Source organism: Pseudomonas sp. TWR1-1-4, from assembly GCF_049897165.1.
Taxonomy (GTDB): domain Bacteria; phylum Pseudomonadota; class Gammaproteobacteria; order Pseudomonadales; family Pseudomonadaceae; genus Aquipseudomonas; species Aquipseudomonas canadensis.
The window spans coordinates 1-115,343 of the sequence record NZ_JAFCVS010000009.1; the positions used below are offsets into that span (position 1 = coordinate 1).

Annotated in this window: 98 protein-coding genes, 2 tRNA genes, 1 other RNA gene and 3 pseudogenes (1 of these 104 running past the window's edge); 45 read left to right on the top strand and 59 right to left on the bottom strand. The window is 58.7% G+C overall.

Annotated features, from left to right (window positions below):
- Positions 1 to 371: 371 nt before the first annotated feature.
- The 9 genes from msrQ to mrcB all read right to left on the bottom strand — a co-directional run bounded on the left by msrQ (position 372) and on the right by mrcB (position 10,190).
- Positions 372 to 992, bottom strand: coding sequence for a protein-methionine-sulfoxide reductase heme-binding subunit MsrQ (gene msrQ / locus ACP7C6_RS26700; RefSeq protein WP_028617944.1), 621 nt, complete (start codon positions 990 to 992; stop codon positions 372 to 374).
- Positions 992 to 2,005: a protein-methionine-sulfoxide reductase catalytic subunit MsrP gene (gene msrP / locus ACP7C6_RS26705; protein ID WP_426109473.1), complete on the bottom strand. Its 1,014-nt coding sequence runs from the start codon at positions 2,003 to 2,005 to the stop codon at positions 992 to 994. The genes msrQ and msrP overlap by 1 nt, the downstream gene beginning before the upstream one ends.
- 63 nt (positions 2,006 to 2,068) lie before the next feature.
- Positions 2,069 to 2,926 carry a CDP-diacylglycerol--serine O-phosphatidyltransferase gene (gene pssA, locus ACP7C6_RS26710; protein ID WP_016976855.1) on the bottom strand — a complete coding sequence of 286 codons (858 nt, stop codon included), beginning with the start codon at positions 2,924 to 2,926 and terminating at the stop codon, positions 2,069 to 2,071.
- A 145-nt stretch (positions 2,927 to 3,071) separates the two neighbouring features.
- The gene (gene ilvC / locus ACP7C6_RS26715; RefSeq protein ID WP_003194132.1) at positions 3,072 to 4,088 is read right to left on the bottom strand and encodes a ketol-acid reductoisomerase; all 1,017 of its coding nucleotides are present in this window, start codon (positions 4,086 to 4,088) and stop codon (positions 3,072 to 3,074) included.
- A 47-nt stretch (positions 4,089 to 4,135) separates the two neighbouring features.
- Complete coding sequence (gene ilvN, locus ACP7C6_RS26720; RefSeq protein WP_003176102.1) at positions 4,136 to 4,627, bottom strand: acetolactate synthase small subunit; 492 nt, start codon at positions 4,625 to 4,627, stop codon at positions 4,136 to 4,138.
- Between the two features lie 2 nt (positions 4,628 to 4,629).
- Positions 4,630 to 6,354, bottom strand: coding sequence for an acetolactate synthase 3 large subunit (locus ACP7C6_RS26725; protein WP_426109474.1), 1,725 nt, complete (start codon positions 6,352 to 6,354; stop codon positions 4,630 to 4,632).
- A 431-nt stretch (positions 6,355 to 6,785) separates the two neighbouring features.
- The gene (locus tag ACP7C6_RS26730; RefSeq protein WP_028617947.1) at positions 6,786 to 7,115 is read right to left on the bottom strand and encodes a YqcC family protein; all 330 of its coding nucleotides are present in this window, start codon (positions 7,113 to 7,115) and stop codon (positions 6,786 to 6,788) included.
- Complete coding sequence (locus ACP7C6_RS26735) at positions 7,115 to 7,849, bottom strand: tetratricopeptide repeat protein (protein WP_028617948.1); 735 nt, start codon at positions 7,847 to 7,849, stop codon at positions 7,115 to 7,117. Before ACP7C6_RS26735 ends, ACP7C6_RS26730 begins: the two co-directional genes overlap by 1 nt.
- 16 nt (positions 7,850 to 7,865) lie before the next feature.
- Positions 7,866 to 10,190 (bottom strand): penicillin-binding protein 1B, encoded by a 2,325-nt coding sequence (gene mrcB / locus ACP7C6_RS26740; RefSeq protein ID WP_028617949.1) that lies wholly within the window; start codon positions 10,188 to 10,190, stop codon positions 7,866 to 7,868.
- A 118-nt stretch (positions 10,191 to 10,308) separates the two neighbouring features.
- Between mrcB and ACP7C6_RS26745 the strand changes: the two genes are divergently transcribed.
- The 3 genes from ACP7C6_RS26745 to ACP7C6_RS26755 all read left to right on the top strand — a co-directional run bounded on the left by ACP7C6_RS26745 (position 10,309) and on the right by ACP7C6_RS26755 (position 12,767).
- Positions 10,309 to 11,865 carry an AAA family ATPase gene (locus tag ACP7C6_RS26745; RefSeq protein WP_028617950.1) on the top strand — a complete coding sequence of 519 codons (1,557 nt, stop codon included), beginning with the start codon at positions 10,309 to 10,311 and terminating at the stop codon, positions 11,863 to 11,865.
- Between the two features lie 93 nt (positions 11,866 to 11,958).
- Positions 11,959 to 12,303, top strand: a complete 345-nt coding sequence (locus ACP7C6_RS26750) for a pentapeptide repeat-containing protein (RefSeq protein WP_016976848.1) — start codon at positions 11,959 to 11,961, stop codon at positions 12,301 to 12,303.
- Positions 12,304 to 12,494: 191 nt separating this feature from the next.
- Positions 12,495 to 12,767 carry a TfoX/Sxy family protein gene (locus tag ACP7C6_RS26755; protein WP_010206563.1) on the top strand — a complete coding sequence of 91 codons (273 nt, stop codon included), beginning with the start codon at positions 12,495 to 12,497 and terminating at the stop codon, positions 12,765 to 12,767.
- 244 nt (positions 12,768 to 13,011) lie between these two features.
- Here ACP7C6_RS26755 and ACP7C6_RS26760 read toward each other — a convergent pair whose 3' ends face one another.
- The 3 genes from ACP7C6_RS26760 to ACP7C6_RS26770 are packed head-to-tail and all read right to left on the bottom strand — an operon-like array spanning position 13,012 to position 15,691.
- Complete coding sequence (locus ACP7C6_RS26760) at positions 13,012 to 13,779, bottom strand: heme ABC transporter ATP-binding protein (protein ID WP_028617951.1); 768 nt, start codon at positions 13,777 to 13,779, stop codon at positions 13,012 to 13,014.
- Complete coding sequence (locus tag ACP7C6_RS26765; protein ID WP_028617952.1) at positions 13,779 to 14,816, bottom strand: FecCD family ABC transporter permease; 1,038 nt, start codon at positions 14,814 to 14,816, stop codon at positions 13,779 to 13,781. The genes ACP7C6_RS26760 and ACP7C6_RS26765 overlap by 1 nt, the downstream gene beginning before the upstream one ends.
- Positions 14,813 to 15,691, bottom strand: coding sequence for an ABC transporter substrate-binding protein (locus ACP7C6_RS26770; RefSeq protein WP_122683663.1), 879 nt, complete (start codon positions 15,689 to 15,691; stop codon positions 14,813 to 14,815). Before ACP7C6_RS26770 ends, ACP7C6_RS26765 begins: the two co-directional genes overlap by 4 nt.
- Positions 15,692 to 15,847: 156 nt before the next feature.
- On the opposite strand from ACP7C6_RS26770, the gene ACP7C6_RS26775 reads away from it, so the two are divergent.
- A complete protein-coding gene (locus ACP7C6_RS26775) occupies positions 15,848 to 16,165 on the top strand; it encodes a Rieske (2Fe-2S) protein (RefSeq protein ID WP_028617954.1) in 318 nt (105 codons plus the stop codon).
- On the opposite strand, the gene sfsA is transcribed toward ACP7C6_RS26775, so the two are convergent.
- A complete protein-coding gene (gene sfsA / locus ACP7C6_RS26780) occupies positions 16,162 to 16,872 on the bottom strand; it encodes a DNA/RNA nuclease SfsA (RefSeq protein ID WP_068933676.1) in 711 nt (236 codons plus the stop codon). The two genes, ACP7C6_RS26775 and sfsA, sit on opposite strands and share 4 nt — an antisense overlap.
- Entirely contained in the window at positions 16,872 to 18,044 is a 1,173-nt protein-coding gene (locus ACP7C6_RS26785) for a pyridoxal phosphate-dependent aminotransferase (protein WP_426109475.1), read from the bottom strand. Before ACP7C6_RS26785 ends, sfsA begins: the two co-directional genes overlap by 1 nt.
- Before the next feature lie 319 nt (positions 18,045 to 18,363).
- Here ACP7C6_RS26785 and dksA point away from each other — a divergent pair, with 319 nt between their 5' ends.
- The 15 genes from dksA (at position 18,364) to ACP7C6_RS26860 (ending at position 37,854) form a co-directional block, all read left to right on the top strand.
- A complete protein-coding gene (gene dksA, locus ACP7C6_RS26790; protein ID WP_026083092.1) occupies positions 18,364 to 18,804 on the top strand; it encodes an RNA polymerase-binding protein DksA in 441 nt (146 codons plus the stop codon).
- 83 nt (positions 18,805 to 18,887) lie between these two features.
- Positions 18,888 to 19,775, top strand: a complete 888-nt coding sequence (gene gluQRS, locus ACP7C6_RS26795) for a tRNA glutamyl-Q(34) synthetase GluQRS (RefSeq protein WP_028617957.1) — start codon at positions 18,888 to 18,890, stop codon at positions 19,773 to 19,775.
- 62 nt (positions 19,776 to 19,837) lie between these two features.
- Positions 19,838 to 20,014 carry a hypothetical protein gene (locus tag ACP7C6_RS26800; RefSeq protein ID WP_003176118.1) on the top strand — a complete coding sequence of 59 codons (177 nt, stop codon included), beginning with the start codon at positions 19,838 to 19,840 and terminating at the stop codon, positions 20,012 to 20,014.
- Positions 19,998 to 22,952 carry a sensor histidine kinase gene (locus tag ACP7C6_RS26805; protein WP_028617958.1) on the top strand — a complete coding sequence of 985 codons (2,955 nt, stop codon included), beginning with the start codon at positions 19,998 to 20,000 and terminating at the stop codon, positions 22,950 to 22,952. The genes ACP7C6_RS26800 and ACP7C6_RS26805 overlap by 17 nt, the downstream gene beginning before the upstream one ends.
- 22 nt (positions 22,953 to 22,974) lie before the next feature.
- On the top strand, positions 22,975 to 24,402 hold the full coding sequence (locus ACP7C6_RS26810; RefSeq protein WP_028617959.1) for a sigma-54-dependent transcriptional regulator: 1,428 nt from the start codon (positions 22,975 to 22,977) through the stop codon (positions 24,400 to 24,402).
- A gap of 459 nt (positions 24,403 to 24,861) precedes the next feature.
- A complete protein-coding gene (locus tag ACP7C6_RS26815) occupies positions 24,862 to 25,035 on the top strand; it encodes a hypothetical protein (RefSeq protein WP_154670147.1) in 174 nt (57 codons plus the stop codon).
- Positions 25,036 to 25,110: 75 nt separating this feature from the next.
- A complete protein-coding gene (locus tag ACP7C6_RS26820) occupies positions 25,111 to 26,499 on the top strand; it encodes a polynucleotide adenylyltransferase PcnB (protein ID WP_028617960.1) in 1,389 nt (462 codons plus the stop codon).
- A 2-nt stretch (positions 26,500 to 26,501) separates the two neighbouring features.
- Positions 26,502 to 26,984, top strand: coding sequence for a 2-amino-4-hydroxy-6-hydroxymethyldihydropteridine diphosphokinase (folK, locus tag ACP7C6_RS26825; protein WP_028617961.1), 483 nt, complete (start codon positions 26,502 to 26,504; stop codon positions 26,982 to 26,984).
- Between the two features lie 322 nt (positions 26,985 to 27,306).
- Positions 27,307 to 28,107 carry a 3-methyl-2-oxobutanoate hydroxymethyltransferase gene (gene panB / locus ACP7C6_RS26830; RefSeq protein WP_016976834.1) on the top strand — a complete coding sequence of 267 codons (801 nt, stop codon included), beginning with the start codon at positions 27,307 to 27,309 and terminating at the stop codon, positions 28,105 to 28,107.
- Positions 28,104 to 28,955 (top strand): pantoate--beta-alanine ligase, encoded by an 852-nt coding sequence (gene panC / locus ACP7C6_RS26835; protein WP_028617962.1) that lies wholly within the window; start codon positions 28,104 to 28,106, stop codon positions 28,953 to 28,955. The genes panB and panC overlap by 4 nt, the downstream gene beginning before the upstream one ends.
- 225 nt (positions 28,956 to 29,180) lie before the next feature.
- Entirely contained in the window at positions 29,181 to 30,845 is a 1,665-nt protein-coding gene (gene pgi / locus ACP7C6_RS26840; protein ID WP_028617963.1) for a glucose-6-phosphate isomerase, read from the top strand.
- Positions 30,846 to 30,950: 105 nt separating this feature from the next.
- Positions 30,951 to 32,888: an acetate--CoA ligase gene (acs, locus tag ACP7C6_RS26845; RefSeq protein WP_353632154.1), complete on the top strand. Its 1,938-nt coding sequence runs from the start codon at positions 30,951 to 30,953 to the stop codon at positions 32,886 to 32,888.
- 16 nt (positions 32,889 to 32,904) lie between these two features.
- Positions 32,905 to 33,774: an oxygenase MpaB family protein gene (locus ACP7C6_RS26850; protein ID WP_426109476.1), complete on the top strand. Its 870-nt coding sequence runs from the start codon at positions 32,905 to 32,907 to the stop codon at positions 33,772 to 33,774.
- 57 nt (positions 33,775 to 33,831) lie between these two features.
- Positions 33,832 to 34,848, top strand: coding sequence for a class I SAM-dependent rRNA methyltransferase (locus ACP7C6_RS26855; RefSeq protein ID WP_426109477.1), 1,017 nt, complete (start codon positions 33,832 to 33,834; stop codon positions 34,846 to 34,848).
- 87 nt (positions 34,849 to 34,935) lie between these two features.
- The gene (locus ACP7C6_RS26860; RefSeq protein ID WP_426109478.1) at positions 34,936 to 37,854 is read left to right on the top strand and encodes a DUF748 domain-containing protein; all 2,919 of its coding nucleotides are present in this window, start codon (positions 34,936 to 34,938) and stop codon (positions 37,852 to 37,854) included.
- A gap of 230 nt (positions 37,855 to 38,084) precedes the next feature.
- On the opposite strand, the gene ACP7C6_RS26865 is transcribed toward ACP7C6_RS26860, so the two are convergent.
- The 16 genes from ACP7C6_RS26865 to rlmE all read right to left on the bottom strand — a co-directional run bounded on the left by ACP7C6_RS26865 (position 38,085) and on the right by rlmE (position 54,308).
- Complete coding sequence (locus ACP7C6_RS26865) at positions 38,085 to 38,705, bottom strand: BON domain-containing protein (RefSeq protein WP_028617968.1); 621 nt, start codon at positions 38,703 to 38,705, stop codon at positions 38,085 to 38,087.
- A 293-nt stretch (positions 38,706 to 38,998) separates the two neighbouring features.
- Positions 38,999 to 41,104 carry a polyribonucleotide nucleotidyltransferase gene (pnp, locus tag ACP7C6_RS26870; RefSeq protein WP_426109479.1) on the bottom strand — a complete coding sequence of 702 codons (2,106 nt, stop codon included), beginning with the start codon at positions 41,102 to 41,104 and terminating at the stop codon, positions 38,999 to 39,001.
- A 195-nt stretch (positions 41,105 to 41,299) separates the two neighbouring features.
- Positions 41,300 to 41,569 carry a 30S ribosomal protein S15 gene (gene rpsO / locus ACP7C6_RS26875; RefSeq protein WP_003177875.1) on the bottom strand — a complete coding sequence of 90 codons (270 nt, stop codon included), beginning with the start codon at positions 41,567 to 41,569 and terminating at the stop codon, positions 41,300 to 41,302.
- Positions 41,570 to 41,684: 115 nt separating this feature from the next.
- Entirely contained in the window at positions 41,685 to 42,602 is a 918-nt protein-coding gene (truB, locus tag ACP7C6_RS26880; RefSeq protein ID WP_003235022.1) for a tRNA pseudouridine(55) synthase TruB, read from the bottom strand.
- 3 nt (positions 42,603 to 42,605) lie between these two features.
- Positions 42,606 to 43,001, bottom strand: a complete 396-nt coding sequence (gene rbfA, locus ACP7C6_RS26885) for a 30S ribosome-binding factor RbfA (protein ID WP_016973761.1) — start codon at positions 42,999 to 43,001, stop codon at positions 42,606 to 42,608.
- Between the two features lie 159 nt (positions 43,002 to 43,160).
- Entirely contained in the window at positions 43,161 to 45,686 is a 2,526-nt protein-coding gene (gene infB / locus ACP7C6_RS26890) for a translation initiation factor IF-2 (RefSeq protein WP_028617969.1), read from the bottom strand.
- Positions 45,687 to 45,713: 27 nt separating this feature from the next.
- Complete coding sequence (nusA, locus tag ACP7C6_RS26895) at positions 45,714 to 47,195, bottom strand: transcription termination factor NusA (protein WP_025857112.1); 1,482 nt, start codon at positions 47,193 to 47,195, stop codon at positions 45,714 to 45,716.
- Between the two features lie 47 nt (positions 47,196 to 47,242).
- Positions 47,243 to 47,701, bottom strand: coding sequence for a ribosome maturation factor RimP (gene rimP / locus ACP7C6_RS26900; RefSeq protein ID WP_003235029.1), 459 nt, complete (start codon positions 47,699 to 47,701; stop codon positions 47,243 to 47,245).
- Between the two features lie 140 nt (positions 47,702 to 47,841).
- A tRNA-Met gene (locus ACP7C6_RS26905) sits at positions 47,842 to 47,918 on the bottom strand.
- Positions 47,919 to 48,014: 96 nt separating this feature from the next.
- A tRNA-Leu gene (locus ACP7C6_RS26910) sits at positions 48,015 to 48,100 on the bottom strand.
- A gap of 22 nt (positions 48,101 to 48,122) precedes the next feature.
- Positions 48,123 to 48,506 carry a preprotein translocase subunit SecG gene (secG, locus tag ACP7C6_RS26915; protein WP_003194191.1) on the bottom strand — a complete coding sequence of 128 codons (384 nt, stop codon included), beginning with the start codon at positions 48,504 to 48,506 and terminating at the stop codon, positions 48,123 to 48,125.
- A gap of 4 nt (positions 48,507 to 48,510) precedes the next feature.
- A complete protein-coding gene (gene tpiA / locus ACP7C6_RS26920; protein WP_003194193.1) occupies positions 48,511 to 49,266 on the bottom strand; it encodes a triose-phosphate isomerase in 756 nt (251 codons plus the stop codon).
- 66 nt (positions 49,267 to 49,332) lie between these two features.
- Entirely contained in the window at positions 49,333 to 50,670 is a 1,338-nt protein-coding gene (glmM, locus tag ACP7C6_RS26925) for a phosphoglucosamine mutase (protein ID WP_028617970.1), read from the bottom strand.
- Positions 50,671 to 50,686: 16 nt separating this feature from the next.
- Complete coding sequence (gene folP, locus ACP7C6_RS26930; RefSeq protein WP_028617971.1) at positions 50,687 to 51,538, bottom strand: dihydropteroate synthase; 852 nt, start codon at positions 51,536 to 51,538, stop codon at positions 50,687 to 50,689.
- An 8-nt stretch (positions 51,539 to 51,546) separates the two neighbouring features.
- A complete protein-coding gene (ftsH, locus tag ACP7C6_RS26935) occupies positions 51,547 to 53,457 on the bottom strand; it encodes an ATP-dependent zinc metalloprotease FtsH (RefSeq protein WP_016976820.1) in 1,911 nt (636 codons plus the stop codon).
- A gap of 200 nt (positions 53,458 to 53,657) precedes the next feature.
- Entirely contained in the window at positions 53,658 to 54,308 is a 651-nt protein-coding gene (rlmE, locus tag ACP7C6_RS26940) for a 23S rRNA (uridine(2552)-2'-O)-methyltransferase RlmE (RefSeq protein ID WP_016976819.1), read from the bottom strand.
- Between the two features lie 106 nt (positions 54,309 to 54,414).
- Here rlmE and yhbY point away from each other — a divergent pair, with 106 nt between their 5' ends.
- Positions 54,415 to 54,723: a ribosome assembly RNA-binding protein YhbY gene (yhbY, locus tag ACP7C6_RS26945; protein WP_028617972.1), complete on the top strand. Its 309-nt coding sequence runs from the start codon at positions 54,415 to 54,417 to the stop codon at positions 54,721 to 54,723.
- A gap of 23 nt (positions 54,724 to 54,746) precedes the next feature.
- Here the strand turns inward: yhbY and ACP7C6_RS26950 are convergent, their stop codons facing one another.
- From ACP7C6_RS26950 to grpE, 8 genes are all read right to left on the bottom strand, one after another.
- Positions 54,747 to 55,151 carry a hypothetical protein gene (locus tag ACP7C6_RS26950; RefSeq protein WP_025999772.1) on the bottom strand — a complete coding sequence of 135 codons (405 nt, stop codon included), beginning with the start codon at positions 55,149 to 55,151 and terminating at the stop codon, positions 54,747 to 54,749.
- Between the two features lie 28 nt (positions 55,152 to 55,179).
- Positions 55,180 to 55,656, bottom strand: a complete 477-nt coding sequence (gene greA / locus ACP7C6_RS26955) for a transcription elongation factor GreA (RefSeq protein WP_028617973.1) — start codon at positions 55,654 to 55,656, stop codon at positions 55,180 to 55,182.
- A complete protein-coding gene (gene carB, locus ACP7C6_RS26960; protein ID WP_068935249.1) occupies positions 55,653 to 58,874 on the bottom strand; it encodes a carbamoyl-phosphate synthase large subunit in 3,222 nt (1,073 codons plus the stop codon). Before carB ends, greA begins: the two co-directional genes overlap by 4 nt.
- A gap of 105 nt (positions 58,875 to 58,979) precedes the next feature.
- Positions 58,980 to 60,116: a glutamine-hydrolyzing carbamoyl-phosphate synthase small subunit gene (gene carA / locus ACP7C6_RS26965; RefSeq protein ID WP_068935247.1), complete on the bottom strand. Its 1,137-nt coding sequence runs from the start codon at positions 60,114 to 60,116 to the stop codon at positions 58,980 to 58,982.
- A gap of 258 nt (positions 60,117 to 60,374) precedes the next feature.
- Positions 60,375 to 61,181 carry a 4-hydroxy-tetrahydrodipicolinate reductase gene (gene dapB, locus ACP7C6_RS26970; protein ID WP_311893907.1) on the bottom strand — a complete coding sequence of 269 codons (807 nt, stop codon included), beginning with the start codon at positions 61,179 to 61,181 and terminating at the stop codon, positions 60,375 to 60,377.
- A 10-nt stretch (positions 61,182 to 61,191) separates the two neighbouring features.
- Positions 61,192 to 62,316, bottom strand: coding sequence for a molecular chaperone DnaJ (gene dnaJ, locus ACP7C6_RS26975; RefSeq protein ID WP_016976814.1), 1,125 nt, complete (start codon positions 62,314 to 62,316; stop codon positions 61,192 to 61,194).
- Between the two features lie 318 nt (positions 62,317 to 62,634).
- Positions 62,635 to 64,551: a molecular chaperone DnaK gene (gene dnaK / locus ACP7C6_RS26980; protein ID WP_028617977.1), complete on the bottom strand. Its 1,917-nt coding sequence runs from the start codon at positions 64,549 to 64,551 to the stop codon at positions 62,635 to 62,637.
- Positions 64,552 to 64,653: 102 nt separating this feature from the next.
- On the bottom strand, positions 64,654 to 65,214 hold the full coding sequence (grpE, locus tag ACP7C6_RS26985; RefSeq protein WP_028617978.1) for a nucleotide exchange factor GrpE: 561 nt from the start codon (positions 65,212 to 65,214) through the stop codon (positions 64,654 to 64,656).
- Between the two features lie 254 nt (positions 65,215 to 65,468).
- Here grpE and recN point away from each other — a divergent pair, with 254 nt between their 5' ends.
- Positions 65,469 to 67,142, top strand: a complete 1,674-nt coding sequence (recN, locus tag ACP7C6_RS26990) for a DNA repair protein RecN (RefSeq protein ID WP_028617979.1) — start codon at positions 65,469 to 65,471, stop codon at positions 67,140 to 67,142.
- Between the two features lie 85 nt (positions 67,143 to 67,227).
- Here the strand turns inward: recN and fur are convergent, their stop codons facing one another.
- On the bottom strand, positions 67,228 to 67,632 hold the full coding sequence (fur, locus tag ACP7C6_RS26995; RefSeq protein ID WP_003194220.1) for a ferric iron uptake transcriptional regulator: 405 nt from the start codon (positions 67,630 to 67,632) through the stop codon (positions 67,228 to 67,230).
- 98 nt (positions 67,633 to 67,730) lie between these two features.
- On the opposite strand from fur, the gene ACP7C6_RS27000 reads away from it, so the two are divergent.
- A complete protein-coding gene (locus ACP7C6_RS27000; RefSeq protein ID WP_426109480.1) occupies positions 67,731 to 68,258 on the top strand; it encodes an outer membrane protein assembly factor BamE in 528 nt (175 codons plus the stop codon).
- Between the two features lie 63 nt (positions 68,259 to 68,321).
- Here ACP7C6_RS27000 and ACP7C6_RS27005 read toward each other — a convergent pair whose 3' ends face one another.
- Both ACP7C6_RS27005 and ACP7C6_RS27010 read right to left on the bottom strand, forming a co-directional pair.
- Entirely contained in the window at positions 68,322 to 68,624 is a 303-nt protein-coding gene (locus ACP7C6_RS27005; RefSeq protein WP_028617981.1) for an RnfH family protein, read from the bottom strand.
- Entirely contained in the window at positions 68,617 to 69,051 is a 435-nt protein-coding gene (locus tag ACP7C6_RS27010) for a type II toxin-antitoxin system RatA family toxin (protein ID WP_426109481.1), read from the bottom strand. Before ACP7C6_RS27010 ends, ACP7C6_RS27005 begins: the two co-directional genes overlap by 8 nt.
- A gap of 168 nt (positions 69,052 to 69,219) precedes the next feature.
- Between ACP7C6_RS27010 and smpB the strand changes: the two genes are divergently transcribed.
- Positions 69,220 to 69,702 (top strand): SsrA-binding protein SmpB, encoded by a 483-nt coding sequence (gene smpB / locus ACP7C6_RS27015; RefSeq protein ID WP_005791513.1) that lies wholly within the window; start codon positions 69,220 to 69,222, stop codon positions 69,700 to 69,702.
- Between the two features lie 35 nt (positions 69,703 to 69,737).
- On the opposite strand, the gene ACP7C6_RS27020 is transcribed toward smpB, so the two are convergent.
- Complete coding sequence (locus ACP7C6_RS27020) at positions 69,738 to 70,505, bottom strand: FCD domain-containing protein (RefSeq protein ID WP_028617983.1); 768 nt, start codon at positions 70,503 to 70,505, stop codon at positions 69,738 to 69,740.
- Positions 70,506 to 70,756: 251 nt separating this feature from the next.
- Between ACP7C6_RS27020 and ACP7C6_RS27025 the strand changes: the two genes are divergently transcribed.
- From ACP7C6_RS27025 to ACP7C6_RS27045, 5 genes are all read left to right on the top strand, one after another.
- Positions 70,757 to 72,451 (top strand): lactate permease LctP family transporter, encoded by a 1,695-nt coding sequence (locus ACP7C6_RS27025; RefSeq protein ID WP_028617984.1) that lies wholly within the window; start codon positions 70,757 to 70,759, stop codon positions 72,449 to 72,451.
- 57 nt (positions 72,452 to 72,508) lie between these two features.
- Positions 72,509 to 75,319 (top strand): FAD-binding and (Fe-S)-binding domain-containing protein, encoded by a 2,811-nt coding sequence (locus ACP7C6_RS27030; RefSeq protein ID WP_426109482.1) that lies wholly within the window; start codon positions 72,509 to 72,511, stop codon positions 75,317 to 75,319.
- A 150-nt stretch (positions 75,320 to 75,469) separates the two neighbouring features.
- The gene (locus ACP7C6_RS27035) at positions 75,470 to 75,748 is read left to right on the top strand and encodes a hypothetical protein (protein WP_010206635.1); all 279 of its coding nucleotides are present in this window, start codon (positions 75,470 to 75,472) and stop codon (positions 75,746 to 75,748) included.
- 104 nt (positions 75,749 to 75,852) lie between these two features.
- Positions 75,853 to 76,249: a transfer-messenger RNA gene (gene ssrA, locus ACP7C6_RS27040) on the top strand.
- A 154-nt stretch (positions 76,250 to 76,403) separates the two neighbouring features.
- On the top strand, positions 76,404 to 77,156 hold the full coding sequence (locus ACP7C6_RS27045; RefSeq protein WP_426109483.1) for a hypothetical protein: 753 nt from the start codon (positions 76,404 to 76,406) through the stop codon (positions 77,154 to 77,156).
- A 256-nt stretch (positions 77,157 to 77,412) separates the two neighbouring features.
- Here ACP7C6_RS27045 and ACP7C6_RS27050 read toward each other — a convergent pair whose 3' ends face one another.
- Positions 77,413 to 77,778: a hypothetical protein gene (locus tag ACP7C6_RS27050; RefSeq protein WP_426109485.1), complete on the bottom strand. Its 366-nt coding sequence runs from the start codon at positions 77,776 to 77,778 to the stop codon at positions 77,413 to 77,415.
- A gap of 391 nt (positions 77,779 to 78,169) precedes the next feature.
- Between ACP7C6_RS27050 and ACP7C6_RS27055 the strand changes: the two genes are divergently transcribed.
- Positions 78,170 to 78,487 (top strand): hypothetical protein, encoded by a 318-nt coding sequence (locus ACP7C6_RS27055; RefSeq protein WP_177003953.1) that lies wholly within the window; start codon positions 78,170 to 78,172, stop codon positions 78,485 to 78,487.
- Between the two features lie 37 nt (positions 78,488 to 78,524).
- On the opposite strand, the pseudogene ACP7C6_RS27060 reads toward ACP7C6_RS27055, so the two are convergent.
- Positions 78,525 to 78,659 (bottom strand): annotated as a pseudogene (locus tag ACP7C6_RS27060) (DUF2514 family protein); the annotation flags it as partial.
- Between ACP7C6_RS27060 and ACP7C6_RS27065 the strand changes: the two are divergent.
- A pseudogene (locus ACP7C6_RS27065) lies at positions 78,655 to 79,662 on the top strand (site-specific integrase); the annotation flags it as partial. The pseudogenes ACP7C6_RS27060 and ACP7C6_RS27065 sit on opposite strands and share 5 nt — an antisense overlap.
- A gap of 191 nt (positions 79,663 to 79,853) precedes the next feature.
- Here the strand turns inward: ACP7C6_RS27065 and ACP7C6_RS27070 are convergent.
- Positions 79,854 to 80,582, bottom strand: coding sequence for a zeta toxin family protein (locus ACP7C6_RS27070; RefSeq protein ID WP_426109486.1), 729 nt, complete (start codon positions 80,580 to 80,582; stop codon positions 79,854 to 79,856).
- A 591-nt stretch (positions 80,583 to 81,173) separates the two neighbouring features.
- Between ACP7C6_RS27070 and ACP7C6_RS27075 the strand changes: the two genes are divergently transcribed.
- The 3 genes and pseudogenes from ACP7C6_RS27075 to ACP7C6_RS27085 all read left to right on the top strand — a co-directional run bounded on the left by ACP7C6_RS27075 (position 81,174) and on the right by ACP7C6_RS27085 (position 84,112).
- The gene (locus ACP7C6_RS27075) at positions 81,174 to 81,425 is read left to right on the top strand and encodes a DUF6124 family protein (protein WP_122683631.1); all 252 of its coding nucleotides are present in this window, start codon (positions 81,174 to 81,176) and stop codon (positions 81,423 to 81,425) included.
- A gap of 112 nt (positions 81,426 to 81,537) precedes the next feature.
- Positions 81,538 to 82,562, top strand: a pseudogene (locus tag ACP7C6_RS27080) (hypothetical protein).
- A 116-nt stretch (positions 82,563 to 82,678) separates the two neighbouring features.
- A complete protein-coding gene (locus ACP7C6_RS27085) occupies positions 82,679 to 84,112 on the top strand; it encodes an ArnT family glycosyltransferase (RefSeq protein WP_426109487.1) in 1,434 nt (477 codons plus the stop codon).
- Positions 84,113 to 84,127: 15 nt separating this feature from the next.
- On the opposite strand, the gene ACP7C6_RS27090 is transcribed toward ACP7C6_RS27085, so the two are convergent.
- Positions 84,128 to 84,616 carry a TIGR00645 family protein gene (locus tag ACP7C6_RS27090; protein WP_017253710.1) on the bottom strand — a complete coding sequence of 163 codons (489 nt, stop codon included), beginning with the start codon at positions 84,614 to 84,616 and terminating at the stop codon, positions 84,128 to 84,130.
- Between the two features lie 166 nt (positions 84,617 to 84,782).
- Here ACP7C6_RS27090 and ACP7C6_RS27095 point away from each other — a divergent pair, with 166 nt between their 5' ends.
- The gene (locus ACP7C6_RS27095) at positions 84,783 to 86,606 is read left to right on the top strand and encodes a hypothetical protein (protein WP_426109488.1); all 1,824 of its coding nucleotides are present in this window, start codon (positions 84,783 to 84,785) and stop codon (positions 86,604 to 86,606) included.
- A 3-nt stretch (positions 86,607 to 86,609) separates the two neighbouring features.
- Here ACP7C6_RS27095 and ACP7C6_RS27100 read toward each other — a convergent pair whose 3' ends face one another.
- Positions 86,610 to 86,918: a hypothetical protein gene (locus ACP7C6_RS27100; protein ID WP_028617998.1), complete on the bottom strand. Its 309-nt coding sequence runs from the start codon at positions 86,916 to 86,918 to the stop codon at positions 86,610 to 86,612.
- 367 nt (positions 86,919 to 87,285) lie between these two features.
- Positions 87,286 to 89,724, bottom strand: coding sequence for a Lon protease family protein (locus ACP7C6_RS27105; RefSeq protein WP_028617999.1), 2,439 nt, complete (start codon positions 89,722 to 89,724; stop codon positions 87,286 to 87,288).
- Positions 89,725 to 89,991: 267 nt separating this feature from the next.
- Here ACP7C6_RS27105 and ACP7C6_RS27110 point away from each other — a divergent pair, with 267 nt between their 5' ends.
- The 4 genes from ACP7C6_RS27110 (at position 89,992) to ACP7C6_RS27125 (ending at position 93,637) form a co-directional block, all read left to right on the top strand.
- Positions 89,992 to 90,480 carry a DUF3015 domain-containing protein gene (locus ACP7C6_RS27110; protein ID WP_016976782.1) on the top strand — a complete coding sequence of 163 codons (489 nt, stop codon included), beginning with the start codon at positions 89,992 to 89,994 and terminating at the stop codon, positions 90,478 to 90,480.
- 92 nt (positions 90,481 to 90,572) lie between these two features.
- The gene (locus tag ACP7C6_RS27115) at positions 90,573 to 92,426 is read left to right on the top strand and encodes a DUF4105 domain-containing protein (RefSeq protein WP_236319482.1); all 1,854 of its coding nucleotides are present in this window, start codon (positions 90,573 to 90,575) and stop codon (positions 92,424 to 92,426) included.
- A gap of 296 nt (positions 92,427 to 92,722) precedes the next feature.
- Positions 92,723 to 93,079, top strand: a complete 357-nt coding sequence (locus ACP7C6_RS27120; RefSeq protein ID WP_028618001.1) for a hypothetical protein — start codon at positions 92,723 to 92,725, stop codon at positions 93,077 to 93,079.
- 69 nt (positions 93,080 to 93,148) lie between these two features.
- A complete protein-coding gene (locus tag ACP7C6_RS27125; protein WP_028618002.1) occupies positions 93,149 to 93,637 on the top strand; it encodes a GreA/GreB family elongation factor in 489 nt (162 codons plus the stop codon).
- Here ACP7C6_RS27125 and gdhA read toward each other — a convergent pair.
- Together gdhA and ettA are read right to left on the bottom strand one after the other, a co-directional pair.
- Positions 93,634 to 94,971: an NADP-specific glutamate dehydrogenase gene (gene gdhA, locus ACP7C6_RS27130; RefSeq protein ID WP_122728048.1), complete on the bottom strand. Its 1,338-nt coding sequence runs from the start codon at positions 94,969 to 94,971 to the stop codon at positions 93,634 to 93,636. The genes ACP7C6_RS27125 and gdhA overlap by 4 nt on opposite strands.
- Before the next feature lie 246 nt (positions 94,972 to 95,217).
- The gene (gene ettA / locus ACP7C6_RS27135; protein ID WP_028618004.1) at positions 95,218 to 96,882 is read right to left on the bottom strand and encodes an energy-dependent translational throttle protein EttA; all 1,665 of its coding nucleotides are present in this window, start codon (positions 96,880 to 96,882) and stop codon (positions 95,218 to 95,220) included.
- 159 nt (positions 96,883 to 97,041) lie between these two features.
- On the opposite strand from ettA, the gene ACP7C6_RS27140 reads away from it, so the two are divergent.
- From ACP7C6_RS27140 to glyA, 3 genes are all read left to right on the top strand, one after another.
- Positions 97,042 to 97,653 (top strand): LysE family translocator, encoded by a 612-nt coding sequence (locus ACP7C6_RS27140; RefSeq protein WP_426109489.1) that lies wholly within the window; start codon positions 97,042 to 97,044, stop codon positions 97,651 to 97,653.
- 116 nt (positions 97,654 to 97,769) lie between these two features.
- The gene (locus ACP7C6_RS27145) at positions 97,770 to 101,621 is read left to right on the top strand and encodes a bifunctional diguanylate cyclase/phosphodiesterase (RefSeq protein ID WP_068937627.1); all 3,852 of its coding nucleotides are present in this window, start codon (positions 97,770 to 97,772) and stop codon (positions 101,619 to 101,621) included.
- 146 nt (positions 101,622 to 101,767) lie between these two features.
- The gene (gene glyA / locus ACP7C6_RS27150) at positions 101,768 to 103,021 is read left to right on the top strand and encodes a serine hydroxymethyltransferase (protein WP_028618007.1); all 1,254 of its coding nucleotides are present in this window, start codon (positions 101,768 to 101,770) and stop codon (positions 103,019 to 103,021) included.
- A 189-nt stretch (positions 103,022 to 103,210) separates the two neighbouring features.
- On the opposite strand, the gene yjiA is transcribed toward glyA, so the two are convergent.
- From yjiA to ACP7C6_RS27165, 3 genes are all read right to left on the bottom strand, one after another.
- Positions 103,211 to 104,170 carry a GTPase gene (yjiA, locus tag ACP7C6_RS27155; RefSeq protein WP_028618008.1) on the bottom strand — a complete coding sequence of 320 codons (960 nt, stop codon included), beginning with the start codon at positions 104,168 to 104,170 and terminating at the stop codon, positions 103,211 to 103,213.
- Positions 104,171 to 104,325: 155 nt separating this feature from the next.
- Complete coding sequence (locus ACP7C6_RS27160; protein ID WP_016976771.1) at positions 104,326 to 104,523, bottom strand: YbdD/YjiX family protein; 198 nt, start codon at positions 104,521 to 104,523, stop codon at positions 104,326 to 104,328.
- Positions 104,524 to 104,538: 15 nt separating this feature from the next.
- Entirely contained in the window at positions 104,539 to 106,605 is a 2,067-nt protein-coding gene (locus tag ACP7C6_RS27165) for a carbon starvation CstA family protein (RefSeq protein WP_028618009.1), read from the bottom strand.
- Positions 106,606 to 106,779: 174 nt separating this feature from the next.
- Here ACP7C6_RS27165 and ACP7C6_RS27170 point away from each other — a divergent pair, with 174 nt between their 5' ends.
- A complete protein-coding gene (locus ACP7C6_RS27170) occupies positions 106,780 to 107,148 on the top strand; it encodes a PilZ domain-containing protein (RefSeq protein WP_426109490.1) in 369 nt (122 codons plus the stop codon).
- A 55-nt stretch (positions 107,149 to 107,203) separates the two neighbouring features.
- On the opposite strand, the gene radA is transcribed toward ACP7C6_RS27170, so the two are convergent.
- The 3 genes from radA to katB all read right to left on the bottom strand — a co-directional run bounded on the left by radA (position 107,204) and on the right by katB (position 110,794).
- Positions 107,204 to 108,571 (bottom strand): DNA repair protein RadA, encoded by a 1,368-nt coding sequence (radA, locus tag ACP7C6_RS27175; RefSeq protein WP_016976768.1) that lies wholly within the window; start codon positions 108,569 to 108,571, stop codon positions 107,204 to 107,206.
- A gap of 35 nt (positions 108,572 to 108,606) precedes the next feature.
- Positions 108,607 to 109,146: an ankyrin repeat domain-containing protein gene (locus ACP7C6_RS27180; RefSeq protein WP_353632141.1), complete on the bottom strand. Its 540-nt coding sequence runs from the start codon at positions 109,144 to 109,146 to the stop codon at positions 108,607 to 108,609.
- Between the two features lie 106 nt (positions 109,147 to 109,252).
- Positions 109,253 to 110,794 (bottom strand): catalase KatB, encoded by a 1,542-nt coding sequence (gene katB, locus ACP7C6_RS27185; RefSeq protein WP_426109491.1) that lies wholly within the window; start codon positions 110,792 to 110,794, stop codon positions 109,253 to 109,255.
- Positions 110,795 to 111,081: 287 nt separating this feature from the next.
- On the opposite strand from katB, the gene mscL reads away from it, so the two are divergent.
- Positions 111,082 to 111,501, top strand: a complete 420-nt coding sequence (mscL, locus tag ACP7C6_RS27190) for a large-conductance mechanosensitive channel protein MscL (RefSeq protein ID WP_311893882.1) — start codon at positions 111,082 to 111,084, stop codon at positions 111,499 to 111,501.
- Between the two features lie 45 nt (positions 111,502 to 111,546).
- Here the strand turns inward: mscL and ACP7C6_RS27195 are convergent, their stop codons facing one another.
- Complete coding sequence (locus ACP7C6_RS27195; protein WP_426109492.1) at positions 111,547 to 112,323, bottom strand: ferredoxin--NADP reductase; 777 nt, start codon at positions 112,321 to 112,323, stop codon at positions 111,547 to 111,549.
- 398 nt (positions 112,324 to 112,721) lie between these two features.
- Here ACP7C6_RS27195 and ACP7C6_RS27200 point away from each other — a divergent pair, with 398 nt between their 5' ends.
- Both ACP7C6_RS27200 and ACP7C6_RS27205 read left to right on the top strand, forming a co-directional pair.
- Positions 112,722 to 113,432, top strand: coding sequence for a helix-turn-helix transcriptional regulator (locus ACP7C6_RS27200; RefSeq protein WP_311893880.1), 711 nt, complete (start codon positions 112,722 to 112,724; stop codon positions 113,430 to 113,432).
- 157 nt (positions 113,433 to 113,589) lie between these two features.
- Positions 113,590 to 114,714, top strand: a complete 1,125-nt coding sequence (locus ACP7C6_RS27205; protein WP_311893878.1) for a methyltransferase — start codon at positions 113,590 to 113,592, stop codon at positions 114,712 to 114,714.
- 79 nt (positions 114,715 to 114,793) lie between these two features.
- On the opposite strand, the gene ACP7C6_RS27210 is transcribed toward ACP7C6_RS27205, so the two are convergent.
- The gene (locus ACP7C6_RS27210; RefSeq protein ID WP_068931979.1) at positions 114,794 to 114,961 is read right to left on the bottom strand and encodes a DUF2474 domain-containing protein; all 168 of its coding nucleotides are present in this window, start codon (positions 114,959 to 114,961) and stop codon (positions 114,794 to 114,796) included.
- Positions 114,962 to 114,973: 12 nt separating this feature from the next.
- Positions 114,974 to 115,343 carry the end of a cytochrome d ubiquinol oxidase subunit II gene (cydB, locus tag ACP7C6_RS27215; protein ID WP_028618015.1) on the bottom strand. Its footprint extends 638 nt past the window's final position, so only the last 370 of its 1,008 coding nucleotides appear in the window; its start codon lies off the right edge, out of view; the stop codon is at positions 114,974 to 114,976.

Sequence of the window (115,343 nt, forward strand, 5' to 3'; positions counted from 1 at the left end):
CCACAAGCACCCACACGAATTGCTTGATTCAGTTGTTAAAGAGCGGTTGGTTAAGATCTTTCGTCTCAACCGAGGCGCGCATTCTACAGCAGCCTCATTTGCTGTCAAGTGATTATTTTAAGAAGCTTTCGAAGATTTCTTCAACAACTTCAACCACTTGCGCTTCCGATCTCTCGTCAGCGGGAGGCGAATTCTACAGCGTTACACGCTGCTGTCAACACCTCTTTTTCAACTACCTTTTGGCTTCGATGAACTGAAGCAACCTGCTACCGAAACCTACATAACTCATTGTTAACCAAGGAGTTTTCCGTTTCGACTGCGCCGGAAGTGGGGCGAATTATAGACATCTTGAATCTACCGTCAACCGTTAATTACGCTTTCGTTGAAGAAAGTGATTTTTTCGCAATAAGGCGCGGGATTCGACGCATTACAGGCGGGATCCGTAGCACCAGGAGCAGCGCACCTATAGAAGCATAGATAGCCCATTCCTTGAGGTCCGCCCGCACAATCCACAACATGTGAAGCAAGCCAAGTCCCAGAATCACGTACACCAGACGGTGCAGCTTCTTCCAACGGCTGCCCAACCGACGCTGACTGTAACGATTCGACGTCACCGCCAATACCAACAGCGACAGGAAACCCAACGCGCCCACGATAATGTAAGGCCGTTTGCGCAACTCAACGCCGAGCTGCGACCAATCCAACCCCAGCACAAACACACAATAAGCAGCCAGATGCAGCACGACATAAGCAAAGCACCACAACCCAAGCTGCCGACGCACCGCTATCCACCCTGCCCAACCACTAAGCTTCTGCAGCGGGGTCATTGCCAGGGTGATCAACAGCAGTATCAGCGTGCCGAGGCCCAGCCGATCAACCAGCACTTTGCCCGGATCCGGCCCCAGGACAGAACTCCAAGCTTCGTATAGCCAGAACAACGGCCATACCGCCGCCACTATAAAGACGCCAATACGCCAAATCGGGTAACGCATCAGTAGTTCTTCCGCAGGTCGAGATCGGTATAGAGAGACGCCACCTCATCCGAGTAACCATTGAACATCTGCGTCTCGCGCACATTGGGGCTGAAAAGGCCACTCGGTAGACGACGCTCCCGCGCTTGGGTCCAACGCGGGTGATCGACCGTAGGGTTCACATTTGCATAAAAACCATATTCGTCCGCTGCAATGCTCTGCCAGGTGGTTTTCGGCTGCTCGCTGACAAGGCTGATGCGAACAATAGACTTCACACTCTTGAAGCCATATTTCCATGGCACGACCAAACGCAGCGGCGCGCCATTCTGGTTAGGCAGTTCGCGCCCGTACATTCCCACAGCCAGGATCGCCAAAGGGTTCATCGCCTCATCCAGACGCAAGCCCTCTATATAAGGCCAATCGATCAAGCCAAAACTCGACCGCTGGCCCGGCATGCGCTTGGGATCTTGCAGCGTTTCAAAACGAATGTATTTGGCCTTGGAAGTCGGCTCAACCTGCTTGAGCAACGCCGAGATCGGAAAACCGATCCATGGAATAACCATTGACCATGCCTCAACACAGCGCAGACGGTAGATACGCTCTTCCAACTGATACGGATTCATGAAGTCTTCCAGGGCATATCGACCTGGTTTCGCGACTTCGCCATCAATCACCACGCTCCAGGGCTCGGTCTTGAGTGAGCCCGCATTGGTTGCTGGGTCGCCCTTACCTGTACCGAACTCGTAGAAGTTGTTGTAGTGGGTCGCATCCTTGAACGGGGTGATTGCCTCGTCCTTTACCGTGACAGCCTGCCATTTCGTGCCCGGCAGTTTCTCGGCAAACCAGCTCGGTGCCCTGCCTGCTTCGACATCGGCATAACGCGAGGCTTCGTCCGCACTCGCCCAACGCGGCAAGCTGCTGGCAGCAACGCCGGCAAGCGCACCACCGAGCAAGCTACGGCGAGAGAGATAGAAGGATTCAGGTGTGACATCCGATTCGTGGCAATCGGACGCTTTGGGCAATTTGATTAACATGGCAACTCCGCAGCATTGGAGGACTGATGCACCAATAGACTGCGGAGTATGGGGGAAATTACATTAAGGCAATGTTTTGTCGCGGCGCAGATGCAGCAAGTACTGAACCGGCCCCGAAGCGGCGTAAACCAGGAACGCCAGCAACAGAATACGCGGCGGGTCGCTGAACACCACGGCGAACACCAGCACCACTGCCAGAATCGCCACGAAAGGTACGCGCCCCTTCAGGTCCAGCTCCTTGAAGCTGTTGTACTTGATGTTGCTGACCATCAGCATGCCGGCCGCAGCCACCATCAAGGCCACCAGGAACGACATCTTCGAACCCTGGATGCCGTAATCGCTGAACGCCCAGACGATGCCCGCTACCACACCCGCAGCAGCCGGGCTGGCCAAACCGATGAAGTAACGCTTGTCGGCAGTTCCCACCTGGGTATTGAAGCGCGCCAGACGCAAAGCAGCACCCGCGACATAGATGAAGGCAACCATCCAACCGACCTTGCCCATGTCACCCAGCGCCCAGGCAAATGCCAGCAACGCGGGCGCAACACCAAACGCGACCATATCCGACAACGAGTCGTACTCGGCACCGAAGGCACTTTGCGTATTGGTCATGCGCGCAACACGACCATCCAGGCCGTCGAGCACCATGGCAACAAAGATGGCGATGGCAGCAAAGCCGAAATACTTGCTGGCACTCGCCGCATCACCTGCCGCCAGCGCGCTTTGGGCGCTCATGGAGTTGATGATGGAGTAGAACCCGGCAAACAGGTTCGCCGTGGTGAACAGGTTGGGCAAAAGATAGATGCCACGATGCCGGACCTTGCGGCCTTCAGCGTCATGCCCTTCTTCGACATGTTCATCGATCGGCAGCAGGCTTTCGGCGTCAGGAGCCTGGTTTGGCTCTTCGGGACGTTCGCTCATGGACTTTACCTTGCAACGGTGTGAAAAAAATTCGACAGATACTTGCGGCGCGTGTTCGCCCGCAAACGATGCAGCTTTATACCAGAACCCGCCCCCCAAACGAAAAAACGCGGCCTAAGCCGCGTTTTCCCTTGATACGTACGACTTAGTTCTTGGCTTTGTCGACGATCTTGTTGGCACCGATCCACGGCATCATGGAGCGCAGTTGCTCGCCGATGACTTCGATACCGTGAGCGGCGTTGTTACGACGCTTGGCGGTCATCGAAGGGTAGCCGGTAGCGCCTTCGCTGATGAACATTTTGGCGTATTCGCCATCCTGAATACGTTTCAGGGCGTTGCGCATAGCCTGACGGGACTCGGCGTTGATCACTTCCGGGCCAGTCACGTACTCGCCGTACTCGGCGTTGTTGGAGATCGAGTAGTTCATGTTGGCGATACCGCCTTCGTACATGAGGTCAACGATCAGTTTCAGTTCGTGCAAGCATTCGAAGTAGGCCATTTCTGGCGCGTAGCCAGCTTCAACCAGGGTTTCGAAACCGGCTTTTACCAGTTCAACGGTACCGCCGCACAGAACGGCTTGTTCGCCGAACAGGTCGGTTTCAGTCTCGTCCTTGAAGGTGGTTTCGATGATGCCGGTACGACCGCCACCGACGCCAGCAGCGTAGGACAGTGCCACGTTCTTGGCGTTGCCCGATGCGTCCTGGTAGATCGCGATCAGGTCAGGGATACCGCCGCCTTTGACGAACTCGGAACGCACGGTGTGACCTGGCGCTTTCGGCGCGATCATGATCACGTCCAGGTCAGCGCGTGGCACTACCTGGTTGTAGTGAATCGCGAAACCGTGGGAAAAGGCCAGGGTAGCGCCCTTCTTGATGTTCGGCTCAATTTCGTTCTTATACAGCGAGGATTGGAACTCGTCCGGGGTCAGGATCATGACCAGGTCAGCAGCAGCAACGGCAGAAGCAACGTCAGTCACTTTCAGGCCGTGGGCCTCAGCCTTGGCAACAGTGGCCGAGCCTTTGCGCAGGCCTACAGTCACGTCAACGCCGGAGTCTTTGAGGTTGCAAGCTTGCGCGTGACCCTGGGAGCCGTAGCCGATGATGGCGACTTTCTTGCCCTGGATGATCGACAGGTCACAATCTTTATCGTAATAAACTTTCATGAGGTTCCTCTATATATCCAGGCCGTAAGGCCATTCGCTAATTTGGGTTAGATGCTGAGTACTTTGTCGCCACGGGCAATCCCGGTGACACCACTGCGTACTGTTTCCAGAATCGAGGCCGTCCCGATCGACTGGATGAAGCTGTCCAGCTTGTCGCTTGTCCCGGTCAGTTGAACGGTATAAACGCTGGCGCTCACATCGACGATCTGCCCACGATAAATGTCGGTGGTGCGTTTGATCTCGGCACGTTGGGCACCTGTGGCCTTCACTTTAACCAGCATCAGCTCGCGCTCAATGTGGGCACTTTCCGACAGGTCGACCAGCTTGACCACTTCGATCAGCTTGTTGAGGTTCTTGGTGATCTGTTCGATCACCTCATCGTGGCCCACAGTGGTCAACGTCAGGCGCGACAGGGTCGGGTCTTCGGTCGGGGCCACGGTCAGGCTTTCGATGTTGTAGTTACGCTGCGAAAACAGGCCGACAACACGAGACAGAGCGCCGGGTTCGTTCTCCAGAAGCAGGGAGATAATGTGCCGCATGATTAAGTACGCTCCGTCTTGCTCAGCCACATGTCGCGCATCGAGCCGTCTTTGATCTGCATCGGGTAGACGTGCTCACTGGTATCCACCTTGATATCGATGAACACCAGGCGGTCTTTCATGGCGAACGCCTCTTCCATTTTCGGCTTCAGATCTTTCAAATCGGTGATGCGAATGCCGACGTGGCCATAGGCTTCAACCAGTTTGACGAAATCCGGCAGCGATTCCATGTAGGAATGGGAGTGACGGCTGTTGTAGCTCATGTCCTGCCATTGACGAACCATGCCCAGCACGCCGTTGTTCAAGCAGACGATCTTCACCGGAAGGCCGTACTGCAGGCACGTCGACAGTTCCTGGATGTTCATCTGGATGCTGCCCTCACCGGTGACGCACGCGACGTCGGTGTCCGGGAAGCTCAGTTTCACGCCCATGGCCGCAGGGAAACCAAAGCCCATCGTGCCCAGGCCACCGGAGTTGATCCAGCGGTTAGGCTTGTCGAACTTGTAGTACTGCGCGGCGAACATCTGGTGCTGGCCCACGTCGGAGGTCACAAAGGCATCGCCCTTGGTCACTTCGCACAGGGTCTCGATCACGGTTTGTGGCTTGATGATGCTGCCGTCGCCCTTGTCGTAAGGGAAAAGGCCGCGGTCACCGCGCCACTCGTCGATCTGCTTCCACCAACTGGCAACGGATTCCTTGTTCGGCGCCTCGCCAATGTCCTTCAGCGCAGCGACCATTTCGGTCAATACGCTTTCCACTGGACCTACGATAGGCACGTCGGCCTTGATGGTCTTGGAGATGGACGCCGGGTCGATGTCGATGTGGATGATCTTGGCATTCGGGCAGAATTTGCTCGCGCCGTTGATCACTCGGTCATCAAAACGTGCGCCCACCGCCAGGATCACATCAGCGTGGTGCATGGCCAGGTTGGCGGTGTAGCTGCCGTGCATGCCGAGCATGCCGACGAACTGACGGTCTGTGCCCGGGAATGCGCCGAGCCCCATCAAGGTGTTGGTCACCGGCAGGTTGAGCAGCTTGGCCAGTTCGGTCAAGGGTGCAGAACCGCCGCCCAAAATGACGCCACCACCCGAGTACAACACAGGACGCTTGGCCGCCAGGAGCATTTCTGCCGCCTTGCGGATTTGTCCCGAGTGCCCGCGGACGGCCGGGCTGTAGGAACGCAGCTTGGCTTTCTTCGGGAAGATGTATTCGAACTTTTCGGCCGGGTTGGTCATGTCTTTCGGGATATCGACCACGACAGGGCCCGGACGACCGGACTGCGCGAGGTAGAAGGCCTTTTTCATGACTTCCGGGATTTCCGACGGATGCTTGATCATGAAGCTGTGTTTCACGATCGGCCGGGAGATACCGATCATGTCGGTTTCCTGGAATGCATCGGTGCCTACCATGGTGCTGGGCACCTGGCCGGAAATGATCACCATCGGGATGGAGTCCATATACGCAGTCGCGATGCCGGTAATGGCATTGGTGGCGCCTGGGCCGGACGTTACCAGTACCACGCCGGCTTTACCGGTGGCACGGGCGTAACCGTCAGCCATATGGGTCGCGGCTTGTTCGTGGCGAACCAGGATGTGGGTAACAGCCGGTTCCTTGAACAGTGCGTCGTAGACATGCAGCAGAGCACCACCTGGGTACCCGTAGATATAGTCGACGCCTTCGTCACGCAAAAAGCGGACGAGCATCTCACCACCAGATAAAAGCTCCACGTTGTTCACCTCTAAAACGCCAGAATACCGTCCGTTGAAAACCGACGGGTCTTAATAGGTTTACTTCTCAACAGAGCATGAGCGACGGTGGTCGCCGACTACGTCAGCACTGACTGAGCAAGTATTGGGATCGTCCCAAGTGTTGCGGGCTTTTCCCACCCAGCGCGAGGTAACGCGTTGCGGGTGTAACAGGTCGGCGCGGATGTGCGCCTCATGATCTGCTGAGCGGGCCTGCTTCTGGCAGTCCCGATACAGCGGACTTTGGATTCTTCTGTTTCAGGCCCTTCAAGTCAAGCAATAATTGCGCTTTTTTCCAACTAAGCGCATGAGAACGCAGGAGAAAGGGCTTTGAGGAGGGATAAAACTCGCCTGAATGTCGTCAAGCGGTAGAAATGTGCGCAACACTGCCGGAAAAACCGGCAGTCAGGCAATTAACGAGCGTCGACGATCAATTGGTCGAACTTTTTCAGCGCGTTACGCAAACCAAGGCTCTCTAGCGGGCGATCGGCGTAGACCATTTCGGCCATCTCCAGAATGCCCGAGGCGTTGGGCAAAGGCAGATCCTGTTCAAGAATCTGCTTCATGCGCACCAGGAAGATCCATTGCAGCCACTGGTGAAAGTCCAGGGTGTCCACGGAAAAGGGCTCGACACTGCTGAGCGCCTCGGCGCTGGGGGACACATCGTCCCACCAGCCCTGCACCCGCAACTCTCGCTCTATGAGCAACAGCTGTTCGGCGATAGCGGGAAACCGTGCATCCATCAGAGGCTGACCTTGGCTTTTTGACGAGCTTGGGCAGCGCCAGCGGCATCGCCTTGTGCGGCACGCGCGTCGCCAATCAACGCCCACAGGCTAGCTTGCAGGTCGGGACGCCCGTTGGCGAGCGACAAGCCGCGACGGGCGAACTGCTCCGCCTGCGGCGCATCACCCTGGGCCATGCGTACCTGGGCCAAGCGATACAGCACTTGCGGCTCACGCGGCGCAACGCGCTGGGCACGCTCAAGACTCGACGATGCGCCGTTCAAATCACCGCCCGCCTGCTGTTGCTGGGCAGTGGTCAACAAAGCCAGCACCGGGCCATCCAGTTGCTCGTCAGCCGACAGGCCACCGCTGCTGGACGACGATGGAATGCCACTCGGCGTCGACGGCATGTTATAGGTGCCCTGATTGATCGGGGCGGTCTGAATCGGCGTGGTATCGATCGGGCCGGAGTTGCTCGGCCCAGGGGTCCATGGCTCGGCGCTGATTGGGGCCGACGTCGCAGCACCACCGCCAGGCACCATCACCACCACGCCCGAATCCTGCGGCATGGCTTGCGGCTTGGCCTGGGCAGGACGATTGGTGACGGTCTGGCGGAACCCGCCATTGGCCGAGATCCGGTCGTTATTGGAGACGGCCGTGCTCGAGTCCACCACGGGAATGGAGCCGCGCTGCACGCTGGAGCAACCGCCGAGCAAAGCCAGAGCTGTAATAGCTGGAAACAACCACTTGTTCACTTGAAACCCTCTTTGCTTAATTCATCCAGCCCTTGACCCAATCCATCACCGATTCCGCATCAGCAGGGGCACTGCCACCACATGCGGCGCCGGGTGGCGGTTCGCTGCCGCGAATATACGGCATCTGTACCGCGCCCGGACAGTTGGCATCGGAGCCCTGTCCCGTGTGCGGATCAATCCAAGCCTGCACGATGTTATCCGGCTGCGGCATATTCAACGGCAGCGGGTCGGCCTTGCGCATGAAACTAGTCCAGACCTGCAGCGCACCGGTAGCACCGGTGAATGGCGTCTTGCCGTTATCGTCACGCCCCAGCCACACCACCGCCAGCACGTCCTGACCAAAACCGGCAAACCAGCTGTCACGCGAATCGTTACTGGTGCCCGTCTTGCCCGCCAAGGTCAGGTTCGCCGGCAGCACGCTGTACACCGAGCGCCCCGTACCTTCACGCATCACACGCTGCATGGCGTTCTGGATCAGGTAGATGGAGCCTGCGTCGAAACGCTGCTGGATTTGGAACGGGTAGCGCTTGAGCGGCTCGCCCTCGGCGGTCAGAACACTGCGGATTCCGCGCATCGGGGTATTGAAACCACCGTTGGCGAGGGTCTGGTACATGGTCGCGACTTCCATCGGGGTCATCGCCCCCGCGCCCAGCAGAATCGATGGAAACGCGGGGAACTCACGGGTAACGCCCAGCCGCGCGATGGTCTTGAGGACATTTGGTACGCCGACTTCAAGGCCGAGTCGCGAAGTGGATATGTTGTAGGAGTGCGCAATCCCCTGATACAAGAATACGGTACCGTGGGAGCGGCGGTCGAAATTCTGCGGCGTCCACACCTGACCATCTGCACCTTTGACCGACAGCGGATCATCCGACAACCAACTGGTAAGCGTGTATTTGCTCGGCTTTTCCAAAGCCGTCAGATAGACCGCTGGCTTGACCAGCGAACCGATCGGCCGCACCGCATCCAGCGCACGGTTGAAGCCGGCAAAGCTAGCCTGGCGACTGCCGATCATGGCCTGGACTTCACCGGTTTCCGGGTTGGTCACGACCATGGCCGCTTCGACTTCATCGGAACCTTTACGGCCCGTCAGACGCTTGAAGGTGTCGTTGACCGACGCTTCGGCCTTCATCTGCAGGATCGGATCGAAACTGGTAAAGATCCGCAGGCCTTCTTCGGTCAAGTCTTCGTCGCGATAGTCTTCACGCAGTTGGCGTTTGACCAGATCGATAAAGCCTGGGAAGGAGCTGTCTGCCAGTTTGCCGCGGGTGGTTACACCCAGTGGCATTTTCTTGGCCGCGGCGACTTGTTCAGCCGTGGCGACACCCTGTTGCTCAAGCACGTCGAGCACCAGATTGCGTCGCTCCAGCGCACGTTCAGGATTGCGGCGCGGGTTGTAGTAGGAAGGCCCTTTGACCATGCCCACCAGTAACGCGACCTGGTGCAACTTCAATTCGGACAGCGGCTGACCAAAGAAGAACTGGCTGGCCAAACCGAAACCGTGCACGGCGCGCTGGCCATCCTGACCGACGAAAACCTCGTTGAGGTACGCCTCAAGGATTTCCTGCTTGCTGTAGTGCAGCTCCAGCAGCATCGCCATCATCGCTTCGGTAAGTTTGCGGGTCAGGCTGCGCTCGTTGGTCAGGTAGAAGTTCTTGACCAATTGTTGCGTCAGCGTACTGCCGCCCTGAGTCATCTTGCCGCCGGAGGTGTTCACCCAGACTGCGCGGGCAATCGACTTCGGCGACACACCCCAGTGACTGTAGAAATCGCGATCTTCAACGGCAACCAAGGTTTCCAGCAGATACGGTGGCACCTGATCAAGTTTGATCAGGATGCGGTCTTCAAGGTTTTTCGGATAAATGCCGCCGATCATCAGCGGTTCCAGGCGAACCACCGGCAACTTTGAACCATTGAGCGACGACAGTTCAGCTACATAATCGCCAGAGAAGCGCACGCGCACCGGCTGGGCTTTCTCCAGGCCTTCGTAGAACTGGAAGCCACGGGTATTCAGGTCGACAGTGTTACCACTGACGGCTGCGGCACCCGGACCATTGCTCACGGGTTCGCGGCGGTAGCCCAAGGCGTCGAGTTCGGTAAGGAAGTCATCCTTGCTCAACTTCTGGCCGGTGAACAACTCCAACGGGCGCGCGTACACCTTGGCCGGAATGGTCCAGCGCTTGCCAGAGAACTTCTCCTGAACCACGGCGTCGAGGTACACCGCAAAGCCGGCGAGCACGACGAGGCCTACAAGGCCGAGCTTGAGCGCCCAGCCCAGCCAAGGGCGCAGGCCGCGGGAAGGAGGTTTTTTACGGGAACGGGGAGATCGGGTTCGAGTCATGGCGGCGGATTATACGCACTTTATCGATGATCAACATGAGCCGGACAGCGGTTTGCATGACCGCTTGTAGCGGCCATAATGCCCGCCATGTTTTCCCCCAGACTCTGAAGGATCGCCCGTGAGCCAGTCCCTGATCGCTGCCCTGCAAAATCCGGCTTTATACCCTCACCCGGTTGAAGCGTTCCAAGTCATCGAGACCCATATTTCCTGGGTCGTCCTGACCGGCCCGTATGCCTATAAGCTGAAGAAGCCGATGAACTTCGGCTTTCTCGACTTCACCGATCTGGAAAAGCGCGGCCACTTCTGCCGGGAAGAATTGCGCCTCAACCAGCGCCTCACCGAAGACTTGTATCTTGAAGTGTTGCCGATAACCGGAAGTGCCGAAGCGCCGCAGTTGGGCGGCGACGGCCCGGTCGTCGAATACGCGCTGAAAATGCGCCAGTTCCCGCAGAGCCAACTGCTCAGCACCTTGCAAGCCAACGGCGAACTGACCAGCGCGCACATCGATGAGATGGCCAAGCAAATCGCGCACTTCCACCTCACTGCGCCAAAAGTCCCGCAGGAACACCCGGCCGGCACCCCGGATGAGGTCATGGCACCGGTTCGCCAGAACTTCGACCAGATCCGTCCGTTCCTCAGCGACAAGGCCGACCTGGCTCAGTTGGATGCTCTGCAGGCCTGGGCCGAAAGTAGCTTCGAGCGCCTCAAGCCGCTGTTCTCCCAGCGCAAAAAGGACGGTTTCACCCGCGAATGCCACGGTGATATTCACCTGGGCAACGCCACTTTGATCGACGGCCACGTGGTGATCTTCGACTGCATCGAGTTCAACGAGCCGTTCCGCTTCACCGATGTGTATGCCGATACCGGTTTCCTGGCGATGGACCTTGAAGACCGGGGCCTCAAGTCCCTGGCTCGCCGTTTTATCAGCCAGTACCTGGAACTGACCGGCGACTATCAAGGCCTGGAAGTACTGAACTTCTATAAAGCCTATCGCGCTCTGGTCCGCGCCAAGATCGCGCTGTTCAGCATGCCGAGCGAAGCCAGCCCGGTGCAACGCGCCACGACCCTGCGCCAATACCGCAACTACGCCAACCTGGCGGAAAGCTACAGCACCATTCCGTCGCGCTTCCTGGCCATTACCCACGGTGTGTCGGCCGTAGGCAAAAGCCACGTGTCCATGCGATTGGTTGAAGCCCTGGGCGCCGTGCGCCTGCGTTCAGACGTGGAGCGCAAGCGCCTGTTCGGCGAGCAACAGGTGGAAAACACGCCACACGCTGGCATCTATGCGGCCGACGCCAGTGTGGCAACTTACGCACGCTTGAATGAAATTGCCGATACCGTGCTACGCGCCGGTTACCCGGTGGTGCTGGATGCGACCTTCCTTAAACGCGAACAACGCGATGCAGCGGCCAAAGTAGCTGAGGCCACAGGCGCGCCCTTCCTGATCCTGGATTGCAATGCGCCGCAAGCCGTTATCGCCAGTTGGTTGGCGCAACGTCAGGCGGACAAAAATGATCCTTCCGACGCGACACTGACGGTTATCGAAGAACAGCAAGCCACTCGCGACCCGCTGACTGCCGAGGAGTTGCTCCTCAGCAAACGTGTTGAAACCAATGAAAGTGGCACCCTCGATGCGCTGGTGGCGCATATTCGTCAGCGCCTGCCTGGCCTGTAAGAAAAATTTCTTGGTCGTGTCGTCTACTTAGGGGGCACGACCAAGCAATAGTGGCACTATAATGGCGTCATAAATCCAACAGGAGTCGCCGTCATGAGTCACCCCAAGCTTCTTGATACGCCGCTTTACTCGCTCCTGCATAAAGACGATATCCGTGGCTTCAACCAGGAACGCCCTAAAGACGGGGTCATCGACATGCGCGGCGGCGACTTCCGCGGGCTGGATTTGCGTGAGCTGAACACCGCTGGCGTGGACTTCACCGATGCCTATTTTCGCTCTGCCGACCTGCGTGGCCTGGACCTGCGCGATTGCCCACTGGAAGGCGCCAGCCTGGCCCATGCACAGATATCCGGCACCTACTTCCCGCCAGAGCTGACCGCCGATGAGATCCTCATGTCGGTTAATTTCGGCACTCGCCTACGCTACCGCACCCGCTGAAACCCTCTGCTTAAGCCCCGGCTCGCTCAGCCTGGCCGGGGACTTCCTGCCTGCCTGAACTCGCCATTCTTATGAGCTTTAGGCCGTTTCCGACTAAAGAACTACGCTTTTCCTGCTGAGCGCTACACTCCTTTGCAGGCTTGCCTGGTCTCGATACCCACCGCACCATTCGGCCGTCGCAAGGAGGCTTGATGAACGATGAGCTGCAACACCTGAAAAACCTCGGCAAGACGTCCGCACAGTGGCTGCATGCGGTGGGCATCCACAGTGCGTCGGACTTGCGCCGCCTGGGAGCGGTCGATGCGTACCGGGCCGTACGTACGCGTGGCTTTCGCGCCTCCAAAGTCCTGTTGTATGCCATCGAAGGGGCGTTGATGGATGTGCACTGGAATGACATTCCTGCCGAGCGCAAGGAAGCCTTGAACCGTCAATTGGACGCCCTATCGGCACGCCAGAAGAATTAGCTCGTCGACTAACCCCAACATTTACAGGCATTGCGAACAAGCGTTTGAGAAAACGCAGAGAACATGCAAAAACAATGGTTGACTCTCAAATGAGAATCGTTATGATTATCACAACTGATCGCGAGATCAGCCGATAACTGAAAGACCATTGGTTCGGACTCTCAGATTATCTCCTCATCAGGCTAATCACGGTTATTTGACCCGGCTCTTGCCGGGTCTTTTTTTGCCTATAAAAAAGCCGATTTCAGCGCGCAATGATCAGTGGATGCCCACGCTCCGGATGGGGCTGCACTAGCACATCCAAACCAAACACAGCCTTCAACGGTTCAGGCTGCATCACCTGTACCGGCGTATCCAATGCGTGTGGCCGTCCCGCCTCCAGCAGCAGAATGCGATCGCAGTAACGCGCCGCCAGGTTCAAATCGTGAAGGATCACCAACACCGCCGCGCCCCGATCAGCAAAGGTGCGAATAGCCTGTAAGGTGGTGTGTTGATGCAAAGGATCCAGCATCGACGTTGGCTCATCCAACAGCAACGTCTGCCCGGCCTCGCCCGGCCATAACTGCGCCAGCACCCGTGCCAGATGCACCCGCTGGCGCTCGCCACCGGACAGCGCCAGGTAGCTGCGGCCGCTCAAGTGGCCAACATCTGCTGCCTGCAACGCCGCCTCAATGATCTCATCATCGCGGGCTCGCCCGGTCTGATGAGGCAGGCGACCCATGCCGACCACCTCTTCGACACGGAAAGCAAAGTCCAGCGTCGAGCTTTGCGGCAATACCGCCAGGCGCTGTGCCCGCTGCGCACCACTCCACTCACTCAACGGGCGCTGATCCAGCCACACGTTGCCTTGGTCGGGGTGCAGCTCACCGCACAATCCACCGAGCAGCGTACTTTTGCCCGCACCGTTGGGGCCCAACACGCCGAGCACTTCGCCCGGTAACAAGTCGAGGGTGACATCCGCCAATACAGTTTTGCGACCGCGACGGATCTGCAGGTCTTCCACACGCAGCATCAGGCACGCCCCCGCAACAACAAGTAAAGAAAAAACGGCGCGCCGATAAATGCGGTGACGATACCGATCGGCAACTCAGCCGGTGCCAGCGCGAGCCGTGCGACCAGATCGGCAAACAACAATAGGCTTGCACCTGCCAGAACCGATGCCGGCAACAACACTCGATGGTCCGGCCCCGCCAGCAAACGCACCAGATGCGGCACCACCAACCCTACAAAACCGATCATGCCCGCGGCAGCCACCGCAGCCCCGACGCCCAGCGCCGTGCAGAAAACCAACTCGCGCTTGAGCCCTTCTACATCGATGCCGAGATGATTGGCCTCCGACTCACCCAGCAGCAAGGCATTCAACGCCTTGGCCCGGCGCGGCAGCCATAGCGCCACGCCCGCGCTCACCAGCAAAAGCGGCCATAACCGTGAATAGCTGGCGCCGTTGAGGCTGCCCAGGTTCCAAAACGTCAGGGTGCGCAAAGTGGCGTCGTCCGCCAGGTAGGTAAACAGGCCCACCGCCGAACTGGCGAGCGCTGTCAGGGCAATGCCGGCGAGCAACATGGTTGCGACGTTGGTCTGCCCGTTGCGCCGCCCCAATCGATAAACCAGCGCGGTGACGCCCAGGCCGCCAAGGAATGCGCAGAGTGACAAAAGATAAGGCCCGAACGCATCGGGCAGCCCACCCAAAAACGAACCGCCGACGATCGCCACCGCAGCTCCAAGCGCAGCACCGCTGGAAACCCCGACTAACCCCGGATCAGCAAGGGGATTGCGAAACAACCCCTGCATCGCCACCCCCGACAAGGCCAACACACCACCGACAGCCAAGCCCAGCAACGTGCGCGGCAAACGGATCTGCCCCAGGATCAGCTCAGCCTGCTCCAGCCCTTGGGCCTCGATTGGCAACCCCATCAAGCGCAACGCGGCTTTGAGCGTATCCAGCAACGGTAAGCTGACAGGCCCCAGCGCCAACGAAAGCCAGATCGCCAAGACACACAACAACGCCAGCCCAACAAACAGCGTCTTGGGTTTTACCAGAGTGGTCATGGGGCTGGCTTGGCCTGGGAGGGGTAAAACCCGGCAGATAGGTCTGCGAGGCTTTGTGGTATACGCGGCCCCAGCCCGCCGACCAGCAAGGTCGGATCCACTTCAAACACTCGTCCGCTTTTGGCCGCCGGCGTGGACGCCAGGATCGGATTTTCCTTGAACAGCGCCGCACGCGCCGCATCTCCGGTCAGGGCACGATCCGCAAACACAAGCACATCCGGGCTCAACCCCGCCAATGACTCCACCGAAAACGGTTTGTAGCCCGTATGCGTCGCCAGATTGCGTCCTCCCGCCTGCTGCAACATCCAGTCAGCCGCTGTGTCTTTGCCCGCGATCAGCGGCTTGCCGCCTGCATGACCCAGCAACAGCAAAACGCCGGGGGCCTTTTGGGTGGACTGAGCTTTGGCGACCCAGCGCTTCTGCTGATCGAGCGCCTGCTCATATCCGGTAAACAATGCGTTGGCCCTGGCCTCAGCGCCCAGCAACTTGCCCAAGTGCTGGAGGTTACCCTTCAACGTCGGCAAGTCAGGCTGCGCCGAGAACATCTCCACCTGCACACCCGCGCTGCGGATCTGCGCCAGTATGGGCGGCGGGCCCATTTCTTCAGTACCCACCAGCAGCTGCGGGCGCAAACTCAAGATGCCCTCAGCCGACAACTGCCGCTGGTAACCAATGCTCGGCAACGCCTTGAGGGACTCAGGGTGCTGGCTGGTGGTATCCACGCCCACTAACTTCGACTCACCACCCAAGGCCGTCACCCATTCCGACAGCGCCCCACCGGCACTCACCCAACGTTGAGGCAGTTCAGAGGCTTGGGCCCCAGGGTTGACCAGCAGTCCGACAACAAGCGCAATAGCGCTGGCACTCAGGCGCATAACAGGGTTTCCTTCCAAGGGCAGGGCCGCTCAAACGCTCATCAATGTGACAGATAACCGCTGCCCCGCATCGTATTGAGCGCCCGGTCGGCCAACGGGCGAAGCCGGCATTTGATAATTGTTTGCATTTGAACGTCAAGGCACTTAAGGATTGAAATGAAGTTTCTCTGCTCCTCCGATACCCTCGCGCCAGACAGCAGCCTCGGTTTTGAAATCGATGGTTGCAAATTGTTGGCCGTGCGCCGGGACGGCATTGCCTACTTCTATATCAACCGCTGCCCCCATCGTGGGGTTCTACTGGAATGGCAGCCCGACCGGTTCCTCGACGACAGCGCCAGCCTGATCCAGTGCGCCACCCACGGCGCGCTGTTCCTGATCGAGAACGGCGAGTGCATCGCAGGCCCTTGCGCCGGGCAAAGCCTGACCGCCCTGCCCGGACGCGAAGACGCCCAGGGGTTGTGGGTGCAACTCTAGTCGAGCAGCACGTCCAGACGCCGGTCCACGCAGATCTCCTCGGATGTCACGCGCACGCCATACGCCAGCACTTCCACCCCGGCCGTCTTGGCTTCGCGCAGGGCAGCAGCGTAGGCCGCGTCGATCTCCACGGCCGGGCGCACAGCATCAATCCCCGAGAGGTTGACGCAATACAACTGCACCGCTCGCACACCGTCACGCGCCAGATGGGCCAGTTCGCGCAAATGCTTGGCGCCACGCTGGGTCACTGCATCCGGGAAAGCGGCAACCGAAGTGCCGTCAAAACCCAGGGTTACACTTTTGACTTCGATGTAGGCCGCGCCGTCGGGATAGTCCAGGCGGAAGTCGATGCGGCTTTTCTCCTGACCGTAAGGCACTTCACGCTTCAAGGCGGTAAAGCCGTTCAGCTCGGTGATGACACCCGCACGTAACGCTTCCTCGACCAACTGATTGGCACGCGCCGTGTTTACACACGCCAAGCGACCCTGGGGCGTCTCGGCGATTTCCCAGGTGCCCGGCAACTTGCGCTTGGGGTCATTGGAGCGACTGAACCAGACCTGCCCACCTTCGACCATGCAATTGAGCATCGAGCCGGTGTTAGGGCAATGAATGGTCAACAACTCGCCGGTAACGGTTTCGATATCGGTGAGAAAACGCTTGTAGCGACGAATCAGCCGCGCTTCTTCGAGGGGAGGATGAAAGCGCATCAGCCTTGCCAGCTCCGCAAGCCACGAGCGATCCGTTCCACCGCTTCCTGTAGCCGATCGAGGTTTTGCGTGTAGGCAAAACGCACATGGTGGCCGGCTTGGTAGCGGCCAAAATCTAGGCCTGGCGTAAACGCCACATGTTCGGTGTCGAGGAAGTGGCTGCAGAATGCGAAGGCATCACCGCCGAACGCGCTGATATCGGCATATAAATAGAACGCGCCCTCCGGCTCTACCGCGATGCCAAACCCAAGCTCGCGCAAGGCGGGCAGCAGGAAGTCGCGACGACGGCCGAACTCAGCGCGGCGCTCTTCCAGAATGCTAAGGGTTTGCGGGGTGAAACAGGCCAATGCCGCATGCTGGGCCATGCTCGGCGCACTGATGTAGAGATTTTGCGCGAGCTTCTCCAATTCACCCACCGCCGCCGGTGGTGCTACCAGCCAACCCAGGCGCCAACCGGTCATGCCGAAATACTTCGAAAAACTATTCAGGACGAACGCGTCGTCGTCGACTTCCAGCACGCTGGCCGCATCGGTGCCATAGGTGAGGCCATGGTAAATCTCGTCCACCACCAAATGACCGTTGCGCGCCTTGATCGCGCCGGAAAGCTCGGCCAATTCGTCACGTGTGAGGATCGTGCCGGTCGGGTTGGCCGGGGATGCCACCAATGCGCCCACACTGTCCTGATCCCAGTGTTTGGCCACCAGGTCAGCGGTCAACTGATAGCGCACTTCAGGACCGACCGGCACCAGTTGCGCCGCGCCCTCCACTAATCGCAGGAAGTGGCGATTGCAGGGGTAGCCAGGGTCGGCGAGCAGCCAATGCTTGCCCAGGTCCACCAGCAAACTGCTGGCGAGCAACAATGCGCCAGAGCCACCGGGCGTGATCAGGATGCGCTCGGGGTCCACGTTCAGCCCATAGCGCTGCTGGTAGAAACCGCTGATGGCCTCGCGCAACTCGGGCAAGCCACGGGCGGCGGTATAGCGCGTCTTGCCGTTGGCCAACGCTGCCTGGCCGGCCTGGATGATCGGCTCGGCGGTGGTGAAGTCCGGCTCGCCGATTTCCAAGTGGATCACGTCATGGCCGGCGGCTTGCAGCTCATTGGCCCGCGCCAGCAATGCCATGACATGAAAAGGTTCGATGGCGCGACTGCGCGCACTGTAGGGCTGAGCCATTAGCCTTCCTTAACGGTGAGGACAAATTCTGGATTCTACCGAACCCGCGCGGGAAAACATGTTCTATTGCCTGCCCGGCGGCATGTGCCGGCCGGGCAAGCGCCTGCAAAACGACTAAAATCAACATTCGAGGCAATGCATACCCAGCAATGGCGGGCTGTCGCAGTTTGCAAACGATTTGCCATAGGCCTCGACAACCGGGAGTGGCGCACCCCGAATCTATCTGGTAAGTTCGCCCGCTTGCAGCCGCAGGGCCGGCAGGTGTCGGTGACGTTGCAATCCTGCGCAATGGATTAGAAGAGTGAGAGGCGGTCTATTCATGTCCACCCAAGCAAAGCAACAGCAGCAGAGCCTCAGTGGCTTCACACCTTACGTCGAAGCGAAGGGTGAGGAGTACATGGGCAAGCCCATGCGCCAGCACTTCACCAAGATCCTGCAAAAGTGGAAGCAGGACTTGATGCAAGAGGTCGACCGCACCGTTGACCACATGAAGGACGAAGCCGCCAACTTCCCGGACCCGGCCGACCGTGCCAGCCAGGAAGAAGAGTTCGCCCTTGAACTGCGCGCCCGTGATCGCGAACGCAAGCTGATCAAGAAGATCGACAAGACGCTGCAACTGATCGAAGACGAAGAATACGGCTGGTGCGAATCCTGCGGCGTCGAGATTGGTATTCGTCGCCTGGAAGCCCGCCCAACCGCGGACCTCTGCGTAGACTGCAAGACCTTGGCTGAAATCAAGGAAAAACAGGTCGGCAAGTAATCCAGCCGAGCTGAACGAATGGGGCGTGCGAACGCCCCATTTTTGTTGCTGGCGTTTACCGAATTTCCAGTAGTATCCGGCCCATGACAGCCTCTACCTATATCGGGCGCTTTGCCCCCACGCCCAGCGGCCACTTGCATTTCGGCTCCCTGGTCGCCGCCCTCGCCTCCTACCTTGACGCCCGCGCCAACCATGGCCGCTGGCTGATGCGCATGGAAGACCTCGACCCACCCCGTGAAGAGCCCGGCGCCCAAGCGGCGATCCTGCACGCCCTGGAAAGCTACGGCTTTGAATGGGACGGTGAATTGGTCCGACAAAGCGGGCGGCATGAAGCCTACGCCAAAGTGCTTAATGACCTGTTCAACCACGGCCTGGCCTACGCCTGCACCTGCTCGCGCAAACAGCTTGAACCCTACAATGGCATCTACCCGGGCCTATGCCGCAATGCTGGCCACGACCAGCAAGACGCCGCCATCCGTTTGCGCGTTCCCGAGCTTGAGTACCACTTTACCGACCGCGTCCAAGGCGAATTCCGACAACACCTGGGCCGCGATGTAGGCGATTTCGTCATCCGTCGCCGCGACGGCCTCTACGCCTATCAACTGGCCGTCGTGCTCGACGATGCGTGGCAAGGTGTGACCGATATCGTGCGCGGTGCCGACCTGCTGGACTCGACGCCACGCCAACTCTACCTGCAAGAACTGCTCGGCCTGCGCCAACCGCGCTACCTGCACGTGCCGCTGATCATCCAGCCGGACGGCAATAAACTGGGCAAATCCTACCGTTCCCCGCCGTTGACACCCGACCAGGCCACGCCTTTGCTATTGAGAGCCCTGCGCGCCCTCGGCCAGCAACCCGATGACGAACTGTTGCACGCCAGCCCGCGGGAACTGCTGGATTGGGGGATTACGCACTGGGATGCCACGCAGATCCCGCGCACACTCACGCTGGCCGAAGCGCAATTGAGCTGAAGGCGCTTGCAGCTTGCCAAGCATCCGTTACCATCGCCGCACGTTTTTAGACAGAGGCCAACATGTACATCTATCGATTGGTCCTGCTGCTGGTCGTCGGGATCTACCTGTTCTCCCCCGCCATCATGGATTGGTGGATCGACGCCACGGGCGCCTGGTATCGCCCTTATCTGCTGTGGCTGATCCTGATCGTCGTGACTTTCATCCTGCAGAGCCAAAAAGATGCCGATGAGCTTTAGCCTCACCCAGATGCTGCTGATCAGCGCCGCCTACCTGGCCGCGTTGTTCGGAGTCGCCTGGATCAGTGAGCGCGGAATGATTCCGCGGGCGATCATTCGCCATCCGTTGACCTACACCTTGTCCCTCGGCGTATATGCCAGTGCCTGGGCGTTCTATGGCACCGTGGGCCTGGCCTATCAGTACGGTTATGGCTTTTTGTCCAGCTACCTCGGGGTGTCCGGCGCATTTCTGCTGGCGCCGGTGCTGCTGTACCCGATCCTGAAGATCACCCGCACCTACCAATTGTCTTCCCTGGCCGACCTGTTTGCCTTCCGCTTTCGCAGCACCTGGGCCGGCGCGCTGACCACTATTTTCATGCTGATCGGCGTGTTGCCGTTGCTGGCCCTGCAAATTCAGGCCGTGGCCGACTCCATCAGCATCCTGACCCGCGAGCCAGTGCAACATCGCGTAGCGCTGGCCTTCTGTGCGCTGATCACGCTGTTCACGATTTTCTTCGGTTCGCGCCATATCGCCACCCGCGAAAAACATGAAGGGCTGGTGTTTGCGATTGCCTTTGAGTCGGTGATCAAGCTGATCGCCATCGGCGGCGTCGGCCTGTATGCGCTCTACGGCGTGTTTGACGGCCCGCAGCAGTTGGAACTGTGGCTACTGCAAAACCAGACCGCCCTTGCCGCCCTGCACACGCCTTTGCAGGAAGGCCCGTGGCGCACGCTGCTGCTGGTGTTTTTCGCCTCAGCGATCGTGATGCCGCACATGTACCACATGACTTTTACCGAGAACCTCAACCCGCGCTCGCTGGTCAGTGCCAGTTGGGGCTTGCCGTTGTTCCTGCTGTTGATGAGCCTGGCGGTGCCGCTGATCCTGTGGGCCGGCTTGAAACTGGGCGCCACCACCAACCCTGAATACTTCACCCTCGGCATTGGCATTGCTGCCAACAGCCCGGCCTTGGCGCTGCTGGCTTACGTCGGTGGGTTGTCAGCGGCCAGCGGGCTGATCATCGTCACGACCCTGGCACTGTCGGGAATGGCGCTCAACCACCTGGTGCTGCCGCTGTACCAGCCGCCAGCCGAAGGCAATATCTACCGCTGGCTGAAATGGACACGCCGCGCGCTGATCGTCGCGATCATCATGGCCGGCTACGGGTTCTACCTGTTGCTGGGCACGGGGCAGGACCTGGCCAACCTGGGCATCGTTGCGTTTGTCGCCACCTTGCAGTTCCTCCCAGGCGTGCTGTCGGTACTGTACTGGCCGACCGCCAATCGCCGTGGTTTCATCGCCGGTTTGCTGGCCGGAATCCTGGTGTGGATCGTGACTATGCTGTTGCCGCTGGTCGGTAATCTGCAGGGTTTCTACATCCCGTTGCTGAACATGATCTACGTGCTGGATGACACCAGTTGGCACATGGCTGCGATTGCCTCCCTGGCCGCCAACGTCCTGATGTTCACCCTGATCTCCCTGTTCACCAACGCCAGCCCGGAAGAAACCAGCGCCGCCGAAGCCTGCGCGGTGGATAACGTTCGCCGTCCGCAACGCCGCGAACTGCATGCGGCCTCGCCCCAGGAGTTCGCCACGCAACTGGCCAAGCCCCTGGGCGCCAAGGCGGCGCAGAAGGAAGTTGAACAGGCGCTGCGTGATCTGTATCTGCCATTCGATGAGCGGCGCCCCTACGCCCTGCGCCGTCTGCGCGACCGCATTGAAGCCAACCTGTCCGGGCTGATGGGGCCGAGCGTGTCCCAGGACATGGTGGAAACCTTCCTGCCCTACAAGGCTGGCGGGGAAAACTACGTCACCGAAGACATCCATTTCATCGAGAGCCGGCTGGAGGATTACCACTCACGCCTCACCGGTCTCGCCGCCGAACTCGATGCCTTGCGCCGCTACCACCGCCAGACTTTGCAGGAATTGCCCATGGGCGTGTGCTCCCTGGCCAAGGACCAGGAGATCCTGATGTGGAACAAGGCCATGGAAGAACTCACCGGTATCGCAGCGCAGCGGGTGGTCGGTTCACGCCTCAATACCCTGGGCGACCCGTGGAAAGAATTGCTGCAAGGCTTCATCAACCTGCCCGACGAACATTTGCACAAGCAGCACCTGGCCCTCGACGGCCAGACCCGTTGGCTCAACCTGCACAAAGCCGCCATCGACGAACCCCTGGCGCCCGGTAACAGCGGCCTGGTGTTGCTGGTAGAAGACCTGACCGAAACCCAGATGCTCGAAGACAAGCTGGTGCACTCCGAGCGGTTGGCCAGCATTGGCCGACTGGCAGCGGGCGTGGCCCATGAAATCGGCAACCCGATCACTGGTATCGCCTGCCTTGCGCAGAATCTGCGGGAAGAGCGCGAGGAAGACGGCGAAATCACCGAGATCAGCGGGCAGATTCTCGAACAGACCAAGCGCGTTTCTCGCATCGTGCAGTCGCTGATGAGCTTCGCCCACGCCGGCGCCCATCAGAATCAGGATGAAGCGGTATGCCTGGCCGAAGTGGCGCAGGATGCCATTGGGCTGCTGGCCTTGAACCGGCGCAATTTCGAAGTACAGTTCTTCAATTTGTGCGATCCCGACCACTGGGTGGATGGCGACTCACAACGCCTGGCCCAAGTGCTGATCAACCTGCTGTCCAACGCCCGTGACGCCACCCCGGCCGGCGGTGCGGTACGCGTCAAGACCGAGGCTTTCGAACATACGGTCGATCTGATCGTCGAAGATGAAGGTAGCGGTATTCCACAGAACATCATGGACCGATTGTTCGAACCCTTCTTCACCACCAAGGACCCAGGTGAAGGTACCGGTCTGGGCCTTGCACTGGTCTATTCCATCGTTGAAGAGCATTATGGACAAATCACCATCGACAGCCCGGCTGACACCGAAAGCCAACGCGGCACCCGTATTCGGGTGACCTTGCCGCGTCATGTCGAAGCGACGTCCGCTGTGAACTGAGACCGTCGAGAGAATTGAATCAATGCCGCACATTTTGATCGTCGAAGACGAAACCATTATCCGCTCTGCCTTGCGTCGCCTGCTTGAACGTAATCAGTACCAGGTCAGCGAAGCCGGCTCGGTGCAGGAAGCCCAGGAGCGGTTCAGCATTCCCACGTTCGACCTGATTGTCAGTGACCTGCGCCTGCCCGGCGCGCCTGGCACCGAGTTGATCAAGCTTGGCCAGGGCACCCCGGTGCTGATCATGACCAGCTACGCCAGCCTGCGCTCGGCGGTCGACTCGATGAAGATGGGCGCGGTGGACTACATCGCCAAGCCTTTCGACCATGATGAGATGCTTCAGGCCGTGGCCCGTATCCTGCGTGACCGTCAATCGGCCAGCAGTGCGCCGGTCGAGCAACGTCCAGCGGGCAAAGCCGCCGACAAGCCGGGGGTTGATAACAGCAACGGCGAGATCGGCATCATCGGCTCTTGCCCACCGATGCAGGACCTGTACGGCAAGATCCGTAAAGTCGCGCCAACTGACTCAAATGTTTTGATCCAGGGCGAGTCCGGCACCGGTAAAGAACTGGTGGCCCGTGCCCTGCACAACCTGTCCAAGCGTGCCAAGGCGCCGATGATCTCGGTGAACTGCGCGGCGATCCCCGAATCCCTGATCGAGTCCGAGCTGTTCGGCCACGAGAAAGGCGCATTCACTGGCGCCAGCGCCGGGCGTGCGGGCTTAGTGGAAGCGGCGGACGGCGGCACGCTGTTCCTCGATGAAATCGGTGAACTGCCACTGGAAGCACAAGCGCGGTTACTGCGTGTGCTACAGGAAGGTGAAATTCGCCGCGTAGGCTCGGTGCAATCGCAAAAGGTCGATGTGCGCCTGATCGCGGCGACTCACCGCGACCTCAAGAGCCTGGCCAAGATCGGCCAATTCCGTGAAGACTTGTATTACCGTCTGCACGTGATCGCCCTCAAGCTGCCGGCCCTGCGTGAGCGTGGCGCCGACGTCAACGAGATCGCCAATGCCTTCCTGCTGCGCCAGAGCGCGCGTATCAACCGTACCGACCTGAAGTTCGCGCCGGACGCCGAGCAGGCGATTCGGCATTACTCATGGCCGGGTAACGTGCGGGAGTTGGAGAATGCGGTGGAACGCGCGGTGATCCTGTCGGAGAGCCCGGAGATTTCCGCCGAACTGCTGGGCATCGATATCGAGCTGAGCGACCTGGAGGACGACGATTTCATCGGCCTGGCCCCACAACAGGGCGGTAGCAATACCAGCCATGAACCGACGGAAGATTTGTCACTGGAAGATTACTTTCAGCATTTCGTCCTTGAGCACCAGGACCATATGACCGAGACCGAACTGGCGCGCAAACTGGGCGTTAGCCGTAAATGCCTGTGGGAACGCCGCCAGCGCCTGGGCATTCCACGGCGCAAGACCGGTGTGGCCAGCGAGAGTTAAGGGTGCGCGCCCACAGGTAACACCCACCAATGTGAAAAAACTGTTACCGCGGATATTTCGCGTAACAAAAGCCGGGGCTTACGGTAACGAAGCCCCGGCTTTTTTTGGCCTGTCAAAAACCCGAAACCACCTCAACCCCCCGGTTTTGCTAGGTGAGGCAAAAGTTGGCACGCACCCTGCTATATGCTTAGTACAAAAACAATAACAAGCTTTGTACAAGACAATAAAAATAAGACGAATCGACTCACGCATAACAAAAACAACACGGCGGAGGCGCAGCTAACTGATTCTTTTGGAGAGGCGTTGCATTTGGGGCTTGCCCCGCAACCAGGCCGAGAACAACAAAAACTGCCCTAAGGCAGAGCCTGAACTGGTTGGATCGTAGATCAGCAACACAGCGACCAAAGCAATCCGTTTGCTCTTGACTCCCGATTGGGAGTGTCATGAAGGTGAAGCTTCATGGCGAGGGCGATCAACAAAAACAAGAAGCCCGAAATCAATAATAAAAATAGAGCACGCAACTACTTCTGGGGGAGCTTCGGCTCCCCTTGTAGTTTCCGCGATTTGACCGTCCAGCAATCTCTTGAAGCTTTTGGCTTGGGGCTTGCAGCTTGTTCCTACACCATCCCCTGACTAAATGCTAGAATCCCCGCCCATCATGCGGTCATTCTTCGTTATGGCCGAACATTCCTTCAAACAGTGCATCCCATGCTGAAGAAGTTGTTCCAGTCATTCCGTTCTCCCTTGCGTCGTACGCAACACAAACGCAGCACGCCTGAAGTGCTCAACAGCAGCCAGCATTCGCTGCAACGCGCTCAATTCAGCCGTTATGCAGTGAACATCGTCGAACGTTTGCAGAACGCCGGCTACCAGGCTTATCTGGTGGGCGGGTGCGTACGCGACATGCTGCTCAATATCACGCCCAAGGACTTCGACGTCGCCACCAGTGCCACGCCTGAGCAAGTGCGTGCCGAATTCCGTAATGCGCGGATCATCGGCCGACGCTTCAAGCTGGTGCATATTCACTTCGGTCGCGAAATTATTGAAGTCGCCACATTCCGTGCCGGCCATCCGCAAAACGATGAAGAGGAAGACACCAATCAGTCCTCCCGCAACGAAAGCGGGCGCATCCTGCGCGACAACGTCTACGGCACCCTGGAAGAAGACGCGCAACGCCGCGACTTCACCATCAACGCCCTGTATTACGACCCGGTCAGCGAGCGCATCCTCGATTACGCCAATGGCGTACACGACATTCGCAACAACCTGATCCGCCTGATCGGCGACCCGGTCCAGCGCTACCAGGAAGACCCGGTCCGCATGCTGCGGGCCGTGCGTTTTGCTGCCAAGCTGAACTTCGGTATCGAGCGCCATACCGCCGCACCGATTCGCGAACTGGCACCGATGCTGCGGGAAATCCCCTCGGCGCGCCTGTTCGAAGAAGTGCTCAAACTGTTCCTCTCCGGTTATGCCGCCGACACCTTTGAAATGCTGGTGGACCTGCAGTTGTTCGACCCACTGTTCCCGGCCAGCGCCGAGGCTTTGGAATACAACCCGACGTACACCCACACCCTGATCAGCGAAGCGCTGATCAACACCGACCTCCGCATCAAGCAGAACAAGCCGGTCACCCCGGCATTCCTGTTTGCCGCGCTGTTGTGGCCAGCCTTGCCGAAACGCGTACTGCGCTTGCAGGAGCGTGGCATGCCGCCGATCCCGGCCATGCAGGAAGCCGCGCATGAACTGATCGCCGAACAGTGCCAGCGCATCGCTATTCCGAAACGCTTCACTATGCCGATCCGCGAGATCTGGGACATGCAGGAGCGTCTGCCACGCCGCAGCGGCAAACGCGCCGACCTGTTGCTGGACAACCCTCGTTTCCGCGCCGGCTACGACTTCCTGCTCCTGCGCGAAAGTGCCGGCGAGCAGACCGACGGCCTGGGCGAATGGTGGACCGATTACCAGGACGCCAATGACAGCGAGCGCCGCGACATGATTCGTGACCTCGGCAGCAAAGGCGACGGCGAAGGCCCGAAGAAACGTCGTCGCAGTGGCAGCAAGCGCAAGCGCAGTTCGGCTGACGCCTCGGGCGAATAAACGTGGAACGCATCTACATCGGCATGGGCAGCAACCTGGCTGCCCCGGACCAGCAATTGCGCAACGCTATCGAAGCACTGGCGCAATTGCCGGGCACCACGGTCGCGGGTGTGTCCGCCTTTTATCAAAGTGACTCCCTGCTCCCAGGCCAACCGCGCTACACCAATGCGGTTGCCGCCCTGGACAGTAGCCTTGCGCCCCTGGAATTGCTGGATGCGCTGCAAGCCATCGAAAACGACCAGGGCCGCGAACGCCTTGAACGCTGGGGCCCGCGCACGCTCGACCTCGATATCCTGCTGTTTGGCGATCAACTGATCGATGAACCGCGCCTCAAGGTCCCGCACTACCAGATGCACCTGCGCGCATTTGTGCTGTATCCGTTGGCCGAACTGGCACCCGCTACTCTGCAATTACCCAATAGCCAGCAACTAAGTGACCTACTGGCTGCGTGCCCATTCGTCGGACTGGAACGCCTCCCCCTGTAGGAGCGAACTTGCTCGCGAAAATCGTTAACGATAACGCGCGCAACCTGATTCAACGCGGGGTCAACACGTTCTTCGCGAGCAAGCTCGCTCCTACAATCGCGTCAGTAACAGCGGTAACACCGTCATCGTAACAATGCGGTAACACATCCAATTGACTTCCCGTGTCCTCCTCACGACTATAGGCGTCCCGCTGCCGCCAACCCGGCGCTAAAGGGCGCAATCCAGGCCATATAAGCACTGCTCTCAAGACAGTGCGCCTGTATAAACGAAGACTCACGCGCGTTACTCGCTGTTTCCAAGCGCCTGAATGAGGACCCTTTTCATGCCAGACATTACCCTGACCACCTTGCAGAGCCTCAAGCTCAAAGGTGAAAAAATCGCCATGCTGACCTGCTATGACGCCACCTTCGCCCACGCCAGTTGCCAGGCTGGGGTTGAAGTGTTGCTGGTGGGCGACTCCCTCGGCATGGTTCTTCAAGGGAATGACAGCACCCTGCCCGTCACCACCGATGAACTTGCGTATCACACGGCCAGTGTCAAACGCGGTAACGATGGCGCCTTCATCATCGCCGACCTGCCGTTCATGGGTTACGCGACGCTTGAACAGACCTTCCAGAATGCCGGCAAGCTGATGCAAGCCGGGGCGCACATGATCAAAGTCGAAGGCGCAGTGTGGCTGGCCGAGTCGATCCGCCTGCTGGCTGAACGCGGCGTGCCGGTGTGCGCACACATGGGCCTGACGCCACAGTCGGTGAACATCCTCGGCGGCTACAAGGTACAAGGCCGCAATGAGGCCCAGGCGCGGCAGATGCGCGCCGATGCCATCGCTCTGGAACAGGCCGGCGCGGCAATGATCCTGCTCGAATGCGTGCCGAGCGAACTGGCGGCAGAAATCACCCAGGCCGTGAAAGTGCCGGTGATCGGGATTGGCGCAGGCTCGGCCACCGATGGCCAGGTGCTGGTGCTGCACGACATGCTCGGCCTGTCGATCAGCGGCCGTGTGCCGAAGTTCGTCAAGAACTTCATGGCCGGCCAGGACAGCATTCACGCCGCATTGAGTGCCTACGTTGCCGAAGTCAAAGGCGTGACCTTCCCTGGCGCCGAACACGGATTCTCTGCATGAACACCGTAAAAACCGTACGTGAATTGCGGGCTGCGGTTACCCACGCCCGTAACGCCGGCAAGCGCATTGGCTTTGTGCCGACCATGGGCAACCTGCACAGCGGCCATGCCACTTTGGTGACCAAGGCCGCCCAGCAGGCGGATTTCGTGGTGGCCAGCATCTTCGTCAACCCGCTGCAGTTTGGCGCTGGCGAAGACTTGGACAAGTATCCACGCACCCTGGCCGCCGACCAGGAAATGCTGCTGCAAGCGGGCTGCAACCTGCTGTTCGCGCCCACCGTCGACGAAATGTACCCCGGCGGCATGACCGGCCAGACCCGCGTCAGCGTGCCACAATTGTCTGAAGGCCTGTGCGGCGCCAGCCGTCCCGGGCATTTCGAAGGCGTGGCGACCGTGGTCAGCAAGCTGTTCAACATGGTCCAGCCGGACATGGCGGTGTTTGGCCAGAAGGATTACCAGCAACTGGCCGTGATCCGCGCCATGGTCCACGACCTGAACATGCCGATCCAGATCATCGGCGAGCCCACCGTGCGCGCCGACGACGGCCTCGCGTTGTCGTCGCGTAACGGCTACCTCACCGACGAGCAACGCGCCATTGCGCCAGTGCTGTACCGCAGCCTCAGTCAGATTGGCGCCGCGATCAAAGCCGGTGACCACGACTTCGCCAAGCTGCGCGCCGAACAGGTCCAGCAGATCGAAGCCGCCGGGTTGCGCCTGGACTACCTCGAAGTACGCCAGGGCGTGCATTTGCGCCCGGCCACGGCTGAAGATCGGGATATCGTGATCCTGGTAGCCGCCTATCTCGGCGCTACCCGGCTCATCGACAACCTGCACCTGACCCTCGACTGACCCCTTCCAATCGCCCTCCTCGCTGCGTCAATAAAAAGGGCCGGTATAAAAAAGTACCGGCCTTAGCGCAGACAAAGCCAAGACATATCGACACGCTAGGTTTAATGTAATCGCCCTGCGCTATGGTTAGCGCTGTCCGGAACCCAATGCTTGATCAAAGACTGGACGTTCCGGGCTTAGAAGTGTCCTAAAGGCAGTCCCCGTAATAAAAGGAAACCCGCAGCGATGGCGTACTACCGCACTCCTCATGACGTTACCGCTCTGCCCGCCTGGCAAGCGCTCAATCAACATCGCCAAGCCATGCAGGATTTCAGCATGCGCGAAGCGTTCAATGCCGATCCTCAGCGTTTTTCCCAGTTCACCCTGAGCAGCTGCGGACTTTTCCTCGATTACTCGAAAAACCTGATCACCAGCGAAACCCGTGACCTGCTCGTGGGCCTCGCCAAAGAAGTCGGCCTCAAAGACGCGATCGACTCGCTGTACGCCGGCGAGCCCGTCAACTCCTCAGAAGGCCGCCCGGCCCTGCACACCGCCTTGCGTCGCCCGGTGGGCGACAAGCTGTCGGTGAATGGCGTGAACATCATGCCGGACGTGCACAAGGTGCTGAACCAGATCACCGACTTGGTCGGGCGCATTCACGATGGCCTGTGGCGTGGCTACACCGAGAAGCCGATCACCGACGTGGTGAACATCGGTATCGGTGGCTCGTTCCTCGGCCCGGAGTTGGTCTCCGAAGCGCTGTTGTCCTACGCCCACAAAGGCGTGCGTTGCCACTACCTGGCGAACATCGACGGCAGCGAGTTCCACGAGCTGACCATGAAGCTGCGCGCCGAGACCACACTGTTTATCGTCTCGTCGAAATCCTTCAATACCCTCGAAACCCTGAAAAACGCCCAGGCCGCACGCGCCTGGTACCTGGCCCAGGGTGGCTCGGAAGCCGAGCTGTACCGCCACTTCATCGCCGTATCGAGCAACAACGCGGCGGCTGTGGCCTTTGGCATCCGCGAAGAAAACATCTTCCCGATGTGGGACTGGGTCGGCGGTCGTTACTCGCTGTGGTCGGCCATCGGCTTGCCAATCGCCCTGGCGATCGGCATGTCCAACTTCAAGGAACTGCTGTCCGGTGCCTACACCATGGACCAGCATTTCCAGAACGCCCCATTCGAACAGAACATGCCGGTGCTGCTGGGTCTGCTGGGCGTGTGGTACGGCAACTTCTGGGGTGCGCAGAGCCATGCGATCCTGCCGTACGACCACTACCTGCGTAACATCACCAAACACTTGCAACAGTTGGACATGGAATCCAATGGCAAGAGTGTGCGCCAGGACGGTACACCCGTCGCCACTGATACCGGCCCAGTGATCTGGGGTGGCGTAGGTTGCAACGGCCAGCACGCTTACCACCAGTTGCTGCACCAGGGGACCCAACTCATCCCGGCCGACTTCATCGTGCCGATCGTCAGCTTCAACCCGGTGTCCGACCACCATCAGTGGCTGTACGCCAACTGCCTGTCCCAGAGCCAGGCGCTGATGCTCGGCAAGACCCGCGCCGAAGCCGAAGCCGAGCTGCGTGAAAAAGGCATCCCGGAAGACGAAGTGCAGAAGCTGGCACCGCACAAGGTGATCCCGGGTAACCGTCCGAGCAACACCATCGTGGTCGAGCGCATCAGCCCGCGTCGCTTGGGCGCCTTGGTTGCGATGTATGAGCACAAAGTGTTCGTACAGAGCGTGATCTGGGGTATCAACGCCTTTGACCAATGGGGTGTGGAACTGGGCAAAGAGCTGGGCAAGGGCGTCTACAACCGCCTGACCGGCGCCGAAGAAACCTCGGCCGAAGATGCGTCGACCCAGGGCCTGATCAACTACTTCCGCGGTCGTCACCGCGGCTGATCCAGGTATCGCAGGGCCAACGTCCGTTTGGACGTTGGCCTTGAACCCTCCCCTTGCAGGGTGCATCTTTATCACTTGTGGCCAAAACAAGAATAAGGATCGCTCATGTTCGATATCAGCACGTTCCCCACCGCCGATGCCGTCCGCCGGGCTGCGCAACTCAGTCAGGAGGACTACCAGCGCCTCTATCGCCAATCCATCGATCAGCCGGATACGTTCTGGGCTGAACAGGCCAAAGGCTTTCTCGACTGGATAACCCCCTGGCACACCGTCCAACGCTCAGACATCAACACCGGCGCAGCCCAGTGGTTTGCCGGCGGCCAACTGAATGTCAGCTACAACTGCATCGACCGTCACCTCGCCCTGCGCGCCGATCAGCCGGCCTTCATCTGGGAAGGCGATGATCCGACAAAATCTTCCAAAATCACCTACCGCCAACTGCACCAGAACGTCAGCCGCCTGGCCAATGTGCTGAAAAGCCGTGGCGTAAAAAAAGGCGACCGGGTGTGCATCTACATGCCGATGATCCCTGAAGCCGCCTACGCCATGCTCGCTTGCACGCGGATCGGCGCGGTACATTCCGTGGTGTTTGGCGGCTTCTCGCCGGATGCCTTGCGTGACCGTATTCTCGACGCCGACTGCCGCACCGTAATCACTGCGGACGAAGGCGTGCGCGGTGGTAAACCGGTAGCACTGAAACAGAATGTCGACAAAGCCCTGGCCAGTTGCCCGAATGTGAGCACGGTGCTGGTGGTAGAACGCACCGCAGCGACCGTTAACTGGAGCGAAGGCCGCGATCTCAAGTATCAACAAGCCCTGGATGCGGCCAGCAGCGACTGCCCGCCCGAGCCAATGGACGCCGAAGACCCGCTGTTCATCCTCTACACCTCCGGCAGCACCGGCAAACCCAAAGGTGTGCTGCACACCACCGGCGGCTACCTGCTGCAAGCCGCAATGACCTTCAAATACGTGCTCGACTACCGCGAGGGCGAAGTGTTTTGGTGCACCGCCGATGTGGGCTGGGTCACCGGCCACAGTTACATCGTGTACGGCCCGCTGGCCAACGGCGCGACTTCGCTGATGTTCGAAGGCGTGCCGAGCTACCCGGACAGCTCACGCTTCTGGCAGGTGATCGACAAGCACAAGGTCAATATTTTCTACACCGCCCCTACCGCGTTGCGTGCCTTGATGCGCGAGGGCCATGGCCCGCTGGAGAGCACCTCTCGCGCCAGCTTGCGCCTGCTGGGCAGCGTCGGCGAACCGATCAACCCGGAAGCCTGGGACTGGTACTTCAATGCCGTCGGCGAACAGCGCTGTCCAATCGTGGATACCTGGTGGCAGACCGAGACCGGCGGCATCATGCTCAGCCCCTTGGTCAGCGCACAGCGCATCAAGCCCGGCTGCGCGACCCAGCCGATGTTTGGCGTACAGCCCGTGCTGCTCGACGAACAGGGCAAAGAATTCAGCGGGGCCGGCAGCGGCGTACTGGCGATCAAAGCGAGCTGGCCGGGGCAGATACGCAGCGTGTACGGCGATCCGCAACGCATGATCGACACCTATTTCAAACCTTACCCCGGCTACTACTTCACCGGTGACGGTGCGCGGCGCGATGAAGACGGCGACTACTGGATCACCGGGCGCATCGACGATGTGATCAACGTGTCCGGCCACCGTATCGGCACCGCCGAGGTAGAAAGCGCGCTGGTCCTGCATGACCAGGTGGCCGAGGCCGCCGTAGTAGGCTACCCCCATGACATCAAAGGCCAAGGCATCTATGCGTTTGTCACGCCCATGAATGGGGTGGAACCCGACGATGCGCTGAAAAAGCACCTGCTGGAGCTGGTCGGCAAGGAAATCGGCAGCTTTGCCAAGCCGGAACTGATCCAATGGGCTCCGGCCTTGCCGAAAACCCGCTCCGGCAAGATCATGCGCAGGATTTTGCGCAAGATCGCCTGCAACGAACTCGACAGCCTCGGTGATACCTCGACCCTGGCCGACCCGAGCGTGGTGGATGGCCTGATCGACAAACGCTTGAACCGATAGGAACCCCTGAGTCGCCATGGAATTTATCCGCAGCCGTATCGAAAGCCAGTTGATGAGCCTGACAGGCCTGTCGCTGGGCCAACTGGACCTGGAAAACCCCAAGGGCGACCCCGGCCTGTTCGGGCCCGATTCGGTGAGTTGGCAGGTGCATGGCGACTTCAGCAGCATGCTCATCGGCGGCATCAGCGCCTTGATGCTGCAAGCCTTGCACCCACTGGCCCTGGCGGGCGTGTGGGACCATTCGAACTTTCGTCAGGACATGCTCGGGCGGTTGCGGCGCACCTCGCAGTTCATCTCGGGCACGACGTTTGGTTCGCGCAAAGACGCCGAATGGCTGATCGAAAAAGTCCGCACCATTCACCTCCAGGTCGTCGGCCACGCTCCGGACGGGCGACCTTATGCGGCCAGCGACCCAGAGTTGCTGAACTGGGTGCATGTGGCGGAGGTCAGTAACTTCCTCGCCGCTCACCTGCGCTATCGCAACCCGCAGCTTTCAGGTGGAGACCAGGACCGTTACTACAGCGAAATTGCCTTGGTCGCCGAACAGTTAGGTGCGCGGCATGTTCCGCGCTCTCGGCAGGAAATTTCAGATTATCTGGCACGTATCCGCCCACAATTGCTGTGCGACGATCGCAGCCGCGAAGTACTGCGTTTACTGCTTGACGCGCCCTCCCCCAGCCTACTGGCCAAGCCCTTTGGCAGTTTGATGATGCAAGCCGGAATCGACCTGCTGCCGGATTGGGCCAGCGCCATGCTCGACCAACACCAAAGCCCGCTGCAACGCCAGATGATCCGTGCCGGGGTCAAGCGCAGTGCACCGATGCTGCGTTGGGCGATGCGCAATGGTTCGGTGCAACGCGCGCATCGGCGGATGGGGTTGATGTAGGCCACGGCGCATAGCTGTTAAACTTCGCGCCCTTATTTCCCCAGCAAGGCGCGCTCCATGTCTTCTCTGAATCAGGCGCTGCGCGCCGCCCTCGATCATCGCCAAGACCTGATCAATGAGCTGCACGCCCAATGCACTGACTGCTATCGCCTGTTCCATGGCAGCCAGGAAGGCGCCGGCGGCCTGACCATCGACCGCTACGGCCCGCAATTGCTGGTGCAGAGCTTCCACCAATGCCTGGAAACCGCAGAGCTGCTGGACCTGCATCAACAGGTCAACCAGTACATGGGCCTGGAACTATTGCTGGTGTACAACGACCGTTCCCGTGGCAACTCGCGCATCGACCGCGAAGACACGGTTTATCGTGCCGAGTCCGCTGCGCTGGAAGACCTGATCGGCCACGAGTGGGGCCTCAATTACCGCGTGCGCGGGCGCCATGCCGGGCAGGACCCGCTGCTGTTCCTGGATTTGCGTAACACCCGTGGCTGGGTCAAGGCGCACAGCGCCGGCAAAAGCGTGCTGAATCTGTTTGCGTATACCTGCGGCGTTGGCCTGAGCGCGGCCGCCGGGGGTGCGCGCGAGGTGTGCAACCTGGACTTCGCCGAGGGCAACCTGGCGGTCGGTCGCGAAAATGGCCTGCTGAACCCGCAACTGCCGACTATGGAATTTGTGCAGTCGGATTACTTCCCGGCGATCCGCCAATTGGCGGGCCTGCCGATCACCCAACGGCGCGGGCAGAAGCTGCCGAGTTATCCACGCCTGGAGCAGCGTCAATACGATCTGGTACTGCTCGACCCGCCAGCCTGGGCCAAAAGCGCGTTTGGCACAGTCGACTTGCTGCGCGATTACCAGAGCCTGCTCAAGCCCGCGCTGCTAGCCACCGCCGACAATGGCGTGCTGATCTGCTGCAACAACCTGGCGAAAGTCAGCATGGAGGACTGGCGTGAACAAGTCCTGCGATGCGCGGAAAAGGCCGGACGCCCCGTACGTGACTGGACAATCATGACGCCAGGCGCGGACTTCCCCTCACAGGATCAGCAGCCGCCCCTGAAAACCCTGATACTCCAGCTGTAAGACGTTTCCCAAAGGACCCGTTCTTCGGAACCGAAATCCCGTGCCATACTCCAAGGCACTCTTGTTTGACATAGATGGCGCCGCCCCATGCCCAAAGGATTGATTCGCGCCGCTGGCGCCTTGTTGACTGCCCTTGCCCTGTACAGCTTGCTGGGTTTCCTGATTCTCCCTGGTGTCGCGCTGCGCATTGCCAACCAGCAACTGGCCAATTACGCCACGGTGCCGGCTCGGATTGAGCGGATCGAGCTCAACCCGTTCAGCCTGGAAGTAACGGCATGGGGGCTGAAAATCGGTGAGCCAGGCAAGGAACAAGTGGGTTTCGAGCGCCTCTACGCCAACCTGCAGATCGACAGCCTCTGGACCCGCGCCCTGCATCTCGCGGATGTACAACTGGACAAACCCAAGACCGAGCTGTTGTTCGACAAGTCCGGCCAATTGAACCTCGCGCAGTTGTTCAAGCTGCCACCCAGCGAGTCAACCCCGACCGATCCGAATGCCAAACCGTTTCCGCTGCGCATCGACAGCATCAAGCTGGCGGGCGGCTATGTGCATTTCGAAGATTTGCGTCCCAGCGAACCCATCGAATTCCTCTACGACAAGCTCGACTTCGAGCTGAAAAATCTCAGCACTCTGCCTGAAGACAACGCCGACATGACGTTGGTGGCAGCCGGGCCTGCAGGCGGACAGATCGACTGGAAAGGTAATTTCAGCCTGGTGCCGATCACCTCCGAAGGCACATTGAAAGTCACCGATGGCAAGATGAAAGCCTGGTGGCCGTACGTCCGCGACGCGCTGCCATTGGTGCTGGAAGACGGTGTGCTCAACTTCAGCACCGAGTACAAATTCAGTCTGGCCAAAGAGACCGAACTGAGCCTGACCAACACGGCCGCGAGCATTGCGCCATTTGCCATCAAGGCGCCGGACGGCCGCCCCTTGGTGCGCCTGGAGCGCCTGGACGTCAGCGAAACCACCGTGGACCTGGCCAAGCAGCAGGTCGTCGTCGGCAAGATCCGCAGCAACAAACTGGAAACCTGGGCGGCACTGGAAGCCGATGGGCAGTTGGACTGGCAGAAACTGTTCGCCAGCCAGCCGAGCAAACCGGCCAAGGCACCGGAGCCCAAAAATGCACCCGCCACCGCAGACTCGCCAAAAGCCGAGCCTGCGGCGCCAAGCAAACCCTGGCAGGTGCTGCTCAAGGACGTGCAGTTGCGCAACTATCAGGTGCACCTGGCTGACCGCCAGGCCAAACCGGCAGTCGCGTTGGAAGTAGGCCCGCTGAACGTCGATGTGCAGAACTTCGATAGCCTCAACCAGAACCCCTTCACCTTGAAAGTCGACACGGGCCTGGGTAAGCAAGGCAAGGTCCAGGCGACCGGCGAGGTTAACCTCAACCCGGTCAGCGCCAAGCTGAAAGTGAATACCCAGGACATCGACCTGCGCGTCGCGCAGTCCTATATCAGCCCGTTCATCCGCTTGGAACTGCGTAGCGGCATGCTCGGCAGCAATCTGGATGTGAACCTGAAAAGCACCGATCCTTTGAAGCTCCAGGTCACAGGCCGAGCGCAGGTCGACCAGTTGCACACCCTGGATACCCTCAAGACCCGCGACTTCCTCAAATGGCAGCGCTTGGTGCTCGAAGGCGTGAATTATCAGCACGGCGACAGTCTGTCGATCGATAAGGTCAACCTGCTGCAGCCGTATGCACGTTTCATGATCAACGATGACCGCACCACCAACGTGGATGACCTGTTGATCCCACAACCCGCTGACAAATCACCCAAGCCCGCCAGCAGGGAAAAGCCGCTGGGCATTCGTATCGGCCAGATTGCGATCAACGACGGTTCGGCCAACTTTGCCGACTTCAGCCTGACGCCCAACTTCGCCACGGCGATTCAACAGCTCAACGGGCAAATAGGCACTATCGACAGTCGCCAGGCCAAACCGGCCAGCGTCGATATCAAGGGCAAGGTTGACCGTTATGCGCCGGTGACCATCAAGGGCAGCGTGAACCCGTTCGATCCGATGGCGGCGTTGGATATCGCAACCAGCTTCAAACGCGTTGAGCTGACCACCTTGACGCCTTACTCCGGCAAGTTCGCCGGTTTCCGTATCCGCAAGGGGCGACTGAACCTCGACCTGCACTATGTGATCACCAAGGGTCAGCTGAAGGCCGAGAACAAAGTGGTGGTCGAGCAATTGCAACTGGGCGATAAAGTCGACAGCGCCGATGCCGTGGACTTGCCGATTCGCCTGGCAATCGCGTTGCTCAAGGACTCCGACGGCAAGATCTCCATCGAACTGCCGGTGACAGGCGATCTGAATAACCCGCAGTTCAGCGTGATGCCGATTGTTTGGCAGACCCTGCGAAACCTGGTAGTGCGTGCAGCAACGGCGCCCTTCAAGTTTATCGGTGGGTTGGTGACGGGCGGCGGCTCGGAAGACCTCGGCAATGTATCGTTCGCCGCCGGTTCCAGCGAACTGAACAAGGATGCTGAGGGCGCCCTGAACACCTTGGCCAAAGCACTGAAAGAACGCCCTACCCTGCGCCTGGAGATCGAAGGCACAGCGGCAGCCAGCAGCGATGGACCTTTCCTTGCCGCTCAGCGACTGGAACGTGAATACCAGTACAACTACTACAAGATTCTTCAACGTCGTGGCGACAAGGTTCCAGCCCAAGCGTCGTTACTGGTTGTACCCGAAAAGGAGAAAGCGCCATTGCTGGAAGGCATCTACCGCACCCGCCTGAAACAACAACCGCCGGCCGAATGGAAAGACCTGAGCAGTGATGACCGTAGCGCGAAACTGCGTGACGGCGTGATCAAGTTCTGGAGTGGCAGTGATGTGCTACTGCGCCAACTGGGCCAAGACCGCGCCAGTACCATCAAAGACTACCTGGTGGACAAAGGCCAGCTGGAAGATGACCGGGTGTACTTCATTGATGCCAACTTGGGCCAGGCCGAGAAGGATGGCCGGGTCGTGACGCCGATGCATCTGGACGCCGAATAACTCAAAGCAACACAACTCCAAATGTGGGAGCGGGCTTGCCCGCTCCCACATTTGATTCTCATACCTGTAACATTTGTATTCCAGCCCAGAATAGAACAGGCCCCGACACAAGTGCCGGGGCCTGTAATGACCACATCCGTGTGGTCGGTCGCATGAACTCCAGAGGTGCATCAGGTGGATATCTAACTCACCCTAAGCCGCCGCCATTCGGTTCAGACGAAACGGGTGCGTTACTCTGCTTTCAGGCCGTCGGCCGATACAGCTTTAACGCCTTTGATTTTCTTGGTGATGTTCACCGCGGTAGTTTTCTGGGCTTCAGTGACCGCTGCGGTCGAAGACAGGGACACTACACCTTTGTTGGTTTCGACTTTGATGTCGGTACCAGGAATGCCTTTTTCGGTTACCAGATCAGCTTTGACTTTGGTGGTGATCCAAGTATCCGAGGTGGACTCTTTAGCGCTAGCAGCTGCGCCCTTGGTTTTATCGATACCATCAGCTTTGGTTGCGCCGCCAGCCAGTAGGCCATCAGCAGAAACAGCAGTGACACCTTTAATTTTCTTGGTGATGGCTACAGCGGTCGCTTTTTGCGAGTCCGAAATAGCGACTTCGGAGGACAGGGAAACCACGCCTTTGTTGGTTTCAACCTTGATGTCCGAACCAGGAATACCTTTCTCGGTCAGCAGGTCAGCTTTCACTTTGGTGGTGATCCAGGTATCCGAGGTGGACTCTTTAGCCTTGGTCACTTCACCGGCCGCCAGCGTCATAGGGGCTTGGGAAGTCTGAGCAAAGGCTACGTTAGCACCCATGGCCAGGGTCAGAGCGGTAGCAGTAGCGAGAGCGAACTTCTTCATACGAGTAACTCCTGTTTTATTAAAAGTCTGCAGTACGTAAACCTTGATGCTGCAGCGTTAACAGGGATATTGCAGGCAGTGTGCCAAGTCTGATGAGCCAATAAAACTCATACAAAACAATAACTTATAAAAACACCTAATTTTCGGAATCGTGCAAGTTGCATGAATACCATCGTGGCTGCATGCAAGTTGCGGCTTTTGGATTCAGCTAAACGGCTGATTTCCCGCTACTTTCCAGCGCCCATAAAAAAAGGACTCCGAAGAGTCCCTTTTTCAGCTGAAAGCTCGGGGGATTAAACGCCCGAAGCCTTGGCTGCTGCTACGTCCTTGATGGACAGTTTGATACGGCCGCGGTTGTCCACGTCCAGTACCAGCACTTCCACTTCCTGGCCTTCCTTCAGGATGTCGGTCACTTTCTCAACGCGAGCGTCGCTCAGCATGGAGATGTGAACCAGACCGTCCTTGCCCGGCAGGATGTTGACGAATGCGCCGAAGTCGACGATGCGCTCAACCTTACCGACGTAGATCTGGCCGATTTCGGCCTCAGCAGTGATGCCCAGAACGCGCTGACGTGCTGCTTCAGCCGCTTCCTTGGTTTCGCCGAAGATCTTGATCGAGCCGTCGTCTTCGATGTCGATCGAAGCCTTGGTTTCTTCGCAGATCGCACGGATAGTCGCGCCGCCTTTACCGATGACATCACGGATTTTGTCGGTGTCGATTTTCATCGCGATCATGGTCGGAGCATTTTCCGACAGTTCGGTGCGGGACTGACCAATGATCTGGTTCATCTGACCGAGGATGTTCAGGCGCGCTTCCAGGGCTTGGCCCAGGGCGATTTCCATGATTTCTTCGGTGATGCCTTTGATCTTGATGTCCATCTGCAGCGCGGTCACACCTTTGGCGGTACCGGCTACTTTGAAGTCCATGTCGCCCAGGTGGTCTTCGTCACCCAGGATGTCGGTCAGGATGGCGAACTTCTCGCCTTCTTTAACCAGGCCCATGGCGATACCGGCAACCGGCGCCTTCATCGGCACACCCGCGTCCATCAGTGCCAGGGAAGCACCGCAAACGGAAGCCATGGAGCTGGAACCGTTGGACTCGGTGATTTCCGACACAACACGGATGGTGTACGGGAACACGTCAGCTGCAGGCAGCATGGCGGCGATCGAACGACGGGCCAGACGGCCGTGACCGATTTCGCGACGACCAGCGCCACCCATGCGACCACACTCGCCCACCGAGAACGGAGGGAAGTTGTAGTGCAGCATGAACGGGTCTTTTTTCTCGCCTTCCAGGGTGTCCAGCAGTTGTGCGTCACGGGCGGTGCCCAGGGTCGCGACTACCAGAGCCTGGGTTTCACCACGGGTGAACAGCGCCGAACCGTGAGTCTTCGGCAGAACGCCGACTTCGATGTTCAGCGGACGTACGGTACGGGTGTCGCGACCGTCGATACGTGGCTTGCCGTTAACGATGTTTTCGCGAACGGTGCGGTATTCGATTTCACCGAAAGCCGCTTTGACGTCGCTGGAGGAAGGCTGGCCTTCTTCACCGGACAGCTTGGCCACAACCTGATCCTTCAGCTCGCCCAGGCGAGCGTAACGGTCGGCCTTGACGGTGATGGTGTAGGCGTCGGAGATGGCAGCGCCGAACTCGGAGCGGATAGCGCCCAGCAGTTCGGTCGCTTCAGCTTGTGGAGCCCAGGTCCAGGTTGGCTTGGCAGCTTCGGCAGCCAGCTCGGTGACGGCCTTGATGACAGCCTGGAACTCGTCGTGGGCGAACAGTACAGCACCCAGCATCTGGTCTTCGGTCAGCTCTTTGGCTTCCGATTCAACCATCAACACGGCTTCCGAGGTACCGGCTACAACCATGTCCAGGCTCGAAGCTTTCTGTTGCTCGTAAGTCGGGTTCAGCAGGTAGCCGGTGCTTTCGTGGAAAGCAACGCGGGCAGCGCCGATCGGGCCATCGAAAGGAATGCCGGAGATGGCCAGGGCAGCCGAAGTACCGATCATCGCAGCGATGTCCGGATCGGTCTTTTTGCTGGTGGAAACGACGGTGCAGACAACCTGCACTTCGTTCATGAAACCTTCTGGGAACAGCGGACGGATCGGACGGTCGATCAGTCGGGAAGTCAGGGTTTCTTTCTCGGAAGGACGGCCTTCACGCTTGAAGAAACCGCCAGGGATCTTACCGGCAGCGTAAGTCTTTTCCTGGTAGTGAACGGACAGAGGGAAGAAGCCTTTGCTCGGGTCAGCGGTCTTGGCGCCAACTACAGTCACCAGAACGGTAACGTCGTCGTCAACGGTAACCAGCACTGCGCCGGAGGCTTGACGGGCGATACGGCCTGTCTCAAGGGTAACGGTCGACTGACCGAACTGGAATTTTTTGATAACCGGGTTCACGGTGTCCTACCTTCTTTGTGGCTCTTGGGGGAACTTGTCTTCTTGCGAAATTCTTGGGCAATGTCGGGAATCGGCCCGAACCTGGTCCAGGGTAAAACGTGTATCCAGATAAAACTTGAGGCTGGGAGCCTACCATGAGCCAGCGGGAATCCCACTGGCACACGGCAGACAACCAACCTCTAGCGCAATCGCTTATTAGCGACGCAGACCCAGGCGACCGATCAGAGTCTGATAACGACCCAGATCCTTGCCTTTCAGGTAGTCCAGCAGCTTACGGCGCTGGTTTACCATGCGGATCAGACCACGACGGGAGTGGTGATCTTTACCGTTGGCCTTGAAGTGACCTTGCAGCTTGTTGATGTTGTGGGTCAGCAGTGCAACTTGCACTTCTGGCGAACCAGTGTCACCAACAGCTTGCTGATAGTCAGCAACGATTTGTGCTTTTTCTTGAACGTCGAGAGCCATGAGGCAATCCTTTTTTCAGGAAACCACCCAAAGGGCAGTTTCAACAGGCCAGGGACAAATCCCTGTATCTAAAAATGAGTAGTGACCGTGCCTGTTAACAGCCACCCTCGTCCGGTCATTCTGACCGAATCAGTCGACGCGGCGCGATGCGCCCGTCTTCGCTCACTTCACCGATACCGATGAAGCGACCATTATGATCCTGTACCCGTACCATGCCGAACTTCGGGGCATCCGGGGCACGTACCGGCTGGCCGTTGAGCCAGTAGAACGCGCTGTGCTCCGAGAAGTGCAGCAATGGCCAATCCAGCAAACCGCTGTCCGATGGCATCAGGAAGCGATCAACCGCTTCGTTGCCGCCTTCGGCGTGTACGGCTTCCAACTCTTCCAGCGTGACCGTCTGGGCCAGGCTGAAAGGGCCGGCCTGGGTGCGTCGCAGTTCTGCAACGTATGCACCGCAACCGAGCTGCTCACCGATATCTTCCACGAGGGTACGGATATAGGTGCCTTTGCTGCAGTCCACGGCCAGGCGGGCAGTGTCGCCTTCACAGGCGAGCAATTCCAAGCGCGCAATAGTAACAGAACGCGGTTCGCGCTCCACTACTTCGCCCGCACGTGCCAGCTTGTAAAGAGGCTGGCCATCACGCTTGAGCGCCGAGTACATCGGCGGTATCTGACTGATTTGCCCACGAAAACCGGGTAAAGCCGCTTCAATATCTGCACGACCAACGGTCACATCGCGAACCTGCAGAACATCACCTTCGGCGTCGGCCGTGGTGGTGGTCTTGCCCAATTGCATCAGGGTTTCGTAACCCTTGTCGGAATCGAGCAGGTATTGCGAAAACTTGGTGGCCTCGCCAAAGCACAAAGGCAGTACACCGGTGGCCAAAGGATCGAGGCTGCCGGTATGCCCGGCCTTTTCGGCGTTGAGCAGCCAGCGGACCTTCTGCAACGCGGCATTGGAGGTAAAGCCAATGGGCTTGTCGAGCAGGATTATGCCGCTGACGTTGCGACGGATACGTTTGACCTGAGCCACCGCTTACTCCTTGGCGTCTTCAGGTGTGGACGGATGCTGGCTGTCTTCAGCCACGGCGCGCTCGATCAGTGCCGACAGGTGCGCACCCCGCACGACGCTTTCGTCGTAGTGGAAGTGCAACTGAGGAACACTGCGCAGCTTCATTTCACGGGCCAACTGCATGCGCAGGAAACCTGCGGCCGAGTTGAGCACCTTGATACTTTGTGCGATTTCTTCGCTGCTGTCCTGCCCCATCACGGTGATGAAGATCTTGGCGTGACCCACGTCACGGCTCACTTCTACGGCGGTGATGGTGACCAGGCCAACGCGAGGGTCTTTGACTTCGCGACGGATCAGTTGGGCCAGCTCGCGCTGCATCTGATCGCCGATACGCTGGGTACGGCTGTATTCTTTTGCCATGTCTTGTTACCTGTTACTGCCACACGGTGAAACCCGTGGGGTCTGAAAGCGGCAAACGCCCGGCCTGACAAAAGCCAGACCGGGCGTTGCGTTTAGAGTCCGTACGCTGCGCGGGGCATTTGCATGCCCACACGCGGCGTGGCTCCGGAAGTGCTCGAGTTAGAGGCTGCGAGCAACCTGAACCTTCTCGAAGACTTCGATCTTGTCGCCAACCTTGACGTCGTTGTAGCTCTTGACGCCGATACCGCATTCCATGCCGGCACGTACTTCGGAAGCGTCATCCTTGAAGCGGCGCAGGGATTCCAGCTCGCCTTCGAAGATAACGATGTCTTCACGCAGTACACGGATTGGACGGTTACGGTGCACAACACCTTCGATAACCATGCAACCGGCGATCGCGCCGAATTTCGGCGAGCGGAACACGTCACGCACCTCGGCCACACCCAGGATGTTCTCCCGGACGTCGCTGCCAAGCATGCCGGTGAGGGCTTTCTTGACGTCTTCGATGATGTCGTAGATGACGTTGTAGTAACGCATGTCCAAGCCTTCTTGCTCGACGATCTTGCGAGCGCCGGCATCGGCACGCACGTTGAAGCCGAACAGTACAGCGTTGGAAGCCAGTGCCAGGTTGGCGTCGGATTCGGTGATACCACCGACACCGCCACCGACAACGCGCACTTGCACTTCGTCGTTACCCAGGCCATTCAAGGCGCCGTTCAACGCTTCGAGGGAACCACGTACGTCAGATTTGAGGACGATGTTAAGCGTCTTCTTCTCTTCCTGGCCCATGTTCTCGAAGATGTTTTCCAGCTTGCCGGCGTGAGCACGGGCCAGCTTGACTTCGCGGAACTTGCCTTGACGGAACAGAGCCACTTCACGGGCTTTCTTCTCGTCGGCAACCACGCTCATCTCGTCGCCAGCGTCCGGCGTACCGTCCAGGCCGAGGATCTCGACCGGGATAGCAGGACCTGCTTCCTTGATTGGCTTGCCGTTCTCGTCGAGCATGGCACGTACACGGCCGTAGTTCGAACCGACCAGTACCATGTCGCCTTGGCGCAGGGTACCGTCTTGAACCAGAACGGTAGCAACCGGGCCACGGCCCTTGTCGAGACGGGACTCAACGACAACACCACGGCCAGGAGCCGATGGCGTAGCGGTCAGTTCCAGAACTTCGGCTTGCAACAGAACAGCTTCGAGCAGTTCGTCAACGCCGGTACCCATCTTCGCGGAGACCGGTACGAATGGAGTGTCGCCACCCCACTCTTCGGACGTCACGCCGTGAACCGACAATTCGCTACGGATGCGATCGAGATCGGCGCCCGGCTTGTCGATCTTGTTCACTGCTACTACCAACGGAACGCCAGCTGCCTTGGCATGCTGAACGGCTTCGATGGTTTGTGGCATCACGCCGTCGTCCGCTGCAACCACCAGGATCACGATGTCGGTCGCCTTGGCACCACGGGCACGCATTGCGGTAAACGCGGCGTGACCAGGAGTATCGAGGAACGTCACCATGCCACGCTCGGTTTCAACGTGGTACGCACCGATGTGCTGGGTGATACCACCGGCTTCGCCAGCAGCAACCTTGGCACGACGGATGTAGTCGAGCAGGGAGGTCTTACCGTGGTCAACGTGGCCCATTACGGTCACGACTGGTGCACGGGAAACCGCCTCACCTTCAAACTTCAGGGACTCGGCCAGGGAATCTTCCAGGGCGGTGTCGCTGACCAGGGTCACTTTGTGGCCCAGCTCTTCAGCAACCAACTGGGCAGTTTCCTGGTCCAGTACCTGGTTGATGGTGGCCGGAGTACCCAGCTTGAACATGAACTTGATGATTTCAGCAGCCTTGACCGACATCTGTTGAGCGAGGTCGCCCACAGTGATGGTCTCGCCGATCTTCACTTCACGCACGACAGGGCCGGTTGGGCTCTGGAAACCGTGGGCGTTGCGTTTCTTCAGCTTGGCCTTGCCGCGACCACCACGACGGAAGCCATCGCTTTCTTCGTCGGTAGTACGTGGGGCAACGCGTGGAGCAGGCGCTTTCTCTTTGACCGAGGCACGATGCGGAGCGTTTTTGCGCTCGCCATCGCCACCACCGCCACGACGATTGTTATCGTCGGCACGTGGCTTGTCTGGGCGACGAGGTTCGTCACGCTTACGAGCGTCAGCAGCAGGCGCTGGTGCAGCGGCAACCGAAGCGGCCTCACGCACAGCTTCTACAGGAGCGCTAGGCGCGGCGACCGCTTCAGTGGCAGCAGGTTGCGCAGCAGCAGGCTGGCGACGCGCTTCTTCTTCGGCGCGACGCTTGGCTTCTTCTTCAGCCTTCTGACGTGCAGCATTTTCTACTGCGCGACGTTCTTCCAGTTCGCGTTTGCGCTCGGCTTCGATTTCTTCCGGGCTGCGTTGTACGAAGACTTTCTTCTTGCGTACTTCAACGCTGATGCTCTTGCTACCAGCAACACGCAAGGTGCTGGTGGTTTTGCGCTGCAATGTAATCTTGCGCGGTTCTTCCACTTTCGCCTTGTGGCTGCTCTTCAAGTGAGTCAGCAAAGACTGCTTCTCACTATCGCTCACACCTTCATCGGCGGCGGTGTGCGGCAGACCTGCCTCACGCATCTGCTGCAACAGGCGCTCTACCGGTGTTTTGACCTCATCGGCCAGTTGTTTCACCGTGACTTGCGTCATGCACTTCTCTCCTCAGGCCGCGCCTAGTTACTCGAACCAATGGGCTCGGGCGGCCATGATCAACTTGCCGGCACGATCATCGTCAATGCCGTCGATGTCGAGCAGATCGTCAATAGACTGCTCGGCCAGGTCTTCGCGGGTAATTACGCCGCGCACCGCCAGTTCCATCGCCAAATCCTTGTCCATACCCTCAAGCGAGAGCAGGTCTTCGGCCGGATGGGCGTCTGCCAGCTTTTCCTCAGTAGCGATGGCTTTAGTCAACAAACGATCCTTGGCCCGAGCGCGAAGCTCGTTGACGGTGTCTTCGTCAAAGCCGTCGATGTTGAGCATTTCTTCCAACGGTACGTAGGCAATCTCTTCCAGGCTGGTGAAGCCTTCATCTACCAGCACCTGTGCCAGGTCTTCATCGACTTCCAGCTCTTCGATGAAGTTGCGCAGGATGTCACCGGTTTCAGCTTGCTGCTTAGCCTGGATGTCCGATTCGGTCATCACGTTCAGGGTCCAGCCGGTCAGTTGGCTGGCCAGACGCACGTTCTGACCACCACGACCAATGGCCTGAGCCAGATTGTCTGCGCCAACGGCGATGTCCATTGCATGGGCATCCTCGTCAACGATAATTGCCGCCACTTCAGCCGGCGACATGGCGTTGATTACGAACTGCGCCGGGTTATCGTCCCACAGGACGATGTCCACACGCTCACCACCCAATTCGCCCGACACTGCCTGGACGCGCGAACCGCGCATACCGATGCAAGCGCCTTGCGGATCGATGCGTTTGTCCTTGGAGCGGACCGCAATCTTGGCACGCGAACCCGGATCGCGGGACGCAGCCATGACTTCGATCAGGCCTTCGGCGATTTCCGGCACTTCGATACGGAACAGCTCGATCAGCATTTCCGGCGCAGTACGCGACAGGATCAACTGAGGGCCGCGGTTCTCGGTGCGGATTTCCTTGAGCAGCGCACGCAGACGCACGCCGACACGGAAGGTTTCGCGAGAGATGATGTCTTCGCGGGCCAGCAACGCTTCGGCGTTGTTGCCCAGGTCGACGATCACGTTGTCGCGGGTGACTTTTTTCACGGTGCCGGAGATGATTTCACCCAGGCGCTCGCGATAAGCGTCAACGACTTGAGCGCGCTCGGCTTCGCGAACCTTCTGCACGATGACCTGTTTGGCGGTCTGTGCAGCAATACGGCCGAATTCGATCGACTCGATCTTTTCTTCGACGACATCACCGACCTTGGCACCAGGATGCGTTTCGGCAACCTTGCTTGGCCAGGTTTCGATGGCCGGATCATCAAGATCGGCTTCTTCGACGACCGTCCAGCGACGGAAAGTCTCATAGGCACCGGTGTGGCGATTGATTTCCACACGCAGATCAACTTCGTCTTCAAAACGCTTTTTGGTAGCAGTGGCCAGGGCCAGCTCCAGCGCTTCAAAAATCACGTTTGCCGGTACGCCCTTTTCATTGGATACCGACTCAACAACCAGCAGTACTTCTTTGCTCATCGTACGCCTCGCCTTTCGCAAGCCATTGGATCCGCGGGATCCGCGTCTCAGTCAAAACTGGGAATAATGTTGGCCTTGTCGATCATATCGATCGGCAACAGGAACTCATGGTCTTCTACCTGCACCACGACATCCTGTTCTTCTACACCGCGCAGAAGGCCCTGAAAGTTGCGTCGCCCTTCGAAGGGAGAACGCAGCTTGATCTTCACTTGTTCACCGGCAAATTTTGCAAACTGATCAATAGTGAACAGTGGGCGTTCCATGCCTGGCGAGGAAACTTCGAGGGTGTATTCAACGGAGATCGGATCTTCAACATCCAGCACACCGCTAATCTGACGGCTGACAATGGCACAATCGTCCACCAGCACGCCGCCCTCTTTATCGATATAAACGCGCAACATTGAGTGGCGACCTTGAGCCGAAAACTCAATACCCCAGCATTCATAGCCTAGGGCCACGACCACCGGGGCCAGCAAGGCCTGCAACTCTTCTAGCTTGCTCGACACCTGAACCCCCTCGTGCATGTATGTGCATGCTGTGCAAAATAAAAAAATGGGCGAAACGCCCATCCTTGAAACGCCGTCGAACAGCGGCGTTGAAAGTGTCCAGCTAACAAAAAGCCCCTTAAAAGGGGCTCCGCTAAAACTGGTTGCGGGGGCCGGATTTGAACCGACGACCTTCGGGTTATGAGCCCGACGAGCTACCAGACTGCTCCACCCCGCGACAAAGCTGGGGCGGAAGTATACGACCGATCCCTTACAGGGTCAATGTAACCTTCCACCTACAAGAAAGCCCGCAACAGCGGGCTCTCCTGATAATTGGTACCGAGAAGGGGACTCGAACCCCTACACCCTATGGGCACAACCACCTCAAGGTTGCGTGTCTACCAATTCCACCACCTCGGCAATACAGCGATTACAACCCTTCTTACTTCTGCTCTTGAGCTGGAGGTACGTCAGTCGCTGGAGTAGCCGACTTTTGCTCTTGAAGCACCGGGACATCATCAGAAGCCGGTTTTGCTTTTGGTACTTCCAACACTGCAGGGTTTGGGAGACCTACTTGAGTCAGCACATGAGCTTTCTCTTTAGCAAAGTAACCTAACCCCAAGCTGGTTATGAAGAAACCGGCGGCAAGTATAGCAGTAAACTTACTAAGAAAGGTAGAGGAACCTTGGCTTCCGAACACAGTATTTGAAGCACCTGCACCGAAAGACGCACCAGCATCCGCACCTTTACCCTGTTGCAGCAAAACCAGAGCGACGACGCTCAGAGCAGCTAACAGATGAAAAACGACTACGACTGTTTCCAGCATTTTTTCAGTTTCCCGCGGCGCGACAAATCGCACCGAACTCATCTGCATTCAGGGAAGCTCCACCAATGAGCCCCCCATCGATATCCGGCATGCCGAACAGTTCGACCGCATTGGCCGCCTTCACGCTGCCGCCGTATAGAAGACGCACACCTTGTGCGACTTCAGAATTCTCTGCCGCCAACTGCGCGCGGATGGCTGCGTGCACATCCTGCGCCTGTTGCGGTGTAGCAGTCAGCCCGGTACCAATGGCCCAGACCGGCTCGTAAGCAATTACTGCCTTTGCAAACGCACCAACACCCAACTCCTCAATGATACTGCCTAGCTGACGCGAGACAACTTCAAGAGTCTTGCCCGATTCCCGCTGCTCCAGGGTCTCCCCTATGCACAACACCGGAATCAAGCCACAAGCCTGTGCCGCTGCGAACTTACGATTGAGTGTCCCATCACGCTCGCCCATCATCTGACGGCGCTCGGAGTGCCCGACAAGCACATAGGAACAACCCGCATCGACCAACTGACTCGGCGAAATCTCACCGGTCAACGCACCTTGCATTGGCTCCACTGCGGAGTTCTGCGCGCCGACCTGAATCGACTTGCCTTTCAAGCCATCAACCACTTGGTTGATATGCAAGCAAGGCGGGAACACCGCAACATCAACACCGCTCGGCAAGGCCAAGTGACGAAGGCCATTGATCAGCTCAGCGACACTGGCGCGGGTACCGTGCATCTTCCAGTTACCAGCTACCATAGTGCGACGCATGCTGTACCTCGTCGATCAAAGTGGGCGCAGATGTTACCCAACCACATCATCACTGGCAAGCCGAATTCAGGCGCAAACTTCAGTTACCAGTTTTGCCAGGTCTTCGGCATGGCCGCGAACCTGTGTTTCATCGTCACCTTCGACCATGACACGCACCAGAGGCTCTGTGCCGGACTTGCGCAACAACACGCGACCACGCCCCGCCATAGCGAGGGTCACGCGCTCACACGCCTCTTTGACAGCCGGGTGCTCGATCGGGTTTTCGCCGCCACCAAAACGCACATTGAGCAGCACTTGCGGACATTTGCGCAGCGCCTGGCGCGCCTGGGCCAGACTCTCTTCGCGTCGACGCAAGGACAACAGAACCTGCAACGCAGCGATGATCGCGTCACCTGTGGTGGTGTGCTGGAAGCAGACTACGTGCCCTGAATTCTCCCCCCCCACCTGCCAGTTACGCTCAAGCAGCTCGGCGATTACATAGCGGTCACCGACATTGGCGCGCACGAAGGGAATACCCAGGTCCGCCAGGGCCAACTCAAGCCCCAGGTTGCTCATCAAAGTACCGACGACGCCACCCTGCAGCTTGTTACGCTCGTGCATGTCACGCGCAATGATGAACAACAGGTCATCGCCATCAACAATCGCGCCCGTGTGATCCACCATCAGCACGCGATCACCATCGCCGTCGAAGGCGATACCCAAGTCGGCATGCTCGGCCAGGACGGCCGCCTGCAGTTGTTCCATATGGGTGGAACCACAGTTTTCGTTGATGTTCAGCCCGTTGGGCTGGGCCGACAATACCGTCACGTCCGCGCCCAACTCCTTGAACACGCTCGGTGCGACCTTGTAGGTCGCGCCGTGTGCGCAGTCGACCACAATCTTCAAGCCGGCAAAATTGGTGCTGCTCGGCACACTGCTCTTACAAAATTCGATATAGCGGCCAGAGGCGTCATTGATACGCGACACCTTGCCCAGCTTGCTGGATTCAACCACCGTCATCGGCGCGTCCAGCAACTCTTCGATCATCAACTCGATCTCATCCGGCAGCTTGGTGCCCTGGCCCGAGAAGAATTTGATGCCGTTGTCATCATGAGGATTGTGCGAGGCACTGATCACGATACCGGCTTCAGCGTGGAAGGTACGCGTCAGATAAGCGATCGCCGGCGTCGGCATGGGCCCCAACAGCATCACATCCGCGCCTGCGGCGGACAGGCCCGCCTCCAGTGCCGACTCAAACATGTACCCCGAGATACGGGTGTCCTTGCCCACCAGAATGCGGCACGCGCCCATACTGCGGAACGCCATGCCCGCCGCCCAGCCCAGCTTGAGCATGAAATCAGGAGTAATCGGAAATTCGCCGACCCGACCACGGATACCGTCGGTGCCAAAGTATTTTTTAGTCATAAGTGCTCCATCATTCTTATTCGGCTGATTCTACAGCGGCAATCATACGCACGACATCTACGGTCTCGGCGACATCATGCACACGCAAGATACGCGCACCCTTGGTCACCGCCAGCGCAGCCAGTGCAAGGCCGCCATACAACCGTTCACCCACTGGACGATTCAAGGCCAGCCCTATCATGCTCTTGCGCGAAACGCCGACCAATAGGGGCCGACCAAGGGCATGCAGGGCTTCCATATGCTTGAACAGACTCAGGTTGTGCTGCAGGGTCTTGGCGAAACCGAAGCCGGGATCGAGGATGATTTTTTCCTCAGCAATCCCCGCGACAGCACACCGAGCGACCCGCTCAGCGAGAAAACCGCTGACTTCGCCGACAAGGTCATCATAGTGAGGACTGTCCTGCATGTTGCCGGGCTCACCCAGCATGTGCATCAGACACACCGGCAGACCGGTTGCCGCCGCCGCATCAAGGGCGCCGTCGCGCTGAAGAGAGCGCACATCGTTGATCAGCCCCGCCCCAAGGCGGGCAGTTTCGCGCATCACGGCCGGCGTCGACGTATCAACCGAGATGATCACATCCAGCTCACGCGCAATACGCTCGACGATCGGCGCCACCCTCTCCAACTCTTCCAAGGGAGAAACGATGCGGGCCCCAGGCCGAGTCGACTCACCACCCACGTCAATCAGGGTCGCTCCCGCCGCAACCATTGCTTCAGCATGTCGCAACGCTGCATCAAGCTGGCTGAAGCGGCCGCCATCGGAAAAGGAGTCGGGGGTTACGTTGAGAATGCCCATGACATGCGTATGGGCTAAATCAAGAACCCGGTTGCCGCAAGGCAACCGGGTGGAGGACAACACAGAAGTCATTTCAAGCCTTAGACGTCAGCTGCAGGGCCGCCGATCGGGGTTTCAGGGCGTTCATTCTGAACCACTGGCGGAGTACCAGAGGTGCCCGAACCGCCTTCCCAATCGCGAGGCTCACGAGGTGCACGACCTGCCATGATGTCGTCGATCTGATCGGCATCAATGGTCTCGTACTTCATCAGCGCATCCGCCATGGCATCCAGCTTGTCGCGGTTGTCCGTGAGGATCTGCTTGGCCGTGCCGTAGCACTGATCAATGATGCTGCGCACTTCGGAGTCGATCAGCTTGGCCGTCTCACCGGAGAAGCTGGCGTTTTGACCACCACCGCCGCGACCCAGGAACACTTCGCCTTCTTCCTCGGCATACATCAAAGGACCGAGCTTTTCCGACAAGCCCCACTTGGTCACCATGTTCCGCGCAATCTGGCTGGCACGCATGATGTCGTTGGAAGCACCGGTAGTGACACCGTCGAAGCCCAGGGTCATTTCTTCAGCAATCCGACCGCCGTAGAGCGAGCAGATCTGACTGATCAGTGCGCGCTTGGAGAGACTGTAGCGATCCTCTTCCGGCAGGAACATGGTCACACCCAGCGCCCGACCACGAGGAATGATCGACACTTTGTAGACCGGATCATGCTCAGGCACGACGCGACCAACGATAGCGTGACCCGCTTCGTGATAAGCGGTGTTCTGTTTCTCTTTTTCGGACATGACCATGGATTTGCGCTCGGCACCCATCATGATCTTGTCTTTTGCCAGCTCGAACTCTTTCATTTCAACGATGCGCTTGCCGGTACGGGCAGCAAACAACGAAGCCTCGTTCACCAAGTTGGCAAGGTCGGCACCGGAGAAGCCTGGAGTGCCACGGGCGATCACGGCCGGAGCCACGTCGTCTCCCATCGGCACTTTGCGCATGTGTACTTTCAGGATCTGTTCGCGACCACGGATATCCGGCAAGCCAACTACCACCTGGCGGTCGAAACGGCCTGGACGCAGCAATGCAGGATCCAATACATCCGGGCGGTTGGTTGCAGCAATGACGATGATGCCATCGTTCATTTCGAAGCCGTCCATCTCAACCAGCAGTTGGTTAAGGGTCTGCTCACGCTCATCATGACCGCCCCCCATGCCGGCGCCACGATGGCGGCCAACGGCGTCGATTTCATCGATAAAGATGATGCATGGCGCATGCTTTTTAGCCTGTTCGAACATATCGCGAACACGGCTGGCACCGACACCGACAAACATTTCGACGAAATCAGAGCCGGAAATGGTGAAGAAAGGCACCTTGGCTTCGCCGGCAATCGCCTTGGCCAGCAAGGTTTTACCGGTACCCGGAGGACCAACCATCAGTACACCGCGAGGAATACGGCCACCCAGGCGCTGAAACTTGCCCGGATCGCGCAGGAACTCGACCAGCTCGCCTACTTCTTCCTTGGCTTCGTCACAACCGGCAACGTCAGCCAGGGTAGTTTTCACCTGATCTTCGGAGAGCAGGCGTGCCTTGCTCTTGCCGAAGCTCATCGGCCCGCCCTTGCCTCCCGCACCACCTTGCATCTGGCGCATGAAGAACATGAACACGGCGATGATCACCAGGATCGGGAAGCTGGCTACCAGCAATTGGGTCCAGATGCTCTGCTGCTCAGGCTGCTTGCCTTCGACCACCACGTGATTATCCACCAGGTCGCCGATCAGACCGTTGTCCTGGATTGCCGGACGAATGGTCTTGAAGCTGTCGCCATCGTTGCGTTTGCCGGTGATCACGTAGCCATCAACCGCTACGCGCTCGACCTTGCCATCCTTAACTTGCTGGATGAAGTCGGAATAGTTGAGGGTCTGCGGCTCGTTAGGGCTGGAGAAGTTGTTCATCACCGTCACCAGGACAGCCGCGATGATCAACCACAGGATCAGATTCTTTGCCATATCGTTCAATTAACTACCCTCTGAAGCAAGCTCCGCTACTGGCGCGCGCTTCGCATGATATTCACCGGCCTAACTTACTACATTACCTACAACTCTGGCAGGCGCCGTCTGTAACCCTTTGTGAAACTTTGACTACACAATATTCGTAAAGCTTCGTGACGAAAGCGATATAAAAAAACCTATCGCCCTCCTCGAATTCCTCAAAAACGCTCTTCACTCGCAGCGCCTTCAACCCCACGGAAGCCGCGGCACAGCAGGTACTGCTCCCGAGACCTGTCTCGGGATGAGTCAGGCTTACGCGTTTGCACCTTCTCGAACAACTTGCGAATGTTCTTGTGGTACTCGTCGAAACCCTCGCCCTGGAAGACTTTCACCAGAAAATCACCACCAGGACGCAAAACCCGACCCGCCAAATCCAGCGCCAGCTCACATAGGAACATTGCGCGCGGCATATCAACGGCCGGTAATCCACTCATATTGGGGGCCATGTCGGAAATCACAAGGTCTACCTGCGAATTTCCCACAGCCTCAAGGATCTGTGCGAGTACGGCATCCTGAGTAAAGTCACCGTGAACAAAGGTCACATCCGGGATACTGTCCATTTCCAGAATGTCGGAAGCGATCAAGCGGCCCTGCCCACCAATCAGACGACTGGTCACCTGGGACCAACCACCTGGGGCTGCACCCAGATCGATAACGCTCATGCCTGGACGGATCAACTTATCCTTGTCCTGGATCTCCAGCAGCTTGTAGCTGGCCCGCGAACGGTAGCCGTCCTTCTGCGCCTTTTTGACGTAAGGATCGTTGAAATGTTCTTGTAGCCACTTAAGGCTGGTTTTGGAACGGGCCACGGGCCACCTCGAAAAATAAAACGGGTCGTGATTAACTGGGCGGTCCCGGACTCGCTCGGGTAAACTGGCCGCCGCTTTTTACAAGATCAGACGCAGGGGTCAGATTATGCCGCTCACTCAAGAGCAGAAGAAACAGTACAAATCCATTGGCCACCATCTGAAACCAGTTCTGATTGTGGCAGATAACGGTTTGACTGAAGGTGTGTTAGCCGAATTCGAACGTGCGCTGAACGATCATGAACTGATCAAGATCAAGGTCAACATCCTTGACCGCGAAGCGCGCCTGGCTGCCATTGCAGAACTGTGCAAGGCAGGCAAAGCGGACCTGGTCCAGGTCATCGGCAAGATGGCGCTGCTGTATCGCAAGAACTTCAGCGTCAACAAGCAACTGTCGAACGTTCATCGCTTCAAATGATGACTTTTAAATAACAGCAAGGGTCACGGGCGCGCTTCGCGCGCCCTGCCACTCCACCCTGGCGCCGGCTGCATAACCAGCACCAGACCAGAAAACCCTAGTACAAGATAGCTGAATAGCTGCCAGCGCAACGCTTCCGGCAGCCAGACATGCACAATGCAATACATTGCACACGCATACAGCGCCATCAACAGCAGTTGCCCGCGAATATCCCGCCACAAACTCCCCAAGCCTTCAGCCTTGACTAGCACCAACGCCTGGAGCGTCACGCACGCCGCCGCAAAACCCACCAGCAGCGCACTGAGTAATCCATCGATCTCATCGATCAGCAACGGTGCCAGGCCAATCAGGCCCAGCGCCGGCAACACGCCAATGTGCAACAACCACAGGCCACCCACCCAAAGCATCTGGGAGAGCTGCCAAAGCATGGCGCCCGCACGTAGCGGGCGCCGTCTTTCAGACGTGACTAACTTCAACAATCTCGTACTCGATCACGCCGCCTGGCGTTTTCACAGCAACCACATCACCCTCTTCCTTGGCAATCAAGGCGCGGGCAAGCGGAGAACCGACAGAGATTTTGCCGAGCTTGAAGTCAGCCTCATCCTCGCCAACGATGTGGTAAACCACACTTTCGTCCGTTTCGACGTTGGCGATTTCCACGGTCGTGCCGAAAATCACCTTGCCGGTCTTCGGAATGGTCGTCACGTCGATGACCACCGAGTTCTGCAGGCGGCCTTCGATATCGCGGATGCGCGCCTCGACCATACCTTGCTGCTCGCGAGCAGCGTGGTATTCGGCGTTTTCCTTCAAGTCACCCAGCTCGCGGGCCGTACCGATGTCCTGGCTCAGCTTTGGACGGACGACCTTGGTCAGATGGGCGTGCTCCTCTTCCAGGGCCTTGAAGCCCTGGACGGTCATTGGGTATTTGGTCATGCCTTCAATCCTGCGTGTAGATCCTGCAAGCGACGCACGGTCTTTTCCGGACCGAACTTGAGCGCTTCGCAGATGGCTTCGCCAGCAGCAATGGTGGTGGTGCAGTAGATCTTGTGCTGCAAGGCGTTACGACGAATGGAGTAGGAGTCCGCGATCGACTGGCGACCTTCGGTGGTGTTGATGATCAGGGTGACTTCGTCATTCTTGATCATGTCGACCACGTGCGGACGGCCTTCCGTCACCTTGTTCACGCGACGCACTTTCAAGCCGGCAGCTTCGATCAGCTTGGCGGTCCCGGCGGTGGCCACGACTTCGAAGCCCAAGTTGATCAGATCACGGGCCACGCCTGCAACCAGTGGCTTATCATCATCACGCACACTGATGAACGCAGTACCACCAGTCGGCAGCACTTCGCTGGCACCCATTTGGGCCTTGGCAAAGGCTTCACCGAAGGTGTCGCCCACGCCCATCACTTCACCGGTGGACTTCATCTCTGGGCCCAGGATCGGGTCCACGCCAGGGAACTTGGCGAACGGGAACACCGCCTCTTTCACGCTGTAGAAGTTCGGAATGATTTCCTTGGTGAAGCCGATTTCTTTCAGGGTCTTACCTGCCATCACGCGAGCCGCGATCATGGCCAGGGAGACACCGATGCACTTGGAAACAAATGGCACGGTACGCGAAGCACGCGGGTTGACTTCAATGACGTAGATGTCTTCGCCTTGCAGCGCCAACTGTACGTTCATCAGGCCAACTACGCCCAATTCCAAGGCCATTTTCTTGACCTGTTCGCGCATCTCGTCCTGGATGTGCGCCGGCAGCGAGTACGGCGGCAGCGAGCATGCAGAGTCACCGGAGTGAACGCCCGCCTGTTCGATGTGCTGCATGATCGCGCCGATCACCACGTCGGTGCCGTCGCAAACGGCGTCCACATCCATCTCGATGGCGCAGTTGAGGAAGTGGTCCAGCAGCACCGGGCTGTCGTTGGACACTTTCACCGCATCACGCAGGTAGCGCTTGAGCTCTTCTTCTTCGTAGACGATTTCCATCGCACGACCGCCCAATACGTAGGACGGACGCACCACCAGCGGGTAGCCGATCTTGCTGGCTGCGCGAATGGCTTCGTCTTCGCTGCGCACGGTGGCGTTTGGCGGCTGGCGCAGGTTCAGGCGCTCAACCATTTGCTGGAAGCGCTCACGGTCTTCTGCACGGTCAATTGCGTCTGGGCTGGTGCCGATAATCGGCACGCCTGCTTCTTCCAGGGCACGCGCCAGCTTCAGTGGAGTCTGGCCGCCGTACTGGACGATCACGCCCTTTGGCTTCTCGACCCGGCAGATTTCCAGCACGTCTTCCAGGGTCACTGGCTCGAAGTACAGGCGATCCGAGGTGTCATAGTCAGTGGAAACGGTTTCCGGGTTGCAGTTGACCATGATGGTCTCGTAACCGTCTTCGCGCAGGGCCAATGCAGCGTGTACGCAGCAGTAGTCGAACTCGATACCCTGGCCGATACGGTTTGGACCACCGCCGAGGATCATGATCTTGTCGCGGCCCGACGGCGCGGCTTCGCACTCTTCCTCGTAAGTTGAGTACATGTAGGCGGTGTCGGTAGCGAACTCGGCCGCGCAGGTGTCAACGCGCTTATAGACCGGGAAGATTTCCAGCTTGTGGCGGTGGCGACGCAATGCTTTTTCGGTCACACCCAGCAACTTGGCCAGACGCATGTCGGAGAAACCTTTGCGCTTGAGCTTGAACATCAAGTCGCGGTCGATACTGGCCAGACCCAGGGTCTTGACCTTCTCTTCTTCCTTGATCAGGTCTTCGATCTGCACCAGGAACCACGGGTCGATCATGTTCATGCCGAAGATGTCTTCGACCGACAGGCCGGCGCGGAAAGCATCAGCCACGTACCAGATGCGCTCGGCGCCCGGCACGGTCAGTTCGCGCTTGAGGATGCTCATGCTTTCCGGATTGCTCAGGTCGAGCTTCTCGTCCAGGCCACAAACGCCCACTTCCAGACCGCGCAAGGCTTTCTGCAGGGACTCCTGGAAGGTCCGGCCGATGGCCATGACTTCACCGACCGACTTCATTTGAGTGGTCAGGCGTGCGTCGGCTTTCGGGAATTTCTCGAACGCGAAACGTGGCAGCTTGGTGACGACGTAGTCGATCGACGGCTCAAAGGACGCCGGAGTAGCGCCGCCGGTGATTTCGTTCTGCAGTTCGTCCAGGGTATAGCCGATCGCCAACTTGGCGGCGATACGCGCAATCGGGAAACCGGTAGCTTTAGAGGCCAGGGCCGAGGAACGGGATACCCGCGGGTTCATCTCGATGACTACCATGCGCCCCGTGTTCGGGCAGATGCCGAACTGGACGTTGGAGCCGCCGGTTTCCACGCCGATTTCACGCAGTACCGCCAGCGAGGCGTTACGCATGATCTGGTATTCCTTGTCCGTCAGGGTCTGCGCCGGCGCAACTGTGATCGAGTCACCGGTGTGCACGCCCATCGGATCGAAGTTTTCGATGGAACAGACGATGATGCAGTTGTCCTTCTTATCGCGGACAACCTCCATCTCATACTCTTTCCAGCCGATCAGGGACTCGTCAATCAGCAGCTCTTTGGTCGGTGACAGGTCCAGGCCACGAGAACAGATTTCTTCGAACTCTTCACGGTTGTAAGCGATACCGCCACCGGTGCCGCCCATGGTGAAGGACGGACGGATGATGCACGGGAAGCCCAGCTTCTCGAGCACTGTGTTGGCCTCTTCCATGCTGTGGGCGATACCCGAGCGCGGGCAGTCCAGGCCGATGGACTTCATCGCCTTGTCAAAGCGCGAACGGTCTTCGGCCTTGTCGATGGTGTCGGCATTGGCGCCGATCATTTCTACGCCGAATTTCTCCAGGACGCCTTCGCGCTCCAGATCCAGGGCGCAGTTCAGAGCGGTTTGACCACCCATGGTTGGCAGCAGCGCGTCCGGACGCTCTTTCTCGATGATCTTGGCAACAGTCTGCCACTTGATCGGCTCGATGTAAGTGGCGTCAGCCATGTCCGGGTCGGTCATGATGGTGGCCGGGTTGGAGTTCACCAGGATGACGCGGTAACCCTCTTCGCGCAGGGCTTTACAGGCCTGGGCGCCGGAGTAGTCGAATTCGCAGGCCTGGCCGATCACGATCGGGCCAGCGCCGAGAATCAGGATGCTTTTTATGTCTGTACGTTTTGGCATGGGTTTGTCACTCAAATCCGCAGGTCAGTCGGCAAGCCGTCTTGAACAATCTTTGAAGAGCCTGCGGGGGCCGCCGACGTTCGGGGCCACCCGCAGGCCGCTCAGTCAGCGTCGCTTGGCCATCTCATTGATGAAACGGTCGAACAGCGGCGCTACGTCGTTCGGGCCCGGGCTCGCTTCAGGGTGGCCCTGGAAGCTGAACGCGCTCTTGTCGGTGCGCTCAATACCCTGCAGGGAACCGTCGAACAGCGACTTGTGAATGGCGCGCACGTTGCTCGGCAGGGATGCTTCATCTACCGCAAAACCGTGGTTCTGGCTGGTGATCATCACAACACCGGTGTCCAGGTCTTGAACCGGGTGGTTGGCACCATGGTGGCCGTGGCCCATTTTCAGGGTCTTGGCACCGGAGGCCAGCGCCAGCAATTGGTGGCCAAGGCAGATACCGAACACCGGAATCTCGGTTTCCAGTACTTCCTTGATCGCCTGGATGGCATAGTCGCATGGCTCAGGGTCACCTGGGCCGTTGGACAAGAACACGCCGTCCGGCTGCAAGGCGAGCACTTCGCTGGCAGGCGTTTGCGCCGGCACCACTGTCACGCGGCAGCCGCGCTCGACCAGCATGCGCAGGATGTTGTATTTGACGCCGTAGTCGTAGGCCACTACGTGGTAAGGCAAGTCCGCAGCTTCGATAGTTGCATGGCTGTCGGTCTTCAGGTCCCAGACAGTGGAGCGCCACTCGTACTTCTCTTTGGCACTGACGACTTTGGCCAGGTCCATGCCTTTCAGGCCTGGGAAACCTTGCGCTGCGGCAATCGCCGCCTCTTCGGAGATATTGTCACCGACCATGATGCAGCCGTTCTGCGAGCCTTTTTCACGCAGGATGCGCGTGAGGCGGCGGGTATCGATACCGGCGATCGCCACAACGTTGTTGGCTTTCAGGTAATCGGACAGCGACATCGTATTACGCCAGTTGCTCGCAACCAGTGGCAGGTCACGAATCACCAGACCGGCCGACCAGACGCAATCAGACTCGACGTCTTCCGGTGTAGTACCGGTGTTGCCGATGTGCGGATAAGTCAGGGTAACGATCTGTTGGGCGTAGGAAGGATCGGTAAGGATTTCCTGATAGCCGGTCATGGCAGTGTTAAACACTACCTCTCCAACGGTTTGACCGTCGGCTCCAATGGCTTCGCCGCGAAAAATGCTGCCATCAGCAAGGGCGAGTATGGCTGGCTTAGTCAAGAAGACCTCCCGTAAATAAAGCCTGAAAGGGCGATCGCAGGTGTAAAAAAGCGGAGTGACGTATGGACACGTCACTCCGCTTATTCACTGAATTATTCTGCGCGCTTTTAGTGAACACACTAAAGCTGTAGCTTACAGAAAAAGGCTTTTTTGGTCCACCGCTAATGAGCCTAAAAGGCAGGGGAATGCGACAGGACGTCGCTTAGCGGGTAAAAACGGGGCCTCAGCATAAGCTTGAGGCCCTGCTTTAGCTACTCATTAGTGCAGATCCAGCACATCGCGCATGTCATACAGGCCCGGCTCGCGGCCTTCCAACCAGAGCGCCGCACGTACCGCGCCCTTGGCGAAAGTCATGCGACTGGAGGCTTTGTGCGTGATTTCCAGGCGCTCACCTTCAGTGGCGAACAACACAGTGTGATCACCCACAACATCACCACCACGCACGGTTGCGAAACCAATGGTGTCCCGCTCCCGCGCACCGGTATGACCTTCACGGCCGTACACCGCGACTTTCGACAGGTCACGACCCAACGCATCGGCAATCGCCTCTCCCATGCGCAGCGCAGTGCCCGACGGCGCGTCGATCTTGTGACGGTGATGGGTTTCGATGATCTCGATATCCGCCTCATCACCCAGCACGCGCGCCGCCAGATCCAGCAGCTTGAGCGACAGATTCACACCGACACTGAAATTGGCGGCGAACACGACAGGGATATCCTTGCCCGCCTCCACCAGCAACTGCTTCTGCTCAACCGTCAAACCGGTGGTGCCGATCACCATGGCCTTGCCCGCCTTGCGGCAGAACGCCAGGTTTTTCAGCATCACGTCGGGCAGGGTGAAATCGATGAGCACATCGAATTCGTCCGCCACCTGCTCCAGATTGCCGGACAACGACACACCAATGCGCCCCAACGAGGCTAGCTCACCAGCATCCGCACCAATCAATGTGCTGCCAGGACGAACAATCGCTGCAGTCAGCCCAGAGGCCGGCGAGCGCTGCTGCACCGCCTCGACCAGTGTCTTGCCCATGCGCCCGGCAGCGCCCATTACGGCTATACGTCGCATACTCAATTCCTTACAGGTCGCCGAAGAAGCGCTTCACGCCATCGAAAAAGCCCGCAGTCTTCGGCGAGTGGGAGTCATCACCTTCCATCGAGCTACGGAACTCTTCAAGCAATTCACGCTGGCGACGGTTCAGGTTGACCGGTGTTTCCACCGCCACACGACACATCAGGTCACCAGCGCCACCACCGCGCACCGGCGCAACGCCTTTGCCACGGATGCGGAACTGTTTGCCGGTCTGCGTGCCTTCAGGGATCTTGAGCTTGACGCGACCATCAAGGGTCGGAATCTCCAACTCGCCACCCAGCGCCGCATCAACAAAGCTGATTGGCACTTCACAGAACAGGTGCTTGCCGTCGCGCTGGAAGATCGAGTGCTCGCGCACGTTGATCACCACGTACAGGTCGCCCGTAGGCCCACCCTGGGTACCCGCCTCGCCTTCGCCCGACAGGCGAATACGGTCACCGGTATCCACGCCAGCCGGCACTTTTACCGACAGCGTCTTGTACTCTTCGACACGACCTTCGCCGTGGCAGGAGTCGCACGGATCGGAAATGATCTTGCCCTGGCCATGGCAGCGCGGGCAGGTCTGCTGCACCGAGAAGAAGCCCTGCTGCATGCGGACCTGACCAATACCACCGCACGTCGGGCAGGTGATGGGCGACGAGCCCTTCTTGGCGCCCGAGCCATCGCACGGCTTGCAGTTGACCAGCGTCGGCACACGGATATTGACGCTGGTGCCGCGCACGGCCTCTTCCAGGTTCAATTCCAAGGTGTAGCGCAAGTCGCTGCCACGCTGGGCACCGCCACGCTGACCACCGCGGCCACCGCCGAAGAAGTCGCTGAACACGTCACCGAAAATATCGGAGAAGTTCTGACCGCCAAACCCGGCACCGCCGCCACCCATGCTCGGGTCGACGCCGGCATGGCCGTACTGGTCGTACGCCGCACGCTTGTTGGGATCAGACAGACATTCGTAGGCCTCATTGGCCTCTTTGAACATTTCTTCGGATTCTTTGCTATCCGGATTACGGTCCGGGTGGTGCTTCATCGCCAAGCGACGGTAGGCCTTCTTCAGGTCCGCCTCGCTGGAACCGCGCTCCACACCCAATACTTCGTAATAGTCACGCTTTGCCATAAGTCTTTGCACTCTTAAGGACGTTCAGCCAGACCCTCCTGAGCCTTGCCAAACTCGTTGAGCCCCAATACAGGCCCGGACCCAACTCACGTCAATTCAACGATCCTGGTCGTTACTACTTTTTAGCCAGGGACCCGGCCAAAAGTGCGGTATTTACTGCTCGGAAAGCAGGAGCATTCCCGATCACACCGCCAGCATCCGAACACTGTCGCATGCTGTAAAAATTCGCATACCCCAGACACGCCAACGCGGGAGCAAGCTCCCGCGCGGCGACATCCTACCAGTCACCGCTTGATAGCGGTCAACCGGGCGACCAACTTACTTCTGGTCTTTGACTTCTTCGAACTCGGCATCGACAACATCGTCGTGCTTGGCTTCAGGCTCTGCCTGTTGCGCAGCACCGTCAGCTGGCTGACCTTGTTCGGCGTACATTTTCTGAGCAACCGGTGCAGAGACTTTCGACAACTCTTCGATCTTGGCTTCGATAGCGGCCTTGTCGTCGCCTTTAACAGCGGCTTCCAGGGCAACTACAGCAGCTTCGATGGCGGTCTTCTCTTCAGCCGTCACTTTATCGCCAGCATCAGCGACCATTTTGCGTGTCGAGTGAACCAGTGCATCACCCTGGTTACGGGCGCCAGCCAGCTCAGCAAACTTGGCATCCGCATCAGCGTTGGCTTCAGCATCACGAATCATCTGTTGAATTTCTTCATCAGACAGACCGGAGTTGGCCTTGATGGTGATCTTCTGCTCTTTGCCAGTCGCCTTGTCTTTCGCGCCGACGTGCAGGATGCCGTTGGCGTCGATGTCGAAGGTTACTTCGATTTGCGGCACGCCACGCGGTGCTGGTGGAATCTCGGCCAGGTCGAACTTGCCCAGGGACTTGTTCTGAGCAGCCTGCTTACGCTCACCTTGCAGCACATGGATGGTCACGGCGCCCTGATTGTCATCGGCAGTCGAGAACACTTGCGATTTCTTGGTAGGAATCGTGGTGTTTTTCTCGATCAGCGCAGTCATTACGCCGCCCATGGTTTCGATACCCAGGGTCAGCGGGCTGACGTCCAGCAGCAGCACGTCTTTCACATCACCGGCCAATACCGCGCCCTGGATGGCAGCACCCATGGCAACCGCTTCGTCCGGGTTCACGTCTTTACGTGCTTCTTTACCGAAGAACTCGGTCACTTTCTGCTGAACCAGTGGCATACGGGTCTGACCGCCGACCAGGATCACGTCGTTGATGGAACCAACGTCGATACCAGCGTCTTTCAGCGCAATGCGGCAAGGTTCGATGGTGCGCTGAACCAGGTCTTCAACCAGAGCTTCCAACTTGGCGCGAGAGATCTTCACGTTCAAGTGCTTAGGACCGGTGGCATCTGCAGTGATGTACGGCAGGTTCACGTCGGTCGACATGCTCGAGGACAGCTCGATCTTGGCTTTCTCAGCAGCTTCTTTCAGGCGCTGCATCGCCAGCGGGTCACCCTTGAGGTTCATGCCGCTTTCTTTCTTGAATTCGTCAACGAGGTAGTCGATCAGACGAATGTCAAAGTCTTCACCCCCCAGGAAGGTGTCGCCGTTGGTGGCCAACACTTCGAACTGGTGCTCGCCATCAACTTCAGCGATCTCGATGACCGAGACGTCGAAAGTACCGCCACCCAGGTCATAAACGATCACAGTGTGGTCGCCTTTGGCCTTGTCCATACCGTAAGCCAGAGCAGCTGCGGTTGGTTCGTTGATGATGCGTTTTACGTCCAGGCCCGCGATGCGGCCGGCGTCTTTGGTCGCCTGGCGCTGGCTGTCGTTGAAGTAAGCCGGAACGGTGATCACCGCTTCGGTCACAGCTTCACCCAGGTAGTCTTCGGCGGTCTTCTTCATCTTTTTCAAGACTTCAGCCGAGATCTGTGGTGCCGACATCTTGTTGCCATTTACTTCTACCCAGGCGTCACCGTTGTCAGCCTTGGCGATTTTGTAAGGCACCATCTTGATGTCTTTCTGCACGACTTCTTCGTCGAACTTACGACCGATCAGACGCTTTACTGCGTACAGGGTGTTGTGCGGATTGGTGACAGCCTGGCGCTTGGCCGACTGACCAACCAGGATCTCGCCATCATTTGCGTAAGCAATGATCGACGGCGTGGTACGCGCGCCTTCGGCGTTTTCGATTACTTTGGCTTTGCCGTTTTCCATGACGGAGACACAGGAGTTGGTGGTCCCCAGGTCGATACCGATAATTTTGCCCATGATTTACTCTCCCGAAACTTGAATTTGGTTGCCGCAGCAGTGGTGGCTAACTGCGGTAGCACTTAAACGCTTGACTTATAGATGGGGGCTTTGCAGCGTATTTCAAGCCTGCTCATCAATAGAAGGCGAAACTGGTGCAGGCGCCTTGCTCACTACGACCATCGCCGGGCGCAGCAAGCGACCATTGAGCAGATAACCCTTCTGGAACGTTTTGAGCACGCTGTTCGGCTCCAGGTCATGGCTTTCCTGCATGGCCATGGCCTGATGATGCTCAGCGTTGAACGGTTCGCCGCCTTGTGGATCGACTGCTTCCAACTGATAACGCTTCAGGGTGTCCTGGAACATTTTCAGGGTCAGTTCGATCCCTTCGCGCATCGGGCGGATGTTTTCGTCGTCCGGGTTGGACAATTCAAGGCCACGTTCCAGACTGTCGATGATCGGCAGCAAGTCATTGGCGAATTTTTCCAGTGCGAACTTGTGAGCCTTTTCTACATCCTGCTCGGCACGGCGGCGGACGTTCTGCAGATCAGCGGCAACACGCAAAGACTGGTCCTGCGCAGCGGCCAATTGCTCTTCGAGCACTTGCACACGAGTCGCCAGCTCATCGCCGACAGCCGAATTGGCGTCTGGAGTTTGCGTATCCTGCGTCTGTTCGTCAGCCATAGTTTTCTCCTTTCAAAATCATGCGCGAACTCAACTCGCGCTTCTGTTCGGGTATATGGGGCCACAATTTCCAGGTTCAAGGGCGCAAGCGTTACCAAAAGTCTTTCGACTGACCTTCATCAATTCCTGCTTGGTCATTCCTGATTGCACTTAAAAAAAGCCGGGTTCAAGCAAATCGACCTAAGCACCAGGATTGTCAGCCTCAGATAAAACACTGTATAAATAACCAGACCTAAAGCCTGGGAGCGGCCGTCATGCTCGTGCACCTGTCCGTACATAACTACGCCATTGTTGAACATCTGGATCTCGAGCTGGATCGTGGGATGAGCGTAATCACAGGCGAAACCGGCGCCGGCAAGTCGATCATGCTCGACGCCCTAGGCTTGACCCTGGGTGATCGCGCCGACAGCGGCGTGGTACGCCCCGGTGCGGACAAGGCCGACATCCTGGCCACCTTCGACCTGGCGGATATTCCCGAGGCAGAGGCCTGGCTGGCCGAGCGCGACCTTAATAATGAAGGCCCGTGCATCCTTCGGCGGGTCATCACAGCGGAAGGCCGGTCCCGCGGCTATATCAATGGCACCCCCTGCCCGCTTGGCGACCTAAAAGCCCTGGGCGAACTGCTGATCGATATCCACAGCCAGCATGAACACCAGTCCCTGCTGAAAACCGATACCCATCGCCGCCTGCTTGATGAGTACGCTGGCGCCACAGACCTTGCCCGACAGGTGCAACTCGCCGCCCAACGCTGGCGCCAGACTCGCCAGGAGCTGGAGCGACTCTCCAACTCCGGCGATGAACAGCGAGCTCGCCATCAATTGCTCAGCTATCAACTCGAAGAGCTGGAAAGTCTGGGCTTGGGCGAGACCGAACTGGAGCAGCTTGAGCAGGAACACAAGAACCTCACCAACGCGGAAACCTTGCTGGGCATTTGCCGCCAAGTGGTAGAGCAGTGCAGTGAGAGTGACTCCGGCAATGTACTTAACGCGTTGACCGCCAGCCTCAATCGCCTCTCTAGCGTGAACAGCGCCTCCGGCTCACTGAGCGAGGCCACGACCTTGCTCACCAGCGCACAGATTCAAGTAGAGGAAGCCGTCGGTGAGCTGAATCGCTTCCTGGACCACTTCGATGCCGACCCCGCACGTCTTCAGGACATAGAAGAACGCCTCGACACTATCTATACCCTGGCGCGCAAACATCGCATCCAGCCCACCGAAGTGGCGACGATGCAGCAAAAGCTGCTGGATGAAATCGAGACCCTGAACGCCAACGATGAATCCATCGAGCGCCTGGGCGACGAGCTCGCCTCTTTCGCTCGCCATTACCAAGAGAAGGCGCGCGAACTCAGCGACTTGCGCCAGCAAGCAGCGACGAGCCTGGCCGGCGCAGTGGAGCTGGAGATCCAACGCCTGGGCATGCCCGGCGGTCGCTTCACCATTGAATTGCGCACCAACGCCAGTAACGAACTGCAGCCCCACGGGCTGGAGCAGGTCGAGCTACTGGTCAGCGCCAACCCCGGGCAACCGCTCAAGGCACTGGCAAAAGTGGCCTCCGGCGGTGAACTGTCGCGAATCAGCCTGGCCATCCAGGTGATTACTGCGCAAACCTCACGGGTGCCAACGCTGGTGTTCGACGAAGTCGATGTGGGGATCGGTGGGCCGACGGCAGAAATTGTTGGCCAGTTGTTGCGGCGCCTGGGGGATCGTGGCCAGGTACTGACGGTCACCCACTTGCCACAGGTGGCAGCCCAGGGGCATCAGCACCTGTTTGTGCACAAGGTGCGCGGCAGCGATGCAACACACACAGCCGTGTCCAAGTTGAATAAGTCGGAACGCGTTGAAGAAGTGGCACGCATGCTCGGCGGGATCGACTTGACCAAGGAGTCCTTGGCGCACGCGAAAAAAATGGTCGTGGCGGCGAAGGCCTGACCGGATAATTTCGCCTCTATAGAAAGCACGAAGGCGACCCTGAGGTCGCCTTCGATCATTTTGCAGCGCGAATCTGCAGCGCTTGTTACTTTTTCTTACGGATGTACAAGACCAGATTATGGTCAACCAGATCGAAGCCATGCTCCTCAGCAATCTTGTGCTGCAGCGCTTCGATTTCCGGACTGGTGAACTCGATAACCTCATTGGTATCCAGGTCAACCATGTGGTCGTGATGACCACCGTCAGCCAGTTCAAATACTGCATGACCGCCGTCGAAATTATGACGAACCACCAGCCCTGCGGCTTCAAACTGGGTCAGTACACGGTAAACCGTGGCCAGGCCGACGTCCTCGTTAGACTCCATCAGCGCCTTATAGACATCCTCGGCACTCATGTGACGCTGCTCAGCAGAATCGAGCATTTGTAGAATCTTGACTCGTGGCAGAGTCACTTTGAGACCGGCTTTGCGTAGTTCGCTATTTTCAACCATGGTTAGCTTTCTCGCGGATGCTGCTTCGCAGCTTCTCTTAATACGGGTATGATCGGCGTTTACGTTGTCCCAGCCAAGATAGTGGAAGTCGCCCACCGATGCAAAACACCAAGCTCTTGCTAACCAGTTTCACCTTTGTGGGACTGCTCGCACTCGCCGGTTGTTCATTCCCCGGGGTTTACAAAATCGACATCCAGCAGGGCAATGTCGTCACGCAGGACATGATAGACCAGTTACGCCCCGGAATGACCCGACGGCAAGTACGGTTTATCATGGGTAACCCCCTGCTGACCGACACATTCCATGCCGATCGCTGGGATTATCTCTACAGCCTGCAGCCTGGTGGCGGTGAACGCCAACAGGAGCGCGTCAGCGTCGTTTTCAATGGCAATGACCAGCTTGTCAGCCTGTCCGGCGACTTCATGCCCGGCGTAAGCCGTGATGAAGCCTTGCTTGGCAAAGACAATGGCACCAACGTCACTGCGCCGGAGCAGGAAGGCGAGAAGCCGAAGTCCGAAGTGCCGGCCAAACCAGGCTCTCTGCTCGACAAGATCCAGAAAGACGTCGACGGCGTGGAAACGGTTCCCGTCCCGACGCCACAGCCTCTGGATACCAGCCCGCAGTAATTTTGCGACGCTCAACAAAAAGCCCGGCATGCCGGGCTTTTTGTTGCCTGCCATTTGGCCGACCTATGAATTCTGTTGCTTGGCCAGCGCCGCCTTGGCTGCGCGCAACCTGCGTATTTCTTTTGGGTCTGCCAGCAAGGGGCGGTAAATCTCAATGCGATCACCCGCCTGCACACAACGCACTTCAGCGTCCGCGACCACTTTGCCGAATATACCCAAAACGCAGCCAGCCAGATCCAACTCAGGGAATTGCGCCGCAATACCTGACGCCTGCACCGCCGAACGCAGGCTAGTGCCGGCTGGCACCGTCACCGCCAATAGAACCTGACGATCCACGCCGGCGTACACCACCTCAATCTCAACCATGCAGTTGCTTGGCTCGCTGGCAGAATGCATCCACCAGGGTATTGGCCGCCTGATTGAACAAAGGCCCCAACGTCGCGCGCACGATAGGCCCCGCATAATCAAAGGAAAGGTCCAGGCTGATCTTGCAGGCCTTGTCCGTTAAGGCCTTGAATACCCATACCCCGTGGAGCTGGGTAAACGGCCCCTCCTGTAAATCCATTTCAATGGATTTCCCAGGCACCAGCACATTGCGCGTCACAAAATGCTGGCTCAGGCCGCCCTTCGCGACCCCGACACTGGCGACCATGTGCTCATCACTGCTTTCCAGCACCTCGGCCGTTGAGCACCACGGCAGGAATTCCGGGTAACGCGCCACGTCGTTGACCAGGTCATAGAGCGCCTGTGCCGGATAGGGCAGCAGCGCTGAACGTTGAATATGCGTCGTCATGTGTGCGTCATTTCCACAGCTGAGCAGCAAACATCGCGGAAGAACAGCCCGATCCGCGAAAGAAAAAAACCAGAGAACTGCCCGCATTGTCCGGGATTCGTCCAACACGCTCAAGCACGCAGGTTGACCGTAGCCGACAGGCTCGCAACTCCCTATAATGCCGCCCCTATGGCTAAACAAAAGAAACACCCCACAGGGACCATCGCGCAAAATAAAAAGGCGCGACACGATTACTTCATCGAACATCGGTTCGAGGCTGGTCTGGTCCTGGCCGGCTGGGAAGTAAAGAGTCTGCGTGCCAGCAAGCTGCAACTGGTCGACAGTTACGTGCTGCTCAAGGATGGCGAGGCATGGCTGCTTGGCAGTCATATCACCCCGCTGACCACTGCGAGCACTCACGTGATTGCCGATCCGGTGCGCACGCGCAAGCTGCTGCTCAATGCCCGCGAACTGGAAAAGCTCGCCGCCGCCGTACAGCAGAAGGGCTACGCCTGCGTCTGCCTGTCCTGGTACTGGAGCAAGCACCTGGTCAAATGCGAGATTGCCTTGGGCAAGGGCAAGAAGGAATACGACAAGCGCGATACCGAGCGCGAGCGCGACTCCAATCGCGAACTGCATCGCGCCGTGCGCAACAAGGGCAAGGAAGACTGATCCTTGCTGTGATGTAGCCTTGGGAGGTCCCTCGGCTACATCCCCTTGCGCCGCTCCGCACGCGCCACGCGCTGAACTTCCTGACGCACTTCTTCCAACACTTCCTGCACATACAGCAGGTGACGCGTTGAGACTTCCCGTGCCTGCTCGGCGCGCCCCTCGATAATCGCCAGGTACAGATCCCGGTGCTGACTGATCAGCATGTCGCGGGTTTCCGTTCGCTGCTGATACATGCCGCCGATGTTGGTCACCACGTTACGTTTAAGCAGGTCGAACAGACCGCGAATGGTGTGCAGCAACACGGCGTTGTGGCTGGCCTCGGCGATGGCCAAGTGAAACCGCGCATCCGCTGCGCCCTCCTCGGCCCGACTCACCTCATCGGACCGGGTGTAGCAATCCTGTAGCGCTTCGAAGGCAGCCGTAAGACGCTCGCGATCAACCTCCGTTGCGCGCAACGCGGCGTAGTAGGCGCAAGAGGCCTCAAGGGTCTGACGAAACTCCAGCAGATCACGCTGAGCCTCGGGGTTGTTCTCCAACAGGTGCAACAGCGGGTCACTGAACGTAGAGCCCAATGATTCAGCCACGTAGTTACCACCGCCCTGGCGGCTGACGAGCAAACCTTTGGCTGACAGTTTCTGGATCGCCTCCCGCAAAGAAGGGCGCGACACCCCGAATTGCTCAGCCAACGCGCGCTCGGCCGGCAAGCGTTCACCCGACTTCAGCGTGCCCTCAAGGATCATGCCCTCAAGCTGCTCGACAATGTCATCGGACAAACGGCGCTGACGCACCTGATCAAACCCCATCACTCACTCTCCACCATCCCGACCACTCGCCGGGGCTCTATTCTCGCCTATCGCAGCGCTTGCAGCACCTATCAGAACGCCTTCGTTTCAGCCGATCAGTACACCCTGCTTACCAACTTACGACCAAAGTTTTGCGGGCGGCAAATTGACACACCCCCACCAAGGCTTTTACTCTAGCCCACAGCGATTGTAAATTGGTATTACCAATTACCCAAGCTGACCAAACAACAACAATCAGGGGCCACCCCACTATGCAAACCTGGCAACAGCTCTATAGCCCGCTCGGCAGCCTCGGCCTGTCCGCATTGGCGGCCGTTATTCCGATCGTATTCTTCTTCCTCGCCCTGGCCGTGTTTCGCCTCAAAGGCCATGTGGCTGGCAGCATCACCTTGGCGCTGTCGATCCTGGTGGCGATCTTCGCCTTCCAGATGCCGGTGGACATGGCATTGGCCGCCGCCGGTTACGGTTTTGCCTATGGCCTGTGGCCCATCGCCTGGATCATCGTCGCAGCGGTGTTTCTCTACAAACTCACGGTCAAAAGCGGCCAGTTCGAGATCATCCGTAGCTCAGTCCTGTCGATCACTGACGACCAACGCCTACAAGTGCTGTTGATCGGCTTCTGCTTTGGCGCCTTCCTGGAAGGTGCTGCCGGTTTCGGTGCCCCCGTGGCAATCACCGCTGCACTGCTGGTCGGCCTGGGCTTCAACCCGCTGTACGCCGCCGGCCTGTGCCTGATTGCCAACACTGCCCCCGTGGCCTTTGGGGCGCTGGGCATCCCGATTATCGTTGCGGGCCAGGTGACCGGCATCGACGCATTCAAGATCGGCGCCATGACCGGTCGCCAACTGCCGCTGCTGTCGCTGTTCGTGCCGTTCTGGCTGGTGTTCATGATGGACGGCGTGCGCGGCGTGCGTGAAACCTGGCCCGCTGCGCTGGTCGCAGGCTTGAGCTTTGCCGTCACCCAGTACTTCACCTCCAACTTCATCGGCCCGGAACTGCCGGACATCACCTCGGCCCTGGCCAGTCTGATTTCCCTGACGTTGTTCCTGAAAGTCTGGCAGCCAAAACGCACCGCAGGCGCACAAATCGCCGGCGCCACCTCCAGCGCGGCGGTCACCGCCAGTGCCGGCGGTTTCGGCCTGCCACGCAATACCATCGTCTCGCCCTACAGCCTCGGGCAGATTTTCAAGGCCTGGTCGCCGTTCCTGATTCTCACCGTGCTGGTCACCATCTGGACCCTCAAGCCGTTCAAGGCAATGTTTGCTGCCGGGGGCTCGATGTACAGCTGGGTATTCAACTTCGCAATCCCACACCTGGACCAACTGGTGATCAAGGTCGCGCCGATCGTGACCAACCCCACCGCGATTCCGGCCGTGTTCAAACTGGACCCGATTTCTGCAACCGGCACTGCGATTTTCTTCTCCGCGCTGATCTCGATGCTGGTACTGAAAATCGACATCAAGACTGGTCTTACCACTTTAAAAGAGACCTTCTACGAACTGCGCTGGCCGATCCTGTCGATTGGGATGGTGTTGGCCTTCGCCTTCGTCACCAACTACTCCGGCATGTCTTCGACCATGGCACTGGTATTGGCCGGCACGGGCGCAGCCTTTCCGTTCTTCTCGCCGTTCCTCGGCTGGCTGGGGGTTTTCCTGACAGGCTCTGATACCTCATCCAACGCCCTGTTCAGCTCCTTGCAGGCCACCACCGCGCACCAGATCGGCGTCAATGACACCCTGCTGGTCGCGGCCAACACCAGCGGCGGCGTCACCGGCAAGATGATCTCGCCTCAATCCATCGCCGTGGCGTGCGCCGCTACCGGCCTGGTGGGCAAGGAGTCCGATCTGTTCCGCTTTACTCTCAAGCACAGCCTGTTCTTCGCCACCATCGTCGGGCTGATCACCCTGGCCCAGGCCTACTGGTTCACCGGTATGCTGGTGCACTAAGACCTGCACGTAATGCCGCCGGATACGATTCCGGCGTCAGCTATTTCTGGAGGACCGATGAGCCTGCCTGCTGCTTTCATAAGCGACGTAGCACAACTGATTCCGAAAAGTCGGCGTTTCGACGATCCGCTTTCCACCCTCGCTTTCGGCACTGACGCCAGCTTTTACCGACTGATCCCACAATTGGTGATCCGCGTGGAGTCAGAAGACGAAGTCGTTGCCTTGCTGCAACTGGCTCAGCGCGACCACGTAGCGGTGACCTTCCGCGCCGCCGGCACCAGCCTGTCCGGGCAAGCCATCAGCGATTCGGTACTGATCGTGCTGGGCGACAACTGGAATGGCCGCGAGATTCGCGGGCAAGGCACGCAAATCCGCCTGCAACCCGGTGTGATCGGCGCCCAGGCCAATGCGTGGCTGGCGCCATTCGGGCGCAAGATCGGGCCGGACCCGGCGTCGATCAACGCCTGCAAGATCGGCGGTATCGTCGCCAACAATGCCAGCGGCATGTGCTGCGGCACCGCACAGAACACCTACCACACTCTGGCCGGCATACGCCTGGTACTGGCTGACGGCAGCCGGCTGGATACTGAAGACGCCACCAGCGTTAAGGCGTTTCGTGAACAACACGGCGCGCTGCTTGAGCGGCTGGCGACATTGGGTCGCGAGACGCGGGCCAATGCCGAATTAGCGGCCAGGATTCGCCACAAATACCGTCTGAAAAATACCACCGGGCTGTCGCTCAACGCCCTGGTGGATTTCGATGAGCCGTTGGATATCCTCAGCCATCTGCTGGTGGGCTCCGAGGGCACTCTTGGGTTTATCAGCGCGGTCACCTACGACACGGTAATAGACCACCCGAACAAAGCCTCGGCGTTGATCGTATTTCCAGATGTCGAAACCTGCTGCAATGCAGTCACCGTCCTCAAAACCCAACCGGTCTCGGCCGTCGAGTTGTTGGACCGACGCAGCATGCGCTCGGTACAGAACAAGCCGGGCATGCCCGATTTCGTAAAGCAACTCTCGGAAAATGCCTGCGCCCTGTTGATCGAATCCCGCGCAGCATCCTCGTCTTTGTTGCATGAGCAACTGGCGCTGATCATGGCCTCCCTGACCCCATTCCCGGTAGAAAAACAGGTCGACTTCACCGAAGACCCCACCGAGAACGCCCGACTGTGGGCAATCCGCAAAGACACCTTCCCGGCCGTCGGCGCCGTGCGCAAAACCGGCACCACCGTGATCATCGAGGACGTGACCTTCCCGGTTGAGCAACTGGCAATCGGCGTGAATCGCTTGATCGCGCTCTTCGACAAACATCACTACGACGAGGCGATCCTTTTCGGACACGCGCTGGAAGGTAATCTGCACTTCGTATTCACCCAAGGCTTCAACAGCGCGGAAGAAGTCACACGCTACCAAGCGTTCATGGACGACGTGGCGCAATTGGTGGCGGTGGAGTTTGGAGGTTCGCTTAAAGCCGAACACGGCACCGGGCGCAATATGGCGCCGTTCGTGGAACTGGAATGGGGCAGCGACGCCTATCAATTGATGTGGCAACTCAAGCGCCTGCTCGACCCCAACGGCATTCTCAACCCGGACGTGGTGCTCAGCGAAGACCCGCAAATCCACCTCAAGCACCTCAAGCCGCTACCCGCCGCTGATGAGCTTGTGGATAAGTGCATCGAATGCGGCTTCTGCGAACCGGTGTGCCCGTCGAAAGGCCTGACCTTGAGCCCGCGCCAGCGCATCGTGATCTGGCGTGACATTCAGGCAAAGAAACGCGCCGGTGTCGACACCACTGAGTTGGAAGCTGCGTATCACTACCAGGGCATCGACACCTGCGCCGCGACCGGCCTTTGCGCTCAACGCTGCCCTGTAGGAATCAATACCGGCGACTTGGTGAAAAAACTGCGCAGCCGTGACGCCAACAGCACGAAAACCGCCGAATGGCTCGCCACCCATTTTTCCACCGCCCTGCAAGGCGCGCGCTTTACCCTGCATGTGGCCAACGGCGCCCGCATGCTGCTGGGCGCACCACGCCTGGCGAAGCTATCAGCCAGCGTGACCAAGCTGTCCAAGGGGCAAATTCCGCAGTGGACCAACGCCATGCCGCAGCCGGAAAAAGCCATCCGTTTCAGCCCGGCGGTGACGGACGAACGACCGCGGGTGGTCTACCTGGCCGCCTGCGTTTCACGCGCCATGGGCCCTGCAGCGGGGGATAAGGAACAGATGTCGCTGTACGACAAAACCCGCAGCCTGCTGGAAAAAGCCGGTTACCAAGTCGTATTCCCCGACAATCAGGACAGCCTGTGCTGCGGCCAGCCTTTCGCTTCCAAGGGCTACGCCGAACAGGCCGAACACAAGCGCCAGGAACTGATCGGCGCCCTACTTCACGCCAGCCGTGGCGGGCTCGATCCGATCTACTGCGACACCAGCCCCTGCACCCTGCGCCTCGTGCAGGACCTGGGCAAAACGCGGCTGGACCTCTACGATCCCGTACGCTTTATCCGCACCCACTTGATGGACCGTCTCGACTTCACACCTCAGGAAGCCCCCATCGCCGTGCACGTCACCTGCAGCACCCAACACCTGGGCGAGAGCCAGGCGCTGATCGATCTGGCTCGACGCTGTTCCAACAGCGTGATCATCCCTGAAGGCATCCATTGCTGCGGATTTGCCGGTGACAAGGGCTTCACCACGCCGGAACTCAACGCCCACTCACTGCGCACCCTCAAGGACGCGGTGCAATATTGCAGCGAAGGCATCTCCACCAGCCGCACCTGCGAGCTCGGTCTGAGCCAGCATGGCGGTATTGATTATCACGGGTTGGTCTACCTGGTTGACCGCGTCACTCAAGCCCGCGCTCACTGATACTGCAAAAATGAACCTGCATAAAAACAGAACCCTCGCGCGCCGGCGTAGTCATCTGCATAGGCCTCGACAAACGAGGCTCATCAGTGATGTCGCTGGCAGCCGTTGAACGCCAGCAGCGTCGAGCCCTTTTGTGCAAGGAGATACCCTATGAAGCGTTCCGCTCTTGCTGGCTTGTTCATTACTGCTGCGATGCTGGCTTCCCCTGTATTCGCTGCGGGCGAGCCAGATTTGTGCAAAATCAATCTGGACAAAATCAACAACGGCAAAGCGCTGCTCGCCACTGACACCAGTGGCAAAAGCGGCGAGATAGACACTGCCGTCTCCCAAGCCAAAGCGGCCCACGCCGCGGGCGATGACAAAAAGTGCATCGAGATCACCTCGAAGGCGCTGCAAGACCTGCAGAACAGCGAAAAAGGTGGCCAATAGGCTGCTCAGTCACGGAAGACCAACCTTCGGGTTGGCCTTCCGTGACGGTTTGGCGTACACTGCAAAGGCTTGTCACTCACTATGAAACAACGAGTTACAAGCACGGGGCCGTTTAGGATTCGACGCCGGTTGCGAAACTTTAGGTGCATGCCGAGTTGGTAACAGAACTCGTAAATCCACTGTTGCAACTTCTTATAGTTGCCAATGACGAAAACTACGGCCAGGAATTCGCTCTCGCTGCGTAAGCAGCCTTAGCCCTGAGCTTCTGGTACCTTCGGGTCCAGCAATCACCAGGGGATGTCTGTAAACCCAAAGTGATTGTCATATAGAACAGAATCGCCGTGCAGTACGTTGTGGACGAAGCGGCTAAAACTTACACAACTCGCCCAAAGCACCCTGCCCTTCGGGTCGCTGAGGGTTAACTTAATAGAAACGGCTACGCATGTAGTACCGACAGCGGAGTACTGGCGGACGGGGGTTCAAATCCCCCCGGCTCCACCAAATAAGCTATACAAATCAGGCACTTAGCGATTATCGCAAGTGCCTTTTTTGTGCCTGATAGGGTGCTTTTGGCTCGGTTATGCCAGCTTTATGACAGCATGCGCGATCATTGGCGCACCAATATGGAACGTGAACGCAGGAGGTCGAAGGACAAATGGAAGTTAAAATTAACCCCACAGGCAGGCTCCTTGACATTCTCGTAAATGTCCGCGCCCAGCCAGACGCGCTATCCGCACGAAAAGTTTGGGCCGCAGCATTCGATTGTGAGCCGTCTGATACGGGGGCGATTTTGGGATCTCTCGCCGACCTGATCAAATTGTTGGCAGAGGCCAAGGAGGCGACTCAAAGATTTGTGCCGGGGGATTTGACGATCTTCATGGCGCCTTTTCCAAGGATCGAAGCTATGTTGAGCCGGGTACATCTTGACAACACATGGCAACCCTCAAGAGCCCATCTTGATGACAAGACGATGACCGGCCTTGAGTTCGGTGATCACATGCTTACGCAGTTTTACGGCAAAAACTCTCTTAGCGGAGAGCTGATACACGACTTTATTAATCAGTTGAATGAGCTTTTGCAACAGTGCCTATCTTCGGATTTGCCACTAGATCTTAAGAAAATATTCGTTAAAAATCTTGAAGCGCTTCGACATGCCTTAATGGCCTATAAGATATCTGGAGCCAACGGCCTAGTAGACGAGATAGACAGAACCGCTGGATCACTGTTTCGGTATCGCGACGAGATTCAAGCCGCTTCATCAGAAGCGCAGACGAAAGAATTCACTACAAAAGTTTTTGACATAATTTCAAAGCTGAACGATTCGGTACAGATTGTTCAGAGCGCGGCTTATTTGGTCGGACCAGTTGCAGGTGGGATTACCATGCTGCTCCATCAGATAAACCCCTAAAGGCCTTTGTCAGCTTAGCAGGCTCGTCTTAGATGCCCCCCTCCATACTGCAGCAGTATGGGCTGGAGAAGTGCGTAGGCGACGTACTGCGCGGCTTGCAGCGATTCACTGTCTAAAACTGGTAAGAGAGATAGCGCCTGTTTCGACCAATGGAACCGGGATAGGTCGACATAGTTTTAGACAGCTTTTTGAGTGTTGCGTGCCACGTTTTTTGATTGCAGAAAACGTGGCGCGGCTTATGGCAGAATCCGCCGCACTAGGTCTTTGGCGCTGAAACAATATCGCCGTCTGCCGGGTAAGCGCTTGCCGCGGCACTGCTAAACTGCGAGTCAAAATGGTTGAGAAAGGTTTCAATCAAATGACCGTGGTAGTAGGCGTAGGCTCTTGACGTAATGTTCTTCCCTTCTGGGCGAATCATTTTAAACAACAGCAGCCCTTGATCGGGCTTTGCCTCCGCACGAAAAAAAGCGTCCCTGGAATACTGCTTTCCTTTGTGAGTGAATGCCCCAGAAGCAATTATCTCCCAAGTGGTGATAGAGCCTTCAGCCTCCTTCTGATTGATCCTTTTTTTGAAATCTGCGAGCAGTCCTGCTGGGTTGCTAGTGAAGAATTTGACAGACATTGGCATATCCATATGTTTTTGATGGAATGGTAGTGATAGCAAAATAACCTCACCCCCGCCATCCTGGTTTCGTAGGATCATCACGGCCTGCCAAATCACCACCAATCCTAACTTCTGGAGCCTATTCCTTTTCTCCTAAAGGGATCGAGGTCGTCATAATTTTCTCTACCTGAATGTTGGTCAATGAGAAATAGCTCTCACGTAGGCCTAGCACGCTCGCAGCGCGATCATTCCTTGGTCGCCACTGCATTGCTAACCGTCCTGGCAGTTACTCAAGGAATGCCTGGTCAAATAGCAGCACCAAAAATCCAACCAAAATGCGTTTACGCCAACGCTGGCGCATAGCCACTGCAAGAGATATCCTGTTTTTTTGATCACAGGAGTGTCCAAGATGAAGAAAAGCAACGCGATTCTGACTACCCTTTCTCTCTTCAGTTGCGCAGTTATGGCTGAGCCTCCCAAATCAACACCGGTACCATATTCAGCAGATCGCGACTTCGGAATCGTCTGCGCAATCAATGGAAAAAATACATACTTCATCAGGAAAGACAGCAATAACAACGACGACCGAATCGCGAGAAATATTGTTTTGACAGATCTAGGATCTGGAAAGATTGCTATTAGCTTTTTGCATGGATTCACGGTGGCAGACAAAGCCGCGACTTACTTACCTGCAACAAATGAGTCCTGCAAAACCTTTGAGCAATAGAGCTGCAGATACTTCTCGATAGATTCAATAATAAGTCTTACCTTTTGAGCGATGTGTAAGCGGCCTCGCACGCTTTCCCGGGTATTCGGGCTCGATCATAAGCCGCCGCCAGCTCTCCCGCTCTTTTGTCAGCCCGCTGGAGCAAGTCGGAGAGCACCATTGCGGCGCGGGTAGGCACCTTCGATTACTCGGTGACCTTTCCCGGATCGGCCAGAGCGGCAAAGTTCGCACCCGAGGCATCACGAGAGACCATTAATGGATTCCTCACCAGGTGGCTGGCAGCGAAGGAAAAACACGTCGCCAGCAGCACCTTCGACGGTTACAGGAAGCTGGTCACACTGCGCCTAATCCCGGCCCTGGGCGACACGATGCTGGTGGACCTTAGGCGGAAGACCGTGCGCGACTGGCTCGACACCCTAGAGGTGAGCAACAAGACGCTCAGCAATATCCAAAGCTGCCTGCGCTCCGCGCTGAACGACGCCGCCGAGGAGGAGTTGATCGAACTGAACCCGCTGGCGGGTTGGACCTACTCACGCAAGGCAGCGCCGCCGAAAGAGGATGACGTCGACCCCTTCAGCCCCGAGGAGCAGCAGGCCGTTCTCGGCACCCTCTCCGGCCAGGCCCGCAACATGATGCAGTTCGCCCTCTGGACCGGTCTTCGCACCAGTGAGCTCGTGGCCCTGGACTGGGGCGATATCGACTGGCTCCGCGAGGAGGTCATGGTGAGTCGCGCGATGACCCAGGCTGGCAAAGGCAAAGCGGAGACCACAAAAACCGCCGCGGGGCGCAGAAGCGTGAAGCTGCTCCGGCCCGCACTGGATGCGTTGAAAGCGCAAAAGGCACACACGTTCCTGGCGGACGGAGAAGTGTTTCAGAACCCTCGCACTTTGGAGCGCTGGGCCGGCGACGGGCCGATCCGGAAGACTATGTGGGTGCCGGCGACGAAGAAGGCTGGCGTCAGATATCGACGCCCTTATCAGACCCGGCATACCTACGCCTCGATGATGCTATCCGCCGGTGAGCATCCGATGTGGGTGGCGAAACAGATGGGGCATACCGATTGGACAATGATTGCCACGGTGTACGGACGTTGGATGCCTTCTGCTGATGATATTGCAGGGCAGAAGGCCACTGCGCTTTTTGACATTCGCTTGGAAAACACGGCTCGTAAGTAGAAATTTTGACACAAAAAAGCCGCAGAACGCGGCTTTTTATCAGAATTAACCCGCTCGAGCAGCGGCTAATACTTCCAACTGACGATCTGTCGATCGCTTCAGAACTGATTGGTAAACGCGCTGCTTCTGATCAGCAGGGGCGTTACGAAAAAAATCAGAAAATGGTGTAGAACGTGTTGATTGCGCTTTTTTCATAGCAAAACCCCGGACTTGATGTGCTTCAGCAGACCCTCACGATCATATCCATCGTGCAGATGATCTTCGATTTTGGAAACGTCCACCTCATATGACTTCGGCGACGCATCAGTGTTCTTGACTAGAAGATCGACACGAATATCTTTACCAAATTTCTTCTTGAGAGAATTGACCACCTCTTTCGTGGTGAAAAACTGCTCAACAAAAATTTCCGGAGGTATGCGTCGACCTTCAATTTTCTCCCTCGCGGCTACGAAGCGCCAGGCCAGCTCAGGTTTCTGATAAACGAAAATCACGACGCAATCTCTGTGCCGCTTGAGCGAGCGAGAGATATTTTTCTCAGCCTTGGCAAGGTTGCAGAGCGTGCCATCCAAAATGAACGACTGACTCTGTTCTAATGCCATATCGTGAATCTTGTCAACCAGAATCGAAACCGGGTACTGAAACATCCAAGAATTATTTCCCGTATATCCTTCAAACTCAGAACGGAAGTCGTCAGGGTCGATACGCATAATTTTTGATTTTCCCGAGGCGTCAAGCTCAGCTATGAGCTCTATCGCAGCCTCTGTTTTCCCAGCTCCTGCGCATCCCGCCATGAAGACCGAGACAGGCATCTTCTCAGGTATATAAACGGCAGGATTTGTAAAAGCTTTAGCGATGCGTTTCTTGTTCGCCTTAGCTTGAAGCGTTGCGGCTTCTATCAATAGCCCTTCAGTGTATAGCATATCCGTATGACACTCCGCGAGAAGGCCGAGCATTCTATACGTAGGCGACTCTACTTTATAGGCCGTAGGTCGGATGATTAACCACATCAGCACGCAGCGATGGCGAACGGCCGTTGCGGGCAGCTTAAAATTAAATGACAGCAAAATGACAGCTTTAGTGCTGCAAACCTTGTAATAGAAACGTCGGACGTGGGTTCAAATCCCCCCGGCGAAGCATCAACAGAACCTGCCCAGTACGGGCTTCGTTGTTTCTGGGATTTACCCCCCCACAGAATGAAGCTTCAGAATTTTCCCTCAAGATATCGCGCCATCGGTGAATTGGTGCAACACCTCCCACAAAGATAGCCTCCCCCAGTCGCTGCAAAATCAGCGACCGGGTTTAGCAGCTCGTTTACTATCAAGGCCTGCAAAGCCACCATCCGTTCTAGCGATGCTGTTAGCATCCGCTGGATCGCATTATGGCGGCTGTGCGTGAGGCACTTTCGGGTGCGCCGGGTTCCTTGATTCCTGGTCTGCTAACCCGCGTACAGTCGCCACCCTTTTCGTTTAGCAGCGATGTCTGGCGACTCCATCAATCAAGGAGTTTCAGCCATGAAAAAGATCACCCCCAATCCCCCCTCCGCAACCCTCTTCACCCTCGCCCCAGACATCACCCCCGAAACCCTGCTAATCCAAGCCAGCGAAACCCTCGCCTCCCTCAACGCCATGACCACCGACCTGGCTTTCGAACTCGAGGGCGCACACCGTCACAAGCTGCTGGCCACCCAGCAACTGGTCGTGCTGGGCGAACTGCTGGTCGAGCGCGTGCTGGTCCTCACCCAAGACACACAAACATTCCAGTAACAAAAAGGCCGAGACGCGTTCAGCGACTCGGCCTTTTGTTGTGCGTCTGGAATCCCGCCACACTTGCGATTACCCTGCTCTCCTCTATCAGACATCCGGAAGTCCGATACCCGTGTTCAAGCCACTCGCCGCTCTCGCCCTCGCCTGCGCCCCTCTGCTCGCAACCGCCGCCGATCTGGCCGGTGTCTGGACAGGCACCTTGGGCAAATCCGCGATCACCGTCTGTTTCAACGGTGCCCACGGCGCCAATGGCAGTTATTACTACCAACGGATTCTTCGCCCATTCAACTGACCCAAGCCAACGCCAGCGAGCCCTGGGTGGAAGAAGGCCAAACCGGTTTCTGGCAGTTGGACGACCCGCAGGGCGATACGTTGACCGGCACCTGGAGCAAAGCCTTGGGCGGCAAAAGCCTGGTGCTGACGCTCAAACGTGCGGACTCGGACAGTTGCGCCAGCGACACCTACAACAACCCGCTGGAGGCGACGCCGCCTGCGGTGAAGGTCGAGAAGAAGACCTTCGCCGAACACGCCTATCAGGTGAAGACCCAAGGCGGGCAGGTCATCCTGAAACTCGAGGGCGACGGGGAAGCCATCGATAAGATCAACCGGGATCTCGCACGCATGGCCATCAATCCGGATGGCCAGACCGATTTTTATAGAGAGCGGCGCAACTCACTGGACCAGGGCGGCAGCACCACGACCAGCGAGATCACGGTGGAACCGTTCTACTGGTCATCACAGTGGATCACCGTGCGTTTCTATCGCTGGTCGGCGGGGTACGGGCGCGGCGGAATCAGTTGGGGCCTGCACAGTTGGAACCTGCAAACCGGTGAAAAAGTCGACCCTTGGACGTGGTTGGGCGGCCATGAGGAATGGGATACGCCCTATTCGGGCCAGGTCAAACTGCCGGCCGCTTTCAGCACCTGGTTGGCCAAGCAGACCACCACGGACGAAGGATGCCCAGCCGTGACCAGCTATTCCTCGTTCGACTTGAGCTTCAACACCCGAGGGCTGCAACTGTCGACACCCGCTCAGGGCGATGGCTGCGATAACGAGCTGAGCTTCACTTGGGAGCAACTGCAGCCCGTGCTGAGCCCGCAAGGTCAAGCCGCACTGCCTAGCTTGATGGCTCCCTGACCGACCTTACAAAAAACCAACACTCGTTCACGAAATATTCAGAAACGCCCACGGATACTAGCCCATTGCAATGACCGTTCCCCCGGACGGTCCTCCTGCCCTGGTAGCCACACTCCATGACGCGCCCTGCTCCCCTACTGCTCTTGCTTGCTGGTCTGTTGTTCTTCTTTGCCTTGGGCAACCATGAGCTGCAAGGCTCCACCGAAGCCCGTGTCGCCGGGATCGCCATGGCCATGCACCTGGACAATAACTGGGTAGTGCCCCAGTTGTTTCGCGAGCCCTTCCTGGAAAAACCGCCCCTGAGCCTGTGGATAGACGCCGGGGCGATTCGCCTGTTCGGCGCCACCACTTGGGCGGTGCGCCTGGCCTCGGCGTTTGCCGGGTTGTTCAGCGTGATGCTGCTTTACACGATGCTGCGCCGGTTCGGACGACCGCAGACGCTGGCGTTCAGCGCCGCGTTGATTCTGGCGACCATGGCTAGCTACTGGAGCAATGTGCGCGGTGTCGGTGAGGATTCGCTGCTCACCCTCGGCGTGACCACCGCGTTGCTGGCGTTCTACCAAGCCGTACGGCCCGACCGCCAAGGTTCCAGCACAGGCGCATGGGCACTGTTTACCGCTGGGATGGTGATCGCCACCCTCAGCAAAGGCGTGCTGGGCCTGGCCATGCCGGGCATTGTGATTTTCGCGTACCTGGCCAGCACCAGCCTGATGGACAAACGCCTGCAGATTGGCAACTGGCTCAAGCCAGCGCTGTTTACCTTGCTGGCGCTGGTGCCGCTGATGATCTGGCTGGGGTTCCTGTTCCAACGCGGCGGCATGCAGGCGGTGGCCGAAGTGTTGCTGACCAACAGCGTCGGCCGATTCAGCGGCTCGTTTGTCGAGGCCGGGCATTACGAGCCGTTCTACTACTACATCGCCAAGCTGCCCGAAGCGTTCCTGCCTTGGAATATCCTGGTGTACCTGGGCCTTTGGCACTTCCGCAAAAGCCTGGTGCGCAACCGCTACCACCTGTTCTTCAGCGTCTGGCTGGTAGCACAGTTCACCCTGCTGACCCTGGCGTCGAGCAAACGCACCGTTTACCTGATGGCACTCGCGCCAGCCGCCGCCGTCCTGGCAGCGGAATATGCGCGGGTGCTGCTGGACTGGCTGAAAACCCACAAACCCGCGCTGCACAAGCATCACAGAACGGTAGTGGGCAGCGTGTTCACCCTGGCCGTGGGGTGCTACCTGATCGCCGCCTTCTGGTTCGCCCCCAAAGCGGATGTGCGCCAGTCGTTCGTACCGGTGATCAGCCAGGTTCAGACGTTGAAAGATGAAGGCAGGGAGGTGGTGCTGTACCGGCCCAACGAGCGCATCGCCGGGGCCAGCGTGTTTTACCTGCAGGCCTATTTACCGATTCTGCAAACCGAGGCCGAGTTGCACAGTTACCTCGGCGCCAAGCCCGGCAACGTTGCGCTGCTGGACCATACCGATGACCTGGCGACCCCGGTGAAGGTGATCAAGCAAATGTCGATCAATCGCCAGCCTTACTACTTCGTGGAGCAGTAAGGCCAGCGCAGGGCATCAGTGCTTGGTGACCTTGTCCAGGTAACCCATGGCAAATGCCGAGATCACAAACGTCATGTGGATGATCACGTACCACATCAAGTGCTGCGGATCGACGTTCTTGGCGTCCATGAAGATGCGCAGCAAGTGGATGGAGGAAATCGCCACGATGGAGGCCGCCACTTTCATCTTCAGCGACGAAGAATCCATGGTGCCCAGCCAGTTGAGCTTTTCCTTGTTTTCATCGATATCCAGCTGCGAGACAAAGTTCTCGTAGCCGGAAATCATCACCATCACCAGCAAGCCACCGACCAGTGCCATGTCGATCAACGACAGCAGCACCAGGATCAGCTCGGACTCGGCCATCGAGAACACGCTCGGCAGCAGGTGAATCACTTCCTGGAAGAATTTCAGCGCCAGCGCCAGCAACCCCAGGGACAAGCCGAAATAAATAGGCGCCAGCAGCCAGCGCGAGGCGTACATAGCATTTTCGATAAAGCGTTCCATTGGATCTCACACAGCTAGGCTAGAAATGGCGGCGAGTATACCAGCCGCCACAAGACAGCTGTAACCGCGAGAAAACTGACCTGTGCGGCATCTGTAAGAGAATTTTTCTGCTAGTGTCGAGCCCAATTACAACTCCGCTCGATGACGTCGGACAGGAAAAACTCAGATGATGGATGTGCGATCCCCTTTGGCCAGTATCGGCCTGTGCGCGGCATTGCTGCTGGCTGGCGGCTGCTCCCCCAGCGACGAGCAGAAGCAAACCACCCTCGAAGAGAAAACCGCCAAGTTCGAACAATCCCTCGACAGCATCCAGGACCCCAAGCTGCGCGACGCCGTCGCTGACCTGGGGGGGTCGCTGCTGTTGCTGGAGCGGGCGCGGGTCAAGCTCGCCACCAAGCCCATCGAAACCGAATACGGCGACGACACCCTGGCCCTGCTCAAGCACTACCCCACGCCCCAGGCGCTGGTGGACACTTACATCAATGGCCTGTTCGTGCTGCGCAAGACCTCCCATTCCGACTACCTGACGGATTTACAGCCGGTCTTCCCCTTTAACTTCAACGTCCCCGACCAATTCCCCTTCCCCCATGGGCTGGAATGGCAATCGGTGACCCTGAGCAACAACAAGGTGATCCCCTTCCAGCCGGAATGGTCGGAAACCGATCCGGGCATCCAACTGAGCCCCAGCAGTTCCAACCTGACCAACCCCGATGACCTGACGGTGACCTACCCGTTCATCGAGGGGATCGAGACGGAAAACAAGAGCCAGCCACAGCCTGTCAGCCTCAAGGGCACAGTTGAAGTGGTGGCGCCGGGCAAGGTGCTGACCTTTGATCTGTCGAAAAAGGACGTGGGCCACAAGCGCACCGAAGGCAACATCACCCTCAACCTGGTCTTGCTGGAAAAAAACTACGCCGAGATCGAGCTGACCAACAGCCAGCCACTGGCATCGGAAGTCGGCGACGAATCGCCTAACCCTCTGCTGGTGCAGGCGCGGGACAGCACCGGGCAGTTCCTCACACGCTCGGGCTCGATCAACGAAAGCAACGCCCAAGTCACGTTCTACGAGAAACAACTGGCCGAAATGCAAAAGCAGAAGGCTTGGTCGGAGGCGTTCGAAAAACAGCTGACCGATGAGCAGAAAGCCTTCGAACGCAAGCAGAGCAGCCATTACGCCAAGGTGTACTTCAATGGCGTGATCGACAACCTGCAAGTCAACGTGCTGGATTTTTCCACCGCCACACGCACCCGCAAAGACCTCGACCTGCCGGTGCTGCGCTTCGACAAGAACAGCCTGCAGAAAACCGTGCAGCCCCTGCCAATGCCAGTCACCGTGTATGACGACAGCGCTGCCAACTGGCTCAAAGACGCGAGCATGACCGAGGACCAGCTGAAAAACAGCGTCACCATCAGCCAGTCGGTCGAAGACGCCAGCGCGGCGCACATCGTGTTTGACCACCCATTCACCTTCAATGACGACCTGGTGGGCAGCGAGCGCAACAGCAGTGAATCACCGGTGACCTTCTTCACCGCCGACGAAAAAGGCGAGCGCGGCGAGCCGATCGAGCTGCCGACCGAGGCCTTTGAGCTGAACCCGGCACGCGGCACCCTGACCTATGACCTCAACCTGTTCCCGGAAAATCCGGCCTTTGTAGTGGGCTCGATTCCGCTGTTCCTGGCGACCATCGATAAAAACGAGATTGACGCGAGCAAGCTACCCAAAGGGCTCGAACTCAAAGACAACGCGCTGATCGTCGACCAGAAGGCCTTTCCCGCTGACAGCTGGCGTTTCTACGCCAAGGACGCCAGCGGCAACTACCTCAAGGAAATCCTCGGCGTCAGCCACCGCGCCGAGGAATACGGCACAGCGATGTTTGACGTGCATTACTTCTACGGCCAGCCGACCACCCTGGAAAGCTACCAGCGCACCGACCTGAGCACCGTGCAATATGGCTTCGAGGTCAAGCTGGACAAGCCCGAGAGCAAGTAGCGGTCAGTGGTGGGTGGCACCGTTGAGCTGTCGCAGATGGGCCTGCATGTGCAGGCACCAGATCTGCGGGTCACCCGCCTTCTCGTAGCCGTGCTGGGTCAGGCTGTCCACAATGGATTCCAGAATATTTTCCGCCGCGAAGGGCCCGGGGAACGGGCCTTGGGACTTAATGGTGGAAGGTTGTTCACCGGTCATTCCGGCGGCAAACAACAACGTCCACATCCCGTTATCCCCCGCGAGAGGGCGAATGGAACATTCGATACGGGTGACCAGGCCGAAGCACTGGCGGGTAAGGCAAAGGTTGCGCGGCATGGCGGCGACCCTCGGTAGATCGGTGTTCAACCTGCGCCTGTGGCGAGGCTGTTTCTATCCAGCGACTCCTGTGGATATCCCTTGAGCACAGAATAGAAGAAAACCACGACAAACCAAGGTTGTAGGGACAGACGGCCGTTGGCCCTACAGCTGCGCCAATTTTGTGACGGTTTTGCCCGTAATGTGGTGAGCGGGATTGCCCCGCGCTGGGCTGCGAAGCGGCCCCAGTGGGACCGGTGCGGTGTGCCAGTGAGATTGAATTGTCTGGTTTTGGGGCTGCTTCGCAGCCCAGCGCGGGGCAAGCCCGCTCACCACAACAAGCGTGCTCACCACCACAGCCCACCAGTCACGACAACTCACTCAGCCATCAGGTGGGCTTGGCTTCGGCCAGCGCCTGCTGTGCCAACTCCTTCTCCGCTTCCTTGAGGTCTTCCTCGCTGATCATCTCGGCAATCGCGCGCAACCGCTCTACCACGCGCGCGTTCACCGTGCCTTCCGGGAACTGCCCCTCGGCATCCGGCTCACCGGCATCCTCGCCCACCAGCAGGCTCAGCGCCTCGTCGGCCTGGCGCACGGCATAGATGTGGAACTGCCCGGCGCGCACGGCCTGCAGCACCTTCTCATCCAGCATCAGCGTAGCGACGTTGGCCTGGGGAATGATCGCGCCCTGTTCACCGGTCAAACCGCGCGCTTCACACAGGCGGAAGAAACCTTCGATCTTCTCGTTGACCCCACCCACCGCCTGCACTTCACCAAACTGGTTGATCGAGCCGGTGATGGCAAAGCACTGCTTGAGCGGCGTTTTCGACAAGGCCGAGATCAAGGTGCACGCCTCGCCCAAGGACGCACTGTCGCCGTCCACATAACCATAGGATTGCTCCAGCGCGATGCTCGCCGAGATCGCCAGCGGGAATTCCTGGGCATACCGGCTGCCCAGGTAACCCGTGAGGATCATCACACCCTTGGAGTGAATCGGCTGGCCAAGGTTGACCTCACGCTCGATGTCGACAATGCCGCTGCCACCCGGATACACCGTGGCGGAAATCCGCGCCGGCACGCCGAAGGCCGAGTCACCGACTTCCAGCACGGTCAGCCCATTGCACTTGCCCACCGCGGCACCGGCGGTGTCGATGAGGATGACCCCGGCGAGCATGTCGTCGAGAATCCGCGCCGACACGCGCCCGGTGCGCGTGGCCTTGGCCTTGAGGGCGCGCTCGATATGGCCGGCATCGGTCATCTCGTCGCCCGCCAAGTGGCGAATGAAGTCTGCCTCGCTGACTAACTGGAACAAGTCGCCAATACGCGCCGACAAACGGCCCTGATGCTCGGCCAACCGCGCACTGTAAGTGGCCAACCGCGCCACCGCATCCGAGGTCAGCGGCGCCATGCCTTCTTCCGAGGTACGGGTTTTGAGCAACTGCGCAAACTGCTCCAGACTTTCGTCGACCATCGGGATGTCTTCGTCGAAGTCCACCAGTACGCGGAACATCTCCTGGAAATCCGGATCGGCGTCCTGCAATGCGTAGTACAGCTGACGCGAACCGATGATGATCACTTTGACCTGCAACGGAATCATCTGCGGGTTGAGGGTCACGGTGGCCAGGCGGCCCAGCTCGCCCAGCGGTGACTCCATCTTCAGTTTGCGCGACTGCAGGGAACGCTTGAGCGCGTCCCACACAAACGGCTCGCCGAGCATTTTTTCGGCTTCCAGGATCAGGAAGCCGCCGTTGGCACGGTGCAGCGCGCCCGGACGCAACTGGCGATAAGTGGTGTAGAGCGCGCCCTGGTCGGTGCTGTATTCGATGCGGCCGAACAGGTTGTCGTAGGTCGGGTGCGGTTCAAACACCACCGGGGCGCCGCCGTTGACCGGATGCCCTACCACCAGGCTTGGGCAATATTGTTCTTCCAGCAGCTTGCGCGCCTGGGCGTCGGTCTTGGCGTCGTCGACCAATTGCTCGACCACGGTCTTGAGCAGATAGACCTGCATGGCTTGCAGGTAACCGCAGACGGCGGCGTTTTCCGCGTACTTTTCCGACAGCGGTGCAAGCAAAGGCTGCAGGGCCAGGGTGATGGTTTCTTCGTTGAACTGGCGCAGTTGGTTATTTGACTCACGCTTCCACTGCGGCAGGCTGGCCAGTTCTTCGTTGAGGCGCTCTTCCAGCTCGGAAATGTCCGTGTGGAAACGCTCGCGATCGGCTTCCGGCAACTGCGAGAACTCGGCCTCGTCGAGCGCCTTGCCGTCGAGCATCGGGGTAAAAGCGATGTTGCTACTGTCGCGGTACAGCGCCACGTCCTTTTCCAGGGCCAGGCGTTCGATCACGTCCAGGGCCTTGTCGTAGCGCTGGTTGAAGGCGCGGTCGATGGCGCTTTTACGCTGTTGATAGGTCGGGTGTTCGAAGACCGCCGGAAAGGTGGCGACGAGGTTGTCGACCAAACCGTTGATGTCGTTGATGAACGCCGCCGCAGCGCCGCCGGGCAATTCCAGGGCACGAGGCTCGCGAGGCTCATCGAAATTATTCACATAGACCCAATCCGCCGGGGTCTGCAGGCGCTTGCCTTCGGCTTTCAGGTAGCGTTTGACGAACGAAAAGCGGCCGGTACCGGGCTCACCCATGACAAACACGTTGTAACCGGGGCGTGGCATGGCCACACCGAACTGCAAGGCTTCAACCGCACGTTCCTGGCCAAGCACACCGCGAAAGGGCTCCAAATCATTGGTGGTCGAGAAGCTGAACTGTTCAGCGGAGAAAGGGCGAGTCAGCGCTTCGGGCGCTAGACGCAAGCTGGCAGCAACAGGATCAGGCATCGGGCTTCCTTACATCAGGCGGGGCAGATGACGGCATTCTGGCTCCCGGTCACGCGCTCTGGCAAGGCGCGCTTTCGGGAAAGCATAGACGTGGGAGATGAGCTGCAGAAATATCGCGACATCGCGGATTGTTTTATAAAAATGCACGGAACCCTTGGAACGTGCCTAAACTCCAAACTGCGCGGGTTGGACTAATAACTGGCCCCTAGGGCGCTGCGACGCGCCTGAACCCTTGTCCATTGGTTTGCACACAAAGAGAACAAAGCTATGAAACGGATCCTTCTCGGTACTCTCTTCACCGTCGTCTCCCTCAATGCAATGGCAGAAGCACCAGGTGGCCCGAACTGCGGTTGGGGCAACATGTTGTTCGAAGGCCAGCGCGGCACGCCAGCTCACTTCCTGGCTTCCACCACCAACGGTACTTCGGGTAACGCCACGTTCGGCATGACCTCGGGCACCAACGGCTGTAACACCAACAGCGCCCTGACCTACGGCGGCAAGTCCTGGATTGCCATGAATGGCATGATGAACGAGCTGTCCGAAGACATGGCCAAGGGCAACGGCGAAGCGCTGACCACCTACGCCGTGGTACTGGGCGTGGCACCGGAAGATCGCGAGCACTTCGCGGCCGTGACCCACGAGCACTTCCAGCAGATCTTCAGCAAAGCTGACGTGACCGCTGACGACGTGCACAACAACACCATTGCGGTACTGAAAAGCGATGCCCGTCTGGCGAAATACGCAACCCAGGCTTAAGCTCGATCCGCCCGCGCCTGCTTAAGGCGCGGGTTTTATTTTGGACCCGCCTCCCCTTTGGGTCTCTTTTATATCCGACTTAAGTTGCCCCTATGCTCAAACGCTTTGCCTGGATGGCACTCTTCGCCTGCGCCCCGCTGTATGCGGCCCCGCACCTTGATGATCAACGTTTGCAGCAATTGGCGAATGATCCGTTCTGGCTTTCCCTGGGCCATTACGAAGCCGGCAAGATCAGTGGCTGGCGCAGTTACGTCAGCGACAAACAGTTCTTCCTCGCGGCCGATGGCGCCCACCACCCGGACGCCGAGCTCAAGGCCACCGTTGATGCGCTCTACGCACCGGCCAGCCTGGGTGAAAAACACGCCCAATGCGTTTACCCCGCACGGACCCGCTGGCTCAAGGATCAGTTGCACCTCACTGACCTGCCTGCCGTGGACTGCACAGAATTCAAGCAATGGTTCAAGGACGTCGCCCCCCATAGCGCGGTGATGATCTTCCCGGCGGCCTACCTCAACAGCCCGTCGTCGATGTTCGGCCACACGTTGCTGCGCATCGACCAGGCCGACGTGCAGAGCAACAACACCGCCCTGCTCAGCTACGCGATCAACTTCGGCGCCTACATCGAAGGCTCCGACAACAGCATCCTCTACGCCTGGAAAGGCCTGATGGGCGGTTATCCCGGCCTGTTCGCCCTGGTGCCTTATCAGGAAAAGCTGTCGGAGTACCGCAGCCTTGAGAACCGCGACCTGTGGGAATATCGCCTCAACCTCACGCAAGTCGAGACCGAGCGCATGGTCGAGCACGTGTGGGAGCTCAAACAGATCCAGTTCGATTACTTCTTCTTTGACGAAAACTGCTCCTATCGCCTGCTGGAATTGCTGCAAGTGGCGCGTCCCGGCCTGCGCCTGACCGAACAGTTCCCGCTCACGGCCATCCCGACCGACACGGTCAAGGCCGTGAAAGATGCCGGCCTGGTGGAGAAAATCGACTACCGGCCCTCCCGTGAACGTGAGCTGCTGGAGCGCGCCAAGCCGCTGGACAGCGACGAGCAGCAATGGGTACTAAAGGTCAGCGACGACCAGAAGCAATTGCAAGAGCCAGCCTTCAAGGCCCTGCCCCGCGATCGCCAGGCCCTGATCATCGACGCCGCCTACCGCCTCGGCCGCTACCGCGCCAACGGCCTGGAACGCGACACCGAACGCTCCCAGCGCAGCTTCGAACTATTGCGCGCGATCAACCAGAACCCGGCGCCCGACCTCAAGATCACCCCGCCCGGCCTGCCGGAAAACGGCCATGAATCACGCACCTGGCAAGCCGGCATCGGCACCCGTGGCGACAAGGCCTTCGGTGAATACGGCCTGCGCATGGCCTACCACGACCTCAACGACAACGCCGAAGGCTTCCCCTTGGGTGCGCAGATCGAAATCCTGCAGATGAAACTGCGCCAGTACGAAGGCAACCACTGGCAACTGCAGCAGCTGGACCTGGCCACCATCCGCTCCCTGACCCCGCGCAACGCCCTGCTGCAGCCGTGGTCATGGCAAGTCACTGGCGGCCTGGAGCGGGTACCGGGCAAGCACGACGACGAAACCCTGGTCGCCCACGTCAACGGCGGCGCTGGCGGCACCTGGCAACTGCGCGACGACATGCTCGGCTTCGCCCTCGGCACCGTGCGCGTGGAACACAACAACGACTTCAACGAAGCCATCTCCCCAGCGGCAGGCTTCAACACTGGCGTGCTGTGGAAAAACCCGCTGGGCAATCTGAGCCTGGAAGCCAAGGGTGATTTCTTCACCAATGGCGAGGTGCGTCGCAGTATCAGCCTGAACCAGCAGTGGGAATTGTCGCGCAACCTCGGATTACGCCTGAGCGCTCAGCGTGAGTACAGCCACTTGTCGACGCCGGTGAATGAAGTGATGCTTGAGGTAAAGTGGTATCACTACTGACCCAAGCCTGGCCGAGATCACCTTGTAACGAGCGGGCTTGTCCCGCGTTGGGCTGCGCAGCAGCCCCCAAACAGTCGACTGAGGAGTGCCAGGCATACCGCGCTGCTCTTTTTTGGGGCTGCTGCGCAGCCCAACGCGGGGCAAGCCCGCTCGCCACAGAAGCAATATTTCGTTTCACCGGACGTTACGGTGACGGCCCTTTAACCCAACACCTTCCTCACCTCTCTTTCACACCACTCCAACAAATCCCTATCTAAACTTCTCCTATCAGCCGTGAAACGGCCAGGGAGTACGCCATGTGGCGGTCTGCGGTATTGCTGTGTGCAGTGATGTGGTTGGCCGGCTGCCAATCGACCCATGAAGATTTGCTGGCCAAAGGTTACCCACCGGCCTTTGCCGACGGTTTTGACGATGGTTGCAGCAGCGGTCGCCAGGCGGCTGGCGTTATCAGCGGTGAGTTTCGCAAGAATGTGCCGCGTTATCTGAAAGACCGCGAATACGCTGAAGGCTGGGAAGACGGTTTCCGCCAGTGCAAGGCCATGCGTGAGAACGAAGAGTTGCGTGACTACAAGGACAACCACTGGGATGACCGCGAGCGCGCCTGGCAACAGGAGAAAAACCGCGACGCCGCCAGGGCCTATCGTTCGCAATAGGTCGTTTCCAGACATCCAGCGAAACTAAAGCGCGGCGAGCATGGCCCAACTCCAAAGAGGGAGAACGTCATGAGTCGAGCTTTTGTAAACGAGGACAACGCTGCCGCCCAGGCTGATCAGCCGGTGGAGCGTCAGGTCAGTGAGCAGCCCAATCGCCTGACTGCGCAAGGTTTGGCGCAATTGCAGGCCAAGGTTGCGCAGTTGCAGCAGGCTTACAGCCTCGAATCCGCCAAGGGCGATAAACAGCGCCAGGCCGACCTTGAGCGGGATTTGCGCTACTTCAACCAGCGGGTGCAAAGCGCCCAAGTGGTCGCTCCGGCCACCTCCACCGACAAGGTGCAGATCGGCAGCTGGGTGACTTTCGCCAATGAACAGGACGAACAGCAACGCATCCAGTTGGTCGGTGAAGACCAGGCCGATGCGAGCGCAGGCCTGATCAACTGGGGTTCGCCTCTGGGCCGCGCCTTACTGGGCGCCCAGGTCGGCGACGAAGTGCTGTGGCAGCGCCCCGTCGGCGATCAGTTGATCGAAGTGCTGCGGATTGAGCCCGAGGTTTAGACGATGCCTTGGGCCAGCATCGCGTCGGCGACTTTGACGAAGCCGGCAATGTTCGCGCCTTTCACGTAGTTGATCCGGCCGTTTTCTTCGCCGTAATGCACGCAGGCATGGTGGATCGACTGCATGATGTTGTGCAGCTTGCTGTCCACTTCACCGGCGGTCCACAGCAGGCGCATGGCGTTCTGCGACATTTCCAGGCCGCTCACGGCCACGCCGCCAGCGTTAGAAGCTTTACCCGGCGCGAACAGGGTGCCCGCCTCGATAAAGATATCCACAGCCTCGAGCGTGGTCGGCATGTTGGCGCCTTCGGCCACGCAGATGCAGCCATTGCGCAGCAAAGCGCGGGCGGCGTCGGCATCGAGTTCGTTCTGGGTCGCGCAGGGCAAGGCAATGTCGCAAGCCAGTTCCCATGGCGCCTGGCCTTTGCGGAATTCCAGGCCGAAACGCTCGGCCAGTTCGCTGATGCGGCCGCGCTGGACGTTTTTCAGCTCCAGCAGGGCCGACCATTGCTCTTCGGTCAAACCGCTTTCGGCATACAGGGTGCCTTCGGAGTCGGACAGGGAAATCACCTTGCCCCCCAGGTCCATGACCTTGCGCGCCGCGTATTGCGCCACGTTGCCGGAGCCGGACACCGCCACGCGCTTGCCCTCAACCCGCTGGTTGTTGCGCTTGAGCATCTCTTCAGCGAAGTACACACAGCCGAACCCCGTGGCTTCCGGGCGGATCAGGCTGCCGCCGTAGGTCATGCCCTTGCCGGTCAGCACGGAGGTGAACTGGTTGCTCAGGCGCTTGTATTGACCGAACAGGAAGCCGATCTCACGGGCGCCCACGCCGATATCGCCGGCCGGCACGTCCACGTCCGCGCCGATGTGGCGATACAACTCGCTCATGAAGGCCTGGCAGAAGCGCATGACTTCAGCGTCGCTCTTGCCCTTGGGGTCGAAGTCCGAGCCGCCTTTGCCGCCGCCCATGGGCAGCGAGGTCAGGGAATTCTTGAAGGTCTGCTCGAAGGCGAGGAACTTCAACACGCCCAGGTTCACCGATGGATGGAAGCGCAAGCCGCCTTTGTAGGGGCCGATGGCGCTGTTCATCTGGATACGGAAACCGCGATTGACCTGGACCTTGCCGTGATCATCCACCCACGACACCCGGAAGGTAATCGCGCGTTCTGGCTCGCAGATGCGCTCCAGGATGCCCGATGTCAGGTAGTGAGGATTGGCTTCCAGAAACGGCCACAGACTACGTAGGACTTCTTCTACGGCCTGGTGGAATTCCGGCTGGTCCGGGTCGCGTTTCTTGAGGCGGGCAAGGAAGGATTCGACGGATTCGATCATGGAAAGTCTCGGCAAATTTTTAGTTGTTAACGGAGATTGAGCCGGACTTTATCAATTCATTCCGCACTGCGACAGGGCAAAATGTCGCCTTTGTGAATTTAAATGGTGCGTTTTATATAACTGTATCCAGTTTTAGCGGCTTTTATGCACCCTTTCAGGGATTCAAATCAAACCGCACGCACCATCAAATTCCAGGCAAAAAAAACGGAGCCCGAAGGCTCCGCTCTTTCAAACCACCAACCCGAATCAGGCCAGTTTTTTGTGACGCACACGGTGCGGCTGGGCAGCAGCGTCGCCCAAGCGTTTTTTACGGTCCGCTTCGTACTCGGTGTAGTTACCTTCGAAGAACACCGCCTGGGAGTCGTCTTCGTACGCCAGGATGTGGGTCGCGACGCGGTCAAGGAACCAGCGATCGTGAGAGATCACAATGGCAGCGCCCGGGAAGTCCAGCAGGGCTTCTTCCAGGGAACGCAGGGTTTCAACGTCGAGGTCGTTGGACGGTTCGTCGAGCAGCAGGACGTTGCCGCCCTCTTTCAGGGTCAGGGCCAGGTGCAAGCGACCGCGCTCACCACCGGACAGGTCCTTGACGAACTTCTGTTGGTCGCCACCCTTGAAGTTGAAACGGCCGACATAAGTACGCGACGGGATTTCATAGTTGCCGATGCGGATCTGGTCGGAACCGTCGGAAATCTGCTGGAACACGGTCTTGCTGCCATCCAGGTCTTCACGGCTCTGGTCCACACAGGCCAGCTGCACGGTTTCGCCGACTTCGATGGTGCCGGAATCTGGGGTTTCCTTGCCCATCAGCATACGGAACAGCGTGGACTTACCCGCACCGTTACCACCAATTACGCCGACGATCGCGCCTTTTGGCATAGAGAACGACAGGTTGTCGATCAGCACACGGTCGCCATAACCTTTGGAAACGTTCTTGAACTCGATGACCTTGTCACCCAGGCGCGGACCGGCCGGGATGTAGATCTCGTTGGTTTCCGAACGTTTCTGGAATTCCTGGGATTGCATTTCTTCGAAGCGTTGCAGACGTGCCTTGGATTTGGACTGGCGGGCCTTGGCGCCTTTGCGCACCCACTCCAGTTCTTCCTTCATGGCTTTTTCATGGGCCGATTGCTGCTTGGATTCGGCGGCCAGACGGTCGGACTTGGCTTCCAGCCAACCAGAGTAGTTACCCTCGTAAGGGATACCCGCGCCACGGTCGAGCTCGAGGATCCAGCCGGCCACGTTGTCCAGGAAGTACCGGTCGTGCGTGATCGCGACCACGGTGCCTGGGAAGTCGTGAAGGAAATGTTCCAGCCAGGCGACGGAATCGGCGTCCAAGTGGTTGGTCGGTTCGTCGAGCAGCAGCATGTCAGGGGCCGACAGCAGCAGGCGGCACAGGGCCACGCGACGCTTTTCACCACCGGACAGGAATTCGACCTTGGCGTCCCACGCTGGCAGGCGCAGTGCGTCGGCGGCGACTTCCAATTGGCGCTCCAGGTTGTGACCGTCGCCGGCTTGCAGGATGGCTTCGAGCTTGGCCTGTTCGGCGGCCAGTTTGTCGAAGTCGGCATCTTCTTCAGCGTAGGCCGCGTAGACCTCGTCCAGGCGCGCCTGGGCGTTCTTGATCACGCTGACGGCTTCTTCAACCACTTCACGCACGGTCTTGGTCGGGTCCAGGATCGGCTCTTGCGGCAGGTAGCCAATGTTCAGTTCTGGCATCGGGCGGGCTTCGCCTTCGAACTCGGTGTCGACGCCGGCCATGATTTTCAACAGGGTGGATTTACCCGAACCGTTGAGGCCGAGTACGCCGATCTTGGCGCCTGGGAAGAAGGACAGCGAAATGTTTTTCAGGATTTCCCGCTTCGGAGGGACAACTTTGCCCAGCCGATGCATGGTGAAGACGTATTGAGCCAAAATGTGGACCTCATAAAAGTAAGAACAGGCCTACGTAGCGTCATGGCGCTGTACATAGTGTTGCGAATCCTCAAGGTTAACCTAAGTGACCGAGCGTATCGAAGCCTATCTGTTAGATTAGCCGGTCAAAACCCTCAGGGGTTCCAGGAGACACCCTTCATGCTTGGCGTCCTATCCGCACTCGGGCTACTGCTATTAATGCCGGGGCCTACCAACACGCTGCTGCTGCGCTCGGGATTACTCGCGGGGTTCCGGCGCGCCTGGCCGCTGAGCCTGCTGGAGTGCCTGGCTTACCTGACGCAGATCTCGTTCTGGGGCTACTTGCTCAGCCATATCGGCGACAACGCGCCCTGGAGCCTGAAGCTCGTGCAGTTCGCTTCGGTCTGCTATTTGATCAGGACTTGCTACCTGCTGTGGCGCCACCCCGACGAAACACTCCACACCGAGGCCGAGGCACGGGTCTCCACGCTGAACTTCTTTTTGCTCACGCTGATCAACCCCAAGGGATTACTGATCGTGTCGTTTATCGTCCCGACGCAGACATTTATCGACTTGACCTTGTACGTGCATTTCGTCGCACAGTTCAGCGCCGTGGTGATACCGGTGGGCTGCGTCTGGGTGCTGCTGGGGGCCCGCATCAAACGAGGCGGGTACGCGTGGTTGACGCCGCACACCATCAACCGCACGGCCTCTGTGGTTATCAGCCTGTTCACGCTGGCGATCCTGACCCGGCTGGCGGACAGCCTGATCCACACCGGCGGCGCCCTATAGTGCCCGCCAGGCGGGGCTGGCACTTTGCCACAAGTCAAGGCATGCTAGCCGCCCTCCGGGCGTCCGGCTTATAGTGCACGTCGCGCGCCAGTCCAGCCAAACCGCAGGATCACAGCTTGTCCAAAGTCACGCCGCCAACTCCCCTGCGCGCCGCTCATATAGCGCCGGGAGCGCCCCTGCACGGCACCCTCAAAGGCGCATTGGCGACGCTCGTCCTCATGTTGCTCGCGTTATTGTTCTGGCAACTGCTCGACCAGTTGCAGCAAAACCAGAAGAACCAGCAGCAATACACCATCGACTACAGCGCCGACCTGGCTGAACAGATCAGCCTGAACATGGCCCTCAGCGCGAAAATCGCCCTGAACCTGCTGCCGATGGTCGAGCCGCCGCGTGACAGCGAACAGCAACAGGCGCTGATGCGCACCTTGCAACGCTCGCTACCCGAGCTGCGCAGCGTCGCCCTGCTCGCCCCCAGCGGCGCGATAATCAGTGACAGCGCCACCGACAGCCAGGACGCCGCCTGGTTGGCAGAGCTGGTGCAACGCAGCCACGCGCAGTCCTATTATCTGAGCAACAGCAACGACGGCACCCTCATCTATCTGCTGCTGCACCAGCCCAGCGGCGGCTCGCGGATGTATTGGGCGCTGCGCCTGGCACCCAACTACCTGAGCAACCTCACCCGCCAGGACGGCCAGGGCCAGCGCCCGCTGTGGGTCATCGAGAATCGCATCAACCACCGGGTTGTCAGCCGAGACAGCGGCATGCCGGCGCAATGGGCGTCTGCGCTAACCCCGGACGAGCTGAATAAAAGCGTACTGGTCACCCCTCTAAGCAAAAGCGACTGGCAACTGCGCGGGCTGTTCGACCGTACTGCGGTGCTGGAGCAACTGCTGCCGGCCTTCATCGGCAAATGCCTGCTGGGCCTGGCGTTCTCGCTGATCCCGGTGATCGTGCTGCTGAACATGCGCCGCCGCCAGCGCCAGGTGCATGAAGGCCGCCGGCGCTACCAGGACATTTTCGAAGGCACCGGCGTGGCCCTGTGCGTGCTCGACTTGTCGGGCCTGAATGCGTTCTTTGACAAGACCCGACTGGAGACCCGCGAGCAACTGCACGCCTGGCTGCAGGACAACCCCGACGAACGCCAGCAACTGCTCAAGGAGCTGCGCATCACCGAAGTCAACCAGGTGGCGGTGCGCCTGTTGAACGTGGGTTCCTGTGAAGAAGCCTGGGAGCGTCTGATCGATGACTCCCCGCGCAATGCCACGTCCATCGGCTACCAGATTCTTGAGGCGGTACTGACCCAGCAGAGCCAGTTGGAACTGGAAATCCAGCTCAAGGACGTGGCGGGCAACGAGCAATACCTTTGGCTGGTGATGCGCTTGCCGGAGCAGCAGGACGACTTCAAGGCAGTGATCCTCAGCATCAGCGATATCACCAGCCGCAAGCTGATCGAGCTGTCGCTGGTGGAGCGTGAAAGCTTCTGGTCGGACGTGGTACGCACCGTGCCTGACCACCTGTATGTGCAGGACGTGATCAGCCAGCGCATGATTTTCAGCAATCACCATCTGGGCCACACCCTCGGCTACAACAAGGCCGAACTGCAGCAAATGGGCGAGTACTTCTGGGAAATCCTACTGCACCCCGAAGACGCCGAGCATTACCACGATTTGCGCCAGCAGCAGCGCCAGATCGGCTACGCCACCCAATTGCAATGCCAATTGCGCTTCCGCCACCGCAACAACCAATGGCGGCGCTTTGACATCCGCGAGCAGGCCCTGGCCCGCGACAAGACGGCGCAGATCACCCGCATCATTGGGGTGGCCAAGGACATCACCGACCAGATCGAGGCCAGCGAATCCCTGCGTGACAGCGAACAGCGCTACCGCATGCTGGCCGAAAGCATCAGCGACGTGATCTGCTCCACCGACAGCCAGTTGGCCCTCAACTACGTCAGCCCCTCGGTCAATGCCGTACTCGGTTATGACGTGGACTGGGTGTTCAAAAATGGCTGGCAGTCGATCATCGCCAACCCGCAGCAGCTGACCGGCATTTACAGCCTAATGGAACAAGTCAGCCGCGCGCTGGGCAACATCGAGGCACTGAACACGCTGCGCGACGAGGTGCAGACCCAACTGTTCCTGTTCGACTGCCTGCGCGCAGATGGTCGCAAAGTGCCGATCGAGCTGCGACTGGTGTTGGTATGGGACGAACACGGCGCCTTCGAGGGCGTCCTCGGCGTGGGCCGCGACATCAGCCAGCAACGCCGCGCCGAAAAAGACCTGCGCATGGCGGCCACGGTATTCGAGCACTCCACCTCGGCGATTCTGATCACCGACCCCGCCGGTTATATCGTGCAGGCCAACGAGGCGTTCAGCCGGGTCAGCGGCTATGCGGTCAGCGATGTGCTCGACCAGTTGCCGAATATGCTCACCGTCGACGAACAGCAGGAAGCCCACCTGCGCTACGTACTCAAGCAGTTGCACCAGCACAGCACTTGGGAAGGCGAAGTGTGGCTCAAGCGGCGCAACGGCGAGCATTACCCGGCGTGGGTCGGCATTACCGCCGTGTTCGACGATGAAGGCGACCTGGCCAGCTACGTGTGTTTCTTCAGTGACATCAGCGAGCGCAAGGCCAGCGAGCAGCGCATCCACCGCCTGGCCTACTACGACGCCCTGACCCACCTGCCCAACCGCACGCTGTTCCAGGACCGCCTGCATACCGCGTTGCAGTCGGCAGAACGGCAGAAGTCGTGGGTGGTGCTGATGTTCCTCGACCTCGACCGCTTCAAACCGATCAACGACTCCCTGGGCCACGCCGCCGGCGACCGCATGCTCAAGGAAATGGCCACGCGCCTGCTGGGTTGCGTGGCCGAAGACGACACCGTGGCGCGCATGGGCGGCGACGAGTTCACGCTGCTGCTGCAACCGCGGATCAGCCGCGAAATGGCGTTGAACCGTGCGATTCATGTGGCCGAGCAGATCCTTGCCAGCCTGGTGAAGCCGTTCGTGCTGGAAGGCCGCGAGTTTTTTGTCACCGCCAGTATCGGCATCGCCCTGAGCCCTCAGGACGGCAACGAGCTGAGTCAGTTGATGAAAAACGCCGACACCGCGATGTATCACGCCAAGGAACGCGGCAAGAACAACTTCCAGTTCTACCAGGCCGACATGAACGCCAGCGCCCTGGAACGCCTGGAGCTGGAAAGCGACCTGCGCCACGCCCTGGACCAGAACGAATTCGTGCTCTATTACCAGCCGCAGTTCAGCGGCGACGGCAAACGCCTGACCGGTGCCGAAGCCCTGCTGCGCTGGCGTCACCCGCGTCGTGGCCTGGTGCCGCCGGGGGACTTCATCCCGGTGCTGGAAGAGTTGGGCCTGGTGGTGGACGTGGGCGACTGGGTGATCAGCGAAGCCTGCCGACAGCTCAAGACCTGGCACCAGAACAAGGTGCGTGTGCCGAAAGTCTCGGTGAACATCTCGGCGCGGCAATTCTCCGACGGCCAGTTGGGCACCCGTATCGCCACCATCCTCAAGGACACCGGGCTGCCGCCGGCATGCCTGGAGCTTGAGCTGACCGAAAGTATCCTGATGCGGGAAGTCAACGAGGCCATGCAGATCCTCGACAGCCTGAAAAACCTGGGCCTGAGCATTGCAGTCGATGACTTTGGCACGGGCTATTCGTCTCTCAACTACCTCAAGCAATTCCCCATCGATGTATTGAAGATCGACCGCACCTTCGTGGATGGCCTGCCATCAGGCGAGCAAGACGCGCAGATCGCCCGCGCCATTATCGCCATGGCCCATAGCCTGAACCTGGCGGTAATCGCCGAGGGTGTGGAAACCCATGAGCAGTTGGACTTCCTGCGTGAGCATGGGTGTGACGAGGTGCAGGGTTACCTGTTCGGGCGGCCGATGCCGGCGAACCGGTTCGAGGCGCAGTTCAGCAATGATGCGCTGTTCATGTTCGACTGAAACCCTGTGGTGAGGCCACTGGCCTCATCGCCGCCTATCCCCAGATGAGCCCCGCTTATCCGCGACATGATGTCCTTTCATATGCCATCTAAAACCCATTGGGTTAGAATGCCTTCCTTTTCTGCCCCCGATCCTTGAGGACCGCCATGTTCAGCCGTGATTTGACTATTGCCAAGTACGACGCCGATCTCTTCGCCGCCATGGAGCAAGAAGCCGTGCGCCAGGAAGAGCACATTGAGCTGATCGCTTCGGAAAACTACACCAGCCCTGCGGTGATGGAGGCTCAAGGTTCGGTTCTGACCAACAAGTACGCCGAAGGTTACCCAGGCAAGCGCTACTACGGTGGTTGCGAGTACGTCGACGTGGTTGAGCAGCTGGCCATCGACCGTGCAAAAGAACTGTTCGGCGCCGACTACGCCAACGTCCAGCCGCACGCCGGTTCCCAAGCCAACAGCGCCGTTTACCTGGCCCTGCTGCAAGGCGGCGACACCATCCTGGGCATGAGCCTGGCCCACGGCGGTCACCTGACCCACGGCGCCAGCGTTTCGTCCTCCGGCAAGCTGTACAACGCCGTTCAGTACGGTATCGATGCCAACGGCCTGATCGACTACGACGAAGTCGAGCGCCTGGCAGTTGAACACAAGCCAAAAATGATCGTGGCCGGTTTCTCTGCCTACTCGCAGATCCTGGACTTCCCACGTTTCCGCGCTATCGCCGACAAGGTTGGTGCGTACCTGTTCGTCGACATGGCCCACGTGGCCGGTCTGGTCGCCGCTGGCGTCTACCCGAACCCGGTTCCTTACGCTGACGTCGTGACCACCACTACCCACAAGACCCTGCGCGGTCCACGTGGCGGCCTGATCCTGGCTCGCGCCAACGCCGACATCGAGAAGAAGCTGAACTCCGCTGTATTCCCAGGCGCCCAAGGCGGCCCGCTGGAGCACGTGATCGCCGCCAAAGCGATCTGCTTCAAGGAAGCCCTGCAGCCTGAGTTCAAGACCTACCAGCAACAAGTGGTCAAGAACGCCCAGGCCATGGCCAGCGTGTTCATCGAGCGCGGCTTCGACGTAGTCTCCGGCGGTACCGAGAACCACCTGTTCCTGCTGTCCCTGATCAAGCAGGACATTTCCGGTAAAGATGCTGATGCTGCCTTGGGCAAAGCCTTCATCACCGTAAACAAGAACTCCGTGCCGAACGACCCACGTTCGCCGTTCGTCACCTCCGGCCTGCGCTTCGGTACTCCGGCTGTGACCACGCGTGGATTCAAGGAAGCAGAGTGCAAGGAACTGGCTGGCTGGATCTGCGACATCCTGGCTGACCTGAACAACGAAGCCGTGATCGACGCGGTGCGTGAGAAGGTCAAGGCCATCTGCAAGAAGCTGCCGGTGTACGGCGCTTGATTGCAGTTGCTTGAATGAAAAAGCCCGGCTCAAGAGCCGGGCTTTTTTATGGGCAAAATTTGAGTTGAAATGCAATCAATGTGGGAGCTGGCTTGCTCGCGAAAGCAGTGGTTCAGTCAGCACATGTATCCACTGAAAGACCGCTTTCGCGAGCAAGCCAGCTCCCACATTTTTTGATCGTATTTCAATTCAGGATTGGTAAACCCGTGCAAATCCTTCGCGGATTTTGTCTTCCGGTAACTCATCGGCAATAAACACAATCACACTCTCGCGCGCCTCGCCCTCTTCCCACTCCGTGTCCCAATCAAAGCCGTAGAGCTTGAGCACACCCTGGAACACCATGCGCCGGTCTTCACCGGCAATATTCAGCACGCCCTTGTAACGCAACAGCTGCTTGCCGTGGTCTTCCAGCAGTTCATTCATGAACTCGCTGAGGCGATCGATATCCAGCGGCTGGTCGGTGCGCAGCACCAGGCTGGAGATACGGTCGATGGACGGCGCAGCGCGCACCGGGCGCAGGCTCATGCCAGCGTTGAGGTTGAAGCCGCGCACATCGAGCAGTTCAGCCAGGTCGATGTTGCCATGGTCCACCACACGGATCGGCGCACGGCGGTTGATGCGGGTAAGGCGTTCACTGAGTGCATCGAAGGTGGCGTCATCCACCAGGTCGCGCTTGCTCACCAGCAGGCGGTCGGCAAAGCCGATCTGGGCCTGGGCGATGGTCTGGGTCAGGTGGTGCTCGGCGTGGGCGGCGTCCACCAGGGTGATGATGCCGTCGAGGATGTAGCGCTCGCGCAGGTCCTCGTCGATGAAAAAAGTCTGGGCCACAGGGGCCGGGTCGGCCAGGCCGGTGCACTCGATCACCAGGCGGTCGAAGGCGATCTCGCCGCTGTCCAGGCGTTCGAGTAGCAGATACAGGGCTTTGGTCAGGTCGGTGTGGATGGTGCAACACACGCAGCCGTTGGACAGGGTCATGACTTGCACCGGCTCGGCGCCCAGCAATTGGGTGTCGATACCGGCGTCACTGAATTCGTTTTCGATCACAGCGATTTTAAGGCCGTGCTCGGCTTTGAGCAGATGGCGTAGCAAGGTGGTCTTGCCGGCGCCGAGGAAGCCGCTGAGGACGGTGACCGGAATGGGAGAGGACAAAAGCAGTTCTCCTTATAACTGAAGGAACACAAACAAATGTGGGAGCGGGCTTGCTCGCGAATACGGTGTATCAGTCAGCACATACATCAACTGACAAACCGCCTTCGCGAGCAAGCCCGCTCCCACAAGGGATCGCCGCCACCCGAACTACCGGGTCAACAGCACTTGGGCCCACCCTTGCCGCCGTAACGGGCTTCCTGGCGTTCCCGGAAGAACGCCTTGTAGTCCATCACCGGCTTGTCCGGGTGTTTGGTTTGCATATGCTCGACGTACGTATCGTAGTCGGGCATGCCGACCATCAGGCGCGCGGCCTGACCGAGGTATTTACCGAGGCGATTGATGTCATTGAACATGGTTGCAATCCTCGATCACGCGTCCGGAACAGCCTGGAACGGGGCTTCTTTATCCGTGCGTTCTTTGTTGCCCCAGGCGGCGACGCCGACCTTGAGCGCATAGAACAGGATGCTGAAGACCACGAACAGGAACAGCGCCGTCAGCGTTGCGTTGGTGTAGGCGTTCCAGATCACGTGCTGCATCTGGTCGATGCTCTTCGCCGGGGCAAGAATCTGGCCGTTGGCCAATGCATCGCTGTATTTCTTCGCCAGCGACAGGAAGCCGATCGCCGGGTTGGCGTCGAACAGCTTGATGAAGCCTGCAGTGGTGGTGCAGATCAGCAGCCAGACAGCCGGCAGCATGGTCACCCAGATGTAGCGTTGGCGTTTCATTTTGATCAGCACAACGGTGGCCAGCATCAGCGCGATACCTGCCAGCATTTGGTTGGAGATACCGAACAGAGGCCACAAGGTGTTGATGCCGCCCAGTGGGTCGATCACGCCCTGGTACAGCAGGTAACCCCACATCGCCACGCAACCCGCGGTCGCGATCAGGTTGGCGGTCCACGACTCGGTGCGTTTCAGCGCCGGCACGAAGGAACCCAGCAGGTCTTGCAGCATGAAGCGACCGGCACGGGTGCCCGCGTCCACGGCTGTGAGGATGAACAGCGCTTCGAACAGGATCGCAAAGTGGTACCAGAACGCCATGGTGTTTTCACCCGGCAGCACACTGTGCAGGATCTGCGCGATACCAACCGCCAGGGTCGGTGCACCGCCGGCACGCGCCAGGATGGTGGTTTCACCGATGTCGTGGGCGACCGCCGTCAGTGCTTCCGGAGTAATGGCAAAGCCCCAGCTGCTGACAGTTTGCGCCACCGTCACCACATCACTGCCCACCACGGCAGCCGGGCTGTTCATGGCGAAGTACACGCCAGGCTCGATCACCGAAGCGGCAACCATGGCCATGATGGCCACGAACGACTCCATCAACATGCCGCCGTAACCGATGTAGCGCGCGTTGGTTTCGTTATCCAACAGTTTCGGCGTAGTGCCCGAGGAGATCAGCGCGTGGAAACCCGAGACCGCACCACAGGCAATGGTGATGAACAGGAACGGGAACAGGCCGCCCTTCCACACCGGGCCGGTGCCGTCGATGAACTGGGTCAGGGCCGGCATTTTCAGCTCTGGCATGGTGACCAGGATGCCAATCGCCAGGGCGATGATGGTGCCGATTTTGAGGAAGGTGGAGAGGTAATCACGCGGCGCCAGGATCAGCCATACCGGCAGCACTGCGGCGACGAAACCGTAGCCGATCAGCATCCAGGTAATTTGAATGCCGGTGAAGGTGAAGGCCTTGGCCCAGACCGGGTCAGCGGCAATCTGCCCGCCCAGCCAGATCGAACCGAGCAGCAACAGCACGCCGATGATCGAGATTTCACCAATGCGACCCGGGCGGATGTAGCGCATGTAAATGCCCATGAACATCGCGATCGGGATGGTCGCCATCACCGTGAAGATCCCCCATGGGCTCTCGGCCAGGGCCTTGACCACGATCAGCGCCAACACCGCGAGGATGATGATCATGATCAGGAAGCAGCCGAACAGCGCGATGGTCCCCGGAATGCGGCCCATCTCTTCGCGAACCATGTCCCCCAGGGAACGGCCGTTGCGACGAGTGGACAGGAACAAGACCATGAAGTCCTGCACCGCACCGGCCAGCACCACGCCGGCAATCAGCCAGAGCGTGCCGGGCAGGTAGCCCATTTGCGCCGCCAGCACCGGGCCGACCAGCGGACCTGCACCGGCAATCGCCGCAAAGTGGTGACCGAACAGGATGTGTTTGTTGGTCGGCACATAGTCCAGACCGTCATTGTTGAGCACTGCGGGGGTGGCCCGCCGTGGATCGAGTTGCATCACGTTGTTAGCGATGAACAGACTGTAGTAACGGTACGCAACCAGGTAGATGGCCACAGCAGCGACCACAATCCACAAGGCATTGATCGCCTCGCCGCGGCGCAAGGCCACTACGCCTAAGGCGCACGCTCCTACGATTGCCAGCACCAGCCAGGGTAGGTGGCGTAGCAGGCTATTATTATTTTTCATTTTTATATTCCAGCCAGGGTGGACAGAAAGGACAGCCATCCCGAGTTTAGCGCTGTTGGCCTCAAAGGCCACCCCCCTACGTTGGTCTAGAGCCTCCTGCGCACAAAAAAAGCAGAAATACCGGGCCGATGATGGCGCAGGGCTACAATTCCCGTATCTCCAGAGGGTTTCACCATGACCGAGCAACCGTCTGACCGCCGCCGTTTTCGCCGCATCGCCTTTGACGCCAAGACAGAACTGCGGCAAAACGGCCGCGACTGGACGGTGCGATTGGTGGATTTGTCGTTAAAAGGCTTGTTGATACGACGGCCCGACGACTGGAAGGGCAACAAGGCGCTGCCGTTCGACGTCGATATCCGCCTAGACCCCAAGGCGCATATAAAGATGCAAGTGCGACTGGCCCATGAGGATCACGGGCAATTGGGTTTTGTGTGCCAGCACATCGACCTGGACTCGATCAGCCATTTGCGACGATTGATCGAGTTGAACCTGGGTGACGAGGAGGAACTGCACCGAGAATTGGCGGCCTTGCTGGAGACCTGAATGTTCGCCCAACCCTTGTAGGAGCCGGCCTGCCGGCTCCTACAAGGGTATGCGTTTACTCGAAAAGTGCATCCAACGCCTGTTCCAGTCGCGTCACGCCAATGATCTTTATCCCAGGCGGCGACTCCTTGGGCGCATTGCCTTTAGGTACGATTGCCCGTTTGAAGCCGTGCTTGGCGGCTTCCTTCAAGCGTTCCTGGCCACTTGGCACCGGACGCACCTCGCCCGACAGGCCCACTTCACCAAACACCAGCAAATCATGGGGCAACGGCCGGTTACGCAGGCTGGACATGACTGCCGCCATTAGCGCCAGGTCGGACGCGGTTTCCAGCACCTTGACCCCGCCGACCACGTTGAGGAACACGTCCTGGTCGTGGGTCGGAATACCGCCGTGACGGTGCAATACCGCAAGCAACATCGCTAGTCGATTCTGATCCAGGCCCAAGGTTACGCGGCGAGGGTTGGCCAGATGGCTGTCATCCACCAGCGCCTGCACTTCCACCAGCATCGGGCGGGTGCCTTCCCACGTTGCCATCACCACACTGCCTGGGACTTCTTCCTGGGCACGCGTGAGAAAAATCGCCGAAGGGTTGGAGACTTCTTTAAGCCCCCGGTCAGTCATGGCGAACACGCCCAATTCGTTGACCGCGCCGAACCGGTTCTTCACCGCCCGCAGCAAACGCAGACGGCCATCGGATTCACCTTCGAAGTACAGCACGGTGTCGACCATATGCTCCAACACCCGCGGCCCGGCCAGTGCGCCCTCTTTGGTCACATGACCGACCAGGAAGATAGCGGTGCCGCTCTGCTTGGCATAGCGCACCAGCAGCGCTGCACTTTCACGCACCTGGGATACGCCGCCCGGTGCCGACTGCAATTGCTCAGTGAAAATCGTCTGGATCGAGTCGATCACCATGACCTTGGGCTTTTCAATACGCGCCGTGGCAATGATGCTTTCGATGCAGGTCTCGGTCATCACCCGCAGTTGATCCTGGGGTAGCCCCAGGCGACGGGCGCGCATAGCCACCTGTTGTTGGGATTCCTCGCCGGTGACATACAGCGCTGGCATGCGGCTGGCGATGCTGCACAGGGTTTGCAGCAGGATCGTCGATTTGCCGATGCCCGGATCGCCGCCGATCAGTACCACCGAGCCGTCCACCAAGCCGCCGCCCAGCACCCGGTCCAATTCACCGGAGGCCGTGGAGAAACGCGGGATCTCTTCGACGCTGACTTCGGCCAGCGTCTTGATCTGCGCCTGTTGCCCGGTCCAGCCGGCGCGGCCGGTGGGGGCCGCAGCACCGCCGCTTTCGATCATGGTTTCAGTCAGGGTGTTCCATGCACCGCACTCGGTGCACTGGCCGGCCCACTTGGGAAAGGTCGCGCCGCACTCCGTGCAGCCGTACATGCGCTTGGCCTTTGCCATTTGAGAACCTCCAACCGAAAAACCGCGATGATAGCTCAGCGCGGCGCCGGGGTCCGGATTTCACCGCTGGCCAATCGTGAAGCGCTGTTGCCGATCGGGTCTTCGGCGTTGAGGTCGGCGCCCTTGGCCTTCAATTCATCCAGCAACTCGAGCCGCTTGAACAGCCCGGCATACATGGCCGCCGTCTGCCCGGCGCCGTTGCGTTGGTCGGGGTTGCAGTCGGTCGCTAGCAGGCGTTGGGCGATTTTCAACTCGCCCTTGAAGATCGCGCCCATCAGCGCCGTGTTGCCGCGCTTGTCCTGCACGCAGGCGTCGGCTCCGGCATTGAGCAAGCGTTCCACGAACGGGCCCTGGCCGTGGTAAGCGGCGAGGATCAGCGCGGTGTAGCCCTTGTCATCCTGGGTGTTGAGGCTGTAGCCAGAGTCGATAAAGGTGTTGAGCATATCGAGGTCGCCGCGTCGGGCGGCGTCGAAATAGTAGTCCTGTAGTTGTGTCTTGAGCTTCGCAGGGTCGGCCGGTTCGGCCCACGCGCCGAACGCCAGGCATGCCAACACAGCGCCTATGAAAATTCGCATAGCCAATCCTCCGTATTACCCCCCCTTGTAGGAGCCGGCTTGCCGGCGATGGCGTATTCGAGGACGTCATCGCCGGCAAGCCGGCGCCTACAGGGGGGTTGCATGGTCAGTCGGTGAGTTTGTCCGCCAGCGCCTTCACGCGCGCCAGGTCACCCTTGGCAACCTTGGCCACGCCGGTGCCATATTCCGGGTCGGCCTTGTACAGGAACGACAGGATGATGTGCTTGCTCTCGTCATCGGTGGTCGCCAGCGAGCCACCAAAGTTCTCGATCAAGTCCTGACGCTCCTTCTTCGTGAAGGAGCGGTACAGATCACCGGCCTGCTTGAAGTTCTGCTCGCGCTGGATCTTCGCCTGCTGGGTGCTGCCCGACAGGGCTGACTGGCTGTAGCGCGCGATTTGCGGCTCGTCCCGTGGCAGCAGACGACTTGGCTGGTAGTTCACGCCAGTGGTGGTCTTGCCGAAGTTCATCGCGCCGTCCTGGTTACCGTTGTTGACGGTCACCCGTGGGGCGTTGATCGGCAGTTGCAGGGCGTTGGCGCCCAGGCGATACATCTGGGTGTCGGCGTAGGAGAATACGCGGCCTTGCAGCAGGCGGTCCTCAGACGGCTCGATGCCCGGCACCAGGTTGGCCGGGGCCATGGCCACTTGCTCGGTTTCCTGGAACACGTTGGCGGGGTTGCGGTTCAGCACCATCTGCCCGACTTTGCGCTCAGGCACATTCGGCCAGATCTTGGTGGCGTCCAGTGGATCGAAGTCGAACTTGGCCAAGTCCTCAGGCTTGAGCACCTGCACGTACAGGTCCCACTTGGGGAAGTCGCCCTTGTTGATATGCGTGACCAGATCGTTGGTCATGTGGCTGTAATCACGGCCCTGCACTTCGGTGACTTGCTTGGGATCAAGGTTCTTGATGCCTTGCAGGCTCTTCCAGTGGAACTTGACGTAGTGCACCTCACCCTTGGCGTTGATCAGCTTGTAGGCATGCACGCCGTTGCCGTCCATTTCCCGATAGCTGGCCGGGGTGCCGGAGTCGGAGTACAGCTCGGTCAGCGTGCGCGTGGACTCTGGCACATGGGAGAAGAAGTCGAAGCGACGGGAATCGTCATCCAGGTTGGTACGCGGGTCCGGTTTGAAAGCGTGGACCATGTCCGGGAACTTGATGGCATCGCGGATAAAGAACGTCGGGAAGTTGTTGCCCACCAGGTCCCAGTTGCCATCGGCGGTGTAGAACTTGGTGGCGAAACCACGCGGGTCGCGCAGGGTTTCCGGGGAGTGGTTGCCGTGGACCACGGCGGAGAAGCGCACGAATACCGGGGTGGCTTCGCCGGCCGCGAACACCTTGGCCTTGGTCAGGTCGCTGAGGGTGTCGGTGACGGTGAAAGTACCGTGGGCGCCGGTACCACGGGCGTGGACCACGCGCTCAGGGATGCGCTCGCGGTCGAAGCGCTGCAGCTTCTGGATCAACTGCACGTCTTGCAGCAACACCGGGCCATTGGCGCCGGCGGTCTGCGAGTTCTGGTTGTCACCCACCGCAGCACCGTTGTCGCGGGTCAGGTTGGCGGCGTGTACGGACAGGGAAAGCAGGCTGGCGGTCGCCAGTACCAGCGCGTATCGCGCTGAAACAGGCGCGCGGCTCATTGGATTCTTCATCGAGGTTTCCTCTGGTTTTTTTAGTGCACATTCAGTTGTGCTTGCCAGAGGCTAGTGACCCGAGAGTCAGAAGATAAATAGAAAACTCACAACAACCCGATTAACAAAATAATCTGTTAAGTCACTGATATCAGGCGTATTTCGCGCGCGACCGGTGGCACTTTGCAAACTATTTGCGTTTTAATGTGTCGATAAAAACTAACAGTGTTAACGGTTGTGTCGGGCAAGCCCGCTACGACTGTCTTACACTGAGTCCCACCCTTCTCATCTGTAACAAGGAATAACCTATGGGCGTGATCAGTGAGTTCAAGGCCTTCGCGGTCAAAGGTAATGTGGTCGACATGGCCGTCGGTATTATCATCGGCGCAGCCTTCGGCAAAATTGTTTCCTCGTTTGTAGGCGACGTGGTGATGCCGCCAATCGGTCTGTTGATCGGTGGCGTGGACTTCGGTGACCTGGCGATAACGCTCAAGGCAGCACAGGGCGATGTGCCTGCGGTGGTGCTGGCCTACGGCAAGTTCATTCAGAGCGTCATCGACTTTGTGATTGTCGCGTTCGCGATTTTCATGGGTGTGAAAGCGATCAACCGCCTGAAGCGTGAAGAGGCCGTGGCGCCAAGCCTGCCGCCGACGCCGACCAAGGAAGAAGTGTTGCTGGGTGAGATCCGCGATCTGCTCAAGGCACAGAATGACAAGCCGAGCCTGTAAAGACCGGCTTGAGAAAAAAGGCGCCTGCTAGAGGCGCCTTTTTTATTACCAGTAGTTTTCCACCGCGACTTGGCCGGGGCGACGGCTCAAGCTCAGGTTCATGTCACGCTGCTTGAGCAATTGGCGTGTGTCATCGACCATCTGCGGGTTGCCGCAGATCAGCACGCGCGAATGCTCCGGGGTCAACTCGACGCCGGCTGCACGCTCAAGCTCGCCATTTTCGATCAGTGTGGTGATGCGCCCATTCAACGCGCCAGGATGCTGCTCACGAGTGACGGTGGGAACGTAGGTGAGTTTGTGTGCGTATTCGGCGAGGTATTCACGCTCACCCAGTTCCTTGATCAGCGTCTGATACGCGAGTTCCCTGGCTTCCCGTGCGCTGTACACCAGGATGATGCGCTCGAATTTCTCCCAGACCTCGAAGTCCTGCAGGATCGACAAAAACGGCGCCACCCCGGTGCCCGTCCCCAGCATCCACAAGTCGCGGCCATCCACGAAACGGTTCAAGGTCAGGAAGCCCGTGGCCTGGCGCTCAACCATCAAGGTATCGCCTACCCTCAGGCGGCTCAGTTCGCTGGTGAACTCACCCCCGGGGACGACGATCGAGAAGAAATCCAGATGCTCGTCAAACGGTGAGGACACCAGCGAATAGGCGCGCCATACGGTGCTGCCATCCGCCTTGGTAACCCCCAAACGCACAAACTGCCCCGCCGTGAAACGAAAGCCCGCATCGCGGGTAGTGCGCAGGGTAAACAGGCTGGGGGTCAGCGATTGCACGTCGAGCAAGGTCTGGCGGGTAAATTTCTCAGCGCTGGCGGTCATGGGGGGCTCCGTTCTACAGGTGCCCTAGTGTCCCTCAAAGTGACGAGCGCAAACACCGCTGATTTGTACTGGCATTCACGCTTGTCAAGGCGTCGGTATATGGACCGAGACTAACCATTTGGCTATTAGCAAACACTAAGTGACCGATCAGATGATGCAGTGTTTTTAATAGCCATCAATTTGACAGCACTGACAACTCTCTAATTTGTATTAAAAAGATTAAACACGCGCGCAACCTATACAAACTTTTACTCTTTGCACAACGCGGGGCTTCTTCAAAACAAAAAATTTTTAACTTTTTTCACTTAAATATGTAGGCCATATCCTACAATCAGTCTCGTGCAGCTGCGGGGGTAAGGACGTACCCGCAGCCAGTAGCATCTCATGGAGAGTGACCGATGATTAGCTGGCGCAATACAAGGCTCCCAAAACTGGAAGGCGAGAACCAGATAACCAGTGTTTTTGAAATGGCCCTCAATCACACGTTAGAACTTGGCTTCCAATTTTGTTCCTTTACGATGAGTTCTCAACTACCCAATAACCAAACGAAACCAATTCACATAAATAACTATCCGAATGAATGGAATAATCTCTACAAACAAGCACACTTTTTCGATGTAGACCCGGTTGTAGCCCACTGCAAACGTTGCGTATTGCCCATCCTCTGGGAAGAAAAGGCATTTGGTGCCGCGCCCAGTTTATGGCAACTGGCCCAATCCCATGGCGTACACCTAGGCTGGACTCAAGCAGTACATGATTTCCAGGGTGTCTTCAGCATGCTGACCCTGGGTCGTAGTAAAGGTGAAGTCAGCCCGGAGGAGTTGTATGAAAAAGCCGGCCAGGTGCTGTGGCTGTGTCATGCCCTGCATGCGGTGGTGGCACAGAAATTTGCCGACGAACCCAGTTTCAAAGAGCCCTGCAAGCTGACCCCGCGAGAAACAGAAATCCTCAGATGGTCAGGTTTAGGCAAGACCGCCGCAGAAATCGCCACAATCCTGTGCCTGTCAGAGCGTACGATAGGGTTTCACATCGCCGGTGCACTCAAGAAACTGGGGGTCAATAACAAGATCGCCGCAGTCCTCAGGGCATCCCAAATGGGCTGTTTTTAATCGCCTGGAAACACCGCATGTAATCCCTCTGGAAAAAAAGTAACATTTACAGTCAATTCTGAGTGTTGATGCTGCCCCCCGGCCCGCACCGTAGTTCACTCAGAGGGTTCTGCAGCGATTGCAGAACTCCCATCGACGACCCAGAGCCTCCCCCGCCATGCCCCTGCTCGAAAGCCCCTTCGCCCAACTCGATCTGATCCGTCAGCCAGAGCAACATAACGATCCTCTGCAAGCCTTCGATGCCGCCGACGAATACCTGCTCAACCATCTGGCCGAGCAGCAACCGACTGCTGCGACTCGCGTGCTGGTGCTCAATGACAGCTTCGGCGCGCTGGCGGCCAGCCTTCAGGGGCAGGTTCAGGTCACGTCCAGCGGTGATTCGTTCCTGGCTGCCCAGGGCCTGGAGAAGAACCTGGTACGTAACGGCAAGGCGTTTGATGCAGTGGCATTCATCCCCGCCAGCCAGGTTCCGGCTGGGCCTTTCGACTGTGTGCTGATCCGCGTACCGAAAACCCTGGCGCTGCTGGAAGAGCAACTGATCCGCCTGCAGGGACAACTCGCGCCCGGAGCTCAAGTTATCGCCGGGGCGATGATCAAGCACTTACCTAGGGCCGCTGGCGAATTACTGGAGCGTTACATCGGGCCGATGCAGGCGTCGCTTGCGGTGAAAAAGGCGCGACTGCTGATTGCCACGGCGCAAGAGCGCCCGGCAGCCAGCTCGCCCTACCCCACCCGCTACACCCTGGACACGCCCGCGATCGAACTGCTGAACCACGCCAACGTTTTCTGCCGCGAAAGCCTGGACATCGGCACCCGTGCGTTCCTGCCCCACCTACCGAAAAACCTGGGCAACGCCCGTATCGCGGACCTGGGCTGCGGCAATGGTGTCCTGGCGATTGCCAGCGCACTGCAAAACCCCGAAGCGCATTACACTTTGGTGGATGAGTCCTATATGGCCGTGCAATCGGCGGCCGAAAACTGGCAAGCCGCTCTCGGGGCGCGCGACGTAGTCATACGCGCCGCCGATGGCCTTGCCGGCCAGGAACCCGGTTCACTGGACGTCGTTCTGTGCAACCCACCCTTCCATCAACAACAGGTGGTCGGTGACTTCCTCGCCTGGCGCATGTTCCAGCAGGCGCGTGAAGCGCTGGTGGTGGGCGGTGCCCTCTATATAGTCGGCAACCGTCATCTGGGTTATCACACCAAACTGGCGCGCTTGTTCCGGGGTGTCGAGCAAGTCGCCACCACGCCAAAGTTCGTGATCCTCAAAGCCCGTAAATAAACCCCGTAAATAAAAAAACCCTGCTTCTCTCGCGAAAAGCAGGGTTGGAAAGCCGAGCCGTCAGGCCCGGATCGGGATGTCAATGGGTGGTCAAGCCGGCCGCATTCATGAACATGCGCATCAGGCTGGCCACGACAAACAGGGCCAGCACGCTGCCGGTCCAGATCATCACCAGCCACCCCAGGCGCCGCCACAACGGCTGTTTCTCGGCCTGTTCGATCTCGTGTAACGAAGGTTTGCCGGACATGAAACGACCCTCCTAGTGATAACCGTCTTCGTGGGTGACCTTGCCGCGGAACACGTAGTAGCTCCAGAAGGTGTAGCCCAGGATGAACGGGATGATGAACAAGGTGCCGACCAACATGAAGCCCTGGCTCTGCGGCGGTGCGGCGGCGTCCCAGATCGACACGGAGGGCGGAATGATATTCGGCCACAGGCTGATGCCCAAGCCACTGTAGCCCAGGAAAATCAGCACCAGCGTCAGCAGGAATGGCGTGTAGTGCGCATTACGCGCCACCGCGCGGATCAGCCCGTACATGGTCACAAGCACCAGGATCGGAACCGGCAGGAACCAGAACAGATTCGGCAGGGTGAACCAGCGCGAGGCGATTTCCGGGTGCGTCAATGGC

Excerpts from the sequence above, each read along its gene's own strand:
- katB (WP_426109491.1), bottom strand. The coding sequence starts at position 110,794 with ATGAAGAATCCAATGAGCCGCGCGCCTGTTTCAGCGCGATACGCGCTG.
- radA (WP_016976768.1), bottom strand. The coding sequence starts at position 108,571 with ATGGCAAAGGCCAAGCGCATGTACGGCTGCACGGAGTGCGGCGCGACC.
- gluQRS (WP_028617957.1), top strand. The coding sequence starts at position 18,888 with ATGACAGCCTCTACCTATATCGGGCGCTTTGCCCCCACGCCCAGCGGC.
- ACP7C6_RS26855 (WP_426109477.1), top strand. The coding sequence starts at position 33,832 with ATGTCTTCTCTGAATCAGGCGCTGCGCGCCGCCCTCGATCATCGCCAA.
- glmM (WP_028617970.1), bottom strand. The coding sequence starts at position 50,670 with ATGACTAAAAAATACTTTGGCACCGACGGTATCCGTGGTCGGGTCGGC.
- ACP7C6_RS27200 (WP_311893880.1), top strand. The coding sequence starts at position 112,722 with ATGATTAGCTGGCGCAATACAAGGCTCCCAAAACTGGAAGGCGAGAAC.
- ACP7C6_RS27170 (WP_426109490.1), top strand. The coding sequence starts at position 106,780 with ATGACCGAGCAACCGTCTGACCGCCGCCGTTTTCGCCGCATCGCCTTT.
- ilvN (WP_003176102.1), bottom strand. The coding sequence starts at position 4,627 with ATGCGGCACATTATCTCCCTGCTTCTGGAGAACGAACCCGGCGCTCTG.
- ACP7C6_RS27125 (WP_028618002.1), top strand. The coding sequence starts at position 93,149 with ATGAGTCGAGCTTTTGTAAACGAGGACAACGCTGCCGCCCAGGCTGAT.
- secG (WP_003194191.1), bottom strand. The coding sequence starts at position 48,506 with ATGCTGGAAACAGTCGTAGTCGTTTTTCATCTGTTAGCTGCTCTGAGC.
- ACP7C6_RS27165 (WP_028618009.1), bottom strand. The coding sequence starts at position 106,605 with ATGAAAAATAATAATAGCCTGCTACGCCACCTACCCTGGCTGGTGCTG.
- ACP7C6_RS27045 (WP_426109483.1), top strand. The coding sequence starts at position 76,404 with ATGGAAGTTAAAATTAACCCCACAGGCAGGCTCCTTGACATTCTCGTA.
- folP (WP_028617971.1), bottom strand. The coding sequence starts at position 51,538 with ATGACTTCTGTGTTGTCCTCCACCCGGTTGCCTTGCGGCAACCGGGTT.
- ACP7C6_RS27055 (WP_177003953.1), top strand. The coding sequence starts at position 78,170 with ATGAAGAAAAGCAACGCGATTCTGACTACCCTTTCTCTCTTCAGTTGC.
- fur (WP_003194220.1), bottom strand. The coding sequence starts at position 67,632 with ATGGTTGAAAATAGCGAACTACGCAAAGCCGGTCTCAAAGTGACTCTG.
- mscL (WP_311893882.1), top strand. The coding sequence starts at position 111,082 with ATGGGCGTGATCAGTGAGTTCAAGGCCTTCGCGGTCAAAGGTAATGTG.
- glyA (WP_028618007.1), top strand. The coding sequence starts at position 101,768 with ATGTTCAGCCGTGATTTGACTATTGCCAAGTACGACGCCGATCTCTTC.
- ACP7C6_RS26820 (WP_028617960.1), top strand. The coding sequence starts at position 25,111 with ATGCTGAAGAAGTTGTTCCAGTCATTCCGTTCTCCCTTGCGTCGTACG.
- gdhA (WP_122728048.1), bottom strand. The coding sequence starts at position 94,971 with ATGATCGAATCCGTCGAATCCTTCCTTGCCCGCCTCAAGAAACGCGAC.
- ACP7C6_RS27210 (WP_068931979.1), bottom strand. The coding sequence starts at position 114,961 with ATGTCCGGCAAACCTTCGTTACACGAGATCGAACAGGCCGAGAAACAG.
- ACP7C6_RS27105 (WP_028617999.1), bottom strand. The coding sequence starts at position 89,724 with ATGCCTGATCCTGTTGCTGCCAGCTTGCGTCTAGCGCCCGAAGCGCTG.
- sfsA (WP_068933676.1), bottom strand. The coding sequence starts at position 16,872 with ATGCGCTTTCATCCTCCCCTCGAAGAAGCGCGGCTGATTCGTCGCTAC.
- ACP7C6_RS27115 (WP_236319482.1), top strand. The coding sequence starts at position 90,573 with ATGCTCAAACGCTTTGCCTGGATGGCACTCTTCGCCTGCGCCCCGCTG.
- ACP7C6_RS27195 (WP_426109492.1), bottom strand. The coding sequence starts at position 112,323 with ATGACCGCCAGCGCTGAGAAATTTACCCGCCAGACCTTGCTCGACGTG.
- ACP7C6_RS27180 (WP_353632141.1), bottom strand. The coding sequence starts at position 109,146 with ATGCGAATTTTCATAGGCGCTGTGTTGGCATGCCTGGCGTTCGGCGCG.
- ACP7C6_RS26950 (WP_025999772.1), bottom strand. The coding sequence starts at position 55,151 with ATGCTTTGGCAGCTCTCCCAGATGCTTTGGGTGGGTGGCCTGTGGTTG.
- ACP7C6_RS27025 (WP_028617984.1), top strand. The coding sequence starts at position 70,757 with ATGCAAACCTGGCAACAGCTCTATAGCCCGCTCGGCAGCCTCGGCCTG.
- dnaK (WP_028617977.1), bottom strand. The coding sequence starts at position 64,551 with ATGGGCAAAATTATCGGTATCGACCTGGGGACCACCAACTCCTGTGTC.
- ACP7C6_RS26815 (WP_154670147.1), top strand. The coding sequence starts at position 24,862 with ATGGCGAGGGCGATCAACAAAAACAAGAAGCCCGAAATCAATAATAAA.
- ACP7C6_RS27020 (WP_028617983.1), bottom strand. The coding sequence starts at position 70,505 with ATGGGGTTTGATCAGGTGCGTCAGCGCCGTTTGTCCGATGACATTGTC.
- ACP7C6_RS26860 (WP_426109478.1), top strand. The coding sequence starts at position 34,936 with ATGCCCAAAGGATTGATTCGCGCCGCTGGCGCCTTGTTGACTGCCCTT.
- ACP7C6_RS27075 (WP_122683631.1), top strand. The coding sequence starts at position 81,174 with ATGAAAAAGATCACCCCCAATCCCCCCTCCGCAACCCTCTTCACCCTC.
- dksA (WP_026083092.1), top strand. The coding sequence starts at position 18,364 with ATGTCCACCCAAGCAAAGCAACAGCAGCAGAGCCTCAGTGGCTTCACA.
- ACP7C6_RS27160 (WP_016976771.1), bottom strand. The coding sequence starts at position 104,523 with ATGTTCAATGACATCAATCGCCTCGGTAAATACCTCGGTCAGGCCGCG.
- mrcB (WP_028617949.1), bottom strand. The coding sequence starts at position 10,190 with ATGACTCGAACCCGATCTCCCCGTTCCCGTAAAAAACCTCCTTCCCGC.
- ACP7C6_RS26805 (WP_028617958.1), top strand. The coding sequence starts at position 19,998 with ATGCCGATGAGCTTTAGCCTCACCCAGATGCTGCTGATCAGCGCCGCC.
- msrP (WP_426109473.1), bottom strand. The coding sequence starts at position 2,005 with ATGTTAATCAAATTGCCCAAAGCGTCCGATTGCCACGAATCGGATGTC.
- pssA (WP_016976855.1), bottom strand. The coding sequence starts at position 2,926 with ATGAGCGAACGTCCCGAAGAGCCAAACCAGGCTCCTGACGCCGAAAGC.
- ACP7C6_RS27110 (WP_016976782.1), top strand. The coding sequence starts at position 89,992 with ATGAAACGGATCCTTCTCGGTACTCTCTTCACCGTCGTCTCCCTCAAT.
- ACP7C6_RS27140 (WP_426109489.1), top strand. The coding sequence starts at position 97,042 with ATGCTTGGCGTCCTATCCGCACTCGGGCTACTGCTATTAATGCCGGGG.
- rbfA (WP_016973761.1), bottom strand. The coding sequence starts at position 43,001 with ATGGCAAAAGAATACAGCCGTACCCAGCGTATCGGCGATCAGATGCAG.
- nusA (WP_025857112.1), bottom strand. The coding sequence starts at position 47,195 with ATGAGCAAAGAAGTACTGCTGGTTGTTGAGTCGGTATCCAATGAAAAG.
- infB (WP_028617969.1), bottom strand. The coding sequence starts at position 45,686 with ATGACGCAAGTCACGGTGAAACAACTGGCCGATGAGGTCAAAACACCG.
- msrQ (WP_028617944.1), bottom strand. The coding sequence starts at position 992 with ATGCGTTACCCGATTTGGCGTATTGGCGTCTTTATAGTGGCGGCGGTA.
- ACP7C6_RS27070 (WP_426109486.1), bottom strand. The coding sequence starts at position 80,582 with ATGCTATACACTGAAGGGCTATTGATAGAAGCCGCAACGCTTCAAGCT.
- yhbY (WP_028617972.1), top strand. The coding sequence starts at position 54,415 with ATGCCGCTCACTCAAGAGCAGAAGAAACAGTACAAATCCATTGGCCAC.
- ACP7C6_RS27100 (WP_028617998.1), bottom strand. The coding sequence starts at position 86,918 with ATGCCGCGCAACCTTTGCCTTACCCGCCAGTGCTTCGGCCTGGTCACC.
- ACP7C6_RS27000 (WP_426109480.1), top strand. The coding sequence starts at position 67,731 with ATGCAAAACACCAAGCTCTTGCTAACCAGTTTCACCTTTGTGGGACTG.
- dapB (WP_311893907.1), bottom strand. The coding sequence starts at position 61,181 with ATGCGACGTATAGCCGTAATGGGCGCTGCCGGGCGCATGGGCAAGACA.
- ACP7C6_RS26730 (WP_028617947.1), bottom strand. The coding sequence starts at position 7,115 with ATGGATGCACGGTTTCCCGCTATCGCCGAACAGCTGTTGCTCATAGAG.
- ilvC (WP_003194132.1), bottom strand. The coding sequence starts at position 4,088 with ATGAAAGTTTATTACGATAAAGATTGTGACCTGTCGATCATCCAGGGC.
- ACP7C6_RS27120 (WP_028618001.1), top strand. The coding sequence starts at position 92,723 with ATGTGGCGGTCTGCGGTATTGCTGTGTGCAGTGATGTGGTTGGCCGGC.
- ACP7C6_RS26750 (WP_016976848.1), top strand. The coding sequence starts at position 11,959 with ATGAGTCACCCCAAGCTTCTTGATACGCCGCTTTACTCGCTCCTGCAT.
- grpE (WP_028617978.1), bottom strand. The coding sequence starts at position 65,214 with ATGGCTGACGAACAGACGCAGGATACGCAAACTCCAGACGCCAATTCG.
- ACP7C6_RS26865 (WP_028617968.1), bottom strand. The coding sequence starts at position 38,705 with ATGAAGAAGTTCGCTCTCGCTACTGCTACCGCTCTGACCCTGGCCATG.
- greA (WP_028617973.1), bottom strand. The coding sequence starts at position 55,656 with ATGACCAAATACCCAATGACCGTCCAGGGCTTCAAGGCCCTGGAAGAG.
- ACP7C6_RS27005 (WP_028617981.1), bottom strand. The coding sequence starts at position 68,624 with ATGGTTGAGATTGAGGTGGTGTACGCCGGCGTGGATCGTCAGGTTCTA.
- ACP7C6_RS26850 (WP_426109476.1), top strand. The coding sequence starts at position 32,905 with ATGGAATTTATCCGCAGCCGTATCGAAAGCCAGTTGATGAGCCTGACA.
- panC (WP_028617962.1), top strand. The coding sequence starts at position 28,104 with ATGAACACCGTAAAAACCGTACGTGAATTGCGGGCTGCGGTTACCCAC.
- acs (WP_353632154.1), top strand. The coding sequence starts at position 30,951 with ATGTTCGATATCAGCACGTTCCCCACCGCCGATGCCGTCCGCCGGGCT.
- rpsO (WP_003177875.1), bottom strand. The coding sequence starts at position 41,569 with ATGGCTCTCGACGTTCAAGAAAAAGCACAAATCGTTGCTGACTATCAG.
- ACP7C6_RS27010 (WP_426109481.1), bottom strand. The coding sequence starts at position 69,051 with ATGACGACGCATATTCAACGTTCAGCGCTGCTGCCCTATCCGGCACAG.
- ACP7C6_RS26770 (WP_122683663.1), bottom strand. The coding sequence starts at position 15,691 with ATGCGCCTGAGTGCCAGCGCTATTGCGCTTGTTGTCGGACTGCTGGTC.
- panB (WP_016976834.1), top strand. The coding sequence starts at position 27,307 with ATGCCAGACATTACCCTGACCACCTTGCAGAGCCTCAAGCTCAAAGGT.
- ACP7C6_RS26775 (WP_028617954.1), top strand. The coding sequence starts at position 15,848 with ATGAAGTTTCTCTGCTCCTCCGATACCCTCGCGCCAGACAGCAGCCTC.
- recN (WP_028617979.1), top strand. The coding sequence starts at position 65,469 with ATGCTCGTGCACCTGTCCGTACATAACTACGCCATTGTTGAACATCTG.
- ACP7C6_RS27050 (WP_426109485.1), bottom strand. The coding sequence starts at position 77,778 with ATGTCTGTCAAATTCTTCACTAGCAACCCAGCAGGACTGCTCGCAGAT.
- ACP7C6_RS27035 (WP_010206635.1), top strand. The coding sequence starts at position 75,470 with ATGAAGCGTTCCGCTCTTGCTGGCTTGTTCATTACTGCTGCGATGCTG.
- ACP7C6_RS27030 (WP_426109482.1), top strand. The coding sequence starts at position 72,509 with ATGAGCCTGCCTGCTGCTTTCATAAGCGACGTAGCACAACTGATTCCG.
- ACP7C6_RS26755 (WP_010206563.1), top strand. The coding sequence starts at position 12,495 with ATGAACGATGAGCTGCAACACCTGAAAAACCTCGGCAAGACGTCCGCA.
- dnaJ (WP_016976814.1), bottom strand. The coding sequence starts at position 62,316 with ATGGCAAAGCGTGACTATTACGAAGTATTGGGTGTGGAGCGCGGTTCC.
- pgi (WP_028617963.1), top strand. The coding sequence starts at position 29,181 with ATGGCGTACTACCGCACTCCTCATGACGTTACCGCTCTGCCCGCCTGG.
- ACP7C6_RS26765 (WP_028617952.1), bottom strand. The coding sequence starts at position 14,816 with ATGACCACTCTGGTAAAACCCAAGACGCTGTTTGTTGGGCTGGCGTTG.
- ACP7C6_RS26760 (WP_028617951.1), bottom strand. The coding sequence starts at position 13,779 with ATGCTGCGTGTGGAAGACCTGCAGATCCGTCGCGGTCGCAAAACTGTA.
- ACP7C6_RS26800 (WP_003176118.1), top strand. The coding sequence starts at position 19,838 with ATGTACATCTATCGATTGGTCCTGCTGCTGGTCGTCGGGATCTACCTG.
- ACP7C6_RS27085 (WP_426109487.1), top strand. The coding sequence starts at position 82,679 with ATGACGCGCCCTGCTCCCCTACTGCTCTTGCTTGCTGGTCTGTTGTTC.
- ACP7C6_RS26810 (WP_028617959.1), top strand. The coding sequence starts at position 22,975 with ATGCCGCACATTTTGATCGTCGAAGACGAAACCATTATCCGCTCTGCC.
- smpB (WP_005791513.1), top strand. The coding sequence starts at position 69,220 with ATGGCTAAACAAAAGAAACACCCCACAGGGACCATCGCGCAAAATAAA.
- ACP7C6_RS27095 (WP_426109488.1), top strand. The coding sequence starts at position 84,783 with ATGATGGATGTGCGATCCCCTTTGGCCAGTATCGGCCTGTGCGCGGCA.
- tpiA (WP_003194193.1), bottom strand. The coding sequence starts at position 49,266 with ATGCGTCGCACTATGGTAGCTGGTAACTGGAAGATGCACGGTACCCGC.
- ACP7C6_RS26785 (WP_426109475.1), bottom strand. The coding sequence starts at position 18,044 with ATGGCTCAGCCCTACAGTGCGCGCAGTCGCGCCATCGAACCTTTTCAT.
- ftsH (WP_016976820.1), bottom strand. The coding sequence starts at position 53,457 with ATGGCAAAGAATCTGATCCTGTGGTTGATCATCGCGGCTGTCCTGGTG.
- ACP7C6_RS27090 (WP_017253710.1), bottom strand. The coding sequence starts at position 84,616 with ATGGAACGCTTTATCGAAAATGCTATGTACGCCTCGCGCTGGCTGCTG.
- carB (WP_068935249.1), bottom strand. The coding sequence starts at position 58,874 with ATGCCAAAACGTACAGACATAAAAAGCATCCTGATTCTCGGCGCTGGC.
- ACP7C6_RS27205 (WP_311893878.1), top strand. The coding sequence starts at position 113,590 with ATGCCCCTGCTCGAAAGCCCCTTCGCCCAACTCGATCTGATCCGTCAG.